The organism is Rhizobium sp. N621, from assembly GCF_001664325.1.
Taxonomy (GTDB): Bacteria; Pseudomonadota; Alphaproteobacteria; order Rhizobiales; family Rhizobiaceae; genus Rhizobium; species Rhizobium esperanzae.
In genome coordinates this window covers 3,635,001-3,749,211 of sequence record NZ_CP013495.1, presented here as the reverse complement: position 1 = coordinate 3,749,211, position 114,211 = coordinate 3,635,001, and the positions used below count along the sequence as shown (strand labels likewise).

At 61.5% G+C, this 114,211-nt stretch carries 101 protein-coding genes, 1 tRNA gene and 1 other RNA gene (2 of these 103 only partly in view); 43 read left to right on the top strand and 60 right to left on the bottom strand.

The window, feature by feature from the left end; all coding sequences use genetic code 11:
* The 3 genes from rcdA to AMK00_RS18075 form a co-directional block, all read right to left on the bottom strand.
* Positions 1-438, bottom strand: the 5' portion of a protein-coding gene (gene rcdA / locus AMK00_RS18085; protein WP_004679442.1) for a protease adaptor protein RcdA. The gene continues 78 nt to the left of window position 1, outside the view; only the first 438 of its 516 coding nucleotides appear in the window; its start codon is at positions 436-438; the stop codon falls past the left edge of the window.
* Positions 439-829: 391 nt separating this feature from the next.
* The gene (locus AMK00_RS18080; protein ID WP_064811757.1) at positions 830-1,021 is read right to left on the bottom strand and encodes a DUF1192 domain-containing protein; all 192 of its coding nucleotides are present in this window, start codon (positions 1,019-1,021) and stop codon (positions 830-832) included.
* A 158-nt stretch (positions 1,022-1,179) separates the two neighbouring features.
* Entirely contained in the window at positions 1,180-2,460 is a 1,281-nt protein-coding gene (locus AMK00_RS18075; RefSeq protein ID WP_064811291.1) for an MFS transporter, read from the bottom strand.
* Between the two features lie 174 nt (positions 2,461-2,634).
* On the opposite strand from AMK00_RS18075, the gene AMK00_RS32620 reads away from it, so the two are divergent.
* A complete protein-coding gene (locus AMK00_RS32620) occupies positions 2,635-2,799 on the top strand; it encodes a hypothetical protein (RefSeq protein WP_012485131.1) in 165 nt (54 codons plus the stop codon).
* Between the two features lie 20 nt (positions 2,800-2,819).
* On the opposite strand, the gene AMK00_RS18070 is transcribed toward AMK00_RS32620, so the two are convergent.
* The 8 genes from AMK00_RS18070 to tkt form a co-directional block, all read right to left on the bottom strand.
* The gene (locus AMK00_RS18070; protein ID WP_064811290.1) at positions 2,820-3,743 is read right to left on the bottom strand and encodes a PhzF family phenazine biosynthesis protein; all 924 of its coding nucleotides are present in this window, start codon (positions 3,741-3,743) and stop codon (positions 2,820-2,822) included.
* A gap of 391 nt (positions 3,744-4,134) precedes the next feature.
* The gene (locus AMK00_RS18065; RefSeq protein ID WP_064811289.1) at positions 4,135-5,157 is read right to left on the bottom strand and encodes a class I fructose-bisphosphate aldolase; all 1,023 of its coding nucleotides are present in this window, start codon (positions 5,155-5,157) and stop codon (positions 4,135-4,137) included.
* A 286-nt stretch (positions 5,158-5,443) separates the two neighbouring features.
* Positions 5,444-6,646, bottom strand: coding sequence for a phosphoglycerate kinase (locus AMK00_RS18060; protein ID WP_189637611.1), 1,203 nt, complete (start codon positions 6,644-6,646; stop codon positions 5,444-5,446).
* A gap of 70 nt (positions 6,647-6,716) precedes the next feature.
* Complete coding sequence (locus tag AMK00_RS18055) at positions 6,717-8,591, bottom strand: potassium/proton antiporter (RefSeq protein ID WP_064811287.1); 1,875 nt, start codon at positions 8,589-8,591, stop codon at positions 6,717-6,719.
* Between the two features lie 329 nt (positions 8,592-8,920).
* Positions 8,921-9,097, bottom strand: coding sequence for a hypothetical protein (locus AMK00_RS32615; protein ID WP_164517807.1), 177 nt, complete (start codon positions 9,095-9,097; stop codon positions 8,921-8,923).
* A 142-nt stretch (positions 9,098-9,239) separates the two neighbouring features.
* Entirely contained in the window at positions 9,240-9,554 is a 315-nt protein-coding gene (locus AMK00_RS18050; RefSeq protein WP_064712150.1) for a hypothetical protein, read from the bottom strand.
* 133 nt (positions 9,555-9,687) lie between these two features.
* Positions 9,688-10,698 (bottom strand): type I glyceraldehyde-3-phosphate dehydrogenase, encoded by a 1,011-nt coding sequence (gene gap / locus AMK00_RS18045; protein WP_064811756.1) that lies wholly within the window; start codon positions 10,696-10,698, stop codon positions 9,688-9,690.
* An 84-nt stretch (positions 10,699-10,782) separates the two neighbouring features.
* Positions 10,783-12,756 carry a transketolase gene (gene tkt, locus AMK00_RS18040; protein WP_064811286.1) on the bottom strand — a complete coding sequence of 658 codons (1,974 nt, stop codon included), beginning with the start codon at positions 12,754-12,756 and terminating at the stop codon, positions 10,783-10,785.
* A 333-nt stretch (positions 12,757-13,089) separates the two neighbouring features.
* On the opposite strand from tkt, the gene AMK00_RS18035 reads away from it, so the two are divergent.
* The 3 genes from AMK00_RS18035 (at position 13,090) to ssrS (ending at position 13,987) form a co-directional block, all read left to right on the top strand.
* Positions 13,090-13,365, top strand: coding sequence for a DUF4164 domain-containing protein (locus tag AMK00_RS18035; protein ID WP_011426717.1), 276 nt, complete (start codon positions 13,090-13,092; stop codon positions 13,363-13,365).
* Between the two features lie 16 nt (positions 13,366-13,381).
* Positions 13,382-13,759: a cell division protein ZapA gene (locus tag AMK00_RS18030; protein ID WP_064811285.1), complete on the top strand. Its 378-nt coding sequence runs from the start codon at positions 13,382-13,384 to the stop codon at positions 13,757-13,759.
* Positions 13,760-13,828: 69 nt separating this feature from the next.
* A non-coding RNA gene (gene ssrS, locus AMK00_RS18025) (6S RNA) lies at positions 13,829-13,987 on the top strand.
* A gap of 77 nt (positions 13,988-14,064) precedes the next feature.
* Here the strand turns inward: ssrS and AMK00_RS18020 are convergent.
* The 4 genes from AMK00_RS18020 to AMK00_RS18005 all read right to left on the bottom strand — a co-directional run bounded on the left by AMK00_RS18020 (position 14,065) and on the right by AMK00_RS18005 (position 17,776).
* Positions 14,065-15,537, bottom strand: coding sequence for an esterase-like activity of phytase family protein (locus AMK00_RS18020; RefSeq protein ID WP_064804822.1), 1,473 nt, complete (start codon positions 15,535-15,537; stop codon positions 14,065-14,067).
* A gap of 202 nt (positions 15,538-15,739) precedes the next feature.
* A complete protein-coding gene (locus AMK00_RS18015) occupies positions 15,740-16,723 on the bottom strand; it encodes an NAD-dependent epimerase/dehydratase family protein (RefSeq protein WP_064804820.1) in 984 nt (327 codons plus the stop codon).
* Positions 16,724-16,791: 68 nt separating this feature from the next.
* Complete coding sequence (locus AMK00_RS18010) at positions 16,792-17,358, bottom strand: helix-turn-helix domain-containing protein (protein WP_064811284.1); 567 nt, start codon at positions 17,356-17,358, stop codon at positions 16,792-16,794.
* Positions 17,359-17,452: 94 nt separating this feature from the next.
* The gene (locus AMK00_RS18005; protein ID WP_064804816.1) at positions 17,453-17,776 is read right to left on the bottom strand and encodes an ArsR/SmtB family transcription factor; all 324 of its coding nucleotides are present in this window, start codon (positions 17,774-17,776) and stop codon (positions 17,453-17,455) included.
* 55 nt (positions 17,777-17,831) lie between these two features.
* Here AMK00_RS18005 and AMK00_RS18000 point away from each other — a divergent pair, with 55 nt between their 5' ends.
* From AMK00_RS18000 to AMK00_RS17990, 3 genes are all read left to right on the top strand, one after another.
* A complete protein-coding gene (locus AMK00_RS18000) occupies positions 17,832-18,314 on the top strand; it encodes an SRPBCC domain-containing protein (RefSeq protein WP_064804814.1) in 483 nt (160 codons plus the stop codon).
* Between the two features lie 114 nt (positions 18,315-18,428).
* Positions 18,429-19,460: a phosphogluconate dehydrogenase (NAD(+)-dependent, decarboxylating) gene (gnd, locus tag AMK00_RS17995; protein WP_064804812.1), complete on the top strand. Its 1,032-nt coding sequence runs from the start codon at positions 18,429-18,431 to the stop codon at positions 19,458-19,460.
* Between the two features lie 185 nt (positions 19,461-19,645).
* Positions 19,646-21,757 carry a mechanosensitive ion channel family protein gene (locus AMK00_RS17990; RefSeq protein WP_064811755.1) on the top strand — a complete coding sequence of 704 codons (2,112 nt, stop codon included), beginning with the start codon at positions 19,646-19,648 and terminating at the stop codon, positions 21,755-21,757.
* Between the two features lie 6 nt (positions 21,758-21,763).
* Here the strand turns inward: AMK00_RS17990 and AMK00_RS17985 are convergent, their stop codons facing one another.
* Positions 21,764-22,141: a DoxX family membrane protein gene (locus tag AMK00_RS17985; RefSeq protein ID WP_064804810.1), complete on the bottom strand. Its 378-nt coding sequence runs from the start codon at positions 22,139-22,141 to the stop codon at positions 21,764-21,766.
* 238 nt (positions 22,142-22,379) lie between these two features.
* Between AMK00_RS17985 and mprF the strand changes: the two genes are divergently transcribed.
* Both mprF and AMK00_RS17975 read left to right on the top strand, forming a co-directional pair.
* A complete protein-coding gene (gene mprF, locus AMK00_RS17980; RefSeq protein ID WP_064811283.1) occupies positions 22,380-24,983 on the top strand; it encodes a bifunctional lysylphosphatidylglycerol flippase/synthetase MprF in 2,604 nt (867 codons plus the stop codon).
* Positions 24,980-26,362 (top strand): virulence factor family protein, encoded by a 1,383-nt coding sequence (locus tag AMK00_RS17975; protein ID WP_064811282.1) that lies wholly within the window; start codon positions 24,980-24,982, stop codon positions 26,360-26,362. Before mprF ends, AMK00_RS17975 begins: the two co-directional genes overlap by 4 nt.
* Positions 26,363-26,725: 363 nt before the next feature.
* Here AMK00_RS17975 and AMK00_RS17970 read toward each other — a convergent pair whose 3' ends face one another.
* From AMK00_RS17970 to ruvC, 8 genes are all read right to left on the bottom strand, one after another.
* Entirely contained in the window at positions 26,726-27,289 is a 564-nt protein-coding gene (locus AMK00_RS17970; protein WP_037141205.1) for a DinB family protein, read from the bottom strand.
* Positions 27,290-27,327: 38 nt separating this feature from the next.
* On the bottom strand, positions 27,328-27,834 hold the full coding sequence (locus AMK00_RS17965; RefSeq protein WP_064811281.1) for an NUDIX hydrolase: 507 nt from the start codon (positions 27,832-27,834) through the stop codon (positions 27,328-27,330).
* Positions 27,835-27,841: 7 nt separating this feature from the next.
* Entirely contained in the window at positions 27,842-28,741 is a 900-nt protein-coding gene (locus tag AMK00_RS17960) for a metallophosphoesterase (protein ID WP_037114975.1), read from the bottom strand.
* Positions 28,742-29,782: a Holliday junction branch migration DNA helicase RuvB gene (gene ruvB, locus AMK00_RS17955; RefSeq protein ID WP_012485111.1), complete on the bottom strand. Its 1,041-nt coding sequence runs from the start codon at positions 29,780-29,782 to the stop codon at positions 28,742-28,744.
* Positions 29,783-29,864: 82 nt separating this feature from the next.
* Positions 29,865-30,479 carry a Holliday junction branch migration protein RuvA gene (ruvA, locus tag AMK00_RS17950; protein ID WP_004669783.1) on the bottom strand — a complete coding sequence of 205 codons (615 nt, stop codon included), beginning with the start codon at positions 30,477-30,479 and terminating at the stop codon, positions 29,865-29,867.
* Positions 30,480-30,492: 13 nt separating this feature from the next.
* Complete coding sequence (locus tag AMK00_RS17945; protein ID WP_064811280.1) at positions 30,493-30,906, bottom strand: type II toxin-antitoxin system VapC family toxin; 414 nt, start codon at positions 30,904-30,906, stop codon at positions 30,493-30,495.
* Positions 30,906-31,157, bottom strand: coding sequence for an AbrB/MazE/SpoVT family DNA-binding domain-containing protein (locus AMK00_RS17940; protein WP_010004698.1), 252 nt, complete (start codon positions 31,155-31,157; stop codon positions 30,906-30,908). The genes AMK00_RS17945 and AMK00_RS17940 overlap by 1 nt, the downstream gene beginning before the upstream one ends.
* Positions 31,158-31,214: 57 nt before the next feature.
* Complete coding sequence (ruvC, locus tag AMK00_RS17935; RefSeq protein WP_004669780.1) at positions 31,215-31,724, bottom strand: crossover junction endodeoxyribonuclease RuvC; 510 nt, start codon at positions 31,722-31,724, stop codon at positions 31,215-31,217.
* A 241-nt stretch (positions 31,725-31,965) separates the two neighbouring features.
* Between ruvC and AMK00_RS17930 the strand changes: the two genes are divergently transcribed.
* Complete coding sequence (locus AMK00_RS17930; RefSeq protein WP_064811279.1) at positions 31,966-34,281, top strand: methyl-accepting chemotaxis protein; 2,316 nt, start codon at positions 31,966-31,968, stop codon at positions 34,279-34,281.
* A gap of 123 nt (positions 34,282-34,404) precedes the next feature.
* Complete coding sequence (locus AMK00_RS17925; RefSeq protein ID WP_064811278.1) at positions 34,405-35,406, top strand: LLM class flavin-dependent oxidoreductase; 1,002 nt, start codon at positions 34,405-34,407, stop codon at positions 35,404-35,406.
* A gap of 74 nt (positions 35,407-35,480) precedes the next feature.
* On the opposite strand, the gene AMK00_RS17920 is transcribed toward AMK00_RS17925, so the two are convergent.
* Positions 35,481-36,227, bottom strand: coding sequence for a YebC/PmpR family DNA-binding transcriptional regulator (locus AMK00_RS17920; protein ID WP_064811277.1), 747 nt, complete (start codon positions 36,225-36,227; stop codon positions 35,481-35,483).
* A 141-nt stretch (positions 36,228-36,368) separates the two neighbouring features.
* On the opposite strand from AMK00_RS17920, the gene AMK00_RS17915 reads away from it, so the two are divergent.
* Positions 36,369-36,872: a pyridoxamine 5'-phosphate oxidase family protein gene (locus AMK00_RS17915; RefSeq protein WP_042118987.1), complete on the top strand. Its 504-nt coding sequence runs from the start codon at positions 36,369-36,371 to the stop codon at positions 36,870-36,872.
* A gap of 30 nt (positions 36,873-36,902) precedes the next feature.
* Here the strand turns inward: AMK00_RS17915 and AMK00_RS17910 are convergent, their stop codons facing one another.
* The 6 genes from AMK00_RS17910 to AMK00_RS17885 all read right to left on the bottom strand — a co-directional run bounded on the left by AMK00_RS17910 (position 36,903) and on the right by AMK00_RS17885 (position 42,491).
* Complete coding sequence (locus AMK00_RS17910; RefSeq protein WP_064811276.1) at positions 36,903-37,748, bottom strand: MBL fold metallo-hydrolase; 846 nt, start codon at positions 37,746-37,748, stop codon at positions 36,903-36,905.
* A gap of 100 nt (positions 37,749-37,848) precedes the next feature.
* On the bottom strand, positions 37,849-38,673 hold the full coding sequence (locus AMK00_RS17905; protein WP_064811275.1) for a TIGR00282 family metallophosphoesterase: 825 nt from the start codon (positions 38,671-38,673) through the stop codon (positions 37,849-37,851).
* Positions 38,674-38,676: 3 nt separating this feature from the next.
* Positions 38,677-39,264, bottom strand: a complete 588-nt coding sequence (locus AMK00_RS17900) for a 5-formyltetrahydrofolate cyclo-ligase (protein ID WP_064811274.1) — start codon at positions 39,262-39,264, stop codon at positions 38,677-38,679.
* Positions 39,265-39,395: 131 nt separating this feature from the next.
* Positions 39,396-40,316, bottom strand: coding sequence for an NAD-dependent epimerase/dehydratase family protein (locus tag AMK00_RS17895; RefSeq protein WP_064811273.1), 921 nt, complete (start codon positions 40,314-40,316; stop codon positions 39,396-39,398).
* Complete coding sequence (locus tag AMK00_RS17890; RefSeq protein WP_064811754.1) at positions 40,313-41,137, bottom strand: glycosyltransferase; 825 nt, start codon at positions 41,135-41,137, stop codon at positions 40,313-40,315. Before AMK00_RS17890 ends, AMK00_RS17895 begins: the two co-directional genes overlap by 4 nt.
* 133 nt (positions 41,138-41,270) lie before the next feature.
* Entirely contained in the window at positions 41,271-42,491 is a 1,221-nt protein-coding gene (locus AMK00_RS17885) for an NAD-dependent epimerase/dehydratase family protein (protein ID WP_064811272.1), read from the bottom strand.
* Positions 42,492-42,654: 163 nt separating this feature from the next.
* Here AMK00_RS17885 and ybgC point away from each other — a divergent pair, with 163 nt between their 5' ends.
* The 13 genes from ybgC (at position 42,655) to serA (ending at position 58,225) form a co-directional block, all read left to right on the top strand.
* Positions 42,655-43,110 carry a tol-pal system-associated acyl-CoA thioesterase gene (gene ybgC / locus AMK00_RS17880; protein ID WP_064811271.1) on the top strand — a complete coding sequence of 152 codons (456 nt, stop codon included), beginning with the start codon at positions 42,655-42,657 and terminating at the stop codon, positions 43,108-43,110.
* A 365-nt stretch (positions 43,111-43,475) separates the two neighbouring features.
* Complete coding sequence (gene tolQ / locus AMK00_RS17875) at positions 43,476-44,195, top strand: protein TolQ (RefSeq protein WP_004671617.1); 720 nt, start codon at positions 43,476-43,478, stop codon at positions 44,193-44,195.
* An 18-nt stretch (positions 44,196-44,213) separates the two neighbouring features.
* A complete protein-coding gene (gene tolR, locus AMK00_RS17870; protein ID WP_003542730.1) occupies positions 44,214-44,669 on the top strand; it encodes a protein TolR in 456 nt (151 codons plus the stop codon).
* A gap of 8 nt (positions 44,670-44,677) precedes the next feature.
* On the top strand, positions 44,678-45,814 hold the full coding sequence (locus AMK00_RS17865) for a hypothetical protein (protein WP_064811270.1): 1,137 nt from the start codon (positions 44,678-44,680) through the stop codon (positions 45,812-45,814).
* Between the two features lie 21 nt (positions 45,815-45,835).
* Entirely contained in the window at positions 45,836-47,146 is a 1,311-nt protein-coding gene (tolB, locus tag AMK00_RS17860; protein WP_064811753.1) for a Tol-Pal system beta propeller repeat protein TolB, read from the top strand.
* A 152-nt stretch (positions 47,147-47,298) separates the two neighbouring features.
* Positions 47,299-47,835, top strand: a complete 537-nt coding sequence (gene pal / locus AMK00_RS17855) for a peptidoglycan-associated lipoprotein Pal (RefSeq protein ID WP_064804779.1) — start codon at positions 47,299-47,301, stop codon at positions 47,833-47,835.
* A 159-nt stretch (positions 47,836-47,994) separates the two neighbouring features.
* Entirely contained in the window at positions 47,995-48,984 is a 990-nt protein-coding gene (gene ybgF / locus AMK00_RS17850; RefSeq protein WP_064804777.1) for a tol-pal system protein YbgF, read from the top strand.
* An 11-nt stretch (positions 48,985-48,995) separates the two neighbouring features.
* On the top strand, positions 48,996-50,456 hold the full coding sequence (gene tilS / locus AMK00_RS17845; protein WP_064811269.1) for a tRNA lysidine(34) synthetase TilS: 1,461 nt from the start codon (positions 48,996-48,998) through the stop codon (positions 50,454-50,456).
* A 97-nt stretch (positions 50,457-50,553) separates the two neighbouring features.
* Complete coding sequence (gene ftsH, locus AMK00_RS17840) at positions 50,554-52,485, top strand: ATP-dependent zinc metalloprotease FtsH (RefSeq protein ID WP_064804766.1); 1,932 nt, start codon at positions 50,554-50,556, stop codon at positions 52,483-52,485.
* A 241-nt stretch (positions 52,486-52,726) separates the two neighbouring features.
* Positions 52,727-54,079, top strand: coding sequence for a phosphoglucosamine mutase (glmM, locus tag AMK00_RS17835; protein WP_011426682.1), 1,353 nt, complete (start codon positions 52,727-52,729; stop codon positions 54,077-54,079).
* Positions 54,080-54,336: 257 nt separating this feature from the next.
* Positions 54,337-55,176: an outer membrane protein gene (locus tag AMK00_RS17830; protein WP_064811268.1), complete on the top strand. Its 840-nt coding sequence runs from the start codon at positions 54,337-54,339 to the stop codon at positions 55,174-55,176.
* A 189-nt stretch (positions 55,177-55,365) separates the two neighbouring features.
* Entirely contained in the window at positions 55,366-56,544 is a 1,179-nt protein-coding gene (locus AMK00_RS17825) for a phosphoserine transaminase (RefSeq protein WP_064811267.1), read from the top strand.
* A gap of 85 nt (positions 56,545-56,629) precedes the next feature.
* Complete coding sequence (gene serA, locus AMK00_RS17820) at positions 56,630-58,225, top strand: phosphoglycerate dehydrogenase (protein WP_064804760.1); 1,596 nt, start codon at positions 56,630-56,632, stop codon at positions 58,223-58,225.
* A 79-nt stretch (positions 58,226-58,304) separates the two neighbouring features.
* Here the strand turns inward: serA and AMK00_RS17815 are convergent, their stop codons facing one another.
* Positions 58,305-58,571 (bottom strand): hypothetical protein, encoded by a 267-nt coding sequence (locus tag AMK00_RS17815; RefSeq protein ID WP_010035567.1) that lies wholly within the window; start codon positions 58,569-58,571, stop codon positions 58,305-58,307.
* Positions 58,572-59,066: 495 nt separating this feature from the next.
* Between AMK00_RS17815 and mnmA the strand changes: the two genes are divergently transcribed.
* Both mnmA and AMK00_RS17805 read left to right on the top strand, forming a co-directional pair.
* Positions 59,067-60,266, top strand: a complete 1,200-nt coding sequence (gene mnmA / locus AMK00_RS17810) for a tRNA 2-thiouridine(34) synthase MnmA (RefSeq protein WP_064811266.1) — start codon at positions 59,067-59,069, stop codon at positions 60,264-60,266.
* 136 nt (positions 60,267-60,402) lie between these two features.
* Positions 60,403-60,479, top strand: a tRNA-Met gene (locus AMK00_RS17805).
* 1,057 nt (positions 60,480-61,536) lie between these two features.
* Here AMK00_RS17805 and AMK00_RS17795 read toward each other — a convergent pair.
* The 7 genes from AMK00_RS17795 to pobA form a co-directional block, all read right to left on the bottom strand.
* Positions 61,537-62,364: a VCBS domain-containing protein gene (locus AMK00_RS17795; protein WP_064811264.1), complete on the bottom strand. Its 828-nt coding sequence runs from the start codon at positions 62,362-62,364 to the stop codon at positions 61,537-61,539.
* A gap of 208 nt (positions 62,365-62,572) precedes the next feature.
* On the bottom strand, positions 62,573-63,289 hold the full coding sequence (locus tag AMK00_RS17790; RefSeq protein WP_064804755.1) for an ABC transporter ATP-binding protein: 717 nt from the start codon (positions 63,287-63,289) through the stop codon (positions 62,573-62,575).
* The gene (locus tag AMK00_RS17785; RefSeq protein ID WP_064811263.1) at positions 63,270-64,034 is read right to left on the bottom strand and encodes an ABC transporter ATP-binding protein; all 765 of its coding nucleotides are present in this window, start codon (positions 64,032-64,034) and stop codon (positions 63,270-63,272) included. The genes AMK00_RS17790 and AMK00_RS17785 overlap by 20 nt, the downstream gene beginning before the upstream one ends.
* Positions 64,031-65,035, bottom strand: coding sequence for a branched-chain amino acid ABC transporter permease (locus tag AMK00_RS17780; RefSeq protein ID WP_064811262.1), 1,005 nt, complete (start codon positions 65,033-65,035; stop codon positions 64,031-64,033). Before AMK00_RS17780 ends, AMK00_RS17785 begins: the two co-directional genes overlap by 4 nt.
* 1 nt (position 65,036) lies before the next feature.
* Positions 65,037-65,900, bottom strand: coding sequence for a branched-chain amino acid ABC transporter permease (locus AMK00_RS17775; protein WP_064811261.1), 864 nt, complete (start codon positions 65,898-65,900; stop codon positions 65,037-65,039).
* 66 nt (positions 65,901-65,966) lie between these two features.
* Positions 65,967-67,139: an ABC transporter substrate-binding protein gene (locus tag AMK00_RS17770; protein ID WP_064811260.1), complete on the bottom strand. Its 1,173-nt coding sequence runs from the start codon at positions 67,137-67,139 to the stop codon at positions 65,967-65,969.
* Between the two features lie 184 nt (positions 67,140-67,323).
* Entirely contained in the window at positions 67,324-68,496 is a 1,173-nt protein-coding gene (pobA, locus tag AMK00_RS17765) for a 4-hydroxybenzoate 3-monooxygenase (protein WP_064811259.1), read from the bottom strand.
* A gap of 117 nt (positions 68,497-68,613) precedes the next feature.
* On the opposite strand from pobA, the gene AMK00_RS17760 reads away from it, so the two are divergent.
* On the top strand, positions 68,614-69,504 hold the full coding sequence (locus AMK00_RS17760) for a helix-turn-helix domain-containing protein (protein ID WP_064811258.1): 891 nt from the start codon (positions 68,614-68,616) through the stop codon (positions 69,502-69,504).
* A 48-nt stretch (positions 69,505-69,552) separates the two neighbouring features.
* Here AMK00_RS17760 and AMK00_RS17755 read toward each other — a convergent pair whose 3' ends face one another.
* The 4 genes from AMK00_RS17755 to AMK00_RS17740 form a co-directional block, all read right to left on the bottom strand.
* The gene (locus tag AMK00_RS17755) at positions 69,553-71,940 is read right to left on the bottom strand and encodes a phosphoketolase family protein (RefSeq protein ID WP_064811257.1); all 2,388 of its coding nucleotides are present in this window, start codon (positions 71,938-71,940) and stop codon (positions 69,553-69,555) included.
* Positions 71,941-72,011: 71 nt separating this feature from the next.
* Complete coding sequence (locus AMK00_RS17750) at positions 72,012-73,190, bottom strand: acetate/propionate family kinase (RefSeq protein ID WP_064811256.1); 1,179 nt, start codon at positions 73,188-73,190, stop codon at positions 72,012-72,014.
* 155 nt (positions 73,191-73,345) lie between these two features.
* The gene (locus AMK00_RS17745; RefSeq protein ID WP_064811255.1) at positions 73,346-74,917 is read right to left on the bottom strand and encodes a putative bifunctional diguanylate cyclase/phosphodiesterase; all 1,572 of its coding nucleotides are present in this window, start codon (positions 74,915-74,917) and stop codon (positions 73,346-73,348) included.
* 480 nt (positions 74,918-75,397) lie between these two features.
* Positions 75,398-75,952 carry a histidine phosphatase family protein gene (locus tag AMK00_RS17740; protein ID WP_064811254.1) on the bottom strand — a complete coding sequence of 185 codons (555 nt, stop codon included), beginning with the start codon at positions 75,950-75,952 and terminating at the stop codon, positions 75,398-75,400.
* 232 nt (positions 75,953-76,184) lie between these two features.
* Between AMK00_RS17740 and AMK00_RS17735 the strand changes: the two genes are divergently transcribed.
* From AMK00_RS17735 to AMK00_RS17725, 3 genes are all read left to right on the top strand, one after another.
* Positions 76,185-76,394, top strand: coding sequence for a CbtB domain-containing protein (locus AMK00_RS17735; RefSeq protein ID WP_011426664.1), 210 nt, complete (start codon positions 76,185-76,187; stop codon positions 76,392-76,394).
* A gap of 113 nt (positions 76,395-76,507) precedes the next feature.
* On the top strand, positions 76,508-77,242 hold the full coding sequence (locus AMK00_RS17730; RefSeq protein WP_064811253.1) for a CbtA family protein: 735 nt from the start codon (positions 76,508-76,510) through the stop codon (positions 77,240-77,242).
* 53 nt (positions 77,243-77,295) lie between these two features.
* A complete protein-coding gene (locus AMK00_RS17725) occupies positions 77,296-77,865 on the top strand; it encodes a hypothetical protein (protein ID WP_237350417.1) in 570 nt (189 codons plus the stop codon).
* On the opposite strand, the gene AMK00_RS17720 is transcribed toward AMK00_RS17725, so the two are convergent.
* Positions 77,850-78,512: a sulfite oxidase-like oxidoreductase gene (locus AMK00_RS17720; RefSeq protein ID WP_064811251.1), complete on the bottom strand. Its 663-nt coding sequence runs from the start codon at positions 78,510-78,512 to the stop codon at positions 77,850-77,852. The genes AMK00_RS17725 and AMK00_RS17720 overlap by 16 nt on opposite strands.
* Before the next feature lie 189 nt (positions 78,513-78,701).
* Here AMK00_RS17720 and AMK00_RS17715 point away from each other — a divergent pair, with 189 nt between their 5' ends.
* The 12 genes from AMK00_RS17715 (at position 78,702) to AMK00_RS17660 (ending at position 94,262) form a co-directional block, all read left to right on the top strand.
* Positions 78,702-80,495: a sensor histidine kinase gene (locus AMK00_RS17715; RefSeq protein ID WP_252997334.1), complete on the top strand. Its 1,794-nt coding sequence runs from the start codon at positions 78,702-78,704 to the stop codon at positions 80,493-80,495.
* On the top strand, positions 80,492-81,826 hold the full coding sequence (locus AMK00_RS17710) for a sigma-54-dependent transcriptional regulator (RefSeq protein ID WP_064804725.1): 1,335 nt from the start codon (positions 80,492-80,494) through the stop codon (positions 81,824-81,826). The genes AMK00_RS17715 and AMK00_RS17710 overlap by 4 nt, the downstream gene beginning before the upstream one ends.
* Before the next feature lie 248 nt (positions 81,827-82,074).
* Positions 82,075-83,058 carry a tripartite tricarboxylate transporter substrate-binding protein gene (locus AMK00_RS17705; RefSeq protein WP_064811249.1) on the top strand — a complete coding sequence of 328 codons (984 nt, stop codon included), beginning with the start codon at positions 82,075-82,077 and terminating at the stop codon, positions 83,056-83,058.
* Positions 83,059-83,267: 209 nt separating this feature from the next.
* Positions 83,268-83,729 (top strand): tripartite tricarboxylate transporter TctB family protein, encoded by a 462-nt coding sequence (locus tag AMK00_RS17700; protein ID WP_064811248.1) that lies wholly within the window; start codon positions 83,268-83,270, stop codon positions 83,727-83,729.
* Between the two features lie 9 nt (positions 83,730-83,738).
* Entirely contained in the window at positions 83,739-85,244 is a 1,506-nt protein-coding gene (locus AMK00_RS17695) for a tripartite tricarboxylate transporter permease (RefSeq protein WP_064811247.1), read from the top strand.
* Between the two features lie 92 nt (positions 85,245-85,336).
* Entirely contained in the window at positions 85,337-86,506 is a 1,170-nt protein-coding gene (locus AMK00_RS17690) for a M20 aminoacylase family protein (protein ID WP_064811246.1), read from the top strand.
* A 582-nt stretch (positions 86,507-87,088) separates the two neighbouring features.
* On the top strand, positions 87,089-88,534 hold the full coding sequence (locus AMK00_RS17685; RefSeq protein ID WP_406869905.1) for a UbiA family prenyltransferase: 1,446 nt from the start codon (positions 87,089-87,091) through the stop codon (positions 88,532-88,534).
* Positions 88,535-88,543: 9 nt separating this feature from the next.
* On the top strand, positions 88,544-88,975 hold the full coding sequence (locus tag AMK00_RS17680) for a GtrA family protein (protein WP_064811244.1): 432 nt from the start codon (positions 88,544-88,546) through the stop codon (positions 88,973-88,975).
* 7 nt (positions 88,976-88,982) lie between these two features.
* Positions 88,983-90,305, top strand: a complete 1,323-nt coding sequence (locus AMK00_RS17675) for an FAD-binding protein (protein ID WP_064811243.1) — start codon at positions 88,983-88,985, stop codon at positions 90,303-90,305.
* Positions 90,302-91,051: an SDR family oxidoreductase gene (locus AMK00_RS17670; RefSeq protein WP_064811242.1), complete on the top strand. Its 750-nt coding sequence runs from the start codon at positions 90,302-90,304 to the stop codon at positions 91,049-91,051. The genes AMK00_RS17675 and AMK00_RS17670 overlap by 4 nt, the downstream gene beginning before the upstream one ends.
* Entirely contained in the window at positions 91,048-92,682 is a 1,635-nt protein-coding gene (locus tag AMK00_RS17665; RefSeq protein ID WP_064811241.1) for a hypothetical protein, read from the top strand. Before AMK00_RS17670 ends, AMK00_RS17665 begins: the two co-directional genes overlap by 4 nt.
* A gap of 17 nt (positions 92,683-92,699) precedes the next feature.
* Positions 92,700-94,262 (top strand): hypothetical protein, encoded by a 1,563-nt coding sequence (locus tag AMK00_RS17660; RefSeq protein ID WP_082240362.1) that lies wholly within the window; start codon positions 92,700-92,702, stop codon positions 94,260-94,262.
* Here AMK00_RS17660 and AMK00_RS17655 read toward each other — a convergent pair.
* The 16 genes from AMK00_RS17655 to AMK00_RS17580 form a co-directional block, all read right to left on the bottom strand.
* Positions 94,241-95,410 carry a glycosyltransferase family 87 protein gene (locus AMK00_RS17655; RefSeq protein ID WP_167377204.1) on the bottom strand — a complete coding sequence of 390 codons (1,170 nt, stop codon included), beginning with the start codon at positions 95,408-95,410 and terminating at the stop codon, positions 94,241-94,243. The two genes, AMK00_RS17660 and AMK00_RS17655, sit on opposite strands and share 22 nt — an antisense overlap.
* 367 nt (positions 95,411-95,777) lie before the next feature.
* Positions 95,778-97,565, bottom strand: a complete 1,788-nt coding sequence (locus AMK00_RS17650; RefSeq protein ID WP_064811239.1) for an adenine deaminase — start codon at positions 97,563-97,565, stop codon at positions 95,778-95,780.
* The gene (locus AMK00_RS17645; RefSeq protein ID WP_064811238.1) at positions 97,562-98,482 is read right to left on the bottom strand and encodes a nucleoside hydrolase; all 921 of its coding nucleotides are present in this window, start codon (positions 98,480-98,482) and stop codon (positions 97,562-97,564) included. Before AMK00_RS17645 ends, AMK00_RS17650 begins: the two co-directional genes overlap by 4 nt.
* A 4-nt stretch (positions 98,483-98,486) precedes the next feature.
* Complete coding sequence (locus AMK00_RS17640; protein WP_064811237.1) at positions 98,487-99,512, bottom strand: ABC transporter ATP-binding protein; 1,026 nt, start codon at positions 99,510-99,512, stop codon at positions 98,487-98,489.
* On the bottom strand, positions 99,505-100,284 hold the full coding sequence (locus tag AMK00_RS17635; protein ID WP_064811236.1) for an ABC transporter permease: 780 nt from the start codon (positions 100,282-100,284) through the stop codon (positions 99,505-99,507). Before AMK00_RS17635 ends, AMK00_RS17640 begins: the two co-directional genes overlap by 8 nt.
* Positions 100,281-101,108, bottom strand: a complete 828-nt coding sequence (locus AMK00_RS17630) for an ABC transporter permease (protein ID WP_064811235.1) — start codon at positions 101,106-101,108, stop codon at positions 100,281-100,283. Before AMK00_RS17630 ends, AMK00_RS17635 begins: the two co-directional genes overlap by 4 nt.
* Before the next feature lie 62 nt (positions 101,109-101,170).
* Complete coding sequence (locus AMK00_RS17625) at positions 101,171-102,193, bottom strand: ABC transporter substrate-binding protein (RefSeq protein WP_064811234.1); 1,023 nt, start codon at positions 102,191-102,193, stop codon at positions 101,171-101,173.
* A gap of 1 nt (position 102,194) precedes the next feature.
* Positions 102,195-103,238, bottom strand: coding sequence for a LacI family DNA-binding transcriptional regulator (locus tag AMK00_RS17620; RefSeq protein WP_064804694.1), 1,044 nt, complete (start codon positions 103,236-103,238; stop codon positions 102,195-102,197).
* Between the two features lie 165 nt (positions 103,239-103,403).
* Complete coding sequence (locus AMK00_RS17615; RefSeq protein WP_064811233.1) at positions 103,404-104,840, bottom strand: efflux transporter outer membrane subunit; 1,437 nt, start codon at positions 104,838-104,840, stop codon at positions 103,404-103,406.
* A gap of 150 nt (positions 104,841-104,990) precedes the next feature.
* On the bottom strand, positions 104,991-108,101 hold the full coding sequence (locus AMK00_RS17610; protein WP_064811232.1) for an efflux RND transporter permease subunit: 3,111 nt from the start codon (positions 108,099-108,101) through the stop codon (positions 104,991-104,993).
* A 48-nt stretch (positions 108,102-108,149) separates the two neighbouring features.
* Positions 108,150-109,361 (bottom strand): efflux RND transporter periplasmic adaptor subunit, encoded by a 1,212-nt coding sequence (locus tag AMK00_RS17605; RefSeq protein ID WP_064811231.1) that lies wholly within the window; start codon positions 109,359-109,361, stop codon positions 108,150-108,152.
* A gap of 158 nt (positions 109,362-109,519) precedes the next feature.
* Positions 109,520-110,122: a TetR family transcriptional regulator gene (locus AMK00_RS17600; protein WP_064804686.1), complete on the bottom strand. Its 603-nt coding sequence runs from the start codon at positions 110,120-110,122 to the stop codon at positions 109,520-109,522.
* Between the two features lie 108 nt (positions 110,123-110,230).
* The gene (locus tag AMK00_RS17595; protein WP_064811230.1) at positions 110,231-111,175 is read right to left on the bottom strand and encodes a phosphoribosylaminoimidazolesuccinocarboxamide synthase; all 945 of its coding nucleotides are present in this window, start codon (positions 111,173-111,175) and stop codon (positions 110,231-110,233) included.
* A gap of 85 nt (positions 111,176-111,260) precedes the next feature.
* Complete coding sequence (locus tag AMK00_RS17590; protein WP_064811229.1) at positions 111,261-113,003, bottom strand: SLC13 family permease; 1,743 nt, start codon at positions 113,001-113,003, stop codon at positions 111,261-111,263.
* Between the two features lie 140 nt (positions 113,004-113,143).
* Positions 113,144-113,839: a phosphoribosyltransferase gene (locus AMK00_RS17585; protein ID WP_064806310.1), complete on the bottom strand. Its 696-nt coding sequence runs from the start codon at positions 113,837-113,839 to the stop codon at positions 113,144-113,146.
* Positions 113,840-113,853: 14 nt separating this feature from the next.
* Positions 113,854-114,211, bottom strand: partial view of a pseudouridine synthase gene (locus AMK00_RS17580; protein ID WP_064811228.1) — the 3' end only. 446 nt of this gene lie beyond the right edge of the window; only the last 358 of its 804 coding nucleotides appear in the window; its start codon lies beyond the right edge, outside the window; its stop codon occupies positions 113,854-113,856.

Here is a 114,211-nt window from a genome sequence, read left to right as displayed (position 1 = left end):
TTCGGCCGGACGATAGATTTCGCGATCCAGCAGCGCGATGCGGTTCTGCAGGCGCAGGGAGCGCTCGACGAGGTCACGGAAGGATTCCGGCAGATCGCCCCAGCCGGGTGCCGCACGGTCGACGTTGAAGCCGTCGAGGCGGACCTTGTTCTTCTCGGCCAGCACCTGGTCGCGCGACATCTCGCCATTGTTGACGGCGCGCTGCAGCAGCAGCCACGAGGCCATCTGCATCAGGCGGGTGGTCAGCCGCATCGATTCCGCGGCGTAGAGGACGGATGCCATGCGCGGCAGAACCTTGGAGGCTGCGCGGCCTTGGCCGTCGAGATAGGCGGCGGTCTCTTCGACCAGCGACATGCCTTCGGCATAGAGTGCCTTGAACTGTGAGGATGCAGCCGCGCGGCCCGCAAAACTGATCGTGTTCAATCCAACTTCCGACATCGAAATAGTCCCTGTTGCACGCAGCTACTTATGGTCAGGTAACGCCGGGTTTGACGGAAAAGTTTCCGCGTCCGGTCTTTATGACTTTAAGATGGTATCATTAGCGCAAATGCGCAAGCCGTTTCTTAAGAAAGGGTTAATCTCCACAGTTTCATGGAAATGCGCCGGCCGCAGCAAAAAGAAGAGCCGCAAAAGCGGCTCTCAAGGTAAAACAGGGAGAAAAATCAGACCAATTCACCGCGTGGAAAACTGTCTGAGATCCAGAGAAAGCCTGGATGAGTACAGTAATACCTTATAAAGCTTAATATATTATTAACATTGTGCCGAATGAAGACTTGAGGTTGGCTCATTTTGCCTGCCTATGGTCTTGTTTTCGGAGGCTTTTAGCGGATCACGAGCGGAAGAAGCTTTCGGCGGCCTGCCGCCCGGATGCCTTGCGGGCGGCTTCGGCTTCGAGCCGGGCGATCTCGGTTTTCAGCAATTCCACTCGCGCCTTCAGCTCATCCACCGAAAGCATGGAGAGATCGGCTCCGATCTCGTGGGCGGTTTTCTTCTGCGGTCGGTCGTCATCGAAAAAGCTCATCAGTTCTCCTCCTTTTGCTGCCGGCAGCATAATGCCGAAAAACGCGGCCGGTACGGAATCGGAATTTAGGCCGATCCGGCCCAAATCCAGCCTCCCCTCCCATTTTCGTTTTGCGCGAGCCAAGGCGAAAACCGCAGCGCGGCTTTTTGCAGGAAGGCCTAACCGTACTTTACAGCAGGATCGCTGCTTTCGGGAGATTTGCCGCTGCCACGATCGGCCAGCGACATGCTCTGCGGTGTCAGCATCGGCGAAGTGCCGGTCGGGATCGTCGTGTAGGCGTCGCGGTCGCTGGCGGGGACGGCGGCGCGGATGCGGCTTCTGATGATGGCATAAACGGTGATCAGCACATGGGCGACGGCGGTGACCAGGAAAAGCGCGTGCGGGGTGATAGCCGACATGACGGGGCCGCCGAGCGTCGGGCCGATGACGGTGCCGATGCCGTAGAGCAGCAGCAGACCGCCGGAAACCTTGACGAAATCCTCCGACGCCGCGAAGTCGTTCGCGTGAGCGACGGCGATCGGATAGAGTGTGTTGGCCACCGCGCCGTAAAGGACAACGAGCCCGATCAGCAAGGCTGGAGATGTCGGGTGAAGCAGAAAGATCAGCAAGCCGGCGATGGCGGCAATCGCCGACAAAGCGGCGAGCACGTAGCGGCGGTCGATACGATCAGAAAGCCTGCCGGCCGGCAGCTGCATCATGGCGCCGGCGAAAATGGTTGCGCTCATCATGACGGCGATACTGGTGTCGGAAAGGCCGGCGCCGGCGCCGAAGACAGCGCCGAGCGTGCCGTAAGCGCCATTGGCAATGCCGACGAGCAGAATGCCGAGGCAGGAAACGGGCGAGTTGCGATAGAGCGCCGGCAGGTCGAGGCGCACGGCCTTCAGCGGCTGCGGTGAGGCCGCGGTCGATAGCGTCGTCGGCAGCATGGCGATGCAATAAAAGATGCCGCAGATCATGAACAGCACCGGCGTGCGCACATCTTCGAGCGGTATCATCATCTGACCGCCGACGACGCCGAGCAGTGTGATGCCGATATAGAGTGAGAAGATCGCACCACGGCTCTCGTTGCTGGCGCGCTCGTTTAGCCAGCTTTCGATGATCATCGACGTGCCGGCAGTGGAGAAGCCGGTCACCGCGCGCAGGATCACCCACCAGAAAGGATCGATGATGATGCCGCTGACCAGCGCGATGATGGCGATGATCGAGATGAAGCCGGAGAAGGCTCTGACATGGCCGACGCGGCGCACCAGTTTCGGCGCCACCAGGCAGCCGATGACGAAGCCGCCCGCCCACGACGTACCGAGCAGGCCGAGCGTCGTCGTGGCGTAGCCTTCGAGATTGCCGCGCACGGGAAGCAGGATGCCCTGCAGACCGTTGCCCATGAAAAGGAAGAGCGTGCCAAAGAGCAGCGCGGCGACGGACAGTAGATTTCTCTTCATTTCCCCAGACTCGGTCTTAAGCGATTTGCGATGGACATAAGGCAAGACCTGCGCCTGCCCAGCCTCAAGATGATTGATTGTGCCCCGGAATATCTTTACGGCGTGTCGAGATCCTCTTGTTCGCGCGGAAAAATGTCCGTCCTGTGACATTCCGAAAAACGGAAAAAATAAAGCATGACAAAGCTGATAGCCTTGCTGCTCATCCTTGCCATGGCGATACAGGTGATCAAGCCGCTCGGCTTTCCCGGCCTCCGGCGGCGCATGGATTTCTGGAAGATCGCGCTGATCGCCTTCGGCGTCTGGGCCCTGGCGCTTTTGTCGCGCGACTTCCTGATGTGAGCTCGCACCAAGCGGGACCGTCAGTCCTGCAGGATGATTTCTCCGCGCATGACGGAAACGCAGCGTCCCGAGATGACAACATCGGTGACGATCCCGCCGGATTTCACGACATCGAGGGCAATGATACTGCGGCGGCCCATTTCGACGCCTTGTTCGATGGTGATGCGGACATCCATATCGGCGTCCGGCGCAAGCGACACCAGATAGGCGCCGAGGGCGGCCGAAGCGCTGCCGGTTGCCGGGTCCTCGGGCACATTGTCGAGGGGCGCGAACATGCGAGCGCGAATGTTCCATGGATTATCGGCCGACCTGGCATAGACGAAGAGCGAAAAGTCGTGGCCGCTCGTCGTCTGACGGCCTGCGGCTGCTTGGAAACCGGCAAGGTTCGGGCGGGCGGCGGCCAGGCTTTCCAGCCCCTTCAATTCGGCGACGGCGAAGTTCAGGCCGACCGAGGCAAAGACCGGCGCGTGGGTAGTGGTGACGATGACGCCCGGATCGAGAGAGATGCAACGGCCAACGGTTTCCTCGGCAATGGTATCGCCGACCGTCAGCGGCTGCGGCGCGCGGATGGCGGCGGCCGCGACCTTTCCGCCGCTGCGTTTCAAATCCACTTCGACGATGCCGGCCTTTTCCTCGAACCGCAGTTTTTCACCGACCGGTCTGCCGAAGAGTTCTGCCTGCTGCCCGAGCACATAGGCGGTGCCGACATTCGGATGGCCGGCGAAGGGGATTTCCATCGTCGGGGTGAAGATGCGCACGCGGGCCGAATTCCGTGGATCTTCCGGCGGCAGGACGAAGGTGACTTCGGAATAGTTGAATTCGGTGGCGATCTTCTGCATCGCCGCATCGCTCAAGCCGCGCGCATCCGAGACGACCGCAAGCGGATTGCCCTCGAAACGGGTGGAGGTGAAGACGTCGACCGTGAGGTAGGAGAGGGTGTTCATGGCGGCTCCCGTTGTGGCAGGGCGTCATGAGTAAGCATGGTTTTTAAGGGAATGAAGCGGTTTCTTGTCGCCGTGACAATGAGAGGGTAGCGTCTTGCGCGGCCGCACTTATTGTCCACGCAACTTCCCCGGTGGCGATGGGGAGGACTGCGTCTCTCCAGTCTCCTCATTCCTGTGCGCCCCAGGGCTTCGCCCAAGGGACGTCACAGCAATCCAGCCACGGCGCGTCCGCGCCGTGAGTGAATCAATACTTCAGGGAAAAGAGCCTATCGCGCCCAACGACTTGGGCGCATTGGATTTCTGTGATGAGCACAGGAATGAGGGAAGCGAGGGGATTGGCGGGAGCGGCAACGCTGCGTTCGCCGCTCCCACCCGGATCCCAAGTCCACAATCAGGCGGCCTGTTCCAGGTCCTTCTTCCAGTTGCCCTTGGCGGCGAGGCTGTTCATCTCGGCGCGGTGGGTGAATTCGCGCTGGCCGGCGGCGACATTTTCCGGCTTGCCGTTCCAGGCCTTGAGGGCGCTGTCCTGCAGGGCGCGGCCATAGGAGAAGGTGACGAGCCAGGGCAGGTCAAAACCATTGATCGCGGAAAGATGCGCGGTCGCCTCTTCCGTGGTCTGGCCGCCGGAGAGGAAAGCGATGCCGGGAACCGCAGACGGGACCGTGCGCTTCAGCACCCGGACGGTCCGCTCGGCAACTTCCTCGACCGAAGCCTTGCGGGCGTTCTTGCCGTCGATGACCATATTGGGCTTCAGGATCATGCCTTCGAGGCTGACGCGGGCTTCGGCCAATTCCTCGAAAACGATCTGAAGCGTGGATTCGGTCACTTCGGCGCAGCGGTCGATATTATGGTCGCCCGGCTTGCCGTCCATCAGGCATTCCGGCTCGACGATCGGTACGATCTTGGCTTCCTGGCAGAGAGCCGCATAGCGGGCGAGCGCCTGAGCGTTGGCACGGACCGAGCCGCGGGTCGGCAGCGAGGACGAGATGGCGATGACGCCGCGCCACTTGGCGAAACGGGCGCCGGCTTCATAATAGCGGGCAAGGCGCTCGCCGAGGCCGTCGAGGCCTTCGGTGATGGTTTCGCCGGGGAATTTGGCCATCGGCTTGGCGCCGGTATCGACCTTGATACCGGGAATGGAACCGGCAGCGCGGATGATGTCGACGAAAGGCGTGCCATCGGCCGCCTTCTGGTAGAGCGTCTCCTCGAAGAGAATGACGCCGGAGATATATTTCTTCATCGCCTCGTCGGAGCGGAATAGCATCTCGCGATAGTCGCGACGGCTAGTTTCGGTCGATTCGAGATTGATCGTGTCGAAACGCTTCTTGATGGTGGAGGTCGATTCATCGGCCGCAAGCAGTCCTCGGCCGCCCGCAACCATCTGCACTGCAATGTCTTCCAGTCGTTCGCTCATTCGATCTCTCCACAGCGTTAAACATCGGCGGTTTAAGAATATAGGACGGCGATAACAGAAGTTTATAGTGAGGAAAATGGAAGGCTAAGTCATTGAAACGATTGAAATCAATTCAATCGTTTGAAAAAATGGGATTTTTTTCAGCTTTCGGGCAAAAGACCGCGGAAGGCGTCTCGCCACCGCGGTCTATCCACATGTAAAACCTACCAAATTGCCTTAGCGGCGCCGCACCGCCTATTGCAAGGTGCGACGCCGAATGCTCTTTTTCGCGCCAAGGCGCTCGGTCTTATCTGGCGGCGTTGAGGACGGCGACGCCAGGAAGTTCCTTGCCTTCCATCCATTCGAGGAAGGCGCCACCGGCGGTCGAGACATAGGTGAAATCGTCGGCAACGCCGGCATGGTTGAGTGCCGAGACGGTATCGCCGCCACCGGCAACTGAGGTGAGCTTTCCGGCTGCAGTGCGCTCAGCGGCATATTTCGCGGCAGCGACCGTTGCGGCATCGAAGGGCTCGATTTCGAAGGCGCCGAGCGGACCGTTCCAGACGAGTGTTGCGGCACGCTCGATCCAGGCGTTGATAGCTTCGACCGATTTAGGCCCGACGTCGAGCACCATGGCATCGGCGGGAATGGCGTTGATATCGACCGTCTCATTGGCGGCACCCGCCTTGAACTCGCGGGCGACGACGCCGTCTTCCGGCAGGATGATGGCGCAGCCTGATGTCGCGGCCTCGATCATGATCTGCTTGGCGGTTTCAGCAAGATCATGCTCGCAGAGCGACTTGCCGACATTGGTGCCACGCGCGGCGATGAAGGTATTGGCCATGCCGCCGCCGATGACGAGTGCATCGACCTTCTTCACAAGATTCATCAAAAGATCGATCTTGGTCGAGACTTTGGCGCCGCCGACGATGGCGACGACGGGGCGGGCGGGATTGCCGAGACCTTTTTCCAGCGCTTCCAATTCGGCCTGCATGGTGCGGCCGGCATAGGACGGCAGGTGATGGGCAAGGCCTTCGGTGGAAGCATGGGCGCGGTGGGCGGCAGAGAAGGCGTCGTTGACATAGATATCGCCGTTGGCGGCGAGAGCCTTGGTGAAATCAGGATCGTTCTTTTCCTCGCCCTTGTGGAAGCGGGTGTTTTCCAGCAGCAGAATATCGCCATTATTCATTCCGGCAACGGCGGAGGCGGCGGCTTCGCCGATGCAGTCGGAGGCCGTCAGCACCGCGTGATCGAGCACCTCCTTGACGGAAGGGGCGATCAGCGACAGCGAGAGATCCGGCGACGGACCGTCCTTCGGCCGGCCGAAGTGGGCAAGCAGGATCACCTTGGCGCCCTTGCCCGACAGTTCGAGGATCGTCGGCGCCACACGCTCGATGCGCGTCGTATCGGTGACCTTGCCGTCCTTGACCGGGACGTTGAGGTCGACGCGGATGAGCACGCGCTTGCCGCTGATGTCGGAAAGATCGTCGAGGGTCTTGAAAGAAGGCATGGGGAAGATCCAGTCTTGGTTGGCGGAAGTCGCGCCGACCATAGCAAGGATCATTCGAGACGCAAGGCGTTCAACGGCCGTTTTCGCGCCTGGCTTCGTCGCCTCCTGCCGATGCTTTGGCCGCGCCTTCGGAGGCCGCCGCTTCGCGATTCCGGCGTCCCTTCAGGCGGTCGCGGATGCGCTGAATGATGTCCTTGAGATTGATGAAGATCGGCAGCGTGATTGCCGGTTCGACCGCTTCGAGCGACATGCCGACGGAGGTGACGTGGTCGTGCTCGTCGAGATCACGGACGATGAGGATGATCGAGCCGAGACGGACGCGGTCGGCATAATCGGCCTTGCCGCCGAGGCGCTGCCGCATCAATTCCGCAATCGTCAGGCCTTTCTCGGATTCGTTGAGCAGGCCGGGCCCATAGGCGGCATCGAGATCGGCGGCAGGGCGGGCGGGCGAGAGCGCGAAGGCGCCGAAGAATTCGGCATCATCCTCATCGACCGGCGCACGGCTGGCGAAGAGCCGGTCGAGCAGGCGGGAATAGCTCGGCACGATGAAGAGATAAACCAGATCGTTTTCGCGCAGCCGCCCGGCATATTGATAACGCATTGACTTGCCGTCGCGGATGACAAGCGACGGGGTGGCCCAGCGTGGAATGCGCTCGCCGCGCAGCACCGGACTGTCCTTGATGACTCGGTAGGAGAGCAGTTCATGGTTGGCGGCGCCCGGAAGGTCGACCTCGACCTTGTCGACGGCGCCGATGCGCGGCGGAATGATCAGGCCGAGCTTCTTGGCGATCGGCTTGATCGTCCAGCCCTGAACGAGCAGGGAGACCAACACGATGATGAAGGCGGTGTTGAAAAAGAGCTGGCCGTTTTCCAGGCCGCCGAGGATGGGCATGATCGCAAGCAGAATGGAGACGGCACCGCGCAGGCCGACCCAGGCGACGAAACCGATCTCCTGCTGCGTATAATCGAACGGAAGCAGCGACAGCCAGATTGCCAGCGGGCGGGCAATGAAGATCAGGAAGAGGGCAAGCAGGATCGCCGGCACGATGATGGCAGGAAATTGTGATGGCGTGGCGAGCAGGCCGAGCACCAGGAACATGATAATCTGCGCCAGCCAGGTCATGCCGTCCTGGAAGCGTTTGATGGTGCCGAGTGCTTGCATTCGCCGGTTTCCGGCGTAGATGCCGGCGACATAGACGGCGAGGAAGCCGCTGCCGCCGACCGCACCGGCGAAGGAGAAGACGAGAAGGGCAAGCGCCAGCACGAAGATCGGCGTCAGGCCGCGATCGGTGTCGAGCCTGCTGACGATCAGCACGATCATCATGCCGCCGAGCAGACCGAGGATGACGCCGAGCCCCATCTGCTGCACGAACATGGCGAACATGCCGATATTGATGCCGGCATAACGCTCGCCGCTCGCCAGGACCTCGACGAGGGCGATGGTGAGGAAGATCGCCATCGGATCGTTGGTGCCGGATTCGACTTCCAGCGTCGAGCGCACCTTGTCACGGATGTTGATGCCGCCGATGCGTAGCAGGAAGAAGACGGCGGCGGCATCCGTCGAGGCGACGATCGAACCGAGCAGCAGTCCTTCCAGCCAGGTGAAGTTCAGCAGCCACATGGCGGCGACGGCAAAGAGCGAGGCGGTGATCAGCACGCCGACGGAGGCGAGCGTGAGAGAGGGCACGGCTGCCAGCCGGAAGGCCTGCATCGGCGTGCCGAAGCCGGAATCGAACAGGATGACGGCCAGCGCGATGGAGCCGAGAATATAGGCCAGATAGTTGTTGCTGAATTCGATGCCGAGGCCGTCGACGCCGGCGGCAAGGCCGATCATCAGAAACAGCAGAAGCAGCGGGGCGCCGAAGCGGAAGGCGAGCAGGCTCGAAAAAGCGGCAAGAAGCACGAGCGCCGTCGCGACCAGCACTACGATATAAAACGCTTCCATGCCCACCCCTTTCCATCGAATGCTTCGCGAACACGGCCACCCCGGGCCGATTCGCCTTGTCTCAACCCCTCCACCAGGCGCGTCGATGCGTCAGTAAACGGCAAAACGGCACAGAAGGGTAGGCCTTGCGGCTTAACCTCGTCTCGTGCTGCATCATGCTGCTGAACGGTTGCCGGACGGCCACCGACACGGAAATGCTACGGGAGAAACTCTCTACAAAGAATGTATAGGAAAATCAGGCAACAGCAGGGCGAAAGACGGGAAGATCGATTTTTCCTGCGGGTATCCGCAAACCGCAGCAGGATAGACACATTCCTTCATGCGGCCCGTCAGAACACTGCCTGAAGTATGATGACGGCGAGGAACGAAAGACCGATGAACGCGGCAACCCGGGCGGCCAGACGATTAGCCTTTGCCAACACGGCGGGTTTGACGTCCCGCTTGGGGTGAAACCGCTGCCGCCGCTTCAGGGTGGTTTGGGACAAGCGTTTTTGAGCCTCTGCCATTTATCGCCTCCACTTGGATCATCTCAGCCATTGTGCAGCGTTATTGCATTTCCTCAGTTTATCACGCTTGGCCAGCGGATTGCCAACCGTGATTCCGTTCTTCGGCCGCAGCGAACCCGTCGCTTCGAAATGGCTTTCACGGTCAGTCTTCGGTGTCCTCGCCCTCGTCGGTGAGGTCTTCGACCGGCACCAGGAAAACGACGAACTCATCGTCGATGGTCCTTTCCGGATCGTCATCGAATTCATAGGCGTGTTCGACTTCGCTGGCTTCCTCAGCCGTCGCTTTGCGCAGGCTGAGCGTCGCCTTCCGGTCCCACAGGGGCTTGCCCTCGGATTCTAGAATGGTCAGGTCGTCGCGAAAATCTTCCGCTTCGAAGAAATGCGTCGCTTCCTCATGGTTCTTCGAGCGAAAGCTGGCGACGGCGCGGCCGGCGATTTCAACGGTAAAGTAATCCATCCATCCCTCTTTATCTCCTCCGGATGGCAACACGGCCCGGAGGGTCATCAACGATGCCATGACTGGCTTCACACGCCTATAACAAAAACGGCCCGGTTTCCCGGGCCGTTCATGATTTTCAATGATCCACCGCTCAGATGAGCTTGGCGAAAGCGACGGCCGTGTCCGACATGCGGCTGGAGAAGCCCCACTCGTTGTCGTACCAGGACAGGACGCGCACGAAATTGCCTTCCATGACCTTGGTCTGATCGGTTGCGAAGATCGAGGAGTGGCTGTCGTGGTTGAAATCGCGGGAGACGAGCGGCTCGTCGGTGTAGCCGAGGATGCCCTTCAGCTTGCCGTTGGAGGCAGCCTTGATGGCTTCGTTGATTTCGCCGACCGTGGTGGCCTTCTTGGAAACGAACTTGAAGTCGACGACCGAGACGTTCGGGGTGGGAACGCGGATCGAGGTGCCGTCGAGCTTGCCCTTGAGGTGCGGCAGCACGAGGCCGACGGCCTTGGCGGCGCCCGTCGAGGTCGGGATCATCGAGAGAGCGGCAGCGCGGGCGCGATACAGATCCTTGTGCATCGTGTCTAGCGTCGGCTGGTCGCCGGTGTAGGAGTGGATCGTCGTCATGAAGCCGTGGTCGATGCCGACGGCGTCGTCGAGAATCTTGACGACCGGAACCAGGCAATTGGTGGTGCAGGAGGCGTTGGAGATGACCATGTGCTCCTTGGTGAGCTGGTCATGGTTGACGCCGTAGACGACGGTGAGATCGGCGCCATCGGCGGGAGCCGAGACGAGGACGCGCTTGGCGCCGGCCGTCAGATGGGCGGCGGCCTTGTCGCGGGCGGTGAAGATGCCGGTGCATTCCATGGCGATATCGACGCCGAGCTCGCGGTGCGGCAGCGTTGCCGGATCCTTGATCGCGGTGACCTTGATCGGCTTGCCGCCGCCGACGATGATCGTATCGCCTTCGACCTTCACTTCGGCCGGGAACTTGCCGTGGATCGAGTCGTAACGCAGCAGATGGGCATTGGTCTCGACCGGGCCGAGGTCGTTGATGGCGACGACCTCGATGTCGGTGCGGCCGGATTCGACGATAGCGCGGAGGACGTTACGGCCGATGCGGCCGAAACCATTGATGGCAACCTTGACTGTCATGTTCATTCACTCCCGATAGAATAGGGCCCGATAGGCCGGGCGGCCTGGAATTGAGGAGATGGAGAGCGCCTCAAGGCGCCCTCTTTAAAGCTTTGCTTCGGCAGCCGCAACGACGGCGTCGGCGGTGATGCCGAAATGCTTGTAAACGTCCTTGACCGGACCGGACGCGCCGAAGCTCTTCATGCCGATGAAAGCGCCTTCCGGCCCGATGAAGGCGTCCCAGCCCTCGCGGACGGCGGCTTCGACGGCGATCTTGACCGGGGAGTTGCCGAGCACTTGCTTGCGATAGGCTTCAGGCTGTTCGAAGAACAGTTCGGTGCAGGGCACCGAGACAACGCGGACCGAAACACCCTTGGCTTCAAGGGCTGCGCGGGCGGCGACGGCGATTTCGACTTCCGAGCCGGAGGCGAAGATCGTCACCTTGGCGTCGGCATTGCCGGCGAGCGTGTAGGCGCCCTGTTCGCAAAGGTTCTTTTCGCTGTATTCGGTGCGGGCCGGGTTGAGGTTCTGGCGCGTCAGGGCAAGGCCCGACGGACGGTTGTGCGTCTTGATGGCGATCTGCCAGCATTCCGCCGTTTCCGTGGCGTCGGCCGGCCGGAAGACCAGCAGGTTCGGGATGGCGCGCAGGCCGGCGAGCTGCTCGACCGGCTGGTGCGTCGGGCCATCTTCGCCGACGCCGATCGAGTCGTGCGTCAGGACGTGGATGACGCGGATGCCCATCAGTGCTGCGAGGCGGATCGGCGGGCGGCAATAATCCGAGAAGATCAGGAAGCCGCCGCTATAGGGAATGAGGCCGCCATGCAGCGCAATGCCGTTCATGGCGGACGCCATGCCGTGCTCGCGGATGCCCCAATGCACGTAACGGCCGGCGAAATCCGTCGGCGTGATCGAGTGCATCTGGCTGGTCTTGGTGTTGTTCGACGGCGTCAGGTCGGCGGAACCGCCAAGCGTCTCCGGCACGAAGCCGTTGATGATCTCCAGCGCGTCTTCGGATGCCTTGCGGGTTGCGACCGTCGGCCTGGTCTCGGCCAGCTTCTTCTTATATGCGCTGATCGCGGCATCGAAACCTTCCGGCAGGTCGCCTGCCATACGGCGGGAGAATTCCGCTCTGGCCGGCGATCTGGACAGAGTTTCTTCCCATGCCTTGACGACATTGTCGGAACGGGTGCCGGCTGCGCGCCATGCATCGAGAACGTCCGAGGGAACGACGAAGGGCTCGTAATCCCAGTTCAGCGCCCTACGGGTGGCGGCGATCTCGTCGGCGCCGAGCGGGCTGCCGTGAACCTTGTGGCTGCCGGCCTTGTTCGGGGCGCCGAAGCCGATCACCGTCTTGCAGGCGATGAAGGTCGGGCGATCAGACTTGTGGGCGGCCTCGATTGCATCGGCGATGGCGGCCTGATCGTGGCCATCGATCTCGATCGTGTTCCAGTGAACGGCCTTGAAGCGGGCGATCTGATCGGTCGAGTCCGACAGCGAAACGGCGCCGTCGATGGTGATCGAGTTGTTATCCCAGAAGAGGATCAGCTTGTTGAGCTTCAGGTGGCCGGCAAGGGCGATGGCTTCATGGCTGATGCCCTCCATCAGGCAGCCGTCGCCATTGATCACGTAGGTGTAGTGGTCCTGAAGGTCCGCGCCGAATTCCTCGCGCAGCTTGCGTTCGGCGATCGCCATGCCGACGGCATTGGCGATGCCCTGACCGAGCGGGCCGGTGGTGGTCTCGATGCCGGTTGCGTGGCCGTATTCGGGGTGGCCGGCGGTCTTGGAGCCGACCTGACGGAACTGCTTCAGGTCCTCGATCGTCATGTCGGGATAACCGGTCAGATACAGCAGCGAATAGAGCAGCATCGAGCCATGGCCGGCCGACAGCACGAAGCGGTCGCGGTTCGGCCAATGCGGCTTCTTGGGGTCGAAGCGCAGATATTTGGTGAACAGGACCGTCGCCACGTCAGCCATGCCCATCGGCATACCAGGGTGGCCGGAATTCGCCTTTTCAACGGCGTCCATGGCGAGGAAACGGATCGCGTTCGCCATCCGGTCGTTTTGTTGGAGAGAGGTCATAGCTTTTCTGCAAGCTCCGGGTGTCGGGGGATGGCCTCGAGCCTCCAAGACCATCGAGTGAAAGCGGCTGACACATAGCAGTTGGGGCTGGCGAGTCAATCAATGGCGGGCCAAATCCCAGCGGCCTGCGGCAATTTTTTGACATTTGATCGCGCGACTTTACAAAAGACCAAACCGGCGCGGCGGGCCTGCCCAACACGTTCATCCACAGGTAGGCAGGCTGCCGGGTGACGGGATTTATTGACGGGCCGTTGGCGAGCTGCATATCCTCTTGAAATCACAAGATCGGCAGATGTGGCCGATTCGCAGGTCCTGCACGGGAATCGGAAAGGCATGATGCCCACAGGCAAAACCATGGAAGCAGCGCTCGACGAATTGAGACAGGCGATTTCGAGTCTCGAAAACGCCGTCGACATGCGCATCGAGCGTCAGCGAGAGCAGGGTGAGATCGAGGGCGAGGTGCGACGTGTGCATGCCGACCGCTCCCGTCTGGCCCAGGAGCTCGACCAGGCCGAATTTCGCGCCAACCGGCTGGAAGAGGTCAATCGTGAGGTATCGCGGCGGCTGGTGACGGCCATGGAGACGATCCGCGCGGTTCTGGACCGCTGATGAGAGAGAATTTGATATGGCGCAAGTGACGGTAACGATCGACGGCAAGGCCTATCGCATGGCCTGCGAGGAAGGGCAGGAGGATCATCTGACCGATCTCGCCACCCGTTTCGACCGCTATGTCGGCCATCTCAAGGGCCAGTTCGGTGAGATCGGCGATCTCAGGATCACCGTCATGGCCGGCATCATGATCATGGATGAGATTGCCGAGCTGACGCGCCGCATCGCGGGGCTGGAAACTGAGCTGGAGTCGCTGCGCGGCAACCGCGACACCGTGCTTGCCGCGACCGCCCGCACTGAGGAAACGCTGGCGGCGGCGCTCGGCGAGGTTTCGAGCCGCATTCGCGGCATCACCGACAAGCTGAATGGCCGGGCCGCTCCCGAACTCAATTGATGTCAATTAAATAAAAACGGGCTGTCGTCGCCACTGGCGCGTCGATGCAAACGACCTTATATATCGCGATGCGGTCTGCGCCTCTCGACAGGAACCACAATCCCTGGGGCCATACTCGATCCAAAGGGAGCTGTCCCTGTCCGGGCTCGTGGGCCTGGACACACGGTGCCCACCTACGTTTGTAGGCGCCCAGGATCGTAAACATCCATCGGTCGTCGTGGATCGCACCTTTTCCTTTCATCATCGACGAAGACGCTGGATCACGGGCAAACGCGGCTCGCGCGTCCGCCCCTTGTGGCGCGCAGTTACTTCTTCAAGCCGGGAAGCGTCACCTGGAAAACCTGGAACATGGTGTCCACGTCGGCGCCGCCGTCAGCCTTATAGGCGGCCCCCACCTGAAAGCCATCTTGCGTCAGGAAGTCGTTGTCGTTGGCGACGAACAGGAAGTAATCGTCCGGCAGCTTCGGGTCGAGGACACTTGCCAGACCCATGGCTTCCCATTTTTCCGATAGATCGTTCCTGTCGTTCGGCGCACCGTTGTGCAGGCCGAAGCGGCCAAGCTCTGCCTCGTCGTTGAGGTCGATAAACGGCGTCAGCGTCGCCGGCGTCAGCGACGGGTCGAGGACACCTTTCGGTGCGACCGCCTTGCCGGCGTCGAAATCGCTGCCGGCGATATCGGTCGCGGCGGATAAGTCGACGATGTCGATCTTGCGATACAGAGATTTGTCCCCCTTCACGCCCTGGCCGTTGCCGCTGTCACGGGCAAGCATCAGGAAGGTCTTGTCGGAAAGGGCGACGATCTCGCTCTCGGCGGCGATCGTCGTCTTGCCCTTGGCGTCCTTGAAGACCGGCAGCGGCACGACATATTCGTGCACCAGCTTCAGATGATCGGGATCGGCGGCGTCATAGATCATGGCGCGGGTATTCTGGCGGGTCGAGCCGGAATCGCCGCCGTCCTGGCGGGCCGCCGACTGCAGTACGGCAACGATAAACTTGCCGTCGGGCGTCATTGCCATGCCTTCGAGACCCTGGTTGTTCTGGCGGCCTGTTTCGGGGTCCTTCGGATCGGGAGCGGACCCGCCGGGACCGGGATTGTTTGAGGCGAAGCTCAGCGCGCCCTTGCGCATCGGCAGAAGCGCCTTGGGCGGCTGGGTGGCTGAAAGCAAGTGGCCATCGGCAGAGAAGCGATAGATATAGGGGCCGTATTCGTCGCTGACGAACATAGTGCCGTCGCCCATGCGGATGATCGCCTCATCGTCGAGGGCGATCTTGCCGTTCGCCGCCTGCGGCAGCGGCGGGAAGTTGCCCGCAGCGGCGCGGACGCCGGATTCCGGGTCGAGACCGGTCGTGTTCACGCCCTTGTCGTCAACAAAGAGCATGGAATCGACGAGTTTCGCCTCGACGCCCGATTGCTCCTTGCCGGCCTCGGGGGCCGCGCCTGGCGCGGTCGGGGTCAGAATGATCGAGAGGGTGTTCAGGCGCGGGTGGTAGTCGACAGTGCCGGCGACATTGTAACCACGGTCGGGCAAAAGGTAGAGCATGCCCTTATAGCTGGCGCCATCCCGACTCCAGGCGGCGGCGTCGATCGCCATGCCGGAGCCGGAGCCGAAGGTTTCACCGAATTTGTCGCGCTGGTTGGCCGGAATGCGGCCGACGCCGACCAGGCCCTTATTGACGAAACCGGCGGAATTCTCCGCCCTTGCCATGGCGGGAATGGCGGCGGATGCCGCGAGAACTGCGGCGAACAGCCGCGTTGCATATGGTCTGACGTTCTTCATGAAATAGCCTCTCGGTCAAAAGCGTTCCTGCAACGGTTCCCGCCCGCAAGCTGGACACCGTTTCGAATGACATTCCTCGGCTTCGGGATCGATTCCTCAGAACGGAACACGCCCGGATTTCGCCCCCTATCCCGGCTAAACGTCTAGGATGGGATCGTGATAACTGGATGACACCCTCAGAGCCTGCAATCAGCTCATTGCCCTAATCGACCGGATAGGGTCCTTCGGCGAACACTTCCTCGTGGTAGCCCTTGGAGCCGACATCGATCGCCAACGGGCTTCGCCATTCGCGGCGCTCGCGCAGGCAATCGACCACGAAGCGGAAATCATAGCGCGGCTGCCAGCCAAGTTCGCGCCTTGCGCGTTCGTTGACGTAGACGCGATCGAGCGTCGGGAACATTTTCCAGCCGCATTCGGCGTAAAGGGTGTTCGCACCTGGAAACAGCCGCTCGACGACAGCAGGCGCGTCACGCCTGAGCTCAGCGACGTCGCCCGGTAGAAAGGGCGTCGTGGCCGAGATGATATAGCGGCCGAAGCCGATTGCCGGTGCCTTTTCGAGCGCCAGCAAATGAGCGCCGACCACGTCGCTGATATCGACGCGGCGATGAAGCAGCTCGTTGGCCTGCGCATTTTCCGCCGAATAGCTGTTGCGAATCTCGCGATCGTCATCGCTTTCGGGAAAGAAGCGCGACGTCCTGAGGATGACAACAGGCAGGCGGGATTTGCGGGCGAAGAGTTCCGAGATTCCTTCGGCAGCGAGCTTCGTCACGCCATAGATATTCTTCGCGACAGGAAGCACGTCCTCGGTGACCCAAGCCGCGGGTTCGCCGGCGACCGGCGTCAGTGCCGCGCCGAAAGCGCTGGTGGTGCTGGTGAAGACGAAGCTTGCAACGCCCGCGGCGGTCGCCTCTTCAAGCAGGTTCAGCGTGCCGCCGACATTGGTGTCGAGGAAATCGCGATTGCCATGGGTCGCCACATGCGGCTTGTGGAGCGTGGCGGCATGGATGACGTGGCTGATGCCCGACATCGCTCGCCTGATGAAACCGCGGTCACCGATGGAGCCGACCATATCGGTAAAAGCCGATGGCTTGATGTCGATGCCGCGCGCCCACCGGCTCTGAGCTCTCAAGCTGCGCATCAGCGCCTCGCCGAGGTGGCCGGCGCTTCCCGTCACCAATATCGTCATCGCGTCGTCTCCTGGCCCCATTCGCGGCAGAGGCTACAAAAGACCGGCATTTGCGGACAACGCATAAATTATGCAGGAGGGTGCAGGAAAGCTGCAGGCTTCGCGACGGTGGTGACGAGACGGCCAGCGCTGCCGTCGGAAAGCCTGATCCGCTCCCAGGTGACGCGGCCGGGGGCAATCGGCAGGCGCACATTGCCGTTGGCGCCGGTATCGAAGGTCAACGATAGCAGCCTGCCCTCGTGCCAGCCGCACTCCTCCAGAGACTGTTCGGCGGCAGCGATCTCGGCGGAGGCGTAGGAGAAAAGAGAGCGGCCGAGAAAAGCGCTGAGCGGTGCGCGCCATTCCGCCTGCCGCGGTCGGGAAGCAGACAGCAGCCGATGGGTGCCATCGCAGATCAGATGCACTGGCCGGACGGAATCCTCGACCAGCCGCTTTAAAGCCGCATCGGCCGCAGCATATTGCGGCGAGGCGAAAATCCGTTCCAGCTTGACGGCTTGGTCGGGCGAGGGAGCAAGCTGGCCGCGCTCCCAGCGCGAAACGGTCGCCTGGTTGACGTCGAGGAGTTCCGCGAGGTGCTGCTGCTTGATGCTCCGCAGCAACCGCATGCGGCGTATGCCGGCTCCTGATATCGTCATTTGTCCTGAGCTCCCACGCTTCTTTTGCCAGGATAGGAGTTCGGCGGGCCGCAAGGCAAGCCGACCCTCACGCCGGAGCATTGTTCCGGCTAATCTAATCTTCGAGATCGCTTCTCAGCCGATCGAGGATCGACAGGGCGTGACCTGCATAGGCGCTGATCCAGCGGTCGTAGATGTGCTTGATCGGCAGGCTGTTCAGGTGGTTCCAGCGTTCGCGGCCCTCCTTTCTGGCGACGATCAGATCCGCTTCCTCAAGCACCTTCAGATGCTGCATCACCGTGCAGCGGTCCATGTCCGGAAACATTTCGCAAAGCGTCCCGGTCGTGCGGGGCGCGTCCTTGAGCAGATCGAGAATCTCGCGGCGGCGATGATGTGCCAGTGCCTTGAAAACGGGGTCGTCTTTCGATTCGCTTGACATGTTATGTTTTTATAACATAATGATGTCAGGTACAATGGAGAAGAGGAGAAGTATCATGTCTCTCGGAATCCGCGTTTCCGGCCGGATCGGCCGTCCCGTTGCCGAAGTGTTCGATGCCGTCGTCAACCCGAAGAAGCTCAGCAGCTATTTCACCACGATCGGCGGGGCGAGTGCCCCTCTCGTTCAAGGCACGACGGTAACCTGGTGGAAAGATGCGCCGGTCGAGGTTGTCGAGCTTGTGCCGGAAAGCCGCATCGTGCTTCGCTGGGACGGCGGCACTGCTGAGGACAAGACAAGGTATAAGACGCTGGTGGAGATGAATTTCAAGCCGCTGGAGGATGGCGGCACGTTGGTGACGATTGCCGAGAACGGCTGGCGCGAGGACGAGGCCGGCCGGCGCGGCAGCTATCTCAACTGCGAAGGCTGGACACAGATGCTTTGCAGCATGAAGGCCTTCGTCGAATACGGCATTAATCTGCGCGAGGGCATGTATCTCAGCGAGATGAAGGGCGAGCCGGCCAGCGCCCCGGATATTTGACGAGGCCCGACTCGAAGGAGATCGGCGGCCGACCGCCAGACTTTGCTTGCCTGTCACACTGCGGGTGCTAATTTCCGGAGTCGATACTTCATCTCGGTTTCCAGGAGATTCATTATGCAGCTTGGTATGGTCGGTTTGGGCCGCATGGGCAATTATATGGTCCAGCGCCTGATGCGGGGCGGTCACGAATGCGTCGTCTACGACACCAGGCCGGAAAGCGTTGCCGATCTCACAGGTCTCGGCGCGACCGGCAGCGCTTCGCTGGAGGAATTCGTCTCGAAGCTCACGCATCCGCGTGCTATCTGGCTGATGCTGCCGGCGGCGATCGTCGACAAGGTGCTGGCAAGCTTGGTGCCGCTGCTGCAGAACGGCGATATCATCATCGATGGCGGCAATTCCTACTATCATGACGACATCCGCCGCGGCGCTGAGCTCATCACCAAGGGCATCCATTATGTTGACGTCGGTACGAGCGGCGGCGTCTTCGGCCTGGAGCGCGGCTATTGCCTGATGATCGGCGGCGAAAAGGGCATCGTCCAGCACCTTTCGCCGATCTTCGCAACGCTCGCGCCCGGGGCCGGCACGACGGAAGCCTCACCGAACCGCAGCGCTGATGCGGCTGCAGCCAGCACCGCGGAACAGGGCTACCTGCATTGCGGCCCGCATGGCGCCGGCCATTTCGTCAAGATGGTGCATAACGGCATCGAATACGGGCTGATGGCCGCCTATGCCGAAGGCCTCAACATCTTGAAACGCGCCAATATCGGCGCTGCCTCGCATGAGGCCGATGCGGAAACCGCGCCGCTCGCACATCCCGAACATTTCCAATACGACTTCAATCTGCAGGATGTCGCGGAAGTCTGGCGCCGCGGCAGCGTCATCACCTCCTGGCTACTCGATCTCACCGCCGATGCCCTGCATGTCGACCCCGCACTTTCGAAATATGCCGGCCGCGTCTCGGATAGTGGCGAGGGCCGCTGGACGATCATGGCGGCAATCGACGAAAGCGTGCCGACCCCGGTGCTGAGTGCCGCGCTCTACGGCCGCTTCTCCTCGCGCGACAATGACGAGTTCGCCAACAAGGTGCTGTCGGCAATGCGTGCGGGCTTCGGCGGCCACGTGGAAAAGCCGGCGCCGAAATCTTGAGGATCAGGGCTTTCCTTGTCGCCCCGACGAGGAAAGCCGTTTCGCAATTTTCCTGGAATTGTCCTAGCCATAGGTATGGTTTTCCTACCGCTTGCTGGCGGCTACGGTCACGAGTATCCATTGCGGAAAGGGAAATGTCGGGGCTGCTTCCATTCAAGCGGCCGACACTCCATTGGAGGGCGGTCATGGGACGTGGCACGGCGGCGGGCTTGAAGGCCGCCATATTCGGCATCCTGGCATTCGTTGCGCTTTTCTCGGCGGCGTCGCCCGGCTTTTCCCAAACGCCTGCGCAAACGCCGGCTGCAAATACCCCGCCGGCGCAGGTGCGTGAAATGATGCAGCTCATGCAGGCGCCGGAGGTCAAGCAGTGGATGGCGACGCAGATGGCAGCACCTTCTGCGGCCGATTCGGTGAGCCAGAACCAGATGTCGGTTCTTTCAGGCCTGCTGCAGCATGCCCGCCGGCATGTATCGATGGTGTCCGACGCCGCGATGACTTTGCCCTCACAGATCGGCAATGCGTCCTCACTGTTTTTCGGTGAGCTCGCCGCCACCGGCTGGAGCCGGATGATCGCGCAATTCCTGGCGATCTTCCTGCTCGGGGCCATCGTCGAAAGCATCGCCGGCTATGCCTTCCGCCGTCGCCGCCGGCGTCTGGCTCAGATGGCCGGCATGCATCTGACGCCACGCGTCGTACCGGCTCTCATTTTCGCCGCGGCAACAATGCTCGCGCTGTCCAGTCTCGGCTGGCCTCCGCTCAGCCAGAGCGTGGCGATCCTCTGCGCCGTCGCGCTCATCGTCCAGCGTTTCACGATTTGCCTGGGCGGCGTCTTGGTCGATCTCATCGGGCTGGCGCGGGCCGAGGAAGAGCGGCAAGGCGTGATCGTTCCGATCATGCCGTCACGCGCCGTCGCGCTCTTCTGGTATCGCCGCTCCGCGATTTTCGTGATCTATTTCATGCTTGGCTGGGCGGCGATCCAGTCGATGGAGCCGCTCGGCTTTTCCCCGAGCGCCCGGCTCTTCGTCGGCTATATCCTCGGCATCGGGCTGCTGCTGATCGCCATCGAAGCTGTCTGGTCGCGGCCTCAGAAGGACGAGAAACGCGGACACGGGATTTCCTGGGCGCTCACCGTTTATTTCCTGTTGCTCTGGGGGCTGTGGGTCACCGGATTCAACTGGCTGCTCTGGCTCGGCATCTATGTGCTGATGCTGCCGCGGGTGCTCGCCGTCTCGACGATTGCAGTGAAATCGCTGCAGCAGACCGAAGCAAGCTTCCTTGCTACGCGCCGTATTGCCACCGTATTGCTCGACCGCGGCGTCAGGGCGCTGATTATCGCATTCGCGGCCATCTGGCTCGGCCAACTGCTCGGCGTCGGCGCCGACACGATGGCAGCCGGCGACAAAATGGTCGATAAGATCGCGCGCGGCGTCATTGGCGGAATCGTCATCCTGCTTGCTGCTGATCTGCTCTGGCACGTCGTCAAAGCCTATATCGACGGCAAGCTGCTCGGCATGCCCCTGGACGGCGGCGCGACGGATGAGGAAAAGGCTAAACATGCGCGGTTCCAGACGCTGCTGCCGATCTTCCGCAATATCCTTGCCGTGGTCATCGCCGTCATTGCGGCTCTCATGGTGCTCTCGGGTCTCGGCATCGAGATCGGCCCATTGATTGCCGGCGCCGGCGTCGTCGGCGTTGCTGTGGGTTTTGGCGCCCAGACGATCGTCAAGGATGTCATCAGCGGCATGTTCTATCTGTGGGACGATGCTTTCCGTGTCGGCGAATATATCGAAAGCGGCAGCCACAAGGGCGTCGTCGAGGCCTTCAGCCTGCGTTCGGTGAAGCTCCGGCATCATCGCGGGCCGCTGACGACCGTGCCGTTCGGCGAACTTGGCGCGGTGAAGAACCTCAATCGCGATTGGACGATCGACAAGATCAGCCTCAACGTCACATACGACACCGATCTCGTCAAAGCGAAGAAGGTGATCAAGCAGATCGGTCAGACCCTGCTCGAAAACCCGGAATTCGGCCCGCACATCATCGAAACGCTGAAGATGAAGGGTGTCGAGCAATTCGGCGAATTCGCGATCGAGATCCGTCTGTCGATGATGACGAAGCCTGGCGAACAGTTCGTTATCCGCCGCAATGCACTGGCAATGATTCGCAATGCCTTCAAGGAAAACGGCATCGAATTCGCCGTGCCGACGGTGCAGGTGTCCGGTGATCGCGCGGCGGAGGTGGATGCCGCCGCGGCGCGCTACGCTGCGCATGCACGGGCCGGCGGCGAGCCGGCTGCGTGAACCACCTTACATCGCCCCGGCAGCTGCGGTGAGCAGGCCGCCGATGATGGCCATGTTGCTTTTCCAGCTGTTGATGGCGCTGTCGCGGGCTGTGCCTTCCATGTCCCAGAAATTCAGCAGCATCACGGAGGCGGCAAGCGTGAAGATGATGAGGCCGAACGCCGCCGCGGCGACGAAGAGACCCAGCATCAGCAGGAGACCGGCGGCAATTTGAAAGACGCTGCCGGAAATCAATACCCATTTCACAAAAGGTATGCCGCGGGCTTCGATGGCGTCGGTTATCGGCACGATGACGAAAAAATGATGGATGCCGGCGGCAACGAAAAAACCGCCGAGCAGCAATCTGCCGAGGATGAGGATCACGAAGGCCAGGTCATCCTGCATGTCTAACCCTACTCTCGCGTTTCAAATCCTCGTCATCACCGCAAACTCTTCGCAAGCTTACGAAAATGCAATGTGCCAATACAGTTTGCCTGCGCAAATTCGCCCCAATTGAGGATGATTGAGGCGCAGACGGCGGGGCTGGGGTAGCGGCGGCATGGCTTCATAGAGCTTATATGCCTGTCATGCTACGTCTTCGAAAAATGATTCCCGCCAAGTTTGGAAATTGCGCAGGTACGAGATGTCGGGTCACGGCAATTTGGAAGAGATGGAAGCGGCGGACGGGTTTTCTTTAGGCGCGCTTTTCAGACGCTACAGGACGCCACTGACGGCAGCCGCGACACTCGTTGTCTTCTGCCTCGTCGGTTATGCGATCATGCAGCTCACCAACGAGGTTCGCTATGATGATGTCGTCGGTGCGCTCGCAGCGACCAGGCCGAGCGCCATCCTGCTGGCGCTGTTCTTCACCGCACTCAGTTTCCTATCCCTCGTTTTCTACGACCTCAACGCCATCGAATATATCGGCAAGAAGCTGCCGTTCCCGCATGTGGCGCTGACGGCGTTCAGTGCCTATGCGGTCGGCAATACCGCCGGTTTCGGCGCCCTTTCGGGCGGCGCGATCCGCTACCGCGCCTATACGCGCCTCGGTCTTTCGCCGGACGATATCGGCCGGATCATCGCCTTCGTCACCCTGTCCTTCGGTCTCGGGCTTGCCGGGGTCGCGGCGATCGCCCTCATTATCATCGCCAGCGAGATCGGGCCGCTGATCGGTGTCAGCGCGTTCCTTCTCCGGCTGATTGCCGGCTCGATTATTGCCATTCTCGGGGCTGTGATGATCATCGGCCGCGAAGGCCGCGTGCTCGATCTCGGTGCGGTGGCAATCCGCCTGCCGGATTCGCGCACTTGGTCACGGCAATTCCTGGTGACGGCGTTCGATATCGCCGCCTCGGCCTCGGTGCTCTACGTGCTCTTGCCGCAGACGGCGATCGGCTGGCCGGCCTTCCTGGCCGTCTATGCGATCGCCGTCGGTCTCGGCGTGCTCAGCCACGTTCCGGCTGGGCTCGGCGTGTTCGAGACCGTGATTATCGCCTCGCTCGGCAGCGCGGTGAATATCGATGCGGTGCTCGGATCGCTGGTGCTCTACCGGCTGATCTATCATGTGCTGCCGCTGTTGATCGCCGTGCTCGCGGTGTCCGCGACGGAACTGCGCCGTTTTGTCGATCATCCGGCCGCCTCCAGCGTCCGGCGCATCGGCGGACGGCTGATGCCGCAGCTGCTGTCGACCTTGGCCCTGCTGCTCGGCGTCATGCTGGTGTTTTCGAGCGTTACACCGACGCCGGATCAGAATCTGGAATTTCTGTCCAACTATCTGCCTCTGCCGATGGTCGAAGGCGCGCACTTCCTCTCCAGTCTGCTCGGATTGGCGCTGGTGGTCGCCGCGCGCGGCCTGGGGCAGAGGCTCGACGGCGCCTGGTGGGTAGCGGTGTTCTCGGCCCTTGCGGCATTGACCTTGTCGCTGTTGAAGGCGATTGCGCTGGTCGAGGCGGCTTTTCTCGCTTTCCTCATCTTCGGGCTCTTCGTCAGCCGACGGCTCTTCACCCGGCATGCGTCGCTGCTCAACCAGGCGATGACGGCGTCCTGGCTGATGGCGATCGCGGTCATCGTCGTCGGCGCCGTCGTCATCCTGCTCTTTGTCTATCGCGATGTCGAATACAGCAACGAACTCTGGTGGCAGTTCGAATTTACCGCCGAGGCGCCGCGGGGACTGCGCGCCCTGCTCGGTATCACCATCATCTCGTCGGCGATCGCCATTTTCAGCCTGCTCCGGCCGGCGACCTTCCGGCCGGAGCCGGCGACGGAGGAGGCGCTGACGCGCGCCGTCGACATCGTCAGGAGGCAGGACAATGCCGACGCCAATCTGGTGCGCATGGGCGACAAGAGCATCATGTTTTCGGAAAAAGGTGACGCCTTCATCATGTACGGCCGGCAGGGCCGTTCATGGATCGCGCTGTTCGACCCGGTTGGCGATCATCGTGCCGTGCAGGAACTCGTCTGGCGCTTCGTCGAAGCGGCGCGGGCCGCCGGATGCCGCGCCGTCTTCTACCAGATCTCGCCGGCGCTGCTTTCCCATTGCGCCGATGCCGGCCTCCGCGCCTTCAAGCTCGGCGAACTGGCGGTGGCCGACCTCCGAACCTTCGAAATGAAAGGCGGCAAATGGGCGAATCTGCGCCAGACGGCGAGCCGAGCCCAACGCGACGGGCTGGAATTCGCGGTAGTCGAATCCGAGGACGTGCCTGATATCATCGATGATCTCGCTGCCGTTTCCACGGCCTGGCTCGAACATCACAATGCCAAGGAAAAAGGCTTCTCGCTCGGTTCGTTCGATCCCGATTATGTTTCATCGCAACCGGTCGGTATCCTGAAGAAGGATGGCAAGATCGTCGCCTTCGCCAATATCCTCGTCACCGAATCCCGCAAGGAGAGCACGATCGATCTCATGCGTTTCTCTCCGGACGCGCCGAAGGGCTCGATGGACTTTCTCTTCGTGCAGATCATGGAGTATCTGCGCGGTCAGGGTTTCACTCACTTCAATCTCGGCATGGCGCCACTCTCCGGCATGTCGAAACGCGAGGCGGCACCCGTCTGGGACCGCATCGGCAGCACCGTCTTTGAGCACGGCGAGCGCTTCTACAACTTCAAGGGCCTTCGGGCATTCAAATCCAAGTTTCATCCGCACTGGCAACCGCGCTATCTTGCGGTTTCCGGAGGGGGCAATCCGATGATCGCGTTGATGGACGCGACGTTGCTGATCGGGGGCGGATTGAAAGGGGTAGTGAGAAAATGATCAGGACAATCCTTCTTGCCACGGCATGCGCCTGCATGCTCGCGGCCGCACCGGCTCATGCTGCCGAGGAAACCACGCAGAGCTTCGAAAGCGGGCTCATTCCGTCGCCGCACATCTTCTTGCCGGAAGGCGAGGTGAAGGGCACGGTGATGCTGATCTCGGATGCCGCCGGCTGGGGCGATTACGAGAAGGCCGAGGCCGACAGGCTGGTTTCCGAAGGCGCCGTCGTCATCGGTGTCGACTTTCCTTCCTATATCCAGGCGCTTGACCGCTACGATGTCAGCCTCAATGACGGCTGCCTCTACACGGTCTCGGATATCGAATCGCTGAGCCAGCAGGTGCAGCGTGCGACCGGCAACAACGCCTATCATCTGCCGATCGTCGCCGGCATCGGCGAGGGCGGGGCCTTGGCGCTGGCAATTGCAGCGCAGACACCGGATGCGACGATCGGTCAGACGCTCGCCGTCGATCCGAAGGCCGGCATCCCGCTGACCAAGGAACTTTGCACGCCGGCTTCGAAGAAGGCCGTTGGCGGCCGCATGGTCTACGGGCTGAGTGACGGCGCGCTGCCGGACCCCGTTATATCGGTCTTCACGCCCAACGCCGACAAGGATGGCAGGGCGCATGCCGAAGCGCTGAAGAAAGTCCATTCCGCGATCGAGATCCGCGATTCCACCGACGACGCGCAGACGGTCTTTGCCGATACGATCGATGACCTCGTCACCGCCTCGGGCGCCTTCGGCAATCCGCTTGGATTGCCGCTGGCGATCCTCGAGGCCACCCCCACCCTGGATACGATGGCGGTGATCTATTCCGGCGACGGAGGCTGGCGAGACATCGACAAGGAAGTTGGCGGCACCCTGCAGAAGGAAGGTATTCCCGTCGTCGGTGTCGATTCGCTTCATTATTTCTGGTCGGAGCGCAAGCCGGAGGAGACCGCCGGCGATCTTTCGAAGATCATCGATTTCTACCGCAAACAGTGGAAGGTGAAGCATGTGCTGCTCGTCGGTTATTCCTTCGGCGCCGACGTCGTGCCAGCGACCTATCAGCTGCTGAAACCGGCCGAGAAGTCCGCGGTGGCGCAATTGTCGCTGCTGTCGCTCTCCCACCAAGTCGACTACGTCATCTCCGTTCTCGGTTGGCTCGGCCAGAAGACGGAAGGGGCGGGAGGCGATCCGGTCGCCGATTTGAAGAACGTCGATCCCAAACTCGTGCAATGCGTCTACGGCAAGGACGATGACGACGACGTCGCCTGTCCGGCGCTGAAGGATAGCGGCGCCGAGGTCGTCGAACTGCCCGGTGATCATCACTTCGATGAGAATTACGATCTTCTCACCAAGACGATCATCGACGGACTGAAGAAGCGGCTGCAAGATTAGAGCAGCATCGTGCTTAGAGCCTTGGTTAGATTGAAGCATTCTGTTGGCTCAAGTGGAGTCGGATGGTCGACCGGCCGGCGCGCGTCGTAGCCCAGCTCTACGGCCAAGCCGGCCGGTCGATCAGCCGGCCCGTTTCAGCCAACCCTCCCGCAGATTTGCCAAGCAAATCTGCAAGACTTGGGAAGCGCCGGACGCACTGATCGCTTCGCCACGGCGAAGCGGTGCGGCCGGTGGGCCGGGCATGTTTCCGCCAGGATCAGAGGCGATCGGCTCGGACGTACCTTGGGTATGCCCGTCGCCAATCGCCTCTGCCCTGACGAAAACCTGCTCCGGCAGAATGCTTCAATCTAACCAGGTAAGGCTCTAACGTGCCAGCATCTCCTCGCTCCAGCCAAGCTCGGCGACTTCCTTGCCCCGAAACCGCGCATCGTCGGCGACGATGAATTCATCGAGTTGCGGCGGAGCGACGCCGGTGCCGGAAAGCATCGCGTGCACCTGGCCGCGATGATGGGTCTGGTGCTGGAAGAGATGGGCGAGCACGTCGTCCATGCGCTCCTCCTGAATGCGGTCGCCGCGATGGAGCCTGACGGTCGAGACCAGCCCCTCCGGGCTCAGGGCCTCACAGAGCGCCGTCAGGCGGAGGTCGACCGCCGCCTGCGCTGCGCTCAGCGATGCTATGTCGTCGAAGGGTTCTTCGATCTCGAAGGCCTGGTAGCCAAGCATGCCACCTTCCATGCCATCGACATAGAACCAGTCGACCGTGATGATGTGGTTCAAGGTTTCCTTGATCGAGGGGAAGAAGCCCGTGCGCGGCGCTTCGAATTCGCCAGGTTTCAAGGCTGCGCAAGCGCGCAACAGACGGTGGTTGGCAAGGGCGTTGTTATAGGCAAGTTTGCGAAAGACCCGGACGGGATCGACGGTCGACATCGGCGGCTTTCCTCTCAAGCGCTTGCGGAATGTTTGCGTCAGTCATCGAGATTGCCGTCGCGCCAGACGAGACGACGCGGTGCTGCCGGCAGGTTCTCGATTTCCTGGGCAATGAAATAGGGCGGGATGTCGAGCGCGGTCAGGGCTGTGCGCGTCGCGGCAACCCATTTGAATTCGAGATGGTTGTCGCCGTCTTCGACGCGATGGACGATCTCATGCGGCCGAAAGGGAAATTCCGGTGGGATTTCCATCAGGTAATAGAAGCCGAGTTCATGCCAGTCGCGCTGTTCGCAGTGGAAAAAATTCTCGACGGTCCAGAGGAGGCGCGAGACTGTGACGTTGAGGCCGAGTTCCTCCATCATCTCCCGTTTCAGCGTTTCTTCCGAGGTCTCGCCGATTTCCGCCGTTCCCCCAGGAAAGGTCCAGAAGGGCTCGTGCACGGCGCGATGAACGAGCACATGGCCATCGCGAAAGGCGAGGCCGGCGATGCGATGGTTGAAACGTTGAGCGCCCACAGTCAGGCGGATGTGGGTGCGCTTGCTCATGTCATTCTTATCCGAGATCGATTACGACGATTTCCGGCGGCACACCGAAGCGGACCGGCGCGATGGAGCAGCCGAGGCCGCCGGACACGATGATATTGCGCCCCTCCTCGACGATATGGCCATAGGCGTAGCGATTGCCGTAACGCGAGGGGACGATCGGCGAACGGCCGAGGAAACGGATCTGCCCGCCATGGGTGTGGCCGGACAGCGTCAGCGAGACGCGCTCGGGCACGCGCGGAAAGATATCGGGCTCATGCGCAAGCAGGATGACGGGCGCATCGTCGGTCACCTGTGCCATCGTGCCGTCGAGGTCGTCGAGGCCAAGCATGCGTGTGCGCCCCCATTTCCTGCCGGGCAGCAGCGCCAGCTGGTCTTCGAGGCCCGCGAACCAGAAGCCGCGGCCGTCCTTTTCGAGCCGAACGGCGCGGTTGCCGTAGACCGGGATGCCGACGTCGGCAAGCGCCCGGTGTCCGAATGTCATCCCGCCGTTCTTCTGGGCAGTCCTGTCCTCCCACCAGTCATGATTGCCCATGATCGCATGGACGCCGAGAGGGGCCTGCAGAGTGGCCAGCGCCTTCGACCACTGGCTCGAATGCACGTATTGCGTCACCATGTTCATGCCCGAGGCGTAATCGCCGAGCAGGACGGTGACGTCGCCTTCGAGTTCATTCGCCCTGTGGCAGATCGCTGTGATGCGGTTTGCCGACATCCAGGGTTCGCAGGCATGGATATCGGCGAGCGCGACGACGCGGAGCTTCAGCCCCGGCGTCCATCCCGGCGGCGTCAGCCGGTAGCGGGCGATGCCGAGTCGCGCCAGCGGTTCATAGGCGAAGGCGTAACCGCCGAGCGACATAACACCTGCGATACCGCCGCCGACAAGCTTGAAAAATCCGCGGCGGGTGATCACTCAGTCGTCCTCCTGGAACAGCCGGAACTGCGCAGCCTCCATCTCCTTGGGCGGTTGCATTCCCAGATGTTTCCACGCGATTGCGGTAAGAACGCGGCCGCGCGGCGTGCGCTGAATGAAACCCTGCTGGATCATGTAGGGCTCGATAATGTCCTCGATCGCGTCGCGCGGCTCGGAAAGGCCGGCGGCGATGGTTTCGATGCCGACCGGGCCGCCGCCGAAATTGACGGCGATCATGTTGAGGTAACGCTTGTCGAGCTGATCGAAGCCGACATTGTCGACGAGCAAGCGGGTCAGCGCCTCGTCGGCGATCTCGCGGGTGACGGCTTCCGCCCTTGCCACCTCGGCGAAATCGCGCACGCGCCGCAGCAGCCGGCCGGCGATGCGTGGCGTGCCGCGGGCGCGTCTGGCGATCTCGCGCGCACCTTCTTCGGTCATCGGCAGGTTCATCAGCCGCGCGCCGCGGCGCACGATCAGTTCCAGTTCTTCGACGGTATAGAAGCTCAGGCGCACCGGGATACCGAAGCGGTCGCGCAACGGCGTCGTCAGCAGGCCGAGGCGGGTGGTCGCCGCCACCAGGGTGAATTTCGACAGATCGATTTTCACCGAGCGGGCGGCGGGGCCCTCGCCGATGATGAGGTCCAATTGGAAATCTTCCATGGCCGGATAAAGGATTTCCTCCACCGCCGGATTGAGGCGATGGATTTCGTCGATGAAGAGCACATCGCGCTCCTCGAGATTGGTGAGCAGTGCGGCGAGATCGCCGGCCTTGGCGATAACAGGGCCTGACGTCGAGCGGAAATTAACGCCGAGTTCCTTCGCCATGATCTGCGCCAGCGTCGTCTTGCCGAGACCGGGCGGGCCGACGAAAAGCACATGGTCCAGCGCCTCGCCGCGGTTCTTCGCGGCCTCGATGAAGACCTTGAGATTGGCGCGCGCTTCCGCCTGACCGGTGAATTCGTCCAGCGATTGCGGGCGCAGGGTCATGTCGAGATCTTCGCCCCGCTTTTCCGGCGATATCAGGCGGGCGGGTTCGCTCATGCTCTTATTCCGTTTTGAAACCTGTCACAGCAATACACCAAAAAACGGTCGCCTCGATATCCAACCGTCATTTTTCCGGGATTCACCGCGCCAACTCCTTCAATCCCAGCCTGATCAGCTTAGCGCTGTCTGCGCCGTCGCCGGCCGTCTTCATCGCCGCCGCAACTGCATTGGCCGCCTGGTCTCTGCTGTAGCCGAGGTTGGTCAGCGCGGAGACCGCATCGGCGACCGGCGCGGCCGCGACACCTTCGCCGAGTTCCTGCTTGAGGGCGATATTGATCGCTTCCCCGGCAAAGGCCGGCGCCCGGTTCTTGAGCTCGGTGACGAGGCGCATCGCCACTTTCGGGCCGACGCCCGGTGCGCGGGAAACGGCGGCGCGGTCCTGCAGGGCAATCGCATTGGCGAGTTCGCCCGGCGTCAAGGTCGAGAGCACGGCAAGCGCGACCTTGGCGCCCACCCCTTGAACGCTTTGGAGCAGGTTGAACCACTCCCGCTCCAATGCAGTCATGAAGCCGAAGAGCTTCAACTGATCCTCGCGCACATAGGTCTCGATGAACAGCACGCAGGCCTCGCCGGCCGAGCCGAGTTTGGACAGAGTGCGGGCCGAGCAGTGGGCGACGTAGCAGACGCCGTGCACATCGACGAGCACATAGTCTTCGCCGATCTCGTCTATGGTGCCTTTCAGCTTGCCGATCATGGGGCGTGGTCTCTCAAGGGTGCGTTTCGGGCGTGATAAGTTCAACGGAGGGGAAATAAGATCGGTATCCGCCGGGGTCGCGGGTCAAAATCTTGTAGCCCCTTATCGCCGCATGGGCGCCGATGAGGAAGTCGGGCAATATCTGTTCGCGCCGTCCGCCGGCGCGACGGTAAAGCCGGAAGGCTTGAGCTGCGGCGAAGACAGCCGGCCAAGGCAGGTTCTCGCGGCGGAATTCATCCTGCGGAAGCAGTTGCTCGACTTCATCCATATCGTCGTAGCGAACGGAAAATTCGGAATAGATGATCGGATTTATGAGGACCGGGCCATCTCTGAAGACGTCGAGCATTTTTCGACGCGACCAACCGTGCCAGTCCGAACCGGCCACAGCCAGATCGACGAGTATGTTTGTATCGACAAGCGTTGCCATCAGCGATCACGGGTCATCGACATGAGGTCTTCGGCATCAATCGCCTGGTCGCCGGTGCCTTCGAGACGGCGGATCGTCTGCAGGAAACGGTCGAGCCGGCCCCGATCCTCGATCTCCTGCTTGCAGTTCTTCGGCGAGAGAACCAGCTTGCCGTTCTCGATCGAGAAGATGACCTCGCTGTTGGCCTCGATGCCGGCAAGCTCTCTGAGATCGCGAGGAATGGTGACCTGGCCTTTGGACGTGACGCGCATCTTGCTGCTCCTTCGAAGTAAGAATTATCCTTACTGTTGGAACAAGTCAAGAACAGATTACCCGGCCAGTGCTTGCCGCATTCGGTTGCTGCCGCGATTGTGGGCATGGCAGATGGCGATCGCCAGGGCGTCGGCGGCATCGTCGCCCTTGAATTCGACTTTCGGCATCAGGATCTTCAACATCATGTGAATCTGATGTTTTTCGCCATGGCCGACGCCGATGACGGCCTTCTTGACGGCGTTCGGCGCATATTCGGAGACGTGCAGACCGGCGCGCGCCGGCACCAGCATGGCGATGCCGCGGGCCTGGCCAAGCTTGAGGGTCGCCACCGCATCCTTGTTGACGAAGGTCTGTTCGACGGCGGCCTCATCCGGCTTGTAAGCGTGGACGACCTCCGCCAGGCCGTCATGCAGCTGGCAAAGGCGGGAGGCGAGATCCATGTCTCCGTCGGAGGTCACGGTTCCCGAGGCTACAAACCGCAGGGAATTGCCCAGCGTGTCGATGATTCCCCAGCCGGTGCGGCGAAGTCCCGGATCGATGCCGACGATGCGAATCGTATTTTGCATGGTTTAACCTATAGCGACTGCGAAATAACTGCCATCGATATGTGAACAAAACAAAAACCTTCTCGAATAAGCCGCTCCATTTACCGCGAATTAAAACAGATGCTTGAATTCTAGTGTCAAATACGAAGGGGGTCTCGTGTCGCAAAGAGATAAGCCCCTGAGGTTCTGTTTGAAGATCGGTCGATCAGGCTCATGCCGCCTGCCCGCGCCGGCAGACGCGTTCAGAAGGGGTTCGTCGTACATGGCTCAGAGATTTCAATCCCTGTCCTTCAAGGTCATTGCCACATTCATCCTGATGACCGTGCTGTCGATCGCGGTGATCGACGTGCTCGCCTATTTCGCCAGCAGCCGCATCTCAGACGAGCAGGCGCTGAAGGCCAAGGAGAGCGTGCTGATCTTCCGCGGCGACATGCTGCAGGACCAGCTGGCGCAGCTCGAGAACCAGGCCAATTCCATTGCCCGCATCGAGGCGCTGCAGATGTCGATCACCAGCCTGAAGAGCGGCTGGAAGACCATCGAGAAGACCTCCGGCGATGCCCGCGCCGAGCTGAAGAAAGTCTTCATCACGGCCAATCCCAACCCGGCCGATCAGCGCGAGAAGCTGATGAAGCCTGAAGCGCCGAGCGGCTTTTATTATTCGAACCATGAAAAGACGCAGGGCGAAGTCGCCCGCGACCTCGAAGACACTGCTTTCAGCGATCTCTTGATCGCCGATCTCGATGGTTCCGTTCTCTATTCCTACAAGAAGGAAGACGACTTCGCCGAGAATCTGAAGTCGGACGCCTGGAAGACGACCGGCGCTGGCATCGCCTTCGCCAAGGCGATCGAGAATACCGCCAAGGCGACCGACGATGCCGCACCGACAGGCTTTTCCGGGCTCCGCGTCGATGCGGCCAGCGGCAGGTCGGCGATCTTCTATGCCGTGCCGATCGTCAAGCTCGGCGCGGCCAAGGGCATCATCCTGTTCAAGGTGCGTGACGACATCGTCGCCAGCATCCTGGCAAAGGGGATTGTTCAGGGCAGCACCGCGCGGGCGGCGATCGTCTCTGCCGATGGTTCAGCGATCGGTCTCGATGCGAGCGGCAAACTTGCGACGCTCGATGCCGCTCCCTTCACCTTCATCAAGGACGCGCTTGCCAGTTCGGCGATGACGGTGGCCGATTTCAACAGGACGGACGGCTCAGCGCGCGCCTATGTCCGCGGCATCGATTATCGCGGCGACCGCTTCCTCGTGGTCGAAAGCGTGCTGCTCAGCGAACTCAATGCCGGCTCGCTGGAGATCGCCACTTTGCTGACGATGATCGGCATCGGCGTGCTCGTCGTCATGGCGATCGCCACCGGCCTCGTCACCAATTTTCTGTTCTCGCCGCTTGCGCGGCTTGCCGGCGTCACGCGCGATGTCGCCGATGGCAAGCTCAACACCGAGATCGGCAGCCTGAGCCGAAAAGATGAGATCGGCACGATGGCCAACGCGCTTGCCCGCTTCCGGCAGTCGCTGATCGAAGGCCGCGAACTGGAAGCCGCCAGCGAAGAGACACGCCTACAGGCCGAGCAGGACCGCCAGCAGAACCTTGCCGAGCGCGAGGCAGAGGCGAAGACGCTGCAGCAGGTGGTGGAGGCGATCGATGAGGGCCTGCATCATCTGGCGAACGGGGATCTCGCCTATCAGATCGATCGGCGCTTCCCGAACGAGCTCGAAAGCCTGCGCATCAATTTCAACGAAGCGCTCGCGACGCTGAGCGAAACCATGACGGCCATCGGCGGCAACTCGATGGCGGTGCGGGCCAGCTCCGAGGAGATGCGTACCGGCGCCGACGAGCTTGCCGGGCGCACCGAGCGCCAGGCCGGCTCGATCACCGAGACGGCGAATGCAATCAGCGCCATCACCCAGTCCGTCCGCCGGCAGATCGAGCGGGCCGAACAGGCCGAGCGCATCGCCCGCGACGCCAAAAAGGAGACGACCGGCTCCGGCCAGATCATGCGTGAGACGATCGCGGCCATGGAGGCGATCCAGACCTCCTCACGCCAGATCAACACGATCATCTCCGTCATCGACGACATCGCCTTCCAGACCAACCTTCTGGCGCTCAATGCCGGTGTCGAGGCGGCGCGCGCCGGTGAATCGGGCAAGGGTTTTGCTGTCGTCGCCATGGAAGTGCGCGAGCTCGCCCAGCGCTCGTCGAGCGCGGCCAAGGAGATCTCCAGCCTGCTGCAGAAATCGACGCATGAGGTCGAAAGCGGCGTATCGCTTGTGGAAAGGGCAGGTGTCGCGCTGACCGGCATCGGCGCGCATGTCGAGGCGATCAACGGGCAGATCAACGAGATCATGGAATCGACCCGCGAGGAGGCCAATACGCTGCGGGAGATCAACAGCGCCGTCGCCGAACTCGACGCGATGACACAGCAGAATGCCTCGATGGTCGAGGAGACGACGGAAGCGATCCACCGGCTGGCGACGGAAGCCCTGGAAATGGATCGCCAGCTCGGCAATTTCACGCTGCCGCAGGGGCATTACCCGCCGAGCGCCGAGTTGCATGTATTGCGCCGTCACCGGTGAGGCGTCGCTTGCGATATTCGACAAGGGCCGCCGTCGCGCGGCCCTTTTGTTTGCCTGCACGGTTTGGAATGGGGGGGCGCCAACCTACATAGACGGCATCGTTCAACTGCCCGGCAGGTTTCCATGGTTCCCTTTTCCATACTCGACCTTTCTCCCGTTGCCGAAGGCAGCACCGTGCGCCAGTCGCTCGAAAGCTCGGCGCGAATGGCTCAGAAGGCTGAAGAATTCGGCTACAAGCGTTTCTGGCTTGCCGAGCATCACGGCATGCCTGGCATCGCCAGTGCGGCGACCGCCGTTGTCATCGGGCATGTCGGGGCCGCAACAAAACGCATCCGCATCGGTTCCGGCGGTATCATGCTGCCCAACCATTCGCCGCTCGTCATCGCCGAACAGTTCGGCACGCTGGAGGCGCTCTTTCCCGGCCGTATCGATCTTGGGCTCGGGCGGGCGCCGGGAACGGATATGCGCACGGCACAGGCGCTGCGGCGCAACCTCGAGGCCGGCGCGAACAGTTTCCCGAACGACGTAGTGGAATTGCAGCAGCTTCTCGGCACTCCGGTCGAGAATCAGGCGATCCTTGCGGTCCCCGGCAATGGTTCGCATATCCCGATCTGGCTGCTCGGCTCCAGCCTCTACAGCGCCCAGCTTGCGGCGATGCTCGGGCTTCCCTATGCCTTCGCCTCGCATTTTGCCCCTGATATGCTGCTCGACGCCATCGCGATCTACCGCGACCGCTTCCAGCCCTCGGCAACGCTCGACAAGCCCTATGTGATGGTCGGCGTCATGGGCGCGATGGCGGCGACGGACGAGGAGGCGCGCTATCATTTCACCTCCGCCGAGCAGCAGTTCGTCAACCTGCGCCGCAATGTCCGCGGTCCGTTCCCACGTCCGGTGACGGATATGGAGGCGTTCTGGTCGCCGATGGAGAAGATGAACGTCGAACACACGCTGCGTTATGCTGTTGTGGGATCACCGGAGACGGCAGAGGCAAAACTGACGGCGTTTCTCAAGGAAACGCAGGCCGACGAGGTGATCATCTCCATGCCGATCCATGATATCGAGGCGCGGCTGAGATCGGTGGAACTATTCGCGGGGCTGGGAAACTTCATGCGCGTACCCGCGTAGGGGTTCGCAACGCGCGGCTCGGCACAAAAAACCCGGCGTCGCGGCCGGGTTTTTCATGAAACATCATTTTGAAGTCAGGCCGAGAGCTTGGCCAGCACTTCTTCCGAGACCTCGAAGTTAGAATAGACGTTCTGCACGTCGTCATCATCTTCCAGGCTGTCGATGAGCTTCATCAGCGACTGGGCCTTTTCCTCGTCCACCGGCACGTTGTTCTGGGCGCGCCAGACGGCCTTGACGGTTTCGGCTTCGCCGAGGCTCGTTTCCAGGGCTTTCGACACTTCGCCAAGGGCTTCGAAAGCGCAGGTGATGTAATGGCCTTCTTCGTCGGTCTCGACGTCATCGGCGCCGGCTTCGATCGCGGCTTCCATGACCTTGTCGGCGTCGCCTGCGGAAAGCTTGTAGGTGATTTCGCCGACATGATCGAACGAGAAGGAAACGGAACCGGTTTCGCCAAGGGCGCCGCCTGCCTTGGTGAAGATCGAGCGGACGTTGGAGGCGGTGCGGTTGCGATTGTCGGTCAGGGCCTCGACGATGATCGCCGTGCCGCCCGGACCATAACCCTCGTAGCGGACTTCGTCATAGTTTTCGCCGTCGGCGCCGGCTGCCTTCTTGATGGCGCGGTCGATATTGTCCTTCGGCATGGACTGGGCCTTGGCATTCTGGATCGCCAGGCGAAGGCGGGCGTTCATCGTCGGGTCGGGCAGGCCGGCCTTGGCAGCAACGGTGATTTCGCGCGCAAGCTTGGAGAACATTTTCGACCGCACGGCATCCTGACGGCCCTTGCGGTGCATGATGTTTTTAAACTGTGAATGGCCAGCCATGGCACCCCTGTTCACGTCTCATTGTTCGGAATGGGCCGCCTTATAAGAGCGAAACGGCAGCCGTTCAAGGGGAAAGCAGTTCGGAACAAAGGCGAGGGGATGACGTTTCAACCGAACTCCATTCAATGGAAAGGAACGGTCATGGCAAGTCTCAGCGAGGCGCGGGAGCAACCAGCACGTCAGCTTTGGGATCAGGTCAACGGTGTTCATGCCGGCATGCTCGGTATTTCCGGGCTTGATATGCACATGCAGCCGATGGCGCCGCATGCCGACCCGACCACCAACACGATCTGGTTTTACACTAAGACCGACGCCGACATCGTTCGCGCCATCAAGCCCGGCAGCCGCGCGCATTTCTGCGTGATCGGCAAGGATCACGACTATCACGCCTGCCTGTCCGGCGTGATCGAGGTGCGTAACGACCCTTCCAAGATCGAAGAATATTGGAGTTCGATGGTTGCGGCCTGGTATGACGGCGGCAAGAAAGACCCGAAACTCACCATGCTTTCGCTGCATGTCGATGACGCCGAGATCTGGGTTTCGACAGGCAGCACGTTAAAATTCGGCTGGGAGATCGCCAAGGCCAATCTCGATGACGACAAAATGCCCGACGTCGGCGTCAAACGCCACCTGCAATTTGCTTGATCAGCAAGGTTTGGAGGGACCCGCCGGGCTTTACTGCACGCCCTTCATCACATAGATCAGCGGCTTCTTTGGAAGCGTGCGCATGGAGACGGTGAGGCTGTCATCAGGCGCATAAGTGATATCAAAGTCCTTTCCGAACATGGAGACGAAGGCATTGACCGGCGGGCCACGGCGGTGCATCGGCAGGATCAGCGACGAGCGCAGCCGCTTGATGACGCGGCTCATGCTGTCGGCGCCCATGGTCAGGCCGCCGTCGATGGGCACCATCACGACGTCAAGGCGGCCGATTTCGGTATAATGACTATCCGTCAGCTCGTAATGCAGATGGCCGAGATGGCCGATGCAGAGACCGGCAATTTCGAAGATGAAAATCGAGTTTCCATCCTCCTGCGAGCCGCCGAGGCCGTAGCTGAAGCGGATATCCGTGGTGACGTTGCGGATATAGGCATCGCCGACGACGAGATTGATGCCGGCTTTCTCGCCCGGCACGTCGCTCCAGCCATGGAGCACATGCTTGATGTCGGCCTCAGGCGTCAGGGTGAAGTGGGTCGTGTGAGCCTTGTTCATCGTGACGACATCGGGGGTCGTCGCCGGCCTGTACCAGCCATTATAATCCGTCGCGATGATGATGCCGCCGGGTGTCTCGATTTCGAAGGTGGAATGGCCGAGATAGGTGAATTTCACACTCTCGCCCTCGGACACGGTCGGCATCGGCACCGCGACGCCGGAAAAACTGGCGAAGGTCGCCCTGGGCATATTCTCGGCGATTGCCTGGCATTGACTGGCCGGCGGGTGCGGCTCCTGTGCCCTGGCAGGATCTGATGCGGCGAAGGCCGCCAGGCATGTGATAGCGAGGATAAGATAATGCGGCTTCATGCCACCCCTCCGGCGCTTTCATTTAGCGGCGGAGGATGCGTCATGAGGTCGCAGCGGTCCAGAGCGACGATACTCACAATTGCGTGTTGGAGCGGCTGGATTACCGCCAGAACTCCGGCACCGTTTCGGCCAAACGCGGGCCGAGCCGAAGCGGCGCGATCTTTTCGGCCAGTCCGGTGGCATCGGAAATCTCTACGCCGACGCCGCAGATCGTCGCCGGGCCGCTCGCCGCTTCCATGCGGCCCTTCGGCATCTTGGAGATGAAGCGGTTGAGCGGCTCCTCCTTGTCCATGCCGAGCGAGGAATCGTAATCGCCGCACATTCCGGCATCCGACATATAGGCCGTGCCGCCGTTCAGGATCTGCGCGTCGGCGGTCGGCACATGGGTATGCGTGCCGACGACGAAGCTGGCGCGGCCGTCGACGAAATGGCCGAAGCATTGCTTCTCGCTGGTCGCTTCCGCGTGGAAATCGAAGATGATCGCATCGGCCTGCTCCTTCAGCGGGCAGGCGTCGAGGATCACCTCCGCCGATTTGAAGGGATCGTCGAGTTCCGGATGCATGAAGACCCGGCCCATGACATTGGCGACGAGCACGCGCGCGCCGTTCCTGGCATAGAAAAGCCCGGAGCCGCGGCCGGGCGTGCCTTGCGGATAGTTGGCCGGCCGCAGAAACTGATCGTGGCGCCCGGCAAAGACGACGGCTTCCTTCTGGTCCCAGACGTGATTGCCGGTCGTTACCACATCTGCGCCGGCATTGATCGTTTCCAGAAAGATGTCCTCGGTGATGCCGAAGCCGCCGGCGGCATTCTCGCCGTTGACGATGACAAAATCGAGCCGGAGGTCGGAGATCAGGCCGGGGAGGCGGTCCCAGACCGCCGTGCGTCCCGTCTTGCCGACCATGTCACCCAAAAAAAGCAGCCGCATTCCCTATCCAATCCAAGAGGCAAAAAAGCGCAGGCCGCTTTCTGTCAGGATGGCATCCAGGCTTATGTCATGCGGCTCGTCGGGCACATGTGCCACTTCCTGGCAGTCGAATGCAATGCCGATCAGCTTGGGATGCAGGCCTTTCTCTCTGAGTCGGCTGATGGCGCGGTCGTAGTAGCCGGCGCCGTAGCCGATGCGATGGCCTCTGACATCGAAGGCCGAAAGCGGCACCAGCATGATCTCGGGGTCGAGGATAACGGCGTGCTCGGCGGGACCGACAGTACCGAAACCGGTCGCGATAAGCGGTGCGTCTTCCGCCAGCTCACGAAAGACGATGGTCTGCTTGTCGAGGATCGCCGGAACGCAGAGCCGCGCGCCGCGTGCTGCAAAGCGCGCCATCAGCGGCCTGAGATCGGCCTCCGACCGGATCGGCAGGAAGCCGGAGATGATGGTGCCTGGCTCGAAGGCAACCGCCTCACCGGCGTGATCGGCCATTGCGAGGCTTTTGGAGATGCGCTCTTCAGGAGCGATGGCGTCGCGGGCGGACAGCCGTTCGTTGCGCAACTGCGCTTTCAGTTCTTTTGCGGTCATTCGATCTGCCGGATTGAGAGGTTCGGCCGAGCATAGCCGGCTTGAGACCCGATGCAAATGCCGGCTGCGACAGGGCTGCGCCCGTTTCACGTCGTACCGGTCTACGGTTGCCGATCGTCGGACGAGGATGCCTATCGATCCTGCGCAGATTCGTGTCGCGGCGACACCGGCAGCGCGGCGGCCAGCCGCCGCATCGTTTCCTCGAACAGAGGAGCTCCACCTGGCAGCCAGCCGAGCGCACGGATTTTCGCCGTGTTCATCGGATTGAGGGCAGCCTTGTCGGCGGTGGGCGGCAAGGCGTGAGGACAGCTCGTTTCACGGCGGATAGGCGCGAGCATGTCGTGCGTGTCGACCGTTATGTCCGATATGTTGAAGACCTCGCCGGAAACGCGGGTGCTTTCCGTCTCCAGCATCAGCCGCACCGCGCGGCCGAGGTCGCGGCCATGAACCTCCGTCCCGGCGCGAGAAGCAACAGGCAGGCCGGCGAGATAATCGGCGACGAGACCATCCCATTTGTTCGGCGTGAGATCGCCATAGACACCGGTCGCCCTCAGGCTTACGCCGGCAAAACCCGGCGCCGAGAGATGGGTAAGCGCACCTTCCGCGTCGAGTTTGATCTGGCCGTAGAGCGTCTCCGGCTTCGGCGGCATCGTTTCGACAAGCTCGGTTCCCGGCGGGTGGTCGCCATAGGCAGCGCGGCTGGACAGGAAGACGCAACGGCGCGTGCCGGCGCGTTTGGCCGCTTCGAAAAGCCGGACCGTGCCGTCGAGGTTCAATCTGTGGAAGCTCTTGGGATCGTCGCCCTCGCCGCCGCGATATTTGCCGGGAACATGGCTGAAGGCGGCGTGGACGAAGAAATAGGCGTCGTCGAAGACGTCGATCTGATCCTTTTCGGGATCAAGGGAGAGTGCTGCGAACTCGACCGGGCGGGAGAAGAAGCGCGGCAGCGGCGCCCGGCGTCCGCCGACAATTACCTGATAGCCGGCGGCCAGCAGCTCCTCGACGACGTACCGGCCGACGAGACCCGTTCCCCCGGATACCAGTACTTTCATGCCGTCCCTTCCGGATTTCTCAGCGCCGTGATCTCCGGCATATCGCCGCTCTCGTGTATACTGTGCCATAGATCGATCAAGGGTTGTAGTTGTTTTGCCTTGGGATGATCCTTTTCCCACGGTTTTTCATACTGGAAGTGCACGATCGAAATGCTCTTCCAGTCCCAAAGCTCCGGCATGGTGAACCATACATATTGAAGCATGTTGAAATAAACCGGCAAGCCGTGCCATTCCGGGAAGAACGTCTCCAGAAAGGTCTGGTCGGTGCGTCGCCAGAAGGCCTCCGGCCTGTCGAGGCTTTCCAGCATGCGCCGGAATGTGTCATGCGAGGGCGTGGCGACGAAGACGCCGGAATTCATGCGGCGAAAATCGGCGAGGCTTTCATAGACGTTGGGAGCGGCGGAAAATTCCGGATAGAGGAAGAGCCTGTCGACGTTCTTCAGCACCAGGGCGTCGGCATCGATGAAGACGCAACGCTCATACTCCACCAGCTGCCAGAGCCTGAGCTTGCAGAAATTGTCGAGCGGCGAATGGAACTCCGGCTTGCGGCCTTTGGTGAATGGGACGGCGGAATGGAGATGGCCGCGGGCGTGGCGCTCGTTGAAGGTATCGGACAGCGGCAGGTGCTCGACTTGGATCAGGCGACAGTCGAGGGCCTCGAGCGGGGCGAGAGCGGCTGCGTCGACGCCGCCGGTGTGGAGGACGACGACGTCGGCGCTGGTGCCGGTGCGACGCAGAGACCGGGCGAGGGCGGTGGCGCCCATCGCGTAGTCGGCGTTGGTAATGAGGGTGACGTAGGCGAAGGCGGGCGAGCGCTTCATCGGGTTCGACTGCATCGATATGTCTTGCTCCGGCGGAGGAGAGACGGCAAGGCGTTGCTGCATGCCTCTTCTCCCCGCTGGGGAGAAGAGGGAGCAAGCCGCGGCCTTTCTAGCCTTCGTCATCGCTCAGCACTCACGAAACCGACTTCAACCGCTTCCCTTCCGGATCGTGATCAATCGTCGCGGCAATGTCTTTGGTCCAGGCGGAGATGGCCGGCACGCGGGAGCGGTCGACGCGGTAGGCGAATTTCTTCGCCACGTCGACGATTTCGCCCAGCAGCCCGTCTTCCAGCGTGGTCGGTTCGAGGCCAAGATCGAGAAACTTTTCGTTCCGGACGATCAGCTCGTTTTCGGCGGCTTCCTTGCGCGGGTTGGGCAGCCAGGCGATCTTGGCGCCGCTCGTCCTGGCGATCATCTCGGCGAGGTCGCGCACCCGGTGGGTTTCCGTCATTTGATTGAAGATCTCGACGCGGGCGCCGCGGACGGGCGGGTTCTTCAGCGCCAGCTCGATACAGCGCACCGAATCCTGGATGTGGATGAAGGCGCGGGTCTGGCCGCCGGTGCCATGCACCGTCAGCGGATAACCGATCGCTGCCTGAATGAGGAAGCGGTTCAGCACCGTGCCGTAATCGCCGTCATAGTCGAAACGGTTGATCAGCTGCGCGTGGCGGCGCGTCTGTTCGGTATGCGTGCCCCAGACGATGCCCTGATGCAGGTCGGTAATCCGCAAGCCGTCATTCCTAGCGTAGAACTGGAAGAGCAGTTGATCCAGGCACTTGGTCATGTGGTAGATCGAGCCCGGATTGGAGGGGTAGAGGATCTCCTGGCTGACCGTTTCGCCGTCCGCAGTCTCGATGCCGACCGGCAGATAACCTTCGGGGATAGCAGCGCCGACCGTCGAATAGCCATAGACGCCCATGGTGCCGAGATGGATGAGGTGGGCGTCGAGATTGAGCTCGGTCAGCGCGTTCAGGAGGTTATGCGTGGCGCTGACATTGTTGTTGACCGTGTAGTTCTTGTGGCGGTCGCTCTTCATCGAATAGGGCGCGGCGCGCTGTTCGGCGAAATGGATGATGGCATCCGGCCGGTGTTCCGAAAGCCATTTCTTCAGAAGCTCGTAATCCCTAGCGAGATCGATGAGGTTGAAGTGGATGCGGCGTCCTGTTTCGGCATGCCAGATCCGCGTGCGCTCCTGGATCGAATCCATCGGGGTGAGCGACTGAACGCCGAGTTCGGTGTCGATCCAGCGGCGCGAGAGATTGTCGAGTATATGGACGTCGTGACCGGCATCGGAAAGGTGGAGCGAGGTGGGCCAACCAATGAAACCGTCTCCGCCCATAACCGCAATCTTCATCGCATCGTCTCCTGATCGGTCGCTTATTATCGGGAATAGTTAGGAATTATGACAATCATTCAATGCCTGACTGCGGCGCATTCAATGCCCGCCGGCCGGGCATTCAATGCTTGCCTGTCGCGAAGCGTTGCGCCAAAGAGGGCACCTCACTTTGGAGAAAATTATGACGGAACGCCCTTTTTCCATTTCGGGAGAGCTGACGGAGGCCGGACACCGCCTCATCCAGCGGGTCTATTATGAAGATACGGATTTCTCCGGCCTGGTCTATCACGCTCGCTACCTGCACTTCCTCGAGCGCGGCCGTACCGACTATCTGCGCTGCCTCGGCGTCGAGCAGCGCGAGCTCGTCAGCGCCGACGAGGAAGGCCTCGTCTTCGTCGTCCACCGGATGGAGATCGACTTCAAGAGCCCCGCGCGCATGGATGACGTGCTGACGATCCTGACGCATACGGAAAGGGCCGGAGGCGCCAAGATGGTGCTCAACCAGCAGATCCGTTCAGGTGAAACCCTGCTGATCGCGGCCAAGGTGATCATTGCCGTCATCAACGCCAAGGGGCGGCCGCGGCGGTTGCCGGAAACGCTGGCGGCAAAATTCCTGGAAGGAAGCCAGCCTCTGTAGTTCCGAATCAGGCCTTGTCAAAACTTGAACTTTATGGGAAGGAATTCCCGCGCCGCAGGATGAGCGCTCTTTCGGCAGCCGGACCATGTTCCGGTCAAGTAATCCATGGAACAAAATCTCCCGAACGCAGGCTTGCTGTCATAGTCCGGCACTAACGATCTATTAACCATAATAGTGTCTTACTGGGAAAGTCGGAGTTTGTGCGGTGCACGCCTTCCTTTGACCAAATTTGACGGCAAGAAGGCGGAAGAAGAGCTTGGAAGCTTGACCAGGGCTTTGGGCGGCGGTCGCCGGACACTTCTTGCGAGATCATTTTGTGCCGCCCGGTCCAGCGCCGGGCGTTTGGATTCGGGGATTTTGGATCAATGGAACAAGTAGGATTGGCAGCAGCCACGACGGACGTCAGCCTCTGGTCGCTTTTCATGCAGGCCGGCATCGTCGTCAAGCTCGTCATGCTCGGGCTCATCGCGGCCTCGGTCTGGACGTGGGCGATCGTCATCGACAAGTATCTGGCCTATGGCCGCGCACGGCGCCAGTTCGACAAGTTCGAACAGGTGTTCTGGTCGGGCCAGTCGCTGGAAGAACTCTACCGCTCGCTGTCGGAGCGCAACAATACCGGGTTGGCGTCGATCTTCGTCGCGGCCATGCGCGAATGGAAGAAATCCTTCGAACGCGGCGCCCGCTCGCCGATCGGCCTGCAGATGCGTATCGACCGCGCCATGGACGTAACGCTCGCCCGTGAAACCGAATATCTCGGCGCCCGTTTGGGATCGCTCGCGACCATCGGTTCGGCCGGTCCGTTCATCGGTCTCTTCGGCACCGTCGTCGGTATCATGACCTCGTTCCAGGCGATCGCCGGCTCGAAGTCGACCAACCTCGCGGTGGTCGCACCCGGTATCGCCGAAGCGCTGCTCGCCACCGCGATCGGCCTCGTCGCCGCTATTCCGGCTGTTATCGCCTACAACAAATTCTCCGCCGATGCCGGCAAGCTCTCTGCCCGCATGGAAGGTTTCGCGGACGAGTTCTCCGCCATACTTTCGCGCCAGATCGACGAGAAGCTGCAGCCGCGCGCTGCTGCTCAGTAACCAACGGAGTATTCTCAGATGGGTATGGCTGTTGGAGGCAATGGCGGCGGGGGCGGCGGACGCCGCCGTCGCGGCGGTCGGAACAGGGCCGTCATTTCCGAAATCAACGTGACGCCGCTCGTCGACGTCATGCTCGTGCTTCTGATCATCTTCATGGTCGCCGCACCGATGATGACTGTCGGCGTGCCGATCGACCTGCCGGAAACGCAGGCCAAGGCGCTGAATTCCGAGACGCAGCCGATTACGATTTCGGTCAAGAACGACGGTGAGGTGTTCCTGCAGGAAACGCCGATCCCGGCAGCGGAGATCGCCGCCAAGCTCGAGGCGATCGCTACCACCGGCTACAATGAACGCATCTTCGTGCGCGGCGACGCAACGGCGCCCTATGGCGTCATCGCCGACGTGATGGCTCGCATCCAGGGAGCCGGTTTCAAGAATATCGGCCTCGTGACGCAGCAGAAGAAGGACCAATAGCGCTCAAAATGAAGGCCAGCGTCGTCACATCTGCTGTTCTGCATTGCCTGGTGCTCACCTGGGCGATGGTGTCTCTGAGCGCGCCGGAATCCTTCAAGGTCGAGGATTTCGAGGCGATGCCGGTCGATCTCGTGCCGGTGGAATCCATCACCCAGATGCAGCAGGGCGACAAGAAGGCTCCGAAGAAGGAGACGTCCGCCCCTGTGCCGACGACCCGGCCGCCGATCGCGCAGCCGGCCGAAAATGCCGGCGACAACAATGTCGACCTGAAGACGCCGCCGGTTCCGAACGCCAAGCCGAGCAATACGGAAGCTGCCGCCGCGAATTCGAGCGAGAAGCCACAGCCGAAGACCGATCCTACTCCCAATGACGTCAAAGAAATCGTCAAGGAAGACACCGAAGTCGAGCAGCCGAAGGAGGTCGCCTCTATTCCGCCGCCGAAGCCCGCCGAAGTGACGCCGCCGAAGCCCGAGGAAAAGCCGCCCGAAGAACAGGCCAAGCCTGAAGAGCCACCAAAGCCGGAAGCCGAGGCGCTGCCTGATAACGTGCCTACCCCTGTCACGAAACCTCAGGTGAAGCCACCGGAACCGCAAAAGCCCGCCGAAAAACCGCCGGAAAAGGCGCAGGATCAGCCGAAGACCGCTGACAAGCCGACCGAGAAGAAGAAGGCGGACCAGAAGCAGGAAACGGCGAAATCGGCTTCGTCGATGAAAAGCGATTTCAATGCGGATGAGATTTCCGCCTTGCTGAACAAAACCGACCCTTCCGCCGGCGGCGCCAAGCGCTCGACGCAGGAGGCATCGCTGGGTGCCAAGAAGAGCAATGGCGGTTCCAAGCTGTCCATGAGCGAGATGGACGCCCTGAAGAGCGCCATCGCCGGCAACTGGACTGTCATTCCCGGCATGGAAGGCATGAGCGACGTTCGCATCAAGGTCCACATGAACCTCGACCAGGATGGCAATATTGTCGGCGAGCCGGAGGTCGAGGCAGTCGGTGGTGATAACGAGTCGACGCGCCGGGCGCTCGCCGGCGGCGCCTATCGCGCCATCATGAAATCGGCACCTTTCTCCTCCCTTCCAAAAGACAAATACGATGCCTGGAGCGAAGTCGTCGTTAACTTCGACCCGAGTGATCTGGGAATTTAAATGCTGAAAGGCTTTTACTCCATGAACAAATGTTCTTTCTTCCGCGCGATCGCCGTCGCTGCCGGTCTCATGACCATTGCTGCGTTCGCGACACCGGCGAATGCGCTGGTCGAGATCAACATCAACAAGGGCAACGTCCAGCCATTGCCGATTGCCGTGACGGACTTCCTACAAGGTGACATGGGCGCGCAGGTCTCGCAGGTTATCGCTGCCGACCTGCAGCGATCCGGTCTCTTTGCACCAATCAACAAGACGGCCTTTATCGAGAAGATCTCCAATCCGGACGCGGCACCGCGTTTCGAAGACTGGAAGGTCATCAACGCTCAAGCTTTGGTGACTGGCCGCGTCACCCAGGAAGCGGATGGCCGTCTTCGTGCTGAATTTCGTCTCTGGGATACGTTTGCCGGACAGCAGATGACCGGTCAGCAGTTCTATACGCAGCCGGAGAACTGGCGCCGTGTGGCTCACATCATCGCCGATGCGATCTACAAGCAGATCACTGGCGAAGAGGGCTATTTCGACACCCGTGTCGTCTTCGTCTCCGAATCCGGTACCAAGCAGCAGCGTAAGCGGCAGCTGGCGATCATGGACCAGGACGGCTTCAACGTGCGGACGCTGACCGACGGCAGCGACCTCGTGCTGACGCCGCGCTTCTCGCCGAGCCGGCAGGAAGTCACCTACATGTCCTTCGCCAACCAGCAGCCGCGCGTCTATCTGCTGCAGCTCGAAACGGGGCAGCGCGAAGTCGTCGGCAACTTCCCCGGCATGACCTTCTCGCCGCGTTTCTCGCCGGATGGCCAGAAGGTGATCATGAGCCTTCAGCAGGAAGGCAATTCCAACATTTACACCATGGACCTGCGCTCGCGCACGACGACACGGCTGACTTCGACGGCGGCGATCGACACCTCGCCCTCCTATTCGCCGGATGGTGCGCGCGTCAGCTTCGAAAGCGACCGAGGCGGCAAGCCGCAGATCTATGTGATGAACGCCGACGGCTCCGGCCAGACCCGCATTTCCTTCGGCGACGGCTCTTATTCGACGCCGGTCTGGTCGCCACGCGGCGATCTCATCGCCTTCACCAAACAGTCCGGCGGCAAGTTCTCGATCGGCGTAATGAAGCCGGATGGCTCGGGTGAGCGCATCCTGACGTCTGGCTTCCACAATGAAGGCCCGACCTGGGCGCCGAACGGCCGTGTGCTGATGTTCTTCCGCCAGGCGGCAGGCGCGGGTGGCCCGCAACTCTATTCGATTGATCTGACCGGTTATAACGAGCAGCTTGTGAAGACGCCGAGCTATGCTTCCGACCCGGCCTGGTCGCCGCTGCTGGAGTAGCGAGTGCATCAATGCCTTCATGTCGCCTTAAAGTCGTGGAAACCGGGCGATACGGGACAAATCAGTAAATTGTTAACCATAATCTTTGAGGGGCGGTTAACCGAGTGCGGTTACTGTCCGGAAACCCTGATGAACTCGCAAGGAGACCGGCCATGAGCCGAATTCATACCCCGGCACTGAGCCGCATGCAGAATTTCGCCCGCAACCCCGTCATGATCGCGCTCGTCGCCGGTCTCGCGCTTGCGGGTTGCGCCAACAAGAAGAACGGCGGCATGCCGAACAGCGCCGGCGACATGGGTCTCGGCGCAGGCGCCGCGACGCCGGGCTCGACCCAGGACTTCACGGTCAATGTCGGTGACCGCATCTTCTTCGACACCGACTCCACGTCAATCCGCGCCGATGCCGCTCAGACGCTCGACCGTCAAGCACAGTGGCTCGGTCGTTACCCGAACTATCAGATCACCGTTGAAGGCCATGCCGACGAACGCGGCACCCGCGAATACAACCTCGCACTCGGCGCCCGTCGCGCTGCTGCCACCAAGGACTACCTCGCTTCCCGCGGCGTTCCGGCGCAGCGCATGAAGACGATTTCCTACGGCAAGGAACGTCCGGTCGCTGTCTGCGACGATATTTCCTGCTGGTCGCAGAACCGCCGCGCGGTCACCGTGCTCGGCGGCGCCGGCATGTAATTTCCAGTTATAATTGGTTTTACAGAGGCGGTCCCATCAGGGGCCGCCTTTTCTTTTTGACCACACTTTGGCCAGACTCCGTTGCTTTTTGACAGCAATTGGAAAAATCTCCTGTTCGTGCCTCAAGGCGCGAAGAATCACTGGGACAGGACGATACATATGAAGAAACTTGTCGTGGCAGGCATGCTGTGCCTGGCGGCTATGACCGGCAGTGAACGAGCGGCTTATTCGGCCTCGTTCTTCGGGCTGCATCTCGGCGGCCGATCCGCGGAGCAGCAGCCGGCCCCTCCCGTCGTCAAGGTGCAGAGCGGGGATGCGGAAATCCGCGTGCAGCAGCTCGAAGACCAGATGCGGCAGCTGAACGGTCGGATCGAGGAAATGAGCTACCAACTCCTGCAAATGCAGGAGACGATCCGCAAGCAGCAGGAAGACAATGAATTCCGCTTTCAGCAGCTCGAAAAAACCGGTGCCGGCGGCGGTGGCGCCAAGGCTCCCGTCAAGAAGAGCGAGACAGATGCCGCTCCTGCCGCGTCCGGCAGCGACGACGTCGCCAGAGTGATTCAAGCACCGCAGGGGGCCGAAACGGCTCCCTCCACCGATGTGCCTGATAATACCGGCCTCGGTCAGCCGCCGAAGCAGCTCGGCTCGATCGACTTCGACCAGAATGGCAACGCGATCGGCGGTACCGTCGACGAAAAAGCCACCATCGGTTCCGGCCCGATTCCCAATGCCAACAGCGGCACGCCACAGCAGACGGCCTCGCTTGGGAGCGAGTCGGACCAGTACAAGTCAGCCTACGGCCATGTGCTGTCAGGCGATTACGGCACGGCCGAGCAGGAATTCAACCAGTACATCGCCCGTTACCCGAGCAGTGCGCGGGCGGCGGACGCCAATTTCTGGCTCGGCGAAGCGCTCTATTCGCAGGGCAAATACAACGAGGCGGCCAAGACTTTCCTCAACGCACATCAGAAGTACAGCGGCTCGGAAAAAGCGCCGGAAATGCTGCTGAAGCTTGGCATGTCGCTTGCGGCCCTCGACAATAAGGAGACGGCCTGCGCGACCCTGCGCGAAGTCTCGAAGCGTTACCCGAAGGCGTCACGCGCCGTGATAAGCAAGGTTGCGAGCGAACAGAAACGCCTCGCCTGCTGAGGTCTTCCGGAATGTCTCCGGAAGCCGCATCGCCTCGAGAGGCTGTCCTTCAGTTTCTCGCATCGCTCCGAAGTCCTGCGCGTATTCTCGTCGCGGTCTCGGGCGGCAGCGATTCCAGCGGCCTGCTTCTCCTCCTCGATGAAGCCGTGAAGGCCGCGCCCCATCTTGAAATTTCCCTTTGTGCTGCGACCGTTGACCACGCGCTGCGCGCCGGCTCCGCAGACGAGGCGCGAGAGGTCGCAGCCTTCTGTGCATCCCTCGGCATTCCCCATATGATCGCTAGATGGCAGGGCGAAAAGCCGAAAACCGGCATCATGGCCGCTGCCCGCGAGGCCCGTTACAGCCTTCTGGCCGAGGCAGCGGAAGCGCTCGGCGCCAGTCTCATTGCCACCGGTCATACGGTGGACGACCAGCGCGAAACGCTGCTGATGCGCGGGATGCGAACAGAGCAGCTGTCGAGCGGTATCGCCGACGCCGTGCTCTTCGACCGGCGCTTGTGGGTCCTGCGGCCGCTTCTTTTTGTCACGCGGGCGGAAATCCGCGCTTTCCTGCGGGCGCGGGGCGTGGGGTGGATCGACGATCCGAGCAATGAGGATATCAAGTACGAGCGTGTGCGGATGCGCCGGCAGCTATCTGCCGATCCTGCGGCGGAGACGGATATTCGCGCAGCCTGGGAAGAGCGGCTCACTCTGTCGTCTCGCGCCGCCGAATGGCTGGATCGTCATTTCCAGCTTCACGGCGGCGTGCTTGGGCAGGTGATGCCCGAGGGGTTGCGGCAGGACCGTGCGGTCCTCGATTACACGCTCGGCCGTCTGACGGCGGTGTTCGGCGGGCAGCCGTTCGTGCCGGGCAGGGTGCAGATGGACCGTATTCTCGCATTCGCCTCCGGCAGCGGGCCGGGACGGATGACCGCCGGCAGGGTAGTGTTCGATCTCAGGCGCGACGGGCTTTATCTGGCACGGGAGAACCGGGGGATAATGCCACTGGTATTGCGGCCGGGGGAGGCTGGAGTTTGGGATGGGAGGTTCCGTGTTGAAAACCGGTTAGGAACGACCATGAGGGTGGAAGCTCAGGCCACGCGCTCCTCCCTCATTCCTGTGCCCGTCACAGGAATCCAGCCACCGCGCGTCGGCGCGGTGAATGGCTCATCGATGCGTAACGAGTCTTCTGCGCCCAAGGACTTGGGCGCACTGAATTCCTGTGACGAGCACAGGAATGAGGGAGGGTGGTGCAAGCATCTTCCCAAGGCGGCATGGAAACGCGCAATCGCTTCGGCGCCTGCCTTATCCTCAGATGGAGCCTATTTATCCCCGGAATCCGCTTCAATGGTTGAACTGACGCCCTATTTCGCGCCCTTCGACCGCTTTTTGACACGATTTGATTTCATCTTTGCCAACAGGCTTTCGGCGGTTTTCGCGATGGCGCCCTATGCGGGACTGCCTTTAAGAAGTATTGACGGAAAAACCATCTGACTTGGGGGATTGCCTTGGCAATAGCGCGGCGCAACCCTATGTTAGAACCTAATAAGACGGTCGCCATGAGGCGGCTGTTGCAGTGCTGGGGAGTTCAATGAACCCTAACTTACGTAATTTCGCATTGTGGGCGATCATCGCGCTTCTGCTGATCGCCCTTTTCAGCATGTTTCAGACGGCGCCGGCGCAGACGGGCTCCCGCGATATTCCTTATTCGCAGTTTCTGCGTGAGGTTGATGCGGGCCGTGTGAAGGAAGTGGTGGTCACGGGCAACCGTGTCTCCGGAAGCTATGTCGAAAATGGCTCCACCTTCCAGACCTATTCGCCTGTCATCGACGACAGCCTGCTCGATCGCCTGCAGCAGAAGAATGTGCTGGTTTCCGCCCGTCCCGAAACGGATGGTTCTTCGGGTTTTTTGAGCTATCTCGGCACGCTGTTGCCGATGCTTCTCATTCTCGGCGTCTGGCTGTTTTTCATGCGGCAGATGCAGGGCGGCTCCCGCGGCGCGATGGGTTTCGGCAAGTCCAAAGCCAAGCTGCTGACGGAAGCGCATGGCCGCGTGACCTTTGAAGACGTCGCCGGCGTCGACGAGGCCAAGCAGGATCTCGAGGAAATCGTCGAATTCCTGCGTGATCCGCAGAAGTTCCAGCGTCTCGGCGGCAAGATCCCGCGCGGTGTGCTGCTGGTTGGCCCTCCGGGCACCGGTAAGACGCTGCTCGCCCGCTCGGTCGCCGGCGAAGCCAACGTGCCCTTCTTCACCATTTCCGGTTCCGACTTCGTCGAAATGTTCGTCGGCGTCGGCGCAAGCCGCGTACGTGACATGTTCGAGCAGGCGAAGAAGAATGCGCCCTGCATCATCTTCATCGACGAAATCGATGCCGTCGGTCGTCATCGCGGCGCCGGTCTCGGCGGCGGCAATGACGAACGCGAGCAGACGCTGAACCAGTTGCTCGTTGAAATGGATGGCTTCGAGGCGAATGAAGGCGTGATCCTGATCGCCGCCACCAACCGCCCTGACGTTCTCGATCCCGCACTGCTGCGTCCCGGCCGTTTCGACCGCCAGGTCGTGGTGCCGAACCCGGATATCGTCGGCCGCGAGCGCATCCTCAAAGTGCATGCCCGCAACGTTCCGCTGGCGCCGAATGTCGACCTCAAGGTTCTCGCTCGCGGCACGCCCGGTTTCTCCGGCGCCGACCTCATGAACCTCGTCAACGAAGCCGCTCTCATGGCTGCCCGCCGCAACAAGCGCGTCGTCACCATGCAGGAGTTCGAGGACGCCAAGGACAAGATCATGATGGGCGCCGAGCGCCGTTCCTCGGCAATGACCGAAGCGGAAAAGAAGCTCACCGCCTATCACGAGGCCGGCCACGCCATCACGGCGCTCAACGTCGCCGTCGCCGATCCGCTGCACAAGGCGACGATCATTCCGCGCGGCCGTGCGCTCGGCATGGTCATGCAGCTTCCCGAGGGCGACCGCTACTCGATGAGCTACAAGTGGATGGTTTCACGCCTCTGCATCATGATGGGCGGCCGTGTCGCCGAAGAACTCACCTTCGGCAAGGAGAACATCACTTCGGGCGCGTCTTCCGATATCGAGCAGGCCACCAAGCTTGCCCGCGCCATGGTCACGCAATGGGGCTTTTCCGATCAGCTCGGTCAGGTCGCCTATGGCGAGAACCAACAGGAAGTCTTCCTCGGTCACTCGGTTTCGCAATCGAAGAATGTTTCGGAAGCCACCGCGCAGAAGATCGACAATGAAGTGCGACGCCTGATCGACGAAGCCTATACCCAGGCCCGCACGATCCTGACGGAAAAGCACGACGAATTCGTCGCCCTTGCCGAAGGTCTGCTCGAATACGAGACCTTGACCGGTGATGAGATCAAGGCGCTGATACGCGGTGAGAAGCCCTCCCGCGATCTCGGCGACGATTCGCCGCCGAGTCGTGGATCGGCCGTTCCGAAGGCCGGCGTGCGGCCTGCCACCAAGGGTGATGAGCCCGAAGCCGGTCTCGAACCGCAGCCGCATTGAGCTGCGAGACGATCTCGAAAACAGGCCGGATTTCCGCTATGGGAGATCCGGCCTGTTTCATTGGTAACGGGATATAATCATTTTTCTCGCTAATTTACGTGCCGATTGCCGCAATTTGTGGCATTCCGCTGAAGAGAAGCAAGCATGAATCACGCTCCTGGACTGACGACAATCCACTGAAGCCGGATTTGCTTGGAACGATGCGCTGCCTTGAATGGCGCGCCAAAGCGCAGGAGTGCAGATGAAAAGACGCTATTTCGGTACGGACGGTATTCGCGGTCAATCCAACGTCTTTCCGATGACGCCGGATCTTGCCATGCGGGTCGGCATCGCCGCCGGCACGATCTTCCGCCGGGGCAACCACCGTCATCGCGTCGTGATCGGCAAGGATACTCGTCTTTCCGGCTATATGCTTGAGAACGCCATGGTGGCAGGCTTCACGGCTGCGGGTCTCGACGCCTTCATTCTCGGCCCGATCCCGACGCCTGCCGTCGCCATGCTGACGCGTTCGCTGCGCTGCGATATCGGCGTGATGATCTCCGCTTCGCACAATCCTTATGAAGATAACGGGATCAAGCTTTTCGGTCCCGACGGCTACAAGCTGTCGGACGACATCGAGGCCGAGATCGAGGACCTGCTCGAAAAAGACCTGAACGCGCAGCTTGCCAAGTCCGACGATATCGGCCGTGCCAAGCGCGTCGACGGCGTGCATGACCGTTATATCGAACATGCCAAGCGTACGCTGCCGCGCGACGTGACGCTGCAGGGGCTGAGGGTCGCGATCGATTGCGCCAACGGTGCTGCCTACAAGGTGGCGCCCGCCGTGCTCTGGGAGCTCGGCGCCGATGTCGTTACCATCGGCAACGAACCGAACGGCACCAATATCAATCTCAATTGCGGTTCCACCAGCCCCGTCGCATTGCAGAAGAAAGTCGACGAGGTTCGCGCCGATATCGGCATCGCGCTCGACGGCGACGCGGACCGCGTCATCATTATCGACGAGAACGGTTCGATCGTCGACGGCGACCAGCTGATGGCCGTCATCGCCGAGAGCTGGGCCGAGAGCCAGCAGTTGCGCGGCAACGGCATTGTCGCCACGGTCATGTCCAACCTCGGGCTCGAGCGTTTCCTCGACGAACGCGGCATGGCGCTTGCCCGCACAAAGGTCGGCGACCGCTATGTTGTCGAGCATATGCGCCAGCACAATTACAATGTCGGCGGCGAGCAATCGGGCCACATCGTGCTTTCGGATTACGGGACGACGGGCGACGGTCTGGTCGCGGCGCTGCAGATCCTCGCCGCAGTCAAGCGCACCGGCCGCACCGTCAGCGAAGTCTGCCGCCGCTTCGAGCCGGTGCCGCAGCTCCTGCGCAATGTCCGCATCAGCGGCGGCAAGCCGCTGGAGGATATTCAGGTACAGAAGGCGATCGCCGATGCCGAAGCCGAGCTCGCCAGAAACGGCCGCCTCGTCATCCGGCCTTCCGGCACCGAGCCGTTGATCCGCGTCATGGCCGAGGGCGACGACCGCGCCCAGATCGAGCGCATCGTCAACGAGCTAATCGGCACGATCTCGAATGTCCGGACCGCTGCCTGACCCTGCGAGAACAAACAATCAAAAGGCCGGTGCGTGAGCGCCGGCTTTTTTTACTGCGCACACCGGTGGTGTCTATCTCCCCTCAAACCATTTCACGAGGCGGTCGATCTTCTGTTTCATGCGACTGAGATGCTTGAAATCAAAGTAAACAAGCGTGGTTAAGCAGCTTTTAACGTTTCCAATTCATTATCCATGCAAAGCGTATCAGATTGGCAGCGACTGAGCTGCCGACGCAACGGGATTTTGGAGTGAAATCCATGAAAAGAAGCTTGTCCGGCATCTTCGCCGCATTCTTGATAGCGACAAATGCCTATTCTGCGGATCTCGCCCCTGCCGAGCCCATTCCGGAGCAGCCGCCGGAGGTGACTGTCAGCGAAGCGACCGGCTGGTATCTGCGCGGCGATGTCGGTTATGCCTTCACAGACCTGCGCGGCGCGCGTTATTTCCAAGGCAGCAACGCCACGGAGGTCGATTTCGACGACGCCGATCTCGACGACGCATGGACGGTTGGCGGCGGTGTCGGTTATCAGATCAACAGCTATCTGCGCACCGATCTGACCTTCGACTATCTCACCCAGGCGGATTTCAAGGGCTCGACATCCGGGCAGTGCGGCTTCCCGCTGGTGGATTGCACCTCGCGCGACCGCTCTTCGCTCACCGCCTATACGCTGCTGGCCAACGCCTATGTCGATCTCGGCACCTACGGCTATGTGACGCCGTATGTCGGTGCCGGTATCGGCGGTTCCTACGTCAAATGGAAAAACCTGCGCAACGTCGCCTGCGCCGATGACGGCAGCTTCTGTGACGATGAGATCACCCATGGCGGCAGGGGCAACTGGCGCTTCACCTATGCGCTTATGGCTGGCGCCTCGATCGACGTGACCTGCAACATCAAGGCCGACGTCGGCTACCGTTACCTGCATATCGACGGCGGCAACATGTTCGGCTATGCCGAAAACGGCGGCCCGGGCCGCGACAGGGGCCTCAGCGCCCATGAAGCCCGCGTCGGCGCCCGCTACCTCTTCGGTGGCTGCGCCCAGCCGGTCGCCTACGAGCCGGCGCCGGAAATCCCGCTGCAGCAGCCGGTCTACAAGTAGGGCCGGTCAACCATCGCGTCAGAAAGCCGCCCTCGTTCCGGGCGGCTTTTTCATTTTCGCCACCTTGCCTGCGTCAAAATATCTACAGCTTGCGACACTTCGATCTTGACTATGACGCTTCCGATCCATACACACGGCGGCGGGACACCCTTCCCCAACGAAGGGCTTTCTATCTGAGAGGATAGCATCATGGCGAAGACCGCAAAGCCGGACATCCGTCCGCACAATACTCATTTTTCTTCTGGCCCCTGCTCGAAGCGCCCCGGTTGGTCGCTCGAGGCCCTTTCCGACGCGGCCCTCGGCCGTTCGCACCGCGCGAAGGTCGGCAAGGCCAAGCTCACGCAGGCCATCGACCTTACCCGTGAAATTCTCGAAGTGCCGGCGGACTACCGCATCGGCATCGTGCCGGCTTCCGACACCGGCGCCGTCGAAATGGCGCTCTGGTCGCTGCTCGGCGAACGCGGTGTCGACATGCTCGCCTGGGAAAGCTTCGGCGCCGGCTGGGTCACCGATGTGGTCAAGCAGTTGAAGCTCAAGGATGTGCGCAAGCTCGAAGCGGGTTACGGCGAGCTTCCCGATCTTTCCGCCGTCGATTTCGATCGTGACGTCGTCTTCACCTGGAACGGCACGACCTCGGGCGTGCGCGTGCCGAATGCCGATTTCATTCCTACCGACCGCAAGGGTCTGACGATCTGCGACGCCACCTCGGCCGCTTTTGCGCAGGAACTCGATTTCGCCAAGCTCGATGTCATCACCTTCTCCTGGCAGAAGGTGCTGGGCGGCGAGGGTGCCCACGGCGTCATCATTCTCTCGCCGCGCGCCGTCGAGCGTCTTACCACCTACGCGCCGGCGTGGCCGCTGCCGAAGATCTTCCGCATGACCTCGGGCGGCAAGCTGACGGAAGGCATCTTCCAGGGCGAGACGATCAACACGCCGTCGATGCTCTGCGTCGAGGACTATATCGATGCGCTGCTCTGGGCCAAGGAGCTCGGCGGTCTCCAGACGCTGATCGCTCGTGCCGATGCCAATGCCAAGGTCATCCACGATTTCGTCGCAGCAAACGACTGGATCGCCAATCTCGCCGTCAAGGCGGAAACGGCCTCCAACACCTCCGTCTGCCTGAAGATCGTCGACAAGGACATCACGGCTCTCGATGGCGACGGCCAGGCGAATTTCGCCAAGGGCCTGGTCGGCCTCCTGGAAAAGGAAGGTGTCGCCTATGACATCGGCCATTACCGCGACGCGCCGTCGGGCCTGCGAATCTGGGCCGGCGCCACGATCGAGGCATCCGACATGCAGAAGCTGATGCCTTGGCTTTCCTGGGCTTTCGAAACGCAGAAGGCGCAGCTCGCTCAGGCGGCCGCTTGACGTGATCGCATCCGGCTCCGCCACGTCCGGCGGAGCCCAGCATTCCATTTTCATTCATCGCTGAACACTTTTGAAGGAGGCCTCAATGGCACCTCGCGTTCTCGTATCCGACGAATTGTCGGAAACCGCCGTCCAGATCTTCCGCGACCGCGGCGTCGAAGTCGATTTCGAACCGCAGCTCGGCAAGGACAAGGACCGTCTGCTCGAAGTCATCGGCAAGTATGATGGTCTGGCCATCCGCTCCGCCACTAAAGTGACGGAAAAGATCATCGAAGGGGCGAAGAACCTCAAGGTTGTCGGCCGCGCCGGCATCGGCGTCGACAATGTCGATATCCCGGCCGCCTCGCGCCGCGGCATCATCGTCATGAACACGCCTTTCGGCAATTCGATCACGACCGCCGAACACGCAATCGCCCTGATGCTCGCCGTCGCCCGCCAGCTTCCGGCTGCCGATGCCTCGACGCAGGCCGGCAAATGGGAGAAGTCGAAATTCATGGGCGTCGAGATCACCGGCAAGACGCTCGGCGTCATTGGCGCCGGCAATATCGGCTCGATCGTCTGCTCCCGCGCCATCGGCCTGAAGATGCATGTCGTCGCCTATGACCCGTTCCTTTCCAAGGAGCGCGCCGAGGAGATGGGCGTCACCAAGGTTGAGCTCGACGAGCTTTTCGCCCGCGCCGATTTCATCACGCTGCACGTACCGATGACCGACAAGACGCGCGGCATCCTCAATAAGGAAGCGCTGGCGAAGACCAAGCCCGGCGTGCGCATCATCAACTGCGCCCGCGGTGGCCTGGTCGATGAAGCGGCGCTTGCCGAAGCCATCAAGTCCGGCCATGTCGCCGGTGCTGCCTTCGACGTCTTCGAAGTCGAGCCCGCCAAGGAAAGCCCGCTCTTTGGCCTGCCGAATGTCGTCTGCACGCCGCATCTCGGCGCTTCGACGACCGAGGCGCAGGAAAACGTCGCGCTGCAGGTCGCCGAACAGATGTCGGATTACCTCGTCAAGGGCGCGGTCTCCAACGCCATCAACATGCCGTCGATCACCGCGGAAGAGGCGCCGATCCTGAAGCCGTTCATTCGTCTTGCCGACGTTCTCGGCGCCTTTGTCGGCCAGGTCACCGAAGAGCCGATCAAGGAAATCGAAATCCTCTATGACGGTGTGACCGCCAGCATGAACACGCGGGCACTGACGAGCGCGGTTCTTGCGGGCTTGATCCGCCCGCAGGTCGCCGACGTCAACATGGTTTCCGCGCCGATCATGATCAAGGAAAAGGGCATCGTGCTTTCCGAGGTCAAGCGCGACAAAACAGGCGTCTTCGACGGCTATATCAAGCTGACGGTCACGACCGAAAGCATGACGCGCTCCGTCGCCGGCACGGTGTTTTCGGATGGCAAGCCGCGCTTCATCCAGATCAAGGGCATCAATCTCGATGCCGATGTCGGTTCGCACATGATCTACATCACCAATACCGACGTCCCCGGCATGATCGGCTTCATCGGCATGACGCTCGGCACTGCCGGAGTCAACATTGCCAACTTCCAGCTCGGCCGAGATAAGCAGGGTGGCGACGCCATTGCGCTGCTCTACGTCGACGGCGAGGTGGATGACGGCGTACTCACGCAGCTGACGGCGCACCAGGCGATCCGCCAGGCAAAGCTGCTGACATTCAACATCGACTGAGTTTCTTTCCTCCCAAGGAAACAGGGGAAACCCGGCGCCGGAAACGGCGCCGGGTTTCTGCCTCAGCAATGGGTATATTTCAGTGGGGTAACCGCTTGCGGCGGACGATCTTGCCGAAGCGGGCTCTATCGTCCTCAGCCTTGGTGCGATGAAGGAAGGCGCGCCTGCTGCCGTCGAGACCCTGGAAGAATTCGTCCCAGGAGATCTCCTCCTGCGTTTCCGAGGAAAAATCGACGCGGACAGTTTCGCTGTCGCTCGCGTCCTTGATGCGGGCGGGATGGCCGCCTCGCTCTTCGATCCAGTGTCTGATCCTGTTGTAATCCGCCGTCGTGCCGAACCTGGCCATGAAACCCTCCGCAGCGTTCGATTGCGACAATGATCACCCGGAACGCATGATCGAGAGAATAGTTCCTTAGGGGCGATAATTATTCGCTCAACGATTTCCGGTTGAGCTGATGCTCAAGCATTCGTTATTTTGAGAACGGCGCCTGCAGCCGCATAATTCGTATGGCTGGAAGGAGGATGTATATGAAACGCTATTCATTCTCGATAATCGGACTGGCGCTGATGACCGCCATCATTGCCAATCCAGGCATCGCATTCGCCTGCAACAAGCTGATCGGCACCTGAGCCGCACCCCCGCTTTTAAGGCGTGGCCTCGGCCGCGCCTTTCCTTTCTCACTGGCGAGACTCGGCCGCCCGAAAGCCGCCCCTTGCGTCCCGATACAATCCTTTCTATATCGATCGCTTATCGAAAGGCGGCCGATCCCGCCTGATACAGCAATCCGCCGTAATTGCAGCGCAAGGGCGGATGATGAGCGCGCAGAATTTGGCACCACCGTTGAACACACTGGATTTTGACAAGAAGCCGGAAGAGACCCGCGTCGTCGTCGCCATGTCGGGCGGCGTCGATTCCTCCGTCGTGGCCGGCCTTCTCAAACAGCAAGGTTACGACGTGCTCGGCATCACGCTGCAGCTTTACGATCATGGCGCCGCTGTTCACCGCGCCGGCTCCTGCTGCGCCGGCCAGGACATTGACGACGCCCGCCGCGTCTGCGAAACCCTCGGCATTCCGCATTACGTGCTCGATTACGAGAAGCGCTTTCGCGAGACGGTGATCAATCCCTTCGCCGAAAGCTATGTGGCCGGCGAAACGCCGATCCCTTGCGTCTCCTGCAACCAGACCGTCAAGTTCGCCGACCTTCTGGCAACGGCGAAGGAGCTTGGCGCTGATGCGCTGGCGACTGGTCACTATATCCGCTCGCGGCCAAACCCCTCGTCTGAACATCCCGGCCGCCGCGCCCTTTTCCGCCCGGCCGACGCCGACCGCGACCAGAGCTATTTCCTGTTTGCCACGACGCAGGAACAGATCGACTATCTCCGCTTTCCCCTGGGCGGCCTGCCAAAGGCCGAGACCCGCCGGCTGGCCGAAGAGATGGGCCTTGTCGTCGCCAAGAAGGCCGATAGCCAGGATATCTGCTTCGTGCCGCAGGGCAAATATTCCGACATCATCACCAAGCTGAAGCCGAATGCGGCGCTCGTCGGCGAGATCGTCCATCTTGACGGCCGCGTGTTGGGAACGCACGAAGGCATACTGCACTTCACCATCGGCCAGCGCCGCGGCATCGGCATCGCCACCGGCGAGCCGCTCTACGTCGTGTATCTCGACGCCCGCTCGCGCCGCGTCATCGTCGGGCCGAAGGAGGCGCTGGAAACGCATCGCGTCTATCTGCGCGACGTCAATTGGCTGGGCGACGTCCCGCTCGCAGAAGCCGCTGTCGGTGAAGGTTTCGCCTGCTACGCCAAGGTCCGTTCGACGCGGGCACCGGCGCCTGCCGTACTGCACGTCGATGCGACCGGCACCTATGTCGATCTGACGGTCGGTGAGGCAGGCATCGCGCCGGGGCAAGCCTGCGCGCTTTATTCTGCGCCCGGCGACGACGCCCGCGTCTTTGGCGGCGGTTTCATCGAGCGCTCCGAACGCGAACCTTCGGCCGAAGCCTCGCTCAGGGCTCTGCTGGCCGACCCCGTCGCCGCCTGAAACCCATCGGAAACGACGGGCGGCAAAGCTCAGCGTTTTTCTCCATCATGCGCTTGACACAAAGCCGAAGCGCACCTTATAAGCCGCTCATCCCACGAGCCCGCAGCGCTTCGCGAGCAGGTGTCGTTTGACCAGTGGCGGAGTAGCTCAGTAGGTCAGAGCAGAGGAATCATAATCCTTGTGTCGGGGGTTCAAATCCCTCCTCCGCTACCAGTCAAATTCTATCATAAAATTACTGGTTAGTTCAAAGTTGCTCTGGGATTTCCGGGGCCTCATGTCGCACGAAAAACCTTGTTTTCCGGCACGTCCTTTTTCGTGCCGGCGCGTCAATGCGGCATAGATTGCGACATAGATGGCCCACAAATAAATCTGGGAATGAGGGTGCACGCGGGTCTTCTGGCGCTTTGCCTTTCAAGCTTCCACCCGCCCCCGCTACGCCGTTGGGTGAAAAGCCTACGCCAGATGGCGGAATGGAGATGGACAACCTTTGCGGATATTTTGATGCAATGAAGCTCATCCAACTTACTATGCGCTCAGTGCTAATCGGGACCTGTGGTTTCCTTCCGGGATGCTGGCAGCCGGAGTGTGATCCAGCGATGCCTGAGCTGCTGCGCAATTTACATGCTACGGTAGGCTGGTGGAGCGAGGGGTGCCCACCTCCGGAAGATTTCCGCCGTCAATCCTCGAAGGAAGCGGATTCGCCGCAGCTTTCGGGACGATTGCGATCGCGTTTTCCGCTAGGGAGTGATGAGACGGCTATGGAGAGATATTTGCTGGCGGAGGGGTTCCAGATTTCCTCCCCCTGCGGCGAGCGCGCTCCAAGAGTGCGTCAAGCTCAATTTCATCAAGAAAGTTGCCCGTATCCGATGAATGCCAAGATAGCTTGGGAAAGAGCGGAGGACGGCAAATTAGCCTGGATCAAAACTCACGTCTTTTACAAATATCCCTAACAACCAATCCACTGCGATAACCGAGGGCAGCGCTATCTGTAGAGCATAAAATGCAATATGGGCATTTTCATCGCCCAAAGATGGGATGCAGCAGCGATAATAATTGCCCATAAGGCCAGCGAGAACATGACCGCGGCCACCCTGATTCCCATTGACTGCATCAGTTCCTCCATCCCAGATAATCGTCCCTCCTCGGACGATCTATTGCTAGCAGGGCGCAGGTCGTTCAGCTATCGCAAGAAATCGCTACTGGATCGTCGCTGCAGCGCGCGCTCGAAAAGATGCAATGTTTGGCGATGGGGCGCCCCTTTTCCTCTCTCTCAAACGACAAAGTGGAAGTTGTCGTATTGCGCACCATAATAGTCGGGGCCGCTCGTTTCGGTGATGACGGGCTCAGTGTCGAGCACGAGATAGTCAATCTGGCCATAGGCGCTCAGATCAATCACTTGCGGGTCATGAATGCTGTCAGCGGTCACGTTGACCGTGACCAAGAACACGGTATCGCCGTTCAACTTGCCTTCGATCGTCAGAACGTTGTCATAGTCCGATGTGCCGTTTGCCACGCTGAATTGCTCGATCTGAAAGGTGCCGCCATCTGCGGCCTGGATGGGCGTCCAGAAGACGCCGCCTGAGAGATAATGATTGCCGTCAGCTTCCTTTTGTATCGTTGCATCATCGCCATCGTGCCAGGCGCCCCAATCGAAGCCCTTGTAGCCTGTGGGGAAATCATGTTTGCCGACATCCTCGAAATTGACGAAGATGTCGCCGCGCTCCGGCAGGTCGACCGTGATATTGAGCAAGCCGAAGTCGGTAGCGCCGCTGCCGTCCGAAATCTTGAAATTGAACTGGTCGAGAAGTTGATCGCCCGGGCCGAGCGCTGATACCACCGGATTGGAGTGATCGAGTTCATAGGTGTAGTAGCCGTTGGAATAGACGGTCAGCGTGCCGTACTTTCCCTCGATCGTCGTCGTCGTGGCCGGTCCATCCGGATTGGCCGGTTGCGGAATTCGCTGCCCGTTCACGAAGTTGAGACGCACAAGATCTCCGTCGGCATCCGTGGAACCGTCCAGCATGTTGCCGTCAACCGGCTTGTCGACGTCGAAAATAGGCTGGTATACGTCACCTGCGATCGGCTTGTGGTTTGCCATTTCTACCTCCCGTGTGAAGTAGTGCTCAAATATGCAACCCTATCGGGCGCTTCGCAACGTAATTTGACGGAGCGTCAGATCAATTCAACCTGTCAAATCCAACAGGGGCAATTTTTCTGCAGCTCAAATATCCAAGTAGAGGCATCGGCTTCGACGTCTGCCAGCCTGATGATGACGTAATCAACGACGATATACTGCATTGATTGCTTCAATGCAGGCCGCCCACTCCGAGCAAGCTTTCTACTGCTTCGTGATCCCTCGACAAGTCCGACGGCGTTCCGGTCCAGGCCACTCTGCCGCGTTCGAGAATGATGACCCGATCGGCGAAGTCGAGCGCGCTTTGGATGCGTTGTTCGACCAGAAGGATCGTCATGTCGCCTGATTTGGCGAGTTCCGTGAAGGCCGCCATCAGTTCCTCGCAGATCACGGGCGCCAGGCCCTCCAACGGTTCGTCGAGCAGCAGCACGGACGGGCGGCCGAGAATGGTGCGGGCTGTAGAAAGCATCTGCTGCTCGCCGCCCGAGAGCTGGTTGCCGAGGTTGCGGCGGCGCTCCTTCAGGCGCGGGAACAGGGCATAAGCTTCCTCCAATGCCGTCTTCGGCCGCGCCTTCAGACCGACGAAAAGGTTCTCTTCGACGGTCAGCGTCGGAAAGATGCAGCGTGTCTGAGGCACATAGCCGAGGCCCTTATGGGCGCGTGTTGCGCTCGGTGCTGCGGTGACGTCCGAACCACCGAGGTGGATCTGGCCTTGATACCGCCTGGTCTGGCCGGCAAGTGTTGCCAGGAGCGTGGTCTTGCCCATGCCGTTGCGGCCGAGCACGGCAAGCCGGGCGCCTGCCGGCACGGTGAAGGAGATGCCTTCGAGCACCCGCGTCGGCCCGTATCCGGCCGACAGGTTTTCAACCTTAAGCGACAGGGCTGGCATTGGCATAACTCCCGAGATAGGCCTCGCGGACGCGCGCATTGCTGGTGACGTCTTCAGGCCGGCCGTCGAAGATGATTGTGCCTGATGCAAGCACGATGACACGTTTGGCAAAACGAAAGACGAGATCCATGTCGTGCTCGATCATCAGGACGGCGAGGTCGGCAGGCAGTTCTGCCAGCGCCTGCTCGATGCGGCCCGTATCGCTCTGCGGCACGCCGGCCGCCGGCTCATCGAGCAACAGCACTTTCGGCTTCAGCGCCAGCGCCACTGCGAGCTCCAGAAGCCGCTGCTGCCCATAGGCAATCTCGCTGACCATGCGATGCATCAGAGAGGCCAATCCGAGTTTTCCGAGGAGTTCATCGACCTCCGCCATGACATCCGGCATACGAAGGAAATTTCCGAATATATTGCCAGTCTTTCCGTCGCGCTGAAGCACGGCAAGTCCCAGATGTTCGGCCGGTGTCATATCCTGGAAAAGGCGCGTCACCTGAAAGGACCTGATAAGGCCGCGTTTGACCCTGCCGGCCGCATCGACCGCCGTCACCGTCTCGCCGCCGAGGCGGACCTCGCCGGAATCGGGGGACAGATTGCCGGTGACGAGATTGACCAAGGTGGTCTTGCCGGCGCCGTTCGGGCCAATCAGCGCAACACGGTCGCCGGGCGCCATCGCCAGCGAGACATCATTGGTCACGACAAGGCCGCCGAACGCTTTGCTGAGATTGGCGACTTCGAAGACGGGATTCATGAGCGCTCTTTTCTGCGACGGGCAATGAAGGTTGCGGCTGTTCCGTAAAGGCCCTTGGGCGCGAAGAGCACGACGGCGATCAGCAGCGCGCCGACCATGGTCAGCCAGTGAAAGGGATTGGCGGCCGAGACGGTGTCCTCGAAGAGCATGAAGATAACCGTGCCGGAGAGCGCTCCGAAAAGAGAGCCGGCGCCGCCGAGCACGAGCATGACGAGCGCCTCGGCCGACTGGGTGAAGGACAGGCTGTCCAGGCCGACGACCTGCGTCGAAGTCGCATTCAAGGCACCGCCGACGCCGGCCACCGCGCCCGAGATCGCGTACATCCTGATCAGAGCTGCCTTGGGCGAGCCGCCCATGGCGCGGATGCGCAACGGGTCCTGCTTGACGGCGCGGCAGAGCATGCCGAATGGCGAACGCACCAGCAGCCTCAGCAGCACGAAGACAACAAGCAGCAGCGCCATTCCGAAGAAGAAGGCGGTCTGGCCGTAAAGATCGAATTCGAACAAGCCGAAGACCGGGTCCGGCGCGATGCCGGAAAGCCCATCGCTGCCGCCCGTCCATGAAGAGGCCTTGTTGGCAAATTCGTGGAAGAGGTGGATGAGGGCAATCGAGAGCACGAGCTGCGGCAGTCCGTACGCACGCAGGATGATCGCGCCGCTGAGCAGTCCGGCAAGCGCGCCCGCCGCGATGCCGGCAAGCATCATCAGCAGCGGATCGTTGATGCCGTAATGCGCCGACAGGATGCCGGCGGCATAGGCTCCGGAGCCGAACAGGGCGGCATGACCGAGTGTCGCGACACCGCAATAACCCGTCACGAGATCGAGGGACAGGACCAGCAGCGCGATCGTGATCATTCGCGTCAGAAGCGCGAGATTATCGGGGAAGGCGAAATAGCCGACGGCTGCAGCGGCGATGATCGCCGTTATGCCCGCCAGATCGTGGCTGAGGAAAGCGTGCCGGTGCTGGAGACGTGCGTTTTCGTTGTTGATCACGAGCGCCATCCTATCTCGCCCTTCCTGCAAGGCCTCGGGGGAAGATGCAGATGATGGCAATCACGGCGAGATAGAAAAAGAATTCGCCGAATTCAGGCAGGAGATAACGACCTGTCGTATCGATCGCGCCGAGCAGCAGGCAGGCGATCAGCGCGCCGGGAATAGAGCCGGCGCCGCCGACGGAAACGACGACCAGAAAAGTCACCATATAGCGCAGCGCGTAGTAAGGTTCGACCGGCAACAGTTCGGCTCCGACTACGCCACCAAAGGCGGCAAGACCGACGGCGACGGCAAAGCTCACCGCATAGATGATTTCGGTCCGCACGCCGAGTGCGGCAGCCATCGCCGCATCATCCACGGAGGCGCGCAGCTTGACGCCGAAGCTGGTCTTCTCGATTGCGAACCAGAGCGCGAGCGCAACGGCGAGCCCGCAAAGGACGGCGAAAAGCCGGTGGACGGGAATAGTGCGAAAGCCGAGATCGGCCGAGCCCTGCAGCGCTCCGGCAAGCGGTATGGTCTTCAGCGTTGGTCCCATCAGGTAGTTCGCGATGCCGATGACGCAGAAGGTGATGCCGATCGTCATCAGCACCTGGGTCAGCTCCGGGGCGCCGTAGATCCGGCGGTAGAGGAAGCGCTCGAGCGGGATTGCGATGATGATCGTGGCGACCACGGCAGCGATGACTGCCACCGCATAACCAAGGCCGAGGTCACGTGCGGCATAGGAGGCGACATAACCTCCGATCATCGCGAAGGCGCCGTGAGCGAGGTTGACGACACGCATCAGCCCCATGGTGACGGAAAGGCCGATCGATATCACGAAGAGCACCATGCCATAGGCAAGCGCGTCGACGGCTATGCTGAAGACTGTCTGCATGGAAATACCTGCTTGCCTGCGACGGGCTGCGATGACCAAACCCGCCGCACGTTCTGACGCTCGATGTTACTTTGCCGCCGCGAGGCCCGGGTCGCCCTGCTTCTCGAACGTCTGGATCTCCTTGTTGAAGTAGGTCCCGTCATCGGCCTTGGCGACTTCGCGCAGATAGATGTTTTGGGTAATGTGCCGGCTTTCCGGATCGATCGAGACCGGGCCGCGCGGGCTCACCCACGCAAGGCCCTTGACCGCGTCGACCGCTTTCTCGGCGTCCTGCTTGCCACCCGTCGCCTCGATCATCTTGTAGATGACATACATACCGTCATAGGCGCTGACCGCGGGGAAGGAGAGTTCGGCCTTGTTGCCGATCGCCTTGGCGGCAGCCTCGACAAAGGCCTTGTTCTCGGGCGAGTCGTGCGACACGGCATAGTGGAAGGTCGTCTTGATGCCGAGCGCGGCGTCGCCGAGGGCCGGCAGATCGGATTCTTGGGTCAGATCGCCAGGGGCGAAGAACTTGATGCCGGCGGCCTTCAAGCCATTCTCGTTATAAGCCTTGACGAAGCCAAGCGTCGTCGGACCCGACGGCAGGAAGGCGAAGACGCCCTCGGCTCCGGAATCCTTGATGCGCTGCATGATCGGGCTGAAGTCGTTGGTCGCAAGCGGCATGCGGATTGCCTCGACCACCTGACCGCCCGCCTTTTCGAAGCCGGCCTTGAAGGCATTCTCGGCGTCGATGCCGGGGCCGTAATCGCTGACGACCGAGATCACTTTCTTGACGCCTGCGTCGGAGGCGACCTTGGCGATCGGCGTCGAGGTCTGCCAAGTTGTAAACGAGGTGCGCACGACGAGCGGGCTCTTGGTGACGATCGCCGAGGTGGCGGCGTTCATGATGACCATCGGCACGTTGCCCTGCTTCAAGATCGGCGTCACCGCCATGGCGTCGGGGGTGAAATAGAAGCCGGCGAGATACTGGACCTTTTCCTTGACGATCAGTTCCTGCGCCAGCGCCTTGGATTGGGCCGGATCGGCCTGCGGCACGTCGCGGTAGACGATCTCGACCGTGTCGCTGCCGACCTTGCTGCCGTTGACAGCCATATAGGCGTCGATGCCGGCCTTGAAGTTCTTGCCCTGGAGCGCGAAGGGACCGGAGAACGGCCCGATGACGCCGACCTTGATGGTGTCGGCATAGGCGCTGGTGCCCATAACAATTGCCGCAGCGGCGGCCAGAAACAGCTTCCTCATTCTTCTCTCTCCCTTTTCGGCGTACTCCAGCGCCGTATTGAATTTCAGGTTAGCTTGTCATGCGAAATGGTGATGTAAAATGAAATAAATCCCCGAATACATGATTTGCCGGTTATGGTTCTGCGTCGTCGTGACTCGCTCTGTTCACCGGCGTATGCGCAGCTTTCATCCCTCGATCTTCGCGTCAGAACGGCAATCCCACGTAGTTTTCCGCGAGCACCGTGGAGGCCGCACGGGAATGTGTGAGATAGTCGAGCTCGGCTTCCTGAATCTTTTGATCGAAATCGCCGGTATCGGGAAACCGGTGCATTATCGTCGTCATCCACCAGGAAAACCGCACCGCTTTCCATACGCGGGCGAGCGCCGTCTGCGAATAGGCGTCGATGCCGCTCTCGGAGCCTTCACGGTAATGCTCGAGGAGCCCGCAGAACAGGTAATGGACATCGCTTGCTGCAAGGTTCAGCCCTTTGGCACCGGTCGGCGGCACGATATGGGCGGCGTCGCCGACGAGGAAGAGCCGGCCGAAACGCATGGGCTCGGCGACGAAGGAGCGTAAAGGAGCGATCGATTTCTCGAAGGACGGGGCGGTTGTCAATGCCTCGGCGTGATGGGCCGGCAGGCGCCGCCTCAACTCGTCCCAGAAGCGATCGTCGCTCCAGTCGTCGATCTTCGCGTCGAGCGGGCATTGGATATAGTAGCGGCTGCGCGTGGCCGAGCGCATCGAACAGAGCGCGAAGCCCCTCGGGTGGTTGGCGTAGATCAGTTCACGGCTGACCGGCGCCACGTCGGCAAGCAGGCCCAGCCAGCCGAAGGGATAGACCTTCTCGAAACTTCGGATCGCCCGTTCGGGAACGGCTCTGCGGCTTGTTCCATGAAAGCCGTCGCAGCCGGCGATGAAATCGCAATCGATGCGGCAGCCGATACCATCCTTCGTGTAGGTAACGAAGGGCGAGCCGCCGTCGAGATCATGTGGGGCCACATCGGCGGCATCATAGATCGAAAGGGCGCCACAAGCTTCCCGCCGCTCCATGAGATCGCGCGTCACCTCGGTTTGTCCGTAGACGGTCACGCGCCTGCCGCCGGTCAATTGGTGAAGATCGATGCGATGGTCGCGGCCGTCGAAGGCCAGCGAGAAGCCGTCATGCGGCAAGCCTTCGGCATGCAATCTTGCCCCGGCTTTGGCCTCGTCCAACAGCCCGACAGTACCTTCCTCCAGCACGCCGGCGCGGACGCGGCCGAGGATATAGCCCTTGCTCACGCGGTCGAGGATGACGTTGTCGATCCCAGCTTCGGTCAGAAGCTGACCGAGCAGCAGGCCGGACGGTCCCGAACCGATGATGGCGACCTGGGTTCGCAAATGCTTCCTCCCTTGCATTTTGCGTTTTGTCAGATTCTGCCGTGCCGCCATTGCCGCAACAATGGACAATCCGCCCCAAAGATTGCACTTATCGAACATTGGCACGGGAGGAAGCCGATGAGCAGGCATATACCGACCTACGAGCTCTATGGCGAAAATACCGGTCGTTCGCCGGAATTCTGGTTGCATTGCGAAACAATCCGCTCCCGCAGCAGCCTGCATCAATGGGAAATTCGGCTTCACCGCCACGAGAGCTTCTTTCAGATATTATACATCGAAGCCGGCTCGGGCGATGCGATCTTCGGCAAGAGGAGCCATGCCATTCGTCCGCCGGCGGTCATCACGGCTCCCCCTGGGCTCGATCACGGCTTTCGCTTTTCACGTGATATCGACGGCCTCGTGATCACTATCTTGAGGTCACATCTCAGCCACCCGCCCGGCGAGCGAAGCCATCTCGGCGAGTGGTTGGCGATGCCGCGGCTGACGCCGCTCGATCCCGATAATGCCGAGGCTGCCTATGTCATGCAGACGCTGAGGCGGCTCGGCGACGAATTCGAAAACCGCCGCGGTGGCCGCAACGAGGTATTGGCTGCCTATGTCGGGCTGGCGTTGCGGCTGACGGCGCGGATTTCGCATGAGGGACATGCGCAGGAGCTTCCTTCAAACGAGAACGAGCGGCGGATGGTGATGCTGGACGAACTGATCCAGCAGCATTTCCGATCCCACAGACCGGCTTCCTTCTATGCCAAGGAACTCGGCGTTTCGTCGACGCATCTCACCCGTATCGTTCGCTCCATGACGGGAAACACCCCGCATGAGCTGATCGCCGGGAAACTGATCCAGGAGGCGAAGCGCCAGCTCGTCTTTACGATCGGCAGCGTTCAGGAGATCGGATTTCGCCTCGGCTTTGCCGATCCGGCCTATTTCTCGCGCTTCTTCCTGAAATATACCGGCGAAACGCCGCGGGTCTGGCGGATGAACGAAAAAGCTCGGCTTGAACGGGCATAGGTTCCGGCATTCGGTCATCCGACATCGCGTGCGTCAGTCGCAGATGTCTCACGCCGCCGGCCACGTCCAGTCCCGCACCTCCGGCATGTCCTCGCCGTATTCCCTGACATAGTCGTGATGCTCGGCGAGCTTGCCTTGGAAGGCGGCAAGCGCGTCTTTTGCCTTCTCCTTCAGGCCCGGCACGCGCTCGATGGCTTCGATGGCGAGATGGTAGCGGTCGAGTTCGTTGAGGACGGTCATGTCGAAAGGCGTGGTCGTAGTACCTTCCTCGATAAAGCCGCGGACGTGGATGTTCTCGTGGTTGGTGCGCCTATAGGTCAGGCGGTGAATGAGATAGGGATAGCCGTGATAGGCGAAAATGACCGGCTTGTCGGCGGTGAAGATCGCGTCGAAGGCCTCGTCGGAAAGGCCATGCGGATGCTGGTCCCTGGATTGCAGTGCCAGGAGGTCGACGACATTGACGGTGCGGATCTTCAGCTCGGGAATGGCCGTGCGCAGAAGATCGACGGCGGCGAGCGTTTCCATCGTCGGGACATCGCCGGCGCAGGCCATGACGAGATCGGGCGAGATCGTGTCCTCCTCGTTGCTTGCCCAGCGCCAGATGCCGATGCCGGCCTCGCAATGTTTCACCGCCTCGTCCATCGACAGCCATTGCGGCTCCGGCTGCTTGCCGGCGACGATGACGTTGACGCGATCATAGGTGCGCAGGCAATGATCGCCGACCCAGAGCAGGGTGTTGGCGTCCGGCGGCAGGTAGATGCGGACGATGTCGGCCTTTTTGTTGGCGACGAGGTCGACGAAGCCGGGATCCTGGTGGCTGAAGCCGTTATGGTCCTGGCGCCAGACATGCGAGGTCAGCAGGTAGTTCAGCGATGAGATCGGCTTTCGCCATTCGAGCTCGCGTGTCACCTTCAGCCATTTGGCATGCTGGTTGAACATGGAATCGATGATGTGGATGAAGGCCTCATAGCAGGAAAAGAGGCCGTGCCGGCCGGTCAGCAGGTAACCCTCCAGCCATCCTTGGCAGAGATGTTCCGAAAGCACCTCCATGACACGCCCATCGCGAGAGAGGTGGACATCATAGGGTTCTATATCCTCCATCCAGACGCGGTCGGTGACGTCGAAGACGCTGCCGAGGCGGTTCGATTCTGTCTCGTCGGGGCCGAAGATGCGAAAGTTTGCCGCCTCCGTGTTGAGCTTCATCGTGTCGCGCAGGTAATGGCCGAGGATCTCGGTGGACTGCGCCGTGACGCTGCCGCGCCTGCCGACATCGACCGCATAATCCTCGATAGCGGGAACCACCAATTCCTTGCGCAGCAAGCCGCCATTGGCATGCGGATTGGCGCCCATGCGGCGTTTGCCGACAGGGGCGAGTGCGCGCAGTTCGGATTTAAGCCGACCGTCGGCGCCGAACAGGTCTTCGGGATCGTAGCTTTGCATCCAGTCCTCGAGAATCTTGCGATGGCCTTCATTCTCGCGGCAGTTGGAGACCGGCACCTGGTGGGCGCGCCAGAAACCTTCCACCTTCTTGCCGTCGACTTCTTTCGGACCGGTCCAGCCCTTGGGGCTGCGCAGCACGATCATTGGCCAGCGCGGGCAGCCCGCCGCAGCCTTGCCGCTGCGGGCTTGCTCCTGGATTTCGCGGATGCGGTCGAAGACCTGGTCCAGCGTCGCTGCCATCTGTTGATGCATGTCGCGCGGCTCATGGCCGTCGACGAAAAACGGCTCGTAGCCGTAGCCTTCGAAGAGACGTCGGAGGTCGTCGTCATTGGCCCGGCCGAGAATGGTCGGATTGGCGATCTTGTAACCGTTCAGATGCAGGATGGGCAGAACGGCGCCGTCGCGGGCGGGATTGAGGAACTTGTTGGAATGCCAGCTGGCGGCGAGCGGCCCGGTTTCGGCCTCGCCATCGCCGACGATGCAGGCGACGGTGAGGTCGGGATTGTCGAAGGCGGCGCCATAGGCATGGACGAGGGCGTAGCCGAGTTCGCCACCTTCATGGATCGATCCCGGTGTTTCCGGCGCCGCATGGCTCGGAATGCCGCCGGGAAAGGAGAATTGCCGGAAAAGCTTGCGCATACCTTCGGCATCCTCTGAGATATCGGGATAGATTTCGCTGTAGGTGCCTTCGAGATAGGTGTTGGCGACCATGCCCGGCCCGCCGTGACCGGGGCCGCAGATGTAGATGATGTCGAGATCGCGGGCGCGGATGAGGCGGTTCAGATGCGCATAGATGAAGTTGAGGCCGGGTGTCGTGCCCCAGTGGCCGAGCAGGCGGGGCTTGATGTGCTCTGACTTCAGCGGCTCGCGCAGCAGCGGATTGGCAAGCAGGTAGATCTGGCCGACCGAGAGATAATTGGCGGCCCGCCAGTAGCGGTCGATCAGAGCGAGTTCAGCATCGGTCAGGGCGGCGGCGGTCGAGACATGCTTTTCCATGGGCTTCTCCCGTTCGAAAACGCGTTCAATGTCAGTTCTAGCCGTTAGCGCCAGCGCGCCATTGATCTGGATCAGCGGGCGCGAAGAACGGACAGCGCCTCGTCGGCGATCACCTGTTCTTCGTCCGTGGCAACGACATGGGCGGCCATGCGACTTTCCCCGGCGCTGATCGTGAAACTGTTGGCGGCGTTTGCCTTTTCATCAATCGAAAGGCCGAGCCAGGACAGGCGTTTCGCTACGCCGGCGCGGATTTCCGGCTGATGCTCGCCGATGCCGGCGGTGAAGACGACGGCATCGAGGCCGCCGAGGGTTGCCGCCATGCGGCCGATCTCGCCGGCAATGCGCAGCGTGAACAGATCGATCGCCTGGCGCGCTTCCGGCCGGCCGTCCGTCAACAGATCGCGCGTATCAGCGCTGATGCCGGAAACACCGAGCAGGCCTGAGCGGTGATAGAGCAGATCCTCGATCTCACCCAGGGATCGTTTTCTCTCTCCCGCCAGATGCAGGATCACGCCGGGATCGAGCCAGCCCGGGCGTGTCGCCATCGGGATGCCGTCGAGGGTCGAAAAGCCCATGCTGCAATCGCGGCTGATGCCGTTTTCCATTGCACAGAGGCTGGCGCCGCTGCCGAGATGGGCGACCACAGCCTTTGCCGCACGCGGCGCCTTGCGCGCGAGTTCACCGGCGATGAACTTATAGGAAAGCCCGTGAAAGCCGTACCGCTTGATTCCCTCCTCATGGAGGGAACGGGGTATGGCGAGGCGGCGCACGAGATCGTCCTGCGTGCCATGAAAGGCCGTGTCGAAGGAGGCTGTCTGGACAAGATGCGGCTTCAGGTGACGGAGCGCGCGGATGAAGCGCAGCGCTTGCGGTTGGTGCAGGGGCGCGAGCGGGATCAGCGCTTCGATCCCATCGGTGGCGGCGTCATCAAGCGCGACGGCGCTCGTGAAGCGCTCGCCGCCATGGACGACGCGGTGGCCGGCTGCGGCGGCCGCTGCCATGTCGAAATGATCGGCGAGACGCGTGAAGGTCTCGTCGATGACCCCGTGCAGATCGTCCGTCACCTCCGCCCTCAGCGGCATGTCGAATGTCTGCGATCCCTTGGTTAGGCCGAGCGAGAGCGGCTCGGCGCGGAGATCGATGACGCCCTTGCCGATGTGCCGTGCCTCGGCGCCATCGATCGAGAAGACACCGATCTTCACAGTCGATGAGCCGGCATTGAAGGTCAGGAGGAGGTCGGTGGATGACATGTCTTCAGAGACTCCGCACGGTCGTCACGATGACCGAACTTAGCGCCGAAACTCCCGCTGGAAAGGCATGGCCGCCCGTGCGCAACATGCTGACGGTGCTTGGCGGCCGACAGGGACGCCAAAGCTTGGGGCCGTTTTGTTGAATTACGCTAGGGTCAGGCCGTCGACGCCAGATTGACGTTGCGATCGCGGATGAACATGCTGGCCTCGGCGGCGGGCATCGCCTTGCCGAAAAGATAGCCCTGGCCGATGTCGCAGCCGAGCTGCAGCAGGAAGGCAAGCTGGCCATGCTCCTCGACACCTTCCGCAGTCGTCTTGATATTGAGGCTTCTGCCGAGGCCAAGCATGGCGCGGACGATCTTTTCCTGGCGTTCGTCGTCGCGATAGGTGGCGATGAAGCTTTTGTCGATCTTGATCTTGTCGAAGCGGTAGCGGGCGAGCTGGGCGAGGCTCGAATAGCCTGTGCCGAAATCGTCGAGGGCGATCTGAATGCCGGCCGCATGCAGCTCTTCGAGAATGACGGCGGCAATAGCGGGATCTTGAATCAGCGCGTTTTCGGTAATCTCAACTTCCAGGCGTTGCGGCGGCAGCCGGCTTGCCGAAAGGACCTTGAGGATGCGGGACGTCAGCAGCCGGTCTTCCATCTGTACCGGCGAGACGTTGAAGGACAACGTGACATGCGCCGGCCAGGCGAGCGCATCGCTGCAGGCCTGCGCAAGGAGATCCTCGAACAAGGCGGTGATCATCCCGGTTTCCTCGGCAATGTCGATGAAGACAGCCGGCGGAATGTTGACGCCATCCTCGCCGATCCAGCGCGCGAGGGCTTCGAAACCGCAAAGCTGGCCGGTCTTCAGGTCGATCAGCGGTTGATAGAAAGGCTTGATCGCCTTGTTGGCGATTGCGGCGCGCAGTCTGGTTTCCAGGGAGGCGCGTTCGGTTACCTTGTCCTGCATCGAAGTTTCGAAGACGAGATAATGGTTGGGGCCGCGTGATTTGGCCTCATACATGGCGAGATCGGCACGGTGGGCGGCGTCTTCCAGCGGCTCGCTGTCTTCAACCCAGCGATCATAGCCGACGCTGGCGCCGACTTCGACGGCAAAGCCATCGATATGGATCGGCCGAGTGACGGCCTGGATCAGCAACTTGGCGAAACGCTCCTCGCGCTGCGTCGTCAGGGCGAAGGCGACGACGATGAATTCGTCACCGCCGAAGCGGTAGACGCAATCGGAATTGCCGAGCGCGCAGATGCGTTTGGCAACTTCGACCAACAACACGTCGCCGCCCTTGTGGCCGATGAGATCGTTGACTTTTTTGAAGCCGTCGAGGTCGACGGAGAAGATGGTGACGTTGTGGTCCCATTCCTCGATTTCCGCCTCGTCGCTTCTGACCGGCCGCGAGAGAATTTTGCGCTCGAAGGCGTAGCGATTCGGCAGCTTGGTCAGATGGTCGTGCGTTGCCGTCCAATCGGCCTTCGCTTGGGCGGCGGCGCGCAGTTCCATTTCCTTGCGCAGATCGGCAATACGCAGCACCGAGTAGATGAAGCTCATGGCGCCGGCGATGCCGAGTCCCAGAACGAGCTTGTCGGCGCCGTACTCGCCGAAGCCGGTCATGAAGGAAACCAGACTGTCGTCGAACTGGAGCAAGGTACCGAGGAGCCAGAGGGTAATCCCCAAACCGACGATCGACATGCATTGCCTTCCGGCTCTGCTCTGGAAAAACACCGGCATTATGCCTTCTCCATCTCCACCCGCGCCGGGATATCACAAAAGTCTGAAATGTTCGTTGAAACCAGAAGGCGAATATTTACAGGGAGCAGTTTGCGGTGGGTCGTCGGCAGACGGATAGCGTTGCGATGCAGCCAGGATCGGCACTGCGGCTGTTTTGCCGGTTCCGTTCGGGAAGAGGATGTTGCTGCAGGTGATTAGGCCGAAAAGATGCCCCAGAGGAACGAAGGCGAGCGTGCTGACGCATCGCTCGCCTTTTTTCGTGCTTCAGGCGGTGACGATCAGCAGCGGAACGCTGAGGATGAGACCGGCCAAAACCGTGAACGTCGCGACGCGCATCAACCGCAGGCGCCGTGTACGCTCTCCACTCCAATCATATGTCATTCTTCCATCTCCTTGGGACAAGGAAGTAGTCCCCGCAAAACCGGGTTCAACAGGAATGACGCGATTTGCTTGTGTAAGGCTGGAGAAAATAAGGAATCTCTAATGCGGGAGGCGCAGAGACCAGCGGCTTCCGTTGCTGGTCATGCGAACGATGGCGAGTGGCTCGACGTCGCTCAGCCAGAAGGAGGAGGGCGGCGCCTGAAGCACATGCGCGACTGCAGCCCGGATGACGGCCGCGTGGCTGATGGCGATCACGTGACCGCTTTGGGCGGACTGGGCATCCATCCAGCCAGCGACGCGCTTTCGCAGGTCGAGAAGACTCTCGCCGCCGTGCGGGGCAACCCCCGGCTCGGTCATCCAGGCCATGAGATTTTCCGGCTCTTCCGCCTCAATCGCCTCGATCGATCTGCCAGCCCAGCGGCCATGGTCGCAATCTCGAAGCGACGGATCAATTTGCGCTTCGAGACGGAGCGCCTCAGCCGTCTGGCGGGCGCGCAAGGCGGGGCTTGTGACAATACGATCGGCGTAGGGCAGGGCGGCGATCCTGGCTGCTTCTTCCACGGCCTTTTCTTCCAGTGGTTCGTCGAGCGGAAACAGGGCCTTGCGGTTCGCCGCCGTCGCGCCGTGGCAGATCCAGGTGAGGCGCGTATTCACGGTTGTTCTGATCTCCGAGGACGGGGTGTGGACGGCCTTTGCGGGCTTCGTGAAGTTTCGTTGACAGTCTCTTCGGCGTGCAGATATAACCGTGCTGTTGCGGGTTTGGAAGCCGGTGGAAACCCGGCGCGGTCGCGCCACTGTGACCAGTGTGTCGAAAGCTCTTCACGCTGGAAGTCAGACCCTGCCGCACAACACTCTTTCGACTGAACGCGTCATTCCGGAGGAATACATGTCTGACACCACTTTCGCGCCCGTTGCGGCGCCGGCCCCGATCCCGGTTGGCGAGATCCTTCCGTGGGCGATCTTCGGCGGTCTGCTGATGCTCATCGTTCTTTATTTCGTCGGCACCGAGGAAGGCGCGATGGCGCTGTTCAACGGCATGTATGTGCACGAATTCGTGCATGACGGCCGCCATCTTCTCGGCTTTCCCTGCCACTAAGCGCATCGCGATCTTTCGGATTCGCTTCTCGCGCTTTAGGTCTTTGTTTTACGCATGTCGGTATCGCAAAACCGCTGCATACTTTGCGCGACATGCTTAGGGGGAATACTGACATGGTTGGAAAGCTCCTGCTTCGCGGCATGCTTGCGGGCCTGATTGCTGGCATCCTCGTTTTCGCTTTTGCGCATATCTTCGGCGAGCCGCTGGTCGATGCGGCAATCGCCTTCGAGGAGGCGAGCGCCCAGGCTGCGGGCGAAGCTGCCGAACCTGAAATCGTCAGCCGGGCCACGCAGGCCGGTCCCGGCCTTTTCACAGGCGTCATGGCCTACAGCATCGCCGTCGGCGGGCTTTTTTCGCTCGCCTTCGCCTTCGTGCACGGCCGCTTCAGCAGCCTATCGGCGCGCGGCACCTCGGCCGTCATCGCCATTGCCGCCTTCGTGGCGGTCGTTCTGGTTCCCGGCATCAAATATCCGGCCAACCCGCCGGCGGTCGGCAATCCCGATACGATCGGCGTCAGGACCGAACTATTCTTCCTGATGATCGTCGTTTCGCTCGCCTCGCTGGTTGCCGCGATCGCGCTGTCGCGCCGCCTTGGCGAGCGTTTCGGTCTCTGGAACGGCGCGATCATTGCCGGCATCGCCTATCTCGTCTTCATCGGCTCGGTTCTCTATCTGCTGCCGCCGATCAACGAGGTGCCGGAGAATTTCTCGGCGATGGTGCTCTGGCGGTTCCGCAGCACCACGCTCGGCATGCACGCGATCCTTTGGACAACGCTCGGTCTTGTTTTCGGAGTGCTGGCAGAAAGGCCTCTTGCCGTCAAAAGCGGACTGCTGCCGACGTTCCGGTGATGCGGCATATCGGCAGGCTTGCTTTTCTCGGTCTCATCGCGAGCCTATCGCCAATGTTTATCGGAAATGCTCTGGCCCATGGGAGCAGCTCTGGCGGCTCCCATGCCGGGCTCGATATTCCGGCAATTTCCCACGGCGAGATGGCGGTCATTTCGGAGTATCGCAGCAGCATCAGCTTGCTGGCGTCACGGGCGGCCGATACGAACGAATCGTTCCGGCGTGTCCTGAACTACTCGGAAATCCAGTATTCCTATTGCCTCTGGGGACGGATGCCGGGCAGTGTGACGGACGAGGAGAGCCCGTTCAACGAATGCGCCCATGCCTATCTCGCGGCGACCAAAGCCGTGCTGATGGCGATGCGTGAGATGCCGCGGGAGGCAACCGCGGCGGGCGAAATCATTTCGGCCATCGACGCCGAGATGGCGGGCCGCGGACTTGCCTTCATCACCTGCCAGTTCAGTGGCGAGGCATTCAATACCGCCAATATCATCAAGCCGAATTGGAGCAAGGTGCCGCTTCATCCTGCCAGCATGGTCTCACTGGCGGGGTTGGCCGCTCTGTTCGGTCTTGCCGTTCTTGCACTACGCGGCTTCCTGCGGCCGAAGGCTCAGTCGTCGGAATAGCGCTGCTCGCGCCACGGATCACCATGCATATGGTATCCGTTCTTTTCCCAGAAGCCGGCCTCGTCGGCGGCGATCAGCTCGATGCGGCGCAGCCACTTGGCGCTTTTCCAGAAATAGAGATGAGGCACGACGAGCCGCATCGGCCCGCCATGCTCCGGTGTCAGCGGCAGGCCTTCCCAGGAGGTCGCCAGAATCGCATCCTCGGCGGCGAAATCGGCGAGCGGCAGATTGGTTGTATAGCCGTCGTAACTTGTCAGCATGACGAAGGCTGCTTCCGGCCTCGGCATGGCAAGGTCGAGCAGATCGCGCGTCGAAACGCCCTTCCATTTGTTATCGTAGCGCGACCAGGTGGTGACGCAGTGGATGTCGCTGATCCTGATGCTCGGCTCGATCGCCTGGAATTCGGTCCAGGTGAGGGTGAGTGTCGTTTCGACCAGGCCGCGTACTTCAAGCCGCCAGCTATCGGTTGAAATGACCGGTTGCTGGCCGAGATCGAGCACCGGCCAGTTCTTGACGAGGTGCTGGCCGGGCGGCAGGCGCTCGGCGTCGGGACGGCTGATGCGGCCGGTCAGGAACTTGCCCTCGGATGCCCAGCGGCGCTTGGAGCTGGTGAGCTTGCTGTCGGCGGGCGTCTGATCATCGCTCATGAATGGGTCTCCTTGCGGTGCAGCAATAGGACATCCGTCCCTGCCGAGTGTCAAGTTTCGGCGAGCCCTTGGAAATCCTCGCTTGCCTCATTAAACTGAGCCGTCGGGCATGCCTTGCTGGGGAGTGAAGGCAGAAGGGAGGAGCCGAATCTGTCTTCGAGATATCGTGCCATCGCGGCGTTGTTGCTGGTGCCGCTCGTCATTTTCGCCTTCTTCACCTATGGAAGTGCGATTGCGACGCGTGCCTATATGCAGGAGGCTTCAGCCCAGGCGGGAACGGCGCTGCGCCTAGCCGTCTCGGCACTCAGCGGCCATCTCAACCGCTACGAGGCGCTGCCGGCGCTGATCGCCGATCACGACGATATCAAGGAACTGGTCAGCGCGCCCGAGGACATGGCGCTTCGCGGTGCGGCCAATCTCTATCTCAAGGAAATCAACGGGCTTTTGAAATCCTCCGATATCTATGTGGTGAAGCCGGACGGGGAGACGATCGCGGCGAGCAATTACGATGGCCCGGGGAGCTTCGTCGGCCAGAATTTCAACTACCGGCCCTATTTCCAGGAAGCCATCGAAGGCCGGCAGGCGCGGTTTTATGCTCTCGGCACCACGTCGCTAAAGCGCGGCTACTATTTCTCTGCTCCGATCAGGGTCGGTGCGGATATTCGCGGTGTCATTGTCTTCAAGGTCGATATCGACATGATCGAATCTTCCTGGAGCGGCGGCGAATACAAGATCTTCGTCTCCGATCCCGAGGGCATCATCTTCATGTCCGGCAGCCCGGAATGGCTCTATGGCGCGATCCTGCCGCTGACGGCCGATCGTATTGCCCGGACCGAGGCGTCGCGGCGCTACGCCAATGCGAAGCTGACGGCTCTGCCGGTGACGCGCCATCGCTTGGAGCCGCATGATCTGATGACGCTTGCGAGCGATCGGGGCGCAAGCGAATATCTGGTGCTGTCGCATTACATGCCGGCCGAGGACTGGACGGTGAATGTGCTGATGGAAACGAGTTCTATCCGCGCCCAGGCGCGCACCGCGCTTGTCGCCGTCTTTCTCATCCTTTGCATCGCCGGTCTCGCTGTAGCGGTCATTCGCCAGCGGCGGGCGCGGCTTGCCGAGCGCATGTTGATGCAGGCCGAAGCGCGGGGCGAACTGGAGCGGCGGGTGGAGGAGCGCACGGCCGATCTTGCCCGAGTCAACAGCCGCATCGAGGAGGAGATCGCCGAGCGGCGGATGACTGAGCAGCAGCTTCGCCAGACGCAGGCCGACCTCATCCAGGCGGGCAAACTCGCTGGTCTCGGGCAGATGTCGGCTGCGCTTTCGCATGAATTCAACCAGCCGCTTGCCGCTGCCAAGACCTATACGGATAGCGCTTCGGTGTTGATCGACCGCGGTCGGATGGAGGAGGCGCGCGACAATATAAGGCGGATCGGCGGGCTCATCGACCGCATGGCCTCGATCAGCCGGCACCTGCGCAACTTTGCCCGCAAGCCGAACGAGAAGCTCGGGCCGGTTTCACTCGACGAGGCGATGCGCGATACGCTTGAGATTATCGCTTGGCGGCTGAAGGCGGCGGACGCCGAGCTCCGGCTCGATCTCGGAACCCGGCCGCCGGTGGTGCGCGCCGGATCTGTGCGGCTGCAGCAGGTGCTGGTGAATGTGATCTCCAATGCCGCCGATGCGGTGGAAGGTCTGAGTGACAGGCGCATCGAGGTTTCGGCCTCCGAGGAGGCCGGCAAGGTGGTGCTGACGGTGCGTGACCATGGGCCTGGCGTGCCAGCGGCAATCGCCGAGCGCATCTTCGACCCCTTTTTCACGACCAAGGGTGTGGGCAAGGGGCTCGGCCTCGGACTGTCGATCTCCTACAACATCGTCAAGGATTTCGGCGGCAGCCTGACCGCCGCCAATCATCCCGAAGGGGGCGCGGTGTTCCGCATCGAGCTGCAATCGGCGGCAGGGTCGATGCCGGAGGCGGCGGAATGAACGAGGCCAAGATCCTGCTTGTCGACGACGAGGAGGAACTGCGCCGCTCGACGGCGCAGGCGCTGGAGCTTTCCGGCTTCAGCGTCGAGACCTTTTCGAGCGGCGACCATGTGCTGGAACTGATCGGCTACAGCTTTCCCGGCGTCGTCGTCAGCGATATCCGCATGCCCGGCATGGACGGCATGACCTTGATGCAGAAGATCCGTGAGATCGATCAGGAGGTGCCCGTTATCCTCGTCACCGGCCACGGCGACGTCCAGCTTGCGGTCAAGGCAATGCGTGAGGGCGCCTATGATTTCATCGAGAAGCCGTTCACGCCTGAAATGCTCGCCGGCGTTATCCGCCGGGCGATGGAGCGGCGCGGTCTCGTGCTCGAAAACCGGCTGCTGAAGGCGGTCGCCGGCAAACGCGACGATATCGAGGCGCGGCTGCCGGGGCGCACCCAGGTGATGGTGGATCTGCGCTACCGCATCCGCGCGATCGGCGCCAGCGATGCCGATACCCTCATCGTCGGCGAGACCGGGGCGGGCAAGGAGGTCGTGGCCCGTGCACTTCACGATATCAGCGCCCGGGCGAGCCGGCCATTCATTGCGATCAATTGTGCCGCCCTGCCGGCAAATCTGATCGAGAGCGAGCTCTTCGGCCATGAGGCCGGCGCCTTTCCCGGCGCCGTCAGGCCGCGTTACGGCAAGTTCGAACATGGCCGCGGCGGCACCATCCTGCTCGACGAGATCGGCTCCATGCCCTTCGACCTGCAGGCGAAGTTCCTGCGGGTGCTGCAGGAGCGGGTGATCTCCAGGCTCGGATCGAACGAGGTCGTGCCGCTCGACGTGCGCTTCATCGCGACGAGCAAGGTCGATCTGGAGGCTGAGGTGGCCGCTGGCCGCTTCCGCGCCGATCTCCTCTACCGACTGAACGTCGCAACGCTGCATGTGCCGTCGCTATCGCAGCGGCGGGCGGACGTTCCGTTGCTCTTCCTGCAGCTGGTGCGGGAAGCGGCCGCCCGCTACGGCCGCGACGAGGTGGCCGTGCCGCCGGAGGTGATCTCCGACATCGCCCAACGCGACTGGCCCGGCAATGTGCGCGAGTTGAGGAATGCCGCCGACCGTCTGGTCCTTGGGCTCGACAATGGCGGACGGCAGGCCGAAGAGGCAACTGGGCTTGCGGAGCGGGTCGCCGAATTCGAGCGAGGGATTATCGCCAGCGCGCTGGTGGCGCATGGCGGCAGCCTCAGGCCGGTTTACGAATCCCTCGGCATCTCCCGCAAGACCCTTTACGAAAAGATGCAAAAATACGGCCTCGACAAGCGGATGCTGACTACCGAAAGCTGACTTCGCGTTCCTGCTGCATTCTCCGGGGCAACGGTGCTGTAGTCCTAGACCGTCGCGTGTTGGGTGGAAATCCACCCATCGCCTATGCCGTTTGTTTCCAAATCGACCCATGCTGCATTGCACTGCCGGAGAATCGTCTTGCGGAAGCGACGGTAATGATTGCGGCTCGATTTCTCCCGGCGGCAAATAGGTGATCGCCGGCGCGGAGGATGTGTCGGCGGGCTTGCTGTTTCATCAGGGAGGAAACGATGAAAATCCTGAAGGCCGTGCTCGGCCTGACCGCGGCTGCCGCGGTTTCTCTTCTCGCCGGTGTCGCTTCGGCGCAGACCTATCCTGAGCGCACCATCACCATGGTCGTCCCCTTTGCGGCGGGCGGCCCGACCGATACCGTCGCACGCCTGGTGGCTGAATCCATGTCGAAGGATCTCGGTCAGCAGATCGTCGTCGAAAATGTCGGCGGCGCCGGCGGCACGCTCGGCGCCGGCCGGGTGGCGAACGCCGATCCCGATGGCTACACGATCCTGCTGCACCATATCGGCATGGCGACAAGCGCCACGCTCTATCGCAAGCTCGCCTATGACACGCTCGGCGCCTTCGAATATGTCGGCCTCGTCACCGAGGTGCCGATGACGATCGTCGCGCGCAAGGATTTCGAGCCGAGCGATCTCAAGGGACTGATCGATTACGTCAAGGCCAACAAGGACAAGGTGACGGTCGCCAATGCCGGCATCGGTGCGGCTTCGCATCTCTGCGGCATGATGTTCATGAGCGCCATCCAGACGCCGCTCACGACCGTTCCCTATAAAGGAACCGGCCCGGCGATGACGGATCTGCTCGGCGGCCAGGTCGATATCATGTGCGACCAGACCACCAACACCACGAAACAGATTAAGGGCGGCACGATCAAGGCCTATGCGGTGACCTCGCCGAAGCGTCTCGACGTGCTGAAGGATGTACCGACGGCTGTCGAAGCCGGCCTGCCGGGCTTCGAAGTCGGCATCTGGCATGGCATCTACACGCCGAAGGGTACGCCGGCCGCGATCAACGAACGCCTGTCGAAGTCGCTGCAGCTGGCGCTGAAGGATCCGAATGTCGGCGCCCGCTTCGCCGAACTCGGCACAGCGCCGTCTTCCGATGCAGATGCGACTCCTGCTGCTTTGAAAGCCAAGCTCGAAAGCGAGATTGCCCGCTGGAAGCCGGTGATCGAGGCTGCCGGGGAATATGCGGACTAGTGAGGGATGTGCCAGGAATAGCCCCTCACCCTAACCCTCTCCCCGAAAACGGGGAGAGGGGACCTGCCCTGAGCAATTGCGGAAAAGGCGAGAGGCTTGCGGCATGTTCCCTTCTCCCCGCAAGCGGGGAGAAGGTGCCGGCAGGCGGATGAGGGGCAATCGCTGCAGTAACGGCCTCACGTGAACCATCTCCAACTCCAGGAGACACCATGAAATCCATCAGTTTCGATAGTACCAATGCGATCTGCGGCGCGCTGTTCGTCGCGACCGGCGCTTTCTTTGCCTATCAGTCGGTCGGGCTCGACCTCGGTACGGCATTGCGCATGGGTCCCGGTTATTTCCCGTTCATCCTTGCGTGCGCGCTGATACTTCTCGGCGCGATCATCTTCATTCAGGCGCTGCGTGTGGAGGGGGAGCCGGTCGATCCCTTCGCCTGGCGCGGCATGCTCTTCATTCTGCCGGCTCCCGTCTTCTTCGGATTGACGGTGCGCGGGCTTGGATTTGCGCCGGCGCTGTTCTTCACAGCCTTCATCGCCTGCTTTGCGTCGCGCAAGATGAACCTGGTGTTCGCGGTCATCCTGTCGCTGCTGCTGACGATCTTTTCGGTCGCCGTCTTCAGCTATGGGCTCGGACTGCCGTTCGAACGCTTCGGCCCCTGGGTCCGGTTCTAGGAGGCGACGATGGATCTTTTCAGCAATCTGGCGCTCGGCTTTGCCACGGCGGCAACGTTCGACAATCTTCTCTTCTGCCTGATCGGCGTGCTGCTCGGCACGCTGATCGGCGTGCTGCCCGGCATCGGCGCCACGGCGACGATCGCCATGCTCTTGCCGATCACCTTCCAGCTCGAGCCGGTCTCCTCACTCATCATGCTCGCCGGCATCTATTACGGTGCGCAATATGGCGGCTCGACAACGGCGATCCTCATCAACATGCCGGGCGAATCCTCCTCTGCCGTCACCGCGATCGACGGCTATCAGATGGCGCGCAAGGGCAGGGCGGGGGCGGCGCTGGCGATCGCGGCCCTCGGCTCCTTCTTCGCCGGTACGGTCTCGACCTTTCTCGTTGCGGTCTTCGCGCCGCCGCTGACCGACATCGCGCTGCAATTCGGATCGGCTGAATATTTCTCGCTGATGATCGTCGGCCTCGTTTCCTCGATCGCGCTGGCGCACGGCTCAGTCGTCAAGGCGCTGGCGATGGTGGCGCTCGGGCTGCTGCTCGGCCTCGTCGGCACCGATATCTATACCGGCACGCCGCGTTTCACGCTCGGCATCCGCGAATATGCCGACGGGCTGAATTTCGTGGCGCTCGCCGTCGGCGTCTTCGGCGTCGCTGAAATCCTGCGCAATCTCGAGGGAGAGTCGACACGCACGGTGCTGATGGCCAAGGTATCGGGTCTCTTGCCTTCGCGCCAGGAATTCAAGGAGATGATCGCGCCCATCATCCGCGGCACCGCGATCGGTTCGGCGCTTGGCATCCTGCCCGGTGGCGGGGCGATCCTCGCTTCCTTCGCCTCCTATACGGTGGAAAAGCGCTTGTCGAAGACGCCGAAGGAATTCGGCCAAGGCGCGGTCGCCGGCGTCGCAGGGCCGGAATCGGCCAATAATGCCGGAGCGCAGACCTCGTTCATTCCGCTGCTGACGCTCGGTATTCCGGCCAATCCGGTGATGGCGCTGATGATCGGCGCGATGATCATCCAGGGCATCGTGCCGGGCCCGAACGTCGCCACCGAGCAGCCGGCGCTGTTCTGGGGCATCATCGCCTCGATGTGGATCGGCAATCTGATGCTCGTCATCCTCAACCTGCCGCTGATCGGACTCTGGGTGAAGCTTTTGACGGTGCCTTATTATGTGCTCTTCCCCATTATCATGGCCTTCTGCTCGATCGGGGTCTACAGCGTCAATTCCAACGTCTACGACCTCTATGCCGTCGCCTTCTTCGGTCTCATCGGGTACGTGCTGGCCAAGCTCCGCTGCGAGCCGGCGCCGCTGCTGCTCGGCTTCGTGCTCGGGCCGTTGCTGGAAGAGAATCTCAGACGCGCCATGATCCTGGCGCGCGGTGACCCCAGCACCTTCATCACGCGGCCGATCAGCGCCACGCTTCTGGCAATCGCGGTCGCCGTACTGATCGTCGTCTTCCTGCCGAGCGTCAGGAAGAAGCGCGAGGAGGTGTTCGTCGAAGAAGCTTGAGGGTTGAACTCGCGAGTTGTTTGATGAACAACGAATGATCTGACGCGGGCGCCGTTCGGGCGCCCGTTTCACATGGAGGGATATCCAGGCCCATGAGCATTCCTGCCCGGATCAAGGACGATCTGCTGTTCCTCACCGCCCTGCGCCGCGATCTGCACGCCCATCCGGAACTCGGTTTCGAGGAGGAGCGCACCGCCGGTATCGTCGCAAAGCTTCTCGAGGAGACCGGCATCGCCGTGCATCGCGGGCTTGCCGGCACCGGCGTGGTCGGCACGCTGCAGGTCGGCAGTGGCACGCGCACGATCGGGCTGAGGGCTGATATGGATGCGCTTGCGATGCCTGAGATGGCGGAGCGGCCCTATAAATCGACAGTGCCGGGAAAGATGCATGCCTGCGGCCATGATGGCCATACGGCAATGTTGATCGGCGCCGCGCGGCACCTGGCGGCGACGCGGAATTTTTCCGGCACCGTGCATTTCATCTTCCAGCCGGCCGAAGAGGGCCGCGGCGGCGCGAAGCGCATGGTCGAGGAAGGGCTCTTCCGGCTTTTCCCCTGCGATGCCGTTTATGGCCTGCACAATATGCCGGGGCTTGCTGTCGACGAGATTGCCGTGGTCGAGGGGCCACAGCTCGCCTCCTCCGACAGCTGGCGCATCACCTTTCGCGGCATCGGCACGCACGGCGCCAAGCCGCACCTCGGCCGTGATCCGATCACGGCAGCCGGTACTTTCCTGTCATCGCTGCAAACGATCGTTGGCCGCGTTGTCGACCCGCTGCAACCGGCGGTCGTCAGCGCCTGCTTCCTGCAGGCGGGCGATGCCAAGGCGTTGAACGTCATTCCCGATATCGTCGAGATCGGCGGCACGGCACGGGCCTATTCGCCTGGGGTGCGCGACCAGCTGGAAACCGAAATCGGTCGGTTGGCGAGTGGGACGGCTTCGATGTACGGCGTATCAGCCGACTATCGTTTTGAGCGGCGGATACCGCCTGTCGTCAATGATGCGGATGCGGCATCACGGGCGCTTGCCGCCGCCGGCACCGTCTTTGGTGAAAAAATACGGAGGAGTTTTCCGCCATCGACGGCCGGAGATGACTTTGCCTTCTTGGCTGAGAATGCGCCGGGTTGTTATGTCTGGCTGGGCAACGGGCCGGCGGTTGATGGGGCGCTGCATCACAACACGGCTTATGATTTCAACGATGAGGCGCTTGGATACGGGGCGGCTTACTGGGTAGCGTTAGTGGAGGGGGAGTTGAAGGTTTAAGCGGTGTCCATCGCTCCGTTTTCGAGCATCACCAGGATCGGTCCCTCAACCGATTTATAGACAGCCGCGAGTTGAACCGCTCGAAAAACGACCATGCCCAGCGCGGCTGCGAAGAAAGCCACCGAAACCGGCGCGAGGCAGCTCCTCCCAGCATCTAACATGTCAATGTCAACGCCCCGAAAAGCAGAGCCAGATTCATCACAATACGCATTCCACACCAATTTTTACGGTCCTCGAACCGGCGTATCGTCGGTTTGCTCCGCCTTCGGCGCGTCATTTAGTTTTGTACAAAGCTCGAAAATTGGCCGGACGCGAACACGACAGTCGATGATTCAGTTGGCGAGGACGCAATTTTCCCGGGAGAGATTCCTAATCTGCGCCGATAAACTCAACCTGTGGTGCAGCTCACCCATTTGGGTGATGGAACCAAATCGCTTAGCCGTGGTTCGGCGGGCTTTCACGGTTTCAAAGCATAAGGGAAATCCTTTGAACGAGCTGCATCACGAATTCCAGCTGCGAAGAGATTTTTTGCCGAGAGCCGACGAGGACGAGTGGCCTGGAGCTGAGCCCGCGGCATTGCCGGTGGACAGTCCACCGGACCTCCAAAAACCGCTGCCGCCCCGCCCGTTGGTGGTTGATCTTGACGGCACCCTGGTGCGATCGGACCTGCTGATCGAGACGGTCTTCTCTGAGCTTAGCCGCCGGCCCCATTCGATCGTCGATTTCATCAGGTCGCTGTCCGCCGGAAAAGCGTGTCTGAAGCACCGCCTTTCTCAACCAGCGGATTTCGATCCGGCTATCCTTCCTTATGACGCGGAAGTGCTGAACGTCATCAAGGCCGCACGGGAGGAGGGGCGTTCGGTTTATCTCGCTTCTGCAACCCACGAACGCCTGGTTTGCGCGGTTGCCGACCACCTCGGCCTCTTCACCGGCTGGTTTGCAACGAACGAGACGATGAACTGTGTCGCCGAGGTGAAGGCGGCAGAGCTCGTCGCCGCCTTCGGAGAGGGTGGTTTCGACTATATCGGCAATGACCCGGCCGACTTGCCAGTCTGGCGCCACGCCGCAAAATCCTATGCGATAAGGACATCGGCGGCAGTTGCGCGAGAGCTTTCGCGCCAATGCGACAACGTCGAGCATCTTAGCCACGACAGACCGACATGGCGGATTTGGACGCGCTCGTTGCGAGTGCATCAATACGTCAAAAACGGGTTGGTCTTTATCCCGTTACTGACAAATCAACTCTTTGACCTCCATAGCCTTGCGAATGCCGGCCTGGCTTTGGTGGCTTTTTCGCTTTGTGCCTCGGGCGTTTATCTCCTGAACGACCTGGTCGATCTGCAGGACGACCGCCGCCATAAAACCAAATGCCGCAGACCCCTTGCCTGTGGCGAGATCCCGCTGTCGCACGCTCTGCTGGCAATCCCGATCCTGCTTTTTCTGTCGTTTACGGTGGCCGCCGTGGTGTCACCCGTCTTCGTGCTCGTACTCGCGGGATATTTCGCCTTGACCACCGCCTACTCGTTCTTCCTCAAGCGGAAGATGATCCTGGACGTGGTGGCTCTCGCCTCTCTTTACACCACGCGGGTGATCGGCGGCGCTGCCGCCGTCTCGGTGTGGCCATCGCCCTGGCTGCTTGCCTTCATGATGAGCTGGTTCCTCTCGCTCGCTTTGGTGAAGCGATACACCGAGCTCATTTCACGCCGCGCCGCGCACCTGCCGGATTCCAAGAGCCGCGACTACAGGAAGGCGGATATTGGTATGGTGGGCGCCCTGGCGGCTGGATCGGGAATGAACGCGCTGACGTTATTTGCCCTCTATGCCGCAAGCGACAGTGCCCAAGACATCTACACCCGGCCAGCGATGCTGTGGTTGGCCGGACCAATCCTTGCCTGCTGGATTGCCCGCATCCTTATGCTCGCCCACCGGGGGCAGATGCATGACGATCCAGTCGTCTTCGCGATCAAGGACAAGGTCAGCCTCGTCACGCTCGGCGTCGCCGGCGTACTTGTCATTGCCGCAATGTGAGGTGGCCGAATGGGTCGTCAGTCCTCAGAGCGAAGCACTTCCGCGGGCCTCGCAACCCGCTACCTCGCCTTCGCCGTGCTCTCCACCGCCGCCAACTTCGCGGTCCAGGCTACTGTCATGCAGCTGGCGCCGTCGCCGAGCCTCGTGCCATCGATGCTCGCAGGGACCGCTGCCGGCTTCGGCTTGAAATACGTCCTCGACAAACGATGGATCTTCTTCGACGGCTACACGTCATACGGCGACGAGGTGCTCAAGGTGGCGCTTTACGGCCTGTTCAGTGTCCTGACGACGCTCATATTCTGGGGGTTCGAAATTGCTTTTTGGACGGTCTGGAAGACGGAGCTCGCAAAATACACCGGCGGAGCGCTCGGATTGGCGATCGGCTACGTCTCCAAATACGCAATGGACCGGAAATTCGTCTTCAAACCAGAGGAGGCGTAACAAACTCATGGAGGGCTGGGGACGGTATCCGCGCCATGAGAGCCAGGCAATCGACTGCCAGCTGCCGCAAGCGCTTGCAGGCATCGTGGCCGATCGCGTGGGATTGATCGGGCGCGGAAATGGGCGCTCATATGGTGACGCGGCGATCGGCGAACACGCCACCTTGATGTGCCGTGGTTTGAGCCGGATGCGGAGCTTCGATCCCACCAACGCGACGCTGACCGTGGAAGGGGGCGTAATGCTCTCGGACATTCTGCGCTCGTTTGTCCCGAGAGGCTATTTTCCGCCTGTGGTACCGGGCACCAAATTCGTCACGGTCGGCGGGATGATCGCCTCTGACGTGCACGGCAAGAACCATCATCGCGACGGCGGGTTCGGCGATCATGTCAGCGAGCTCAAGCTGGCAGTCGCCGGCGGAGAGATCCTCACCTGTAGCCGCAGGCGCAATCCCGAGCTTTTCTTCGCGACGGTCGGTGGCATGGGCATGACCGGGATCATCGCGGAAGCGACCTTCCGCTTGAAACCGATCGAATCCGGCTGGATCGCGCAAAAGACGATCGTCACGGAAAACCTTGGCGAGGCGTTGAAGGCGCTGCAGCAGACCGAGGATGTCACTTATTCGGTCGCCTGGATCGATTGCCTTTCGCAAGGCGCTTCCCTTGGACGCTCGCTGATTTTCGCCGGCGAACACGCGACGCTGGACCAGGTCGGCGGCATGCCGGATGCCGATCGTTTTGCAGAGAAAAACGCGGGGAGGTTTTCACTGCCATTCGATCTGCCGCAATGGGTGCTCAGCAAAACAGGCGTTGCAGCCTTCAACGAGCTTTATTTCAGGGCGGGAGCGCGAAAGGCGGCCAAGACGTCGCTGGTCCACTGGGATAAATACTTCTTTCCACTGGACGGTATCCTTGAATGGAACCGGCTTTATGGCAGGCGGGGCTTCCTGCAGCATCAGTGTGTGGTTCCAGCCGAGGACGCGCTTCCAGTCCTGAGCGGCATTCTCGAGCGCTTTGCGCGCTCGGGAAAAGGCTCCTTTCTTGCCGTTCTGAAGAAGCTGGGGGGCGGAAGCGGGCTGCTGTCCTTTCCTGCGCCGGGCTACACGCTCGCACTCGACCTTCCCGTCACGCAGGAGGTGTTCCGGCTGCTCGACGAAATCGACGAGCTGGTTGTCAAGGCAGGGGGGCGGCTCTATCTCGCCAAGGATGCACGACAGTCACGTCACACATTCGAAGCCGGTTACCCTCGGTTGGCTGCCTTCAAAGAGCTACGCAAAGTAACGGGCGCCGATCGTCACTTTAGTTCCCGCTTGGCAAAGAGGCTCGGCATATGACGGGGATCGGCAAGACACTGCTCCTGATAGGCGGGACGTCGGATATCGGTCGCGCTACGGCGCTGATCTATGCCGAGGCGGGATGGAACGTGCTTCTCACCGGACGAAAGCGCTCCGCCGTACAACGCGAAGCCGACGACATCAGCGCGCGGACCGGCGCCAAGGTCCTGGTTCACGAACTCGATATCCTCGCTACAAGCCGCTTCGAAGATTTCGTGGGCGTCGTTTCGCCTCTGCCTGACACGGTGGTCTGTGTCGTTGGCGAACTGGGCGAGCAGTCTCGCGCCGAACGGGAACTCGACCACGCCGCTATGATCATGCGGACAAACTTCGAAGGACCAGCCTTGCTTCTCGGTCTGCTGGCGGAACGTTTTGCGGCGAGAGGATCAGGTACCATCGTCGGCATAAGTTCCGTCGCCGGCGATCGTGGACGCGCGTCCAACTATGTCTATGGCGCCGCCAAAGCCGGGCTGACTGCATTCTTGTCCGGCCTGAGGAATAGGCTGTCGGGGTCCGGGGTGCGCGTGCTCACCGTGAAGCCGGGTTTCGTTCGGACACGCATGACGCATGGGATGAAACTCCCGCCGCTTCTCACCGCCGAACCGCGGGAGGTCGCGCAAAAGATCTTTACTGTCGCCGAGGGAAGCAGAGGCGGGGACGTCGTCTACGTCAGACGAATATGGCGACCGCTGATGACGGTGATCCGGTCAATCCCGGAGCCGATCTTCAAGAGGTTGCGGCTATGACGAAACCAGGCAATCACGCCGCTTATGCGGCCATCGGAACGGGAGCAAGTGCCAGCAAGCGACCGGCGGCCAGGCTACGGCGGTTGCTGTCGGCGGAAGGTGCGATCGTCCTCGCAGCCTTGGCCTGCGCTGCCATGCTTGCCCTGCCTGAGAGGACCATCAACGCCGCCTTTATCAATGATGTGCTGGTCTTTATCGACGGTGCGCACCGCATCACGTTCGGTCAGGTGCCGAACCGCGATTTCCACACGGCGCTCGGGCCACTCGTCTTTTATCTCCCGGCGGCTGGATACCAACTGACGGGAAATTTCGGCGCTGCCATACCGGTCGGAATGGCTATCGTTGTCGTCGCCTTCATCCCGGCGATGATCCGCATCCTCGTGTCCCGCCTCAGCCCGTCATTGGCGGCCGCGCTCGGCATATTCCTCATTCTCATCCTCGCGGCGCCGATCAATCTCGGCAGTTCCATCTGGTATCCTTCCTTCGCGATGTTTTATAACCGCATCGGTTGGGTCGCGCTCGGCCTGCTGCTGGTGATGTATCTGACGCCGCAGCCCGCGCGCGGGCGCAACGATGCCGCCGATGCCCTTGCCGCCGTCTTTCTTCTGCTTGTCTCGTTCTACACCAAGGCGACCTACGGGCTCGCCGGGACCACCTTTCTCGTCGTCATGCTCTTGGATCGGCAGCAGCGCCGCTGGGCCGTGGCCGCCCTGCTGCTGACAGGCTTGGTCATGATCGCCATCGAGTTCTTCTGGCGCGGAACCGTTCAGCACATCGAGGATCTGCGGGCGGCGGCGCGTGTCAGCGGCGGCCATGATGTCGCCAGCATCCTGAAGAACCTGCGTGAGAACCTTTCCGACCTCGTCGTGTTCGCGACCTTCGCCTTGGTCGCCATCTGGCAAACCCGCAGCTTCCGAGATCTTCTCTTCTCCGGGTTCTGCCTGGGCGCTGGCTTGGCGATCCTCAATCAAAATGCTCACAGCTGGGGCATCATCACGCTCTACTGCGGCGCAGTCGTTCTGGCGCAGAACGCCGCCTGGTTTCAGAAAGGCGATGAAGGGAGAAGGGCGGGTGGCTTGGCTCTTCCTGCCGGCGCTCTTTCGCTGCTCGCGACCTTGTTCCTGTTGCCGCCGATCGTACACCACGCCGCAGCCCTCATTCTGCATACAGCGCTTGCGGCTGAGAAAGCCGGGCAATCTCTCGGGCTGCCGCGTTTTGATGATGTTCGCGAGATTGATCCGCCCGGCGGTGAACCGGACTTCATAAGGCGCTATCTCGACGACATCGTCACCGGGGGAGCGCTGCTGCAGGCGTTGCCCGTACCGCCGGAGCGCGTTTTTGTGCTTGATTTCGTCAATCCATTTTCAGCCGGCCTCGGAATTCGCCCGCCTGCCGGTGACACCGCCTGGTTTCACTGGAACCGTAATATCAACGAGAGAGCCTACATCCCACCGGAAGTGCTCTTTGCGGATGTAAAGATCGTCATGGTGCCTAAAACAGGAATCAATAGCCTGCCGCTGCAGGCGCTGTACGGCCCGTTTCTTTCGGCCCGGTTCGAGATCGTTCAGAAGACATCGGAGTGGACGGTCTACCAGTGGCGTCAGGCTAAGGCGCAAAGCGAGGTGCAGTGATTGAGACGGAAAGGTCGGTGCAAGCGGGAAACGGCGCATCGCGCCCGGCTTCACGGTTGAATTGGTCGCAGGCTGTCATCTTTGGCATCGGCTTCATTCTCGCTTGCCTTCTCGCTCTGCCTGGCCGAACGGCGACAACCAAATACGTCAACGACCTCTTCGTTTTCCTGGATGGTGCTCACCGCATCGCACGTGGCCAGGTGCCGAATGTCGACTTCCATTCGCCGCTCGGGCCGCTGACATTTTACATTCCCGCTGCTGGCTATGGCTTGTCGGGCAATATGGGCGGTGCGATGCCGGCTGGAATGGCGATAGTGGTTCTCCTACTCGCGGTTATTGCCGCGGAAATCGTGGGCAGCCGGATGCATAAGGCGTTCGGACTGCCGCTTGCGATCTTCCTGCTCCTGATAGCTGCGGCTCCCGCAAATCCGGGCGAGCGGATAGGGGAGCTGACCTTTGCCATGTTTTACAACCGGATTGGGTGGGCGTCGCTTAGCTTACTCCTGGTGATGTATCTGCCTCGGTTGCCGGCCGCCGGGAACAGCAAGGCAGTCGACGCCGCATGCGCCAGTCTCCTTGTGTTGCTGATGCTCTACACCAAGATCACCTATGGCGTCGTAGGGCTTGCCTTCCTGTTGTTCATGCTTTTCGATCGTCGCCAGATCGGTTGGGTGACGTTGGCGCTCGGCATGATCGCCTTCAGCATCATCACGATTGAAATCATCTGGCGCGGCGAGTTCAACTACCTTGCCGACCTTCGTCTTTCAGCAAAAAACAGCGGCGGCGTTCTGACGTTGACCGCTCTCGGTCACTTGGTACGGAACAATCTCGCCGACCTTCTTGTCTATCTGACGGTCGCGCTCATCGTTCTCAACCTGACGCCGAGTTATCGGCATCTGCTCTTCGTTGCCTTCTGCGGCACAACCGGAATCCTCTTGATCGGGCAGAATTTCCAGACCGTCGGTATTCTGACACTGGGCGCAAGCGCAGCCATCATTACGGAAAGCCTCTTTCGCGCCAAGCTGCTCTCCCGATACGGGAAGCCGCGGTTCGCCCTGCCGCTACTCGTGGGCTTCCTGTTATTACCCGCTGCCATCGGCAATACTGCATCGCTCGCAATTCATGCCTATTACGCTGCCGGCGGCCGAGGCAAACCGATCCCGCTGCCGGCGTTTTCCGAGATCAGGCTCGTTGAGATGTGGAGCGCCGGCCAATACGAATATTTCGAGGGATACAACAGGACATTGGCTGATGCTTCGGTCGCCCTGTCGCAACTGATGTCTGCTGACGAGCGCGTCGCGGTTCTCGATTTCGTCAATCCCTTCTCCGCCGGCCTGGGGCTGACGCCGCCGGTGGGCGACAGCGTGTGGTATCATTGGGGGCGAACCCTTGGACCGGATGATCATCCGGCCGCGGAAGAGATGTTCGCCGACGTTGACCTTATCCTCGATCCGAAATGGCCGATCGAAATCTGGACGGGTAACGGGCTGCGCGACCTTTATGCCCACTATATCGCCCGCCACTATGTGCTGGTGCGGGAAACGGCCGATTGGCGCATTTATCGCAGAAAGGCTTCCTGAGCCGGTGCGGTCTGTTGTTTCAGCTCCGCGGTGATCAGGCCGAGGAGCATTAGCACGAGCGCCCAGGCGTAAATGGATCCTGCCGTCAGCTGATTCAAGCGGGAAGCCCCGAAGTAACCGAGTATGACGGGGACGGGGATTACCAGTGCTGCTGCCGCCAGCCATGCCCACGGGCGCTGCCAATGATGTAACAGCACGGGTAGCAGGAAGAGCGTGTAGTGGATCCATCCGAGAGGCGAAGCCAGCAGCGATGCCAACAGCGCGAAGCCACTCACCGCGACGACCGGCGGACGACGAAAAAAGGCCCAGCCTGCCAGTCCAAGCAACAACAGAGCGGCGAGCACCGTGCCCGCGGCCGGAAGGCCGGCGCGGGCCGCGATGCCTGCAAACGACGCGTTGGTCAGAAAAACAGCCCGGTCGCCGTCTGACGCGACGAGGCGCAGCCAATCGACGTAGATCTGCGGGCCGAAGACGACCAGCGGGATGGCGGCTATAACTGCCGCGATAGCCACCGACACAAGGCCGGGAAGGCGATGGCCGGCAAGAAGGAGCATCACCGGCCACACTGCAAAATTGGGCTTCATCGAGATCAGTAAACCAATCATGATGCCGGCGAGTACGCCATCACCCTTCTCCAGTTGGAGCCAGGCCACGACCGCGAACAGCACAAACGGCATATAGATCTGGCCGAGATAGAGCGTGTCCCAGAAGCCAGCCAATGCAAATGCCCAGATCGCCAGCAGCGGGAGCTCCAAGCCGCCGCTATAGCGTCGCAGCAGCAAAGCGACCGCGGCGACGTAGCTGGAGATTGAAATCATCCACCAGATACGAAGCGATGGCACCGGCTCGAGGAGGTCGAAGGTCTGGAACAGGAGTGCCGAAATCGGGGGATTGAGATTTGGGTTCCAGGATTCAAATCCGGGAAAGACGACATGCGGCGTAAGCGGCGGGTAAATGCCATAGGGATCCCATCCTGCAGCGGCTGCGCGACCCGACGCGACGAAGGCGCCGAAATCCCAAAGGCCGTGATCTGACACGACACGCGGAATTTCCCCCTTGATGATCCGCAAGGACATTAGGGCAAGACCTGCGGTCGCGGCCATCTTCAGCAGCCTCCACGGTTGTCGGTTGATGGCATCACTGTCCATTTTGACGCCCCTCTCGATGCCCCCGATCATGATGAGCGGTGGCGCCATACGCTCTTGTTCTGTGTGCTCGCTGCGGCCTCGTCACCAACTACCGCCATTTGTCGTGCACGTTGCGGAATGGCCCTGCTGCGTCATCGCAATCCGATTGCTCCGTCTATCTCAGACGCTTGCTAACTCTCTCTTGATGCGGATGTTCCCGGTCGGTCTGCGGCAGCGCGGCCGGGCGCCACCGTCGCGACTTACGACAGCTTCCTGATGGTGCTGTAAATGATGTTGTGGTTGCATTTCCATGCAAGTCTGGCTCGACGACTTTGGCACAGGGTTCGCGGGGCTCTCGTGGCTTCGCCTTTGATCGGTGCGTCCCGGCCTAGAAAATCTCCAGTACAGGACTTTCCAGCACCTTCCCCGTCGCCACATCCGCAATCCCCCGGTCCGTCTGGTGCGGACCGGCATTGCAAGCCAGCGTTGCGCCGAAGCAGGCCTTGAAGACGCGGTAGGGCGGTTTCCAGTCGACGATTTTGTCCATGGCCTTGCGGATATCGGAAAAGGCCGAAGCCGTGTCTTTCAGCGATGCGTCGGTGACCAAGCCGGAGAGCGGCAGCGGCAGGATCGCCTGGATTGCGCCGTCCTTGGCGACTGCCATGCCGCCGCCGGCAGTTATGACGGCGTTGGCGGCGAGCGCCATGTCGCGCACATTACTGCCGAAGACGGTGAGGTTGTGGCTATCGTGCGAGACGGTGGTGCAGAAGGCGCCGCGCCATTCGCCCCAGCCGGTGAGAAAGCCGATGCGCGGGGTGCCCCCGGCCTTTCCGTGGCGGTGGGCGACGGCGATCATGGCGCTGCCGGCCGGCGGCACGACGAAGCCGTCTCGGATCTCGGTTTCGGCTTCGCCCCATTGCGTGAAGCGCGGACGGTCGATGGTGGCGACGCGGACGCGCGCGCCCTTCGCAGGGACGCGGAAATCATTCTCCGACAGCGGCGGTAGCTTGATGGAGTTGATGAGCGGCGCCGTATCGAGCGATTGAACGGCCGCCTCCATGCTGCCGTTGCGGGCGACGACGCGGCCGTCTGATATGACGAGGCGTGCCCGCAATTCCGTGAGATCCTCGAAGAGAACGAGATCGGCGCGGCGGCCGGAGGCGACGAGGCCGAGATCGGAACGCTTCAGCCGCTCAGCGGCGTTGAAGGTCGCGGCGCGCAGTGCCCATTCCGCTTTCATGCCGTAGCGCACCAGGCGGCGGGCGACCTCATCGAGGCCGCCGCTTTGGTAGAGTTCATCGGGAAAGACGTCGTCGGTGCAGAGCGTAACGGTGGAGGGTAGGTGGCCGAGACCGTTCAGCACCTCGACGAATTCCTGCAAGAGATGATCGTGAGAGCCGCGCAGCTCGATCGTCAGGCCGGCGGAAAGCTTGGCGGCGAGATCGGCGCCGGAGGTGAGTTCGTGGTCCGAGGTGACGCCCGCTGCCATGAAGGCGTTGAGGTCCGCGCCGGTGAGGCCGCGGGCATGACCACAGACGAGCTTGCCGGAGGCAAGGCCTGAGTTGACGATGGCGCTCATGCGCGGATCGCCGTCGATGACGCCGCGCATGTTCATGACTTCGGCAACGCCGCCGACGGCAGGCGAACGCAGCATTTCGGCGATGACGGCGGCATCGAAATCAGCGCCGGCCAGTTCCAGGCCCGGCGCCGATGGCACACAGGAGGGAGCAAGCAGGATCATGCGCAGAGGCAGGGTGCGCGCCGCCTCGATCGCCCAGCGTACGCCGTCGAGGCCGTGGACGTTGCCGAATTCATGCGGATCCCAGACGACCGTCGTGACGCCGTGCGGCAGCACGGCGCTTGCATATTCCGCCGGCGTCACCATCGAGCTTTCGACATGCATGTGCATGTCGATCAGGCCCGGCGTCAGGATGCCGCCGGTCGCATCGATGATTTCGACCGCGTCCGTGCGGCTCGCCGGGGCATGGACGCTGGCGATGAGCGCGCCGACGAGGCCGATGTCGGCTTCTCGGATCAAACCCGTCACCGCATCGAGCAGCCGGCCGCCGGTGAGGAGCATATCGAATGGGGCATCGCCGCGGGCGGCGGCAACGGCCCGGGCGCGCAATTCGGGATCGTTGAGATCGAAAGGTTCTTGACGAGCGATGGCGTTCATCTGCGGGCCTCATTGATCAGGGCGGCGAGAATGATGGTACGCGCCTTCCCGACGTCGATATCGGCGGCGAATTGGGCGTTGAAGGTCGCATGCGTGGCGCGGACCTCGACGACGGTGCGGCCACGGGTGAGGGCGCCCTGCAGTTCGACGTCGATGCGCGCGGGGCGGAAGGTGACGATATCGGGGGCGACGAAGGCCACGGCGGCGGAGGGATCGTAGATCGCCATGCCGGGACGGCCGCGGCTGGTGCCGATGCTGATATAACCGGCGAACATGTCGGCGATCAGTTCGGCATTATTGCCGCCGGCATTGCGCACCGGCTCGGCATCTTCGGGCCGCGCCAGCACCTTGCGGCAGAGGTCTAGATCGACCATGCGCAGCGGCAGGTCATGGGCGATGACGATTGCCAGCGCCTCGGGATCGGCGAGTGCGTTGAACTCGGCAGAGGCCGTGTGGTTGCCTGATGTGACGCCGCCGCCCATCCAGACGAGGTCGGTGATGCGGGCGGCAAGATCGGGGCGGGCGAGCGCTACGGCGGCGATATTGGTGAGTGGGCCAAGCGCCAGGATGCGGTGGGGTCCGTCGCCTTCGAGCCAGCGGCAGAGCGCGGTGAAGGCATCGCTCTCAGCAAGGGCAGGAGCTTTCGGCAGGCTCTTGCCTGACGTCGGGATGCCGGTTTCGCCGAGGATCGCCTGGGCGGTTTCGAGCTTGCCGAGAACAGGTGCTGCACGACCGGTATGGACGGGGAACGCCCAGCCGAAGGCGCTGACGGCGCCGGCGGCGTTCGCCAGTACCTGCGGCAGCGGCGCATTACCGAAGACCAGCGAGACGCCGTCGATTGCATATTCCGACATCGCCACCACCAGAATGGCGGCGATGTCGTCGAAGCCCATGTCGGTATCGATCCACACACCCATGATGTCACCCGAAGCGCTTGAGGTTGGCCGCGCCGGCGACCGGCAGATCGAAGGCGAGCGCACTGCCGATCTCGTGCGGCGGCAGGCTCGCGTCGATTTCAGCCTTGATAGGCCCAAGCGGCGTTTGGAGGAGGTATTCGCGTGTATTGCCTGCGAAAGACGTGCCGTGCACCGTACCCTGGAACGGACCGGAGCCGAGAGTCACCGTACGCGGGCGCCAGGCCAGGCCGGCTGCAGCTTGCGGCGGCGGATCGGAGAGTGCTGCCGGGCCGTGCGGCGTCAAGAGTTTTCCGTCCTTCAGGGCGAAGACATTCTCGAAGCCGACGAAATCGGCGACGAAGGCGGAGGCGGGATTGTTATAGATCTCCTCAGGCGTGCCGATCTGTTCGATGCCGCCGTTCAGCATCACGACGATGCGGTCGGCGAGCGCCAAGGCCTCGACCTGGTCGTGAGTGACGAAGATCATGGTGATACCGGTCTCCTTTTGCACGCGCTGCAATTCCGCGCGCATTTCGAGACGAAGCCGGGCATCGAGATTGGAGAGCGGTTCGTCGAGCAACAGCACCTTCGGCTCCATCACCATGGAGCGCGCCAGTGCGACGCGCTGCTGCTGACCGCCGGAGAGTTCGGCGGGCTTTCGGCCAGCGAAGCTGGTCAGGCCGACGGATTTCAGGCCGGCGCCGACGCGGGCATCGAGGTCCGCGCCCGAAATGCCCTTGAGGCGCAGGCCGAAGGCGACGTTTTCGTAGACCGTCAGATGCGGGAAAAGCGCGTAGGACTGGAAGACGAGGCCGACGGCGCGTTTGTTGGCGGAGACGCGGGTTATATCGGCGCCGTCGAGACCGATGCGGCCGGAAGCCGGCTTCAGCAGGCCGGCAATGGCGCGCATCGTTGTCGTCTTGCCGCAGCCGGAGGGGCCGAGAAGAGCGACGAGCTCGCCCTTGGCGATCGCGAGGTCGAGATCCCTCACGGCGACCGTATCACCATAGCGAAGCGTCAGCTTATCGAGTTGGAGATAGGCATCAAACATAGCGCGAGAATCCCAGGAAGCGTTCGGCGAGGAAGACGATGCCGATCGAGAGGAAAGCGAGAAGGGCGGAGAGCGCCGCGATGGAAGGATCGTAGGTGGTTTCCATATAACCCAGCATATCGATCGGCAGGGTTCGGACACCCGGGCCGGAAAGGAAGAGCGAGACTGGCACCTGATTGAAACTGGTGACGAAGCCGAGGATGAAGGCGGCCAGGATGCCGCCGCGGATATTCGGCATCACCACGCGGAAAAAGGCGCCGAGCCTGGAGGAGCCGAGCAGGACGGCCGCCTCCTCAATATCCGAGCGCAGATTGTCGAGGCTCGCCGAAACGACGCGCACCGCATAAGGCAGCACGAGGGCCGCATGGGCGAAGAAGAGCGCGAGCGTGATGTTGAAGCCAAAGGGTACGACGAGATAACGCAGCAATGCCAGGCCGACGATGATGCCGGGAACGATGATCGGCAGCGAGACGATGGTGCGGACGGTCTCTGCTGCGGGCAGCGGGTAACGCGACAGGGCGTAGGCGGCGGGGATGCCGAGGATGAGGGCTGCGAGCGTTCCGAAGACGGCAAGGAACATCGACATGGCGAAACTGTCGCGGAAGCTTTCGATGGTGAAGACCTTCATCACCCAGCGTAGCGACAGGCCCTGCGGCGGAAAGGCCAGCGTATCGCCCGCGGAAAGCGAGGCGGCGATGATGATCAGGAACGGACCGATCAGGAAGACGAGCAGCAGGAAGAGCACGACAGGCGAAAAGAGACGGATGCTCATCTGCGGCTCCTCGCGGTCGCTAGCCGTTTCAGCAGGATATTGGCGGCAAAGCTCATGACGATCAGAATGAAGGCGATGACGCTTGCCGAGACGAAATCATTGGCGACGGAAACCTGCTGGTACATCAGCGTTTCGAGCATCAGCACCTTGGAACCGCCAAGTACGGCGGGTGTGATATAAGCCGTCAATGAGCCGGTGAAGACGAGGGTACCGCCGACGACGAGCCCTTCACGCGTCAGCGGCAGGATGACCTTCCAGAAGACCTGGAACCAGTTGGCGCCAAGCACACGGGCGGCGGGGATCGCATCCTTCGGCATGTTTTCGAGGGCGCTAATCAGCGACAGGATCATCAGCGGCAGGAAGAGCTGCAGCAGGCCGATGAAGACGGCGGTTTCGGTGAAGAGCAGGCGCAGCGGCTCGGCGCTGAAACCGAGACCCGTTATTGCCTGGTTGACGATGCCGGTGCGGCCGAGAATGACGATCCACGCATAGGTGCGCGCCACCGGCGAGATCATCAGCGGCAGGGTGACCAAGCCGACCATGCGGCCTTTGCCGTTCGCCGGCAGGTTGACGATGGCAAAGGCTGCGGCATAGCCGATGACGGCCGAGACGGCGGTGACCTCGATGGCGAGCCGGAAGGAGCGCAGGAAAACGGTGCGGTTCAGCGTCTCGGAAAGGAAGCCTGTATAGGCCGACAGCGTCCAGGCGCCGCCGGCACGAAAACCCTCCGACAGCAGGATTGCGACGGGCAGCAGGAAGACCACTGTCGCAAAGACGGCTGCCGGCAGGGCAAGCGCCAAGGCTTCCGCGCGGTTCTGGAACATGACGTGCCTTTCCGGGAGAGGAGATGGCCCCGGCGAGCGGCCGGGGCGGGTTCATGCGGGCTCTACTGGCCGACCTTCTCGTTCCAGGTCTTCAGCCAACCGGCGCGGTTGTCGAGGGCGATGGCGGAAGGGATCAGCTTGAGGCTCTTGGCCGTTTCCTCGCCATAGGTGAGGTTGCCGGCGGCAGCTTCGGAAAGCTTGACCTCGCTATTGGCGGGGCTATCGATCACCTTTTCGGCGAGCTTGGTCTGGATCTCGGTCGAAAGCCAGAAATCCATGAACTGCATGGCGAGATCCTGGTTTTTCGAACCCTTGGTCAACACCAGCACGTTCATGCCGCCGGTCTGTCCCTCCTTCGGCGTTGCCCAGGCGACGGGAAGGTCGAGCTTGGTGAAGCGGGCCCAAGAGAAACGGCCGATGGGGGCTGCCCAGATTTCCTCCTGCTGCATGAGCTGCACGAGCTGCGAGGACTTTTCGTAGAAGGTGACGATGTCGTCCTTCTTCTCGCCCAGCGCCGCGATCGGGCCTTGCAGATCAGGCGTATCTTTGCCGAGCGACAGGCCCAGCATATAGAGCGCCGGCGGGCCCTGATTGGTGGTGACATTCGGGAAGGCGACATGGCCGACATATTCCGGCTTCAGAAGATCGGCCCAGGACTCGATCTTCATCTTGTCGGAACGATAGGCGATCGACGTGGCATAGAAAGTATAGCCGACGCTCATGCCGTCGCCGTTGGGATCCTTGGCGACGTCGTAGAGCTTGTCGAAATTGGCAAGTTTCGTCGTATCGATCTTGTCGGTCAGGCCGGCGCGCGATGCCGCAAGCGCGTCCGCCATCGAAACGGCGGCGAGATCGACCACGGGATTGGCCTTGTTCGCCTCCATCTTGGCCAGCCGCTCGACGCTGTTGCCGGTCTCGACCACCACCTTGCAGCCGCATTGGGCTTCGAACGGATCATAGACCAGCGTCTTGAAGTCGTCTTGCGCGAAGGCGTAGACGGAAATGGTCAGCGTCCGTTCGGCTGCGGAGGCGGCAAACGGCCACAGTGCGGCGAGCGCCGCCGACGCCATGAGAGCTTTTTTCATCTTACATGTTCTCCATCTCTGAGGTTTTTGGTGCCGGGCTCGCGGGCCCGGACGATTGGCGGACAATCAGCTGCATCGCGACGCGTTCGATGTCCGCGGTAACGAGCACGCCTTCCCGGGCGCGGTTTTTTCTGATGGTATCGGCCAGCGCCGACACGGCAATCCCGGCAATTCTATCCATGTCCATCCTGACCGTCGTCAGCGACGGTGTGACAACAGGCGACCAGATGAGGTCGTCGAAGCCGGTGACGCTGGCATCGCCGGGAACGCTGATGCCGGCCTGCTGCAGCTCGGTCAGCGCGCGCAATGCCTGCAGATCGGAAAGAGCCGCGAAAGCGGTAAAACCCTCCCGCACCTTTTCGGCAAGGCCGAGCGGACAGCCGCTGCCGCCATCCTGCTCCACTTTCCCGATCCACAGCGTTTCGGCATGCATGCCCGCGTGCATACCGGCGCGAATCCCGTCGGCGCGGTCGTTCTGAACGCTGGATTCCTGGTTGTTGCCGATGATGAGGATGCGCTGGTGGCCGAGGTCCGCGAGATGGAGAGCGATTTCGCGGCCACCCTGCCAATGGTCGGCGGAAACGGTGTTGCCTGGCGTCGAGGGGGTGTCGATGAGAGCGACTGGGCAGGCGGCGGACGAAATGCGGGTGGCGCGGCGGGGAATAATGACCATGCCGTCGACGCCGCGTTCGACGAGACGATTGATCGCCTCGGTCTGGGCGGCAGCATCGCCGCGGGAGTCGGCGATCAGCACGCCGTAACCGGCGGCGGAGGCGGCAAATTCGATCGCCTGTGCGATCTTCGGGAACAGAGGGTTGGCGATATCGGGCAAAACCAGGCCGAGCACGCCGCTGCGGCCGGTCCTGAGCGCGCGGCCGGCCTGGCTCGGGACATAGCCCAGTTCAGCGGCATGTTCGCGGATCCGTTCGACCAGCTGCCCCGAGACCCGGCCTTTACCGGAAAGCGCATTCGAGACCGTGGCAATGGAGACGCCGAGCGAGGTCGCTATCCTGCTGAGGTTCGGTCCGGAGCGCGATGAAGCCATGGTCAGGAATATTCTGATTAATCGTTTAATCAGTCCTATAGCAGCCGTTTCTGCTTGTCGAATCCAAATTCGTTCGGTGTGCGATTATTCCGGGATTTGTCCGGCATGAAAAAACCCCGCGAGGCGATCGCGGGGTTTTGTATTTCCAGGAAGGCGAAATGCCGATCAGCTCTTGGCCTTTGCCAGCGCCGGCGTCACCGTTGCTGTGGTCTTGCCGCCGGGCGCGTAGCCGCCCCCGACCGCAATGTTCAGCGAGACGTAGTCCTTGGCCATCTGCTGGACGGCCTGGGCAAGGCTTGCCTGGGCAAGCGAGACCTGGCGCTGCGCATCGAGAACGTCGAGCAGCGAGGAGGCGCCGTCCTTGTAGGACGCGGTCGACAGTTCGAGGGTTTCCTGCGTGGTCTTCACCTGAGCCTGTAGGGCCGCGACCGTGCGGGCGTCGCGGCGGACAGCGGCGAGTGCGTTCTCGACCTGTTCGACAGCGGTCAGCACAGTCGACTTCCAGTTGAGATAGGCGGTTGCGGCAGTGGACTGCGCCGACTTGACGTTGGCGCGCAGACGGCCACCATCGAAGATCGGCAGGTTGAGGGTCGGGCCGAAGGACCAGGGGGTCAGGTCGCCATGGATGCCGCGCTGGTTGATGTAGGACGGCGAGATCGAGCCGCTGAGCGAAATGCTCGGATAGAGCTGCGCCTCGGCAACACCGATATTGGCCGTTGCGGCGGCGAGATCACGCTCGGCGACGCGAATGTCGGGACGGTTACGGATCAGGTCCGCCGGGATGCCCGAGTTGATGCCGCCACGGAAGACCGGCTGACCGCGACCCTTCAGCAGCTCGTCGACGAGGGCCGAGGCCGGCAGGCCAAGCAGCGTGGCGATGTGATGGGCTGATATACGGATGTTGGTTTCGAGGCCGGGAATTTCGGCGAGCGTCGACTGTACGAGGCCTTCGGCCTGCACGACGTCCAGGCGCGAGGCGGCGCCGGCTTCAAGCTGGAACTTGGTCAGTTCGTAGGTTTCCTGACGGGACTTCAGGTTGGCCTTCGAAAGCGCCAGGCGCTGCTGATAATAGCGAACATCGATATAGCTCGAGACGAGATCCTGCACGAGGGTCAGCTTGGCGACGTCAGCGGATGCGTATGCGGAATCAAGCGAGGCGAGAGCACTTTCGGTGCTGCGCTTGTAGAGGCCGAAGAGATCGAGCAGCCAGGTCAGCTGGACTTCGCCGGCACTGGTGTTGCGTGTGTCGAACTGCGAGCGCAGCTCGCCCTTCTGACCGCTGACCGTGTGCGAAGCGCCGACATTCAGGTTCGGCAGGGCGCCTGCGCCGGCGGTGGTGACGTTTGCAGAGGCCGCATTGATGCGTTCGATCGCCTGCTGAACCGTCAGGTTCTGATCGAGGCCGGCATGGACATAGCCATTCAGTTTGGGGTCGTTGAAGGCGGTCCACCAGGCTGCGGTAGCAACGTCACCTACACTTTTCGTGCCGCCTTCTCCGAATTTGGCGGGCAGCGGCATTTCAGGAGGAGCATGATCCGGGCCAACAACGCAGCCCGACAGTAATAACAATAATGCCGGTGTGGCAAAACGAAGAGATACCATTCATTTCATCCTGTACTCGAGCAAGTCAATTCTTGTCCGAAGCTTCATGCTTCACTATCGCAGCCGCGCCTCGTCCTACCACAAACACACACACCGAAGCAGTCGGGCGCAATGTAGCAATCGAAACAGCATTATCACAGTGCATTTATATCACACTCCTGCCGCATTTTTGTCGCGTGTGGCAAAGATGCGTCGAATGACGACGTAGAAGGACGGCACGAAGAAAATTCCGAGCATCGTTGCCGACAGCATGCCGCCGAGAACGCCGAGGCCGATGGCGTTCTGGGCTGCCGAGCCCGCGCCCGTAGCGATCGCCAGCGGCACGACGCCGAGAATGAAGGCAAGCGATGTCATGATGATCGGCCGCAGGCGCAGCCGCGCCGCCTCCAGTGTCGCTTCGAAAAGCCCCTTGCCGCTTTCCATGCGATCCTTGGCGAATTCGACGATCAGGATCGCGTTCTTCGCCGCCAGGCCGATCGTGGTGAGCAAGCCGACCTTGAAATAGACATCGTTGGCCTGGCCGAAGAGTGTTGCCGCCGCCAGAGCACCGAGGACGCCGACCGGCACTGCCATGATTACCGAGAAGGGAATCGACCAGCTCTCGTAAAGCGCTGCCAGGCAGAGGAAGACGACGAGAACCGAGATTGCATAGAGCATCGGCGCCTGTGAGCCGGAAAGGCGCTCCTGATAGGAAATGCCCTGCCAGGCGACCGTGTAACCGCCGCCGAGTTGCTCGGACAGCGCTTCCATTTCGTTCATGGCATCGCCGGAGGACACGCCGGGCGCGGCAGCACCATCGAGCGGAATCGCGCTGACGGCGTTGAAGCGGGCAAGCGAAGGTGCGCCCTTGACCCATTCGGTTTTGGTAAAGGCGGAGAAGGGCACCATCTCGCCGGCCGTGTTGCGGGCATACCAGTGATTAAGATCGTCCGGCTGCATGCGGAAGGGCGCGTCGCCCTGGACATAGACCGGCTTGATCTCGCCGTTCAGCGTGAAGTCGTTGACGTCGCGGCCGGTGAAGATGATCGACAGCATCGAATTGACAGAGGCGATGTCGACGCCCATGGCGCCGATCTTTTCCTGATCGAGCACGATGCGCATTTGCGGCTCGACTTCCTTGTTGCTGCTGCGTAGCGCCACGATCTTACCCGAGCTGTTGCCCATCTGGATCAGGCGCTTGGAAGCCGCCGTCAGTGCGTCGTTGCCGTGGCCGCCGGTATCGACGAGATACATGGAAAAGCCGCTCGAAACGCCGAGGCCCTGAATCGCCGGCGGCAGGAGCGCGAAAACCTGTGCCTCGCGCATCGCAAAGAAGCTGCGAAGCGCCCGGTTGACAACCGACTGGGCGCTCAGATTTGGATCAGTGCGCAGCGAAAAATCCTTGAGCTTGGTGAAAACGATGGCGCTGTTCTGGCCGGAGCCGCTGAAGCCGAAGCCGAGTGCGCCGAAGACGGATTCGACGGCATCCTTCTCATTCTCGCGATAATAGTTTTCCACCTTCTCGACGACGGCCTGCGTCTGCTGCGTCGTCGAGCCTGGCGGTGTCGTGACGATGGTCAGCAGCACGCCCTGATCTTCCTGCGGCAGGAAGGAACTCGGCAGCCTGGTGAAGAGATAGGCGCAGCCGGCGCCGACGAGAAGGAAGACCAGCATGACGCGGATCGGCCGCTTCAAGAGATAGCCGATGGTCCTGACATAGCCGTTGGTCGAGCGGGTGAAGTTGCGGTTGAACCAGTCGCCGACGCGGTGCTTCCTGTGCTCGCTGACCGGCTTCAGCATCGTGGCGCAGAGCGCCGGTGTCAGCACGATGGCGACGAGCGCCGACAACAGCATGGCAGAGACGATGGTGATCGAGAACTGGCGATAGATGATGCCGGTCGAACCGCCGAAGAAGGCCATCGGAATGAAGACGGCGGTCAGGACGAGCGCAATGCCGACGATGGCGCCGGTGATCTCGCCCATTGATTTTTCCGTCGCTTCGAGCGGCGAAAGCTTCTCTTCGGACATGATGCGTTCGACGTTTTCGACGACGACGATCGCATCGTCGACGAGAAGGCCGATGGCCAAAACCATGGCGAACATCGTCAAGGTATTGATCGAATAGCCGGTGGCCGCCAGCACCCCGAAGGTGCCGAGCAATACCACGGGAACGGCGATGGTCGGGATCAGCGTTGCCCGCAGATTCTGCAGGAAGACGAGCAGCACCACGAAGACGAGCACAATCGCCTCTATCAGCGTATGCACGACCTTCTCGATCGACAATTCCACGAAGGGTGTCGTGTCATAGGGATAGGTGATCTTCACGCCTTCCGGCAGAGTGCGGCCGATGACATCGAGGGCGGACCGCACGCGGGCGGCGGTATCGATGGCGTTGGCGCCGATCGCGAGGTTGACGGCAAAACCGCTCGAAGGCTGGCCGTTGTAGCGTGAACTGCCGCCGTAGCTTTCCTGGCCGATCTCTATGCGCGAGACATCGCTCAGGCGCACGGTCGCGCCGTCCTTTTCGACCTTCAGGATGATGTGCTCGAAGTCGGCGACGGTGGTCAGCTGGCTTTGCGCGGTGATGGTGACGTTGAGTTGTTGACCTGGAATCGTCGGCTGGGCGCCGAGCGAGCCGACGGAGACCTGGGTGTTCTGCGCCTGGATCGCTGCCGTGACGTCGCTTGGCGTCAGCTGATATTTCAAGAGTTTGAAGGGATCGAGCCAGATACGCATGGCGTATCCGGAACCGAAGACGTTGATGCTGCCGACCCCTTCCAGGCGCTGGATCTGGTCCTCGATCGAGGTCGACATGATGTTGCCGAGATCGACCGAATTGCGCTTGCCGTCGGTTGAAACGAGCGAGCCGACGAGAAGAATGCTCGAGGTCGAGCGCGTCACACTGATGCCGGCATCGATGACGTCGCCGGGGAGCTGCGATTGAACCAGCTGCAGCTTGTTCTGCACCTGCACCTGAGCGATGTCGGGATCGATGCTGGTGCCGAAGGTGAGCTGAATGCTGGCCGAACCGGTCGACGAGGTCGAGGTCATGTAGGTGAGGTCGTCGAGGCCGGTCATGCCGTCCTCGATGATCGTCGTCACTGATTTCTCGACAGTCTCGGCGCTGGCGCCGCGATAGGTGGCGTTGATGCGGACCGTCGTCGGGGCGATGTCGGGATATTGCGAAATCGACAGGGTGAAGATCGCCAGAAGGCCGGCGAGCATGATGGTGATCGCAATGACCCAGGCAAAAATCGGACGTCGGATGAAAAACTTGGCCATCGGTTGTTCCTGTGCGGCTGAGACGGTGACGATGCGGGCTCGCAGAGATTACTTCGCTGCGGGCTTCTCAGCGTCACCGGCCGCGGGCTGCTCGGCAGCCACGACCACGCCATTGTCGTTGATTTTCATCGGAACCGGCTTCACCGGCATGCCCGCCGCGACCGACTGCAGACCGGTGACGATCAGCTGATCGCCATCGTTGATGCCTTCGGTCACCAGCCAGGAATTGTTGGACGGCGAGCTGTTCTCGAAGGCGCGGGTTTCGACCTTGCCGTCGGCGGAAACGAATTGCGCCGTCAGTCGGCCGTTGGCGTCACGGCTCGTCGCCAGCTGCGGCAGCGCATAACCGGTTTCGGCGCCGAGTTCGACGGTTGCGCGGACATACATGCCGGGCAGGACGATACGGTCGGGATTGGGAAAGAGCACACGGATGATGAAGGTGCCCGTGGTCTCGCTGACCACCTGCTTCGACATGTCGAGCTTGCCCTGCTGATTATATTCTTTGCCGTCTTCCAGGATCAGGTGAAAGGCGACGTTCTCCGCGCCCTTGATATCGCCGGCGGCCATCGCATCGCGCAGCCTCAGGAGGTTGGTGCTCGATTCCGTCAGGGAGATATAGACTGGATCGAGCTGACGGATCGTCGTCAGCGCCGTCGATTGGTTGGCCGAGACGACGTTTCCGACATTATAGGCGGTCTGGTCGATGACGCCGTCGAAGGGAGCGACGATCTTCGTGTGGTCAAGGTCGATCTGCGCGGCGGAAAGGGCTGCCTTTGCCGACTCGACCTCGGCCTTCGCCTGGAGAAGCGTCGTTCTGGCCGTCTCATATTCGATCTGGGTGGCGCCGCTGCCCACGAGGCGCTGGTAGCGTTCGAGATTGCTTTCAGCGCTCGGCACGCTCGCCTCGGCCTTGGAGATGGCCGCCTTGGCCTGCTCGACGGCGGCGATATAGGGTGCATCCTCGATCTGATAAAGAAGGTCGCCCTTCTTGATCTCGCCGCCTTCCTTAAAGGCGATCTCGCGGATGATGCCGCTCACCTGCGGCCGGATGTCGGCCGTCTGGAAGGCTTCGGCGCGGCCAGGAAGGATCGTCGTGATCGGGAAACTTGCCTTCGTCAGGGCGATCACGCCAACGGGGGTCGCCTGCTGCGCCGCGCCCGCGCCGGCATTGCCCGCGGGCTTGCCGGCGTTGTCGCTGCAGGCGCCAACCAATACGCCGGCCAGCAGGGCCGAGGAGATGAGGACGGCACGCCGAATCATTCTGAATTCCCTCATGCGGTGGCAATCGCCGTTCGATCCACGGGCCCGGTCAGGCCGAGCGCAGGCTTATATAAGCGTCAGGACGAGCTTGGCCTCAAATGCCATAATCCCGAGTCTAACAAAAGCTTTACGAAGTGACGTAAGTCAGCAACCGTCACTTAGCAAGCGCTATTTTGCAGTGCGGCATCGACGAAGCCGACGATTTCCTCGGCACGATGCACCAGCGTCTCCTTGTCGTCGCGGACGATGAGGACAGGGTGCAGCACGCAGGCGAGCACATCGGCGACGGTCTGTGCCGCACGCTCGGGATCGCGGCAATGATAACGTCCTTCCACTATGCCTTTGCGGATGATCTCGCCGATTTTCTCCTCGATACGGGCGCGATAGCGATTGCCAGCTTCGAGTTTGGCTTCGATGGTCGAGAGCACCATTTCGAAGATGTAAGGGCTTTTCTGGATATCCTGCAGATGGCCCTCCAGCAGGCGCAGGACGAAGCGGAGCAATTGCTCTTTCGCGGGCATGTCTTGGTCGACAGGGACGAAACGCTCGGCGGCATTGTCGAGATGTCGTCCGGCGATGGCATCGACCAGCGCCACCTTTGAACGGAAATGCTTGAAGACGTTGGCGGGTGACATGTGCAGCGCGCCTGATATATCGGCGATCGACACCGCGGCGAAGCCACGTTCGCGAAACAGCATCTCCGCCATGGAGAGGATGTCCTGTCGCGTTTCCTCGGCCTTGCGTCTCGGCCTTCTTACCATCCGTCCCCCGCCGGGCCGCGCCCGGTATCCCTTTTTGCCGATGCTAGCGCTATTCAGCGAAAACTGCCAAGCCGATGCAAGGCCCGGCGGCTTTCGCACGTCGCCTGTTCAAGGGAAATAGGGGGCGAGGTTGCTGCGGACACGGGCAAGCGGCGTCTCGCCGCTATTGTCTGGAACAAAGCGCTCGCCGGTTATCGCCTCGTAGGCCCTGATATAGACGGCCGAGGTTTGCTCGATCAGTTCGGTGGGGATTTCTGGAATCTCGTCCTTATAAGGATCGCAGCGCTCCGCCACCCACGCACGGACGAAGTCCTTGTCGAAACTATCCGGGCGCTTGCCAGCGGCAATACTTGCCGGATAGGTTTCGGCAAGCCAGTAGCGGCTGCTGTCCGGCGTGTGAATCTCGTCGGCGAGAATGATGTTGCCATCGCCATCGGTGCCGAATTCATATTTGGTATCGACGAGGATCAGGCCTTGCTTCGCGGCCATTTCCTGGCCGCGGGCAAAGAGCGCGAGTGCATATTTCGACAAGGTTTCCCACTGCCGGCTGGTCAGAAGGCCTCGCGTGACGATTTCGGCAGGCGTCAGCGGTTCGTCATGGCCTCCGTCGAATTCCTTGCTGGTCGGCGTGATGACCGGTTCCGGCAGGATCTGATTGTCGCGCATGCCGTCCGGCAGACGTATCCCGTACATCTCCCGCTCACCCTTCTTATAGAGGGTCAGGATCGAGGTGCCGGTGGTGCCGGCGAGATAACCGCGCACGACGATTTCGACCGGCAGGATGTCGAGCCGCTTGCCGATGACCACATTCGGATCGGGATAGTCGAGCACGTGGTTCGGGCAAATGTCCTTCGTCGCCTCGAACCAGTAACGCGCCGTCTGCGTCAGCACCTGGCCCTTATAGGGAATACAGGTGAGAATGCGGTCGAAAGCACTCAGCCGATCTGTGCTGATGATGATGCGGCGTCCGTCGGGAAGATCGTAATTCTCGCGCACCTTGCCGCGATAGTAGTTCGGCAGTTCCGGGAAATGGGCTTCGGAGAGGATTCGCACGGCGCTCGACTGTCCTTGTATTTGGCTGATGGCTTCCTGCTCTAGTTTCATTACCGGCGAAGTCAAGCCGAGCCGAAGTATCGCATCACAGCCAGAACAGAGCCAGAAGAAACAGAGCGAGGCCGTAAGTTGCAACGGCAAGCGGCCAGCCGGCCCGCAGGAAGTCGCTGAAGCGGTAGCCGCCGATGCCCATCGCCAGCGTGTTGTTGTGATGGCCGAAGGGCGTCAGAAAATCGAGCGAGGCTCCGATGGCGACCGCGATCAGGTAGGCGTCCGGTGTGTGCCGCCCGATCCTCGCAAATTCGAGTGCGATCGGGGCGAGCACGATTGCGACCGTCGCGTTGTTGACGAAGGGCGTCAGCGCCATCGCGAGGAAGAGGATGAGGGCGATGCCGGAAAGCGGATGGTTAACCGGCACGATGAAGCTCAGCCAGCCGGCAATCGCTTCGGCCGCCCCGGTGCCGGCCACTGCCTGGCCGATCGGAATCATCGCCGCGAGCATGATGATGATCGGCCAGTTGAGGTCGGCCATCGCCTGGCGGATGTTGAGATGATTGAGCAAAGCGAGGACGAGGACAACACCCGCAAAAGCGACCTCGGGATGCAGGCCCGCCGCCGATGCCGCGACGCCGCAGGCAAATAATGCGAAAGGCCGCCAGGAGAGGAGGGCCGGTTCGGCTGAAGCTGTCGGAGCAAGCGGCAGGCACTCGCTTTCCTCCAGCGCTTCGGCGATTGCCGTACGCGGCCCTTCCAGCGTCAATATATCACCAATCGACAGTTGCAGATCGAGAAAGCGGCCTTCGATACGGGGTGCGCGCATGGAAAGAGCAGTGACTGCGATGCCGCGATGGTGGAAGACTTCGAGTGAGCTGACGCGTGAACCCACCAGTGTGCTTTCGGGCATGACGACGGTTTCGACCCGGGTGAAATCTGGCGGCCGACCATTCAGATGGGCATCGGCCACCAGGGCCTGTGTGGCGGCAAGGCCGGCAAAGATGTCATCGGCGCCTTCGGCAAGCAGCACGTCGCCCGCGCTGATCATCGACTGGTCGAGCGGGCCAAACACGAAATTGCCGTCACGGATCAGCGCGTGCGGTTTGATGCCGAAGCGGGTCAGACACTCGGAAAGCCGTGCGCCGATCAGCGGCGAAGCATTGGGAATGCGACGTTCGATGACGATGCGACGCGAGCCCTGGGCGAGCGTTGCCGGCACTGCGTCAGGTTCCGGGAACAGGTATCGGACCCGAACGGCGATGAGTAGGATGCCGGCGATTGCGACTGGCAGCCCGACATAGCTGAAATCGAAGAAATGAAAACCCGCACCGGACGTCCTGGCAAGCGCATCGCTGACGAGCAGGTTGGCCGGCGTGCCGATCAGCGAGACGAGGCCGCCGAGCAAGGCGGCAAACGAGATGGGCATGACGAGCTGACGGCGGGGGATTGAGAGCGCCACGCCGAGCCGCAGCGCCACCGGCAGGGTGATCGCAAAGGCGCCGATATTGTTCATGAAGATGGAAAGAAAGCCGGCAAGCGAGGAAGCGCCTGATATGACCTTGAAGTTCGATGACCTTGCGGCTGCGACATGCGCAGCGAGGTTGTCGAAGAGCTTGGCGCGTGCCAGCACCTGCACGATCAGCAGGATTTCGATGACGGTGATAACGACGGGGCTGGCGAAGCCCGCGAAGATTTGGTCGACCGGATAAAGTCCGAGCGCATAGCCGGCGAGCAGGCCGGCAATCGCCGTCACCTCGATGCGTATGCGCTCGAGCGAGAAGAGAACGAGCATCGCCAGCAGAAGGATCAGCAGGGATGCTTGCTCGAACGACATGGGCGGATCCGGTGTTTCATCGACGGAGGCATGTCGCGGTACCGGAACTGCTGCAGATTTCCGGATGACAGGCCTTGGGCGGACTGTAGTCGTTCCTCATCTGCTGTACAGAGGCGCCAGCCGGCAAAGATTGAACAATCTCATGTCTTCGGTCGGGCCGAAACCTGCCAGCGGCCCTCGGCATTCCGCTCCAGCACGGGCGTTGCGAAGACACCGCGGATGCGCGCGACCCATTGCGGCCCGGCGGCTGCGAGGCTGTCGCGCCAGCGCTCCGATTGCAGCATGGCCGCGCCGAGAACGACGGGTTGGATGCCGCAGGCCGTCAGCAGCTCAAGGCCCGAGACGATCGAGGCGCCGCTGGAAATGACGTCGTCAATCAGGGCGACGCGCCGTCCGGTCAGCAGCGGCAGCATGCGCGGATCGATATAGAGGCGCTTGTCCTGTGTCGGCGTGGTGATCGAAGACAGAGGAACGGAGAGTTCGTCGCGGTACCAGAACTTTCGCGAGGTGCCGAGAGGGACGTAGCGGCCGTGGCCGAGCTTCTGCGCAACGGCGGCGGCAAGCGTCAAGCCGAGCGTCGGCAGACCGGCGATGACATCGACGCCCATGGGTCTGATCTTTTCGGCGAGACCGTCGGCCAACGCGTCGAGGACGGCGAAGCTCGCCTGGTTGATGATCAGGGAAGCGAGGGCGTGATCGCCATCTGCCAACACGCGTATCGGCAGGCGAAGCTGGCGGCCGTCCTCCAGCGTGGCGACATAGAAAGTGGTGAATTCCCGATCCTCGGGAAAGGTGCCGGGCGGATGGATCTCCTGCCAGAAGTCATGCGGCGCCATCTCCGACACATCGGTCAACGTCTCGCCCTTTCCATGCCGGCTCTTCGGCGCAACCCCTGCAATTCTCCCTCGGTCAGCGCACGCACGGCGCCTTTTGGGAGTTCGCCGAGTTCGAGCCCGCCGATTGCGACCCGCACAAGGCGCAAGCATTCGGCCCCGAGCGCCTCCAGCATACGACGGATCTGGCGATTGCGGCCTTCATCGAGCTCGACCTCGATCCATGAGTTCCTGTCACCCTGGCGCAGGCGTCGTGTGGCGGTGGCGGTCAGCAACTCGCCGTCATGGCGGATGCCGGATGTCATGGCGGCAATTTCCTCGTCCTCCATGAGGCGGTCGATCTGGACATGATAGGTTTTGGTCACATGCGTGAGC

What these genes read in the sequence shown, in the direction of transcription:
- AMK00_RS18080 (WP_064811757.1), bottom strand. Translation starts at nt 1,021, where the DNA reads ATGAGCTTTTTCGATGACGACCGACCGCAGAAGAAAACCGCCCACGAG.
- AMK00_RS18075 (WP_064811291.1), bottom strand. Translation starts at nt 2,460, where the DNA reads ATGAAGAGAAATCTACTGTCCGTCGCCGCGCTGCTCTTTGGCACGCTC.
- AMK00_RS32620 (WP_012485131.1), top strand. Translation starts at nt 2,635, where the DNA reads ATGACAAAGCTGATAGCCTTGCTGCTCATCCTTGCCATGGCGATACAG.
- AMK00_RS18070 (WP_064811290.1), bottom strand. Translation starts at nt 3,743, where the DNA reads ATGAACACCCTCTCCTACCTCACGGTCGACGTCTTCACCTCCACCCGT.
- AMK00_RS18065 (WP_064811289.1), bottom strand. Translation starts at nt 5,157, where the DNA reads ATGAGCGAACGACTGGAAGACATTGCAGTGCAGATGGTTGCGGGCGGC.
- AMK00_RS18060 (WP_189637611.1), bottom strand. Translation starts at nt 6,646, where the DNA reads ATGCCTTCTTTCAAGACCCTCGACGATCTTTCCGACATCAGCGGCAAG.
- AMK00_RS18055 (WP_064811287.1), bottom strand. Translation starts at nt 8,591, where the DNA reads ATGGAAGCGTTTTATATCGTAGTGCTGGTCGCGACGGCGCTCGTGCTT.
- AMK00_RS32615 (WP_164517807.1), bottom strand. Translation starts at nt 9,097, where the DNA reads ATGGCAGAGGCTCAAAAACGCTTGTCCCAAACCACCCTGAAGCGGCGG.
- AMK00_RS18050 (WP_064712150.1), bottom strand. Translation starts at nt 9,554, where the DNA reads ATGGATTACTTTACCGTTGAAATCGCCGGCCGCGCCGTCGCCAGCTTT.
- gap (WP_064811756.1), bottom strand. Translation starts at nt 10,698, where the DNA reads ATGACAGTCAAGGTTGCCATCAATGGTTTCGGCCGCATCGGCCGTAAC.
- tkt (WP_064811286.1), bottom strand. Translation starts at nt 12,756, where the DNA reads ATGACCTCTCTCCAACAAAACGACCGGATGGCGAACGCGATCCGTTTC.
- AMK00_RS18035 (WP_011426717.1), top strand. Translation starts at nt 13,090, where the DNA reads ATGATGCCCACAGGCAAAACCATGGAAGCAGCGCTCGACGAATTGAGA.
- AMK00_RS18030 (WP_064811285.1), top strand. Translation starts at nt 13,382, where the DNA reads ATGGCGCAAGTGACGGTAACGATCGACGGCAAGGCCTATCGCATGGCC.
- AMK00_RS18020 (WP_064804822.1), bottom strand. Translation starts at nt 15,537, where the DNA reads ATGAAGAACGTCAGACCATATGCAACGCGGCTGTTCGCCGCAGTTCTC.
- AMK00_RS18015 (WP_064804820.1), bottom strand. Translation starts at nt 16,723, where the DNA reads ATGACGATATTGGTGACGGGAAGCGCCGGCCACCTCGGCGAGGCGCTG.
- AMK00_RS18010 (WP_064811284.1), bottom strand. Translation starts at nt 17,358, where the DNA reads ATGACGATATCAGGAGCCGGCATACGCCGCATGCGGTTGCTGCGGAGC.
- AMK00_RS18005 (WP_064804816.1), bottom strand. Translation starts at nt 17,776, where the DNA reads ATGTCAAGCGAATCGAAAGACGACCCCGTTTTCAAGGCACTGGCACAT.
- AMK00_RS18000 (WP_064804814.1), top strand. Translation starts at nt 17,832, where the DNA reads ATGTCTCTCGGAATCCGCGTTTCCGGCCGGATCGGCCGTCCCGTTGCC.
- gnd (WP_064804812.1), top strand. Translation starts at nt 18,429, where the DNA reads ATGCAGCTTGGTATGGTCGGTTTGGGCCGCATGGGCAATTATATGGTC.
- AMK00_RS17990 (WP_064811755.1), top strand. Translation starts at nt 19,646, where the DNA reads ATGGGACGTGGCACGGCGGCGGGCTTGAAGGCCGCCATATTCGGCATC.
- AMK00_RS17985 (WP_064804810.1), bottom strand. Translation starts at nt 22,141, where the DNA reads ATGCAGGATGACCTGGCCTTCGTGATCCTCATCCTCGGCAGATTGCTG.
- mprF (WP_064811283.1), top strand. Translation starts at nt 22,380, where the DNA reads ATGTCGGGTCACGGCAATTTGGAAGAGATGGAAGCGGCGGACGGGTTT.
- AMK00_RS17975 (WP_064811282.1), top strand. Translation starts at nt 24,980, where the DNA reads ATGATCAGGACAATCCTTCTTGCCACGGCATGCGCCTGCATGCTCGCG.
- AMK00_RS17970 (WP_037141205.1), bottom strand. Translation starts at nt 27,289, where the DNA reads ATGTCGACCGTCGATCCCGTCCGGGTCTTTCGCAAACTTGCCTATAAC.
- AMK00_RS17965 (WP_064811281.1), bottom strand. Translation starts at nt 27,834, where the DNA reads ATGAGCAAGCGCACCCACATCCGCCTGACTGTGGGCGCTCAACGTTTC.
- ruvB (WP_012485111.1), bottom strand. Translation starts at nt 29,782, where the DNA reads ATGAGCGAACCCGCCCGCCTGATATCGCCGGAAAAGCGGGGCGAAGAT.
- ruvA (WP_004669783.1), bottom strand. Translation starts at nt 30,479, where the DNA reads ATGATCGGCAAGCTGAAAGGCACCATAGACGAGATCGGCGAAGACTAT.
- AMK00_RS17945 (WP_064811280.1), bottom strand. Translation starts at nt 30,906, where the DNA reads ATGGCAACGCTTGTCGATACAAACATACTCGTCGATCTGGCTGTGGCC.
- AMK00_RS17940 (WP_010004698.1), bottom strand. Translation starts at nt 31,157, where the DNA reads ATGCGCGTCACGTCCAAAGGCCAGGTCACCATTCCTCGCGATCTCAGA.
- ruvC (WP_004669780.1), bottom strand. Translation starts at nt 31,724, where the DNA reads ATGCAAAATACGATTCGCATCGTCGGCATCGATCCGGGACTTCGCCGC.
- AMK00_RS17930 (WP_064811279.1), top strand. Translation starts at nt 31,966, where the DNA reads ATGGCTCAGAGATTTCAATCCCTGTCCTTCAAGGTCATTGCCACATTC.
- AMK00_RS17925 (WP_064811278.1), top strand. Translation starts at nt 34,405, where the DNA reads ATGGTTCCCTTTTCCATACTCGACCTTTCTCCCGTTGCCGAAGGCAGC.
- AMK00_RS17920 (WP_064811277.1), bottom strand. Translation starts at nt 36,227, where the DNA reads ATGGCTGGCCATTCACAGTTTAAAAACATCATGCACCGCAAGGGCCGT.
- AMK00_RS17915 (WP_042118987.1), top strand. Translation starts at nt 36,369, where the DNA reads ATGGCAAGTCTCAGCGAGGCGCGGGAGCAACCAGCACGTCAGCTTTGG.
- AMK00_RS17910 (WP_064811276.1), bottom strand. Translation starts at nt 37,748, where the DNA reads ATGAAGCCGCATTATCTTATCCTCGCTATCACATGCCTGGCGGCCTTC.
- AMK00_RS17905 (WP_064811275.1), bottom strand. Translation starts at nt 38,673, where the DNA reads ATGCGGCTGCTTTTTTTGGGTGACATGGTCGGCAAGACGGGACGCACG.
- AMK00_RS17900 (WP_064811274.1), bottom strand. Translation starts at nt 39,264, where the DNA reads ATGACCGCAAAAGAACTGAAAGCGCAGTTGCGCAACGAACGGCTGTCC.
- AMK00_RS17895 (WP_064811273.1), bottom strand. Translation starts at nt 40,316, where the DNA reads ATGAAAGTACTGGTATCCGGGGGAACGGGTCTCGTCGGCCGGTACGTC.
- AMK00_RS17890 (WP_064811754.1), bottom strand. Translation starts at nt 41,137, where the DNA reads ATGAAGCGCTCGCCCGCCTTCGCCTACGTCACCCTCATTACCAACGCC.
- AMK00_RS17885 (WP_064811272.1), bottom strand. Translation starts at nt 42,491, where the DNA reads ATGAAGATTGCGGTTATGGGCGGAGACGGTTTCATTGGTTGGCCCACC.
- ybgC (WP_064811271.1), top strand. Translation starts at nt 42,655, where the DNA reads ATGACGGAACGCCCTTTTTCCATTTCGGGAGAGCTGACGGAGGCCGGA.
- tolQ (WP_004671617.1), top strand. Translation starts at nt 43,476, where the DNA reads ATGGAACAAGTAGGATTGGCAGCAGCCACGACGGACGTCAGCCTCTGG.
- tolR (WP_003542730.1), top strand. Translation starts at nt 44,214, where the DNA reads ATGGGTATGGCTGTTGGAGGCAATGGCGGCGGGGGCGGCGGACGCCGC.
- AMK00_RS17865 (WP_064811270.1), top strand. Translation starts at nt 44,678, where the DNA reads ATGAAGGCCAGCGTCGTCACATCTGCTGTTCTGCATTGCCTGGTGCTC.
- tolB (WP_064811753.1), top strand. Translation starts at nt 45,836, where the DNA reads ATGAACAAATGTTCTTTCTTCCGCGCGATCGCCGTCGCTGCCGGTCTC.
- pal (WP_064804779.1), top strand. Translation starts at nt 47,299, where the DNA reads ATGAGCCGAATTCATACCCCGGCACTGAGCCGCATGCAGAATTTCGCC.
- ybgF (WP_064804777.1), top strand. Translation starts at nt 47,995, where the DNA reads ATGAAGAAACTTGTCGTGGCAGGCATGCTGTGCCTGGCGGCTATGACC.
- tilS (WP_064811269.1), top strand. Translation starts at nt 48,996, where the DNA reads ATGTCTCCGGAAGCCGCATCGCCTCGAGAGGCTGTCCTTCAGTTTCTC.
- ftsH (WP_064804766.1), top strand. Translation starts at nt 50,554, where the DNA reads ATGAACCCTAACTTACGTAATTTCGCATTGTGGGCGATCATCGCGCTT.
- glmM (WP_011426682.1), top strand. Translation starts at nt 52,727, where the DNA reads ATGAAAAGACGCTATTTCGGTACGGACGGTATTCGCGGTCAATCCAAC.
- AMK00_RS17830 (WP_064811268.1), top strand. Translation starts at nt 54,337, where the DNA reads ATGAAAAGAAGCTTGTCCGGCATCTTCGCCGCATTCTTGATAGCGACA.
- AMK00_RS17825 (WP_064811267.1), top strand. Translation starts at nt 55,366, where the DNA reads ATGGCGAAGACCGCAAAGCCGGACATCCGTCCGCACAATACTCATTTT.
- serA (WP_064804760.1), top strand. Translation starts at nt 56,630, where the DNA reads ATGGCACCTCGCGTTCTCGTATCCGACGAATTGTCGGAAACCGCCGTC.
- AMK00_RS17815 (WP_010035567.1), bottom strand. Translation starts at nt 58,571, where the DNA reads ATGGCCAGGTTCGGCACGACGGCGGATTACAACAGGATCAGACACTGG.
- AMK00_RS17795 (WP_064811264.1), bottom strand. Translation starts at nt 62,364, where the DNA reads ATGGCAAACCACAAGCCGATCGCAGGTGACGTATACCAGCCTATTTTC.
- AMK00_RS17790 (WP_064804755.1), bottom strand. Translation starts at nt 63,289, where the DNA reads ATGCCAGCCCTGTCGCTTAAGGTTGAAAACCTGTCGGCCGGATACGGG.
- AMK00_RS17785 (WP_064811263.1), bottom strand. Translation starts at nt 64,034, where the DNA reads ATGAATCCCGTCTTCGAAGTCGCCAATCTCAGCAAAGCGTTCGGCGGC.
- AMK00_RS17780 (WP_064811262.1), bottom strand. Translation starts at nt 65,035, where the DNA reads ATGGCGCTCGTGATCAACAACGAAAACGCACGTCTCCAGCACCGGCAC.
- AMK00_RS17775 (WP_064811261.1), bottom strand. Translation starts at nt 65,900, where the DNA reads ATGCAGACAGTCTTCAGCATAGCCGTCGACGCGCTTGCCTATGGCATG.
- AMK00_RS17770 (WP_064811260.1), bottom strand. Translation starts at nt 67,139, where the DNA reads ATGAGGAAGCTGTTTCTGGCCGCCGCTGCGGCAATTGTTATGGGCACC.
- AMK00_RS17760 (WP_064811258.1), top strand. Translation starts at nt 68,614, where the DNA reads ATGAGCAGGCATATACCGACCTACGAGCTCTATGGCGAAAATACCGGT.
- AMK00_RS17755 (WP_064811257.1), bottom strand. Translation starts at nt 71,940, where the DNA reads ATGGAAAAGCATGTCTCGACCGCCGCCGCCCTGACCGATGCTGAACTC.
- AMK00_RS17750 (WP_064811256.1), bottom strand. Translation starts at nt 73,190, where the DNA reads ATGTCATCCACCGACCTCCTCCTGACCTTCAATGCCGGCTCATCGACT.
- AMK00_RS17745 (WP_064811255.1), bottom strand. Translation starts at nt 74,917, where the DNA reads ATGCCGGTGTTTTTCCAGAGCAGAGCCGGAAGGCAATGCATGTCGATC.
- AMK00_RS17735 (WP_011426664.1), top strand. Translation starts at nt 76,185, where the DNA reads ATGTCTGACACCACTTTCGCGCCCGTTGCGGCGCCGGCCCCGATCCCG.
- AMK00_RS17730 (WP_064811253.1), top strand. Translation starts at nt 76,508, where the DNA reads ATGGTTGGAAAGCTCCTGCTTCGCGGCATGCTTGCGGGCCTGATTGCT.
- AMK00_RS17725 (WP_237350417.1), top strand. Translation starts at nt 77,296, where the DNA reads ATGTTTATCGGAAATGCTCTGGCCCATGGGAGCAGCTCTGGCGGCTCC.
- AMK00_RS17720 (WP_064811251.1), bottom strand. Translation starts at nt 78,512, where the DNA reads ATGAGCGATGATCAGACGCCCGCCGACAGCAAGCTCACCAGCTCCAAG.
- AMK00_RS17710 (WP_064804725.1), top strand. Translation starts at nt 80,492, where the DNA reads ATGAACGAGGCCAAGATCCTGCTTGTCGACGACGAGGAGGAACTGCGC.
- AMK00_RS17705 (WP_064811249.1), top strand. Translation starts at nt 82,075, where the DNA reads ATGAAAATCCTGAAGGCCGTGCTCGGCCTGACCGCGGCTGCCGCGGTT.
- AMK00_RS17700 (WP_064811248.1), top strand. Translation starts at nt 83,268, where the DNA reads ATGAAATCCATCAGTTTCGATAGTACCAATGCGATCTGCGGCGCGCTG.
- AMK00_RS17695 (WP_064811247.1), top strand. Translation starts at nt 83,739, where the DNA reads ATGGATCTTTTCAGCAATCTGGCGCTCGGCTTTGCCACGGCGGCAACG.
- AMK00_RS17690 (WP_064811246.1), top strand. Translation starts at nt 85,337, where the DNA reads ATGAGCATTCCTGCCCGGATCAAGGACGATCTGCTGTTCCTCACCGCC.
- AMK00_RS17680 (WP_064811244.1), top strand. Translation starts at nt 88,544, where the DNA reads ATGGGTCGTCAGTCCTCAGAGCGAAGCACTTCCGCGGGCCTCGCAACC.
- AMK00_RS17675 (WP_064811243.1), top strand. Translation starts at nt 88,983, where the DNA reads ATGGAGGGCTGGGGACGGTATCCGCGCCATGAGAGCCAGGCAATCGAC.
- AMK00_RS17670 (WP_064811242.1), top strand. Translation starts at nt 90,302, where the DNA reads ATGACGGGGATCGGCAAGACACTGCTCCTGATAGGCGGGACGTCGGAT.
- AMK00_RS17665 (WP_064811241.1), top strand. Translation starts at nt 91,048, where the DNA reads ATGACGAAACCAGGCAATCACGCCGCTTATGCGGCCATCGGAACGGGA.
- AMK00_RS17655 (WP_167377204.1), bottom strand. Translation starts at nt 95,410, where the DNA reads ATGGACAGTGATGCCATCAACCGACAACCGTGGAGGCTGCTGAAGATG.
- AMK00_RS17650 (WP_064811239.1), bottom strand. Translation starts at nt 97,565, where the DNA reads ATGAACGCCATCGCTCGTCAAGAACCTTTCGATCTCAACGATCCCGAA.
- AMK00_RS17645 (WP_064811238.1), bottom strand. Translation starts at nt 98,482, where the DNA reads ATGGGTGTGTGGATCGATACCGACATGGGCTTCGACGACATCGCCGCC.
- AMK00_RS17640 (WP_064811237.1), bottom strand. Translation starts at nt 99,512, where the DNA reads ATGTTTGATGCCTATCTCCAACTCGATAAGCTGACGCTTCGCTATGGT.
- AMK00_RS17635 (WP_064811236.1), bottom strand. Translation starts at nt 100,284, where the DNA reads ATGAGCATCCGTCTCTTTTCGCCTGTCGTGCTCTTCCTGCTGCTCGTC.
- AMK00_RS17630 (WP_064811235.1), bottom strand. Translation starts at nt 101,108, where the DNA reads ATGTTCCAGAACCGCGCGGAAGCCTTGGCGCTTGCCCTGCCGGCAGCC.
- AMK00_RS17625 (WP_064811234.1), bottom strand. Translation starts at nt 102,193, where the DNA reads ATGAAAAAAGCTCTCATGGCGTCGGCGGCGCTCGCCGCACTGTGGCCG.
- AMK00_RS17620 (WP_064804694.1), bottom strand. Translation starts at nt 103,238, where the DNA reads ATGGCTTCATCGCGCTCCGGACCGAACCTCAGCAGGATAGCGACCTCG.
- AMK00_RS17615 (WP_064811233.1), bottom strand. Translation starts at nt 104,840, where the DNA reads ATGGTATCTCTTCGTTTTGCCACACCGGCATTATTGTTATTACTGTCG.
- AMK00_RS17610 (WP_064811232.1), bottom strand. Translation starts at nt 108,101, where the DNA reads ATGGCCAAGTTTTTCATCCGACGTCCGATTTTTGCCTGGGTCATTGCG.
- AMK00_RS17605 (WP_064811231.1), bottom strand. Translation starts at nt 109,361, where the DNA reads ATGATTCGGCGTGCCGTCCTCATCTCCTCGGCCCTGCTGGCCGGCGTA.
- AMK00_RS17600 (WP_064804686.1), bottom strand. Translation starts at nt 110,122, where the DNA reads ATGGTAAGAAGGCCGAGACGCAAGGCCGAGGAAACGCGACAGGACATC.
- AMK00_RS17590 (WP_064811229.1), bottom strand. Translation starts at nt 113,003, where the DNA reads ATGTCGTTCGAGCAAGCATCCCTGCTGATCCTTCTGCTGGCGATGCTC.
- AMK00_RS17585 (WP_064806310.1), bottom strand. Translation starts at nt 113,839, where the DNA reads ATGGCGCCGCATGACTTCTGGCAGGAGATCCATCCGCCCGGCACCTTT.